Consider the following 91872-nt stretch of genomic DNA (forward strand, 5'->3'; position numbering starts at 1 on the left):
CCAACAACTTTCGACCAGGTGCACGACCCCGATCCCACGTGGTCGGATCGCTGCTACTTCTTCGCCGCGTCGCCGGACGGCACGATGCTGTTGGCCAGTGGCTACGGCAACAACCCGAATACCGGAACCGGATTGGGCTACGTCAAGGTCAGCCTCGCCGACGGCCGGCACTGGGATCTGTTGTCCGGCCGACCGGTGACGGGTGATGACCGTGGCGACCTGCGCGCCGGGCCGATGCGATGGACCTGCGTCCAGCCGCTGAAAAAGTGGCGACTTGACATCGAACCCAATGGATCCGGAATCGAGTGGGAGCTTTACTACGAACCCACCGCACCGATGTGGGAGCTACTGCCCATGAAGGTGCGAGACAAGGACGGCCAGATGTTGGCCGACATGTATCACATGAAGGAGCCCGGGCGGTGGAGCGGTTGGGTGCAGATCGAGGGTGCGCGCATCAGCGTCGACGGATTCCACGGCGGTCGAGACCGCACGTTCGGTGTGCGCGTCGCCGACAAGATCGACTTCTGGCTGTGGCTCGACGCCGGCTTCGAACACCGCGCCATCGAGGCTTGGATCATCGAATCCAACGACGGCACAGTCGAATACGTCGACGGTGGGATCACGCACACAGACGGGACCTTGTCGAAGCGATTCGTCAAGATCGAACACGACATCGAATTCGACGGCGATACCAAGCGACCCGCCCGCGCAACCCTGATCTTCACCGACGAAGACGGCAAGACCTACCACGTCACCGCCGACGCCCCGCACCAGGACGTCAACGCCTACTACGGGTTGCCGATGGCGCACTGCCAGTACGAGGACCTGGGTGGCGGGGCCTACTTCATCCACTTCCTTTGGGACAGTGCCAATCCCGAGCAACTCAAAGAGACCGAGGGCAAATCGATGGCACTCGATCAGCTGATGCGTTTCAAGCTCGACTCGGAATCGGGATTGGCAACCGGTTGGGGCATCTTCGAGTTGCTCATGGGCGGGCAGGGCTACCGCCGCTACCCGAACTGGGCGGCGATGGACATGTCGGCGTTCAAGCAGGACAAGACCCCGGTGGAGCGCCTGCCCTTGGAAAGCGACGCGGGCGAAGGAGCCGGCAATGACGCTGGACGCCAACATCACTGAGCGCCTGACCGGCTGGCTGCGCACCCAACTGCCTGACGCCGACGATGTCCGGGTCGAGGGTCTGGACCGGGTGAACTTCGGACATTCCGCCGAGATGATGATGCTGACCGTCGTGACACGCTGTGGTGGCAAAGACACCTGCGAAGAGACCCGCCAGGACGTGGTGGTGCGGTTGCGGCCCAAACCGCCCGCGCTGTTGGAACCCTACGACCTTGCCCGCCAGTTCACCATCCTGCGCGCATTGGAGGACACCGCGGTTCGTGTTCCGCGGGCGCTGTGGTTCGAGGACAGCGGCGAGGTTCTCGGACAACCGTTCTTCGTCATGCAGCGCGCCGTCGGTGACGTCTACGAAATGGAGGCGCCCGCCGGCCTTGCCGACCAGACCGTGGTGCGGATGTGCCAGAGCCTGGTCGAACAAATCGCAGCGATCCACGCCGTCGACCTCAAACAAACCGGGCTGGACGCACTCGGTGACGGCAGCGACCACCTCGACCGCGAGCTCGACCACTGGGCCGCAGAGATGAACCGTGTTAGGCGCGATTCCCTGCCCGCCCTTGAGCGGCTGCACCAGGCGCTGCGCGAGAGCAAACCCGAGCCTTGCCCGAGGCTGACCCTGGTGCACGGCGACGCCAAACCGGGGAACTTCGCCTTCGTCGACGGTGAGGTCAGCGCGGTCTTCGACTGGGAGATGACGACCGTCGGCGATCCGCTGACCGACATCGGTTGGCTCGAAATGCTCTGGATTCAGCCCGTCGGCATCAACAGCCATCCTGCGGCTCTCACCATCGATGCCCTGCTCGCGCATTACGAGGCCATCAGCGGGATCACAGTCCAGAACCGATCCTGGTACCGCGCGTTCAACGCCTACAAGATGGCCGTCATCTGCCTGATCGGCTCAATGCTGGTCGACGACGGCCACAGCGACGACCAAAAGCTCGTGCTGGCCGCCTACGGCACCTCGTTGATGACCAAGGTCGGGCTAATCGAATTGGGCATTGACGAACCGCTCGACGACGGACCGGTACTCCCGCGCGAAAGTCGCATCCAGCAAGTCCTGGCGCAGGCCACGTGACAGCCGGCTGAACCTGCTGACCACCGCAGCAAACTCTGCCCCGGAAGACGGGCAGTTGGTAGGTTCGGTGAATGCTCTTCGCGGCCCTGCGCGACATGCAATGGCGAAAGCGGCGCCTCATCATCGCTATCGTCAGCACCGCACTGATCTTCGGGATGACGCTCGTGATGACCGGGCTCGCGAACGGCTTTGGGGTCGAGGCCCGCAACACCGTCGATTCCATGGGCGTCGACACATTCGTGGTCAAAGACGGCGCGGCCGGACCCTTCCTGGGTTCGACACCTTTCCCCGACGTCGACCTGGCCAGGATTGCCGCTGCGCCCGGCGTCGTGGCCGCGGCCCCACTGGCCTGTGTCGGGACGATCATGAAGGAAGGCACGTCAACGCGAAACGTCACGGCCTTCGGCGCACCCGAGCGCGGACCCGGCATGCCGCAAGTCTCGGAGGGCAGGGCACCGTCGAGGCCGGACGAGGTCGCGGCGTCGAGCACGCTGGGCCGGCATATCGGCGACACCCTGCAGGTCGGTGCTCATGTATTGCGGATCGTCGGCATCGTGCCCAATTCGACTGCGCTGGCGAAGATTCCCAACATCTTTTTGACGACCCAGGGCCTGCAGCAAGTGGCATACAACGGGCAGCGGATAGTCACGTCGATCGGGGTCGTCGGCAAGCCCCGACAGCTCCCGGACGGCTACCAGACCTACGATCGCGCGGGCGCTGTCAAGGATTTAGTGCGGCCGTTGAAGGTCGCGGTGACGTCGATCTCGATCGTGGCCGTCTTGCTGTGGGTGGTGGCGGCGCTGATCGTCGGATCGGTGGTCTACCTCTCCGCGCTTGAGCGGGTGCGCGACTTTGCGGTGTTCAAGGCGATTGGCACGCGGTCGCGCTCGATCATGGCGGGGCTGGCGTTGCAGGCGCTGATCGTCGCGCTGCTCGCAGCGGTGGTGGGCGTCATCCTTGCGCAGCTGTTGGCACCGCTGTTTCCGATGATCGTCGCGGTGCCCACCGGTGCCTATTTGCTGTTACCGGTGGTTGCGATCGCGATCGGCCTGTTGGCCAGCCTCGCCGGACTCAGGCGGGTGGTGGCCGTGGATCCAGCGCTCGCGTTCGGAGGTCCCTAAGCGATGGGCGATCTCAGCATTCAGAACCTCGTTGTCGAGTACTACAGCGGCGGATACGCGTTGCGGCCGATCAACGGGTTGAACCTCGATGTGGCAGCGGGGTCGTTGGTGATCCTGCTCGGGCCCAGCGGCTGCGGGAAGACGACGCTGCTGTCCTGCCTCGGCGGCATCCTGCGGCCCAAGTCCGGGGCAATCAAGTTCGATGACGTCGACATCACGACTCTCGACGGCGCCGCGCTGGCGAATTATCGGCGCGATAAGGTGGGCATCGTCTTCCAGGCGTTCAACCTGGTGCCCAGCCTTACCGCGGTAGAGAACGTCATGGTTCCCATGCGCGAGGCGGGAATGTCGCGCCGAGCCGCGCGCAAACGTGCCGAGGAATTACTGACGCGGGTGAACCTTGAAGACCGAATGAAACACCGCCCGGGCGACCTGAGCGGCGGGCAGCAGCAACGCGTCGCTGTCGCTCGCGCGATCGCGCTGGATCCGCCGCTTATCCTCGCCGACGAGCCCACCGCGCACCTCGACTTCATCCAGGTGGAGGAGGTGTTGCGGCTGATCCGCGAACTGGCCGACGGGGATCGTGTGGTGGTGGTCGCCACCCACGACGCCCGGATGCTGCCGATGGCCGACCGTGTCGTCGAGCTGACACCCGATTTCACCGAGACGAACAAGCTGCCGGAAACAGTGGAGGTGAAGGCCGGCGAGGTGCTGTTCGAGCAGTCCACGATGGGCGAACTGATCTATGTGGTGTCCAAAGGCGAGTTCGAGCTGGTGCACGAATTGGCAGACGGCGGTGAGGAATTGATCAAGGTCGCCGGGCCCGGGGACTACTTCGGCGAAATCGGCGTGCTGTTTCACATGCCGCGCGCGGCGACCGCGCGCGCCCGCACGGACGCGACCGTCATCGGCTACACGGCGCCGGTATTCCGCGAACGTCTTGGCGCGGGGGGCGTGCGCGACCTGATCGAGCATCGCAAGCTTGCCACCGAGTGATCCGGCATGTGGGTGCGCTCTGTGCACCGCTGGGTGAACGAAATTCTGAGTCGCGTCGTAATCCGGGTTGGGCACGTTGGCCGCTGCAACGGAGCGCGCCCCGTGGCGCGGCTCGGCAAAGGACGGAAGGATGGTCGGCATGGAGCCTGGCGACCACGATGGTCACAGTGGTCATAGCGACGAGCAGGACCACGAATCCGATAAGCCCATAGAAACGAAGCCCACTGAAGCCTCCTGGCGCAGCGCGCTGACCCGGCGTGGCGCATTGCTGGGGATGGGCGCCGTGGCCGGTATCGCTGCGGTGGATGTCGGTGGGTTTGCTTACGCGGGCGGCTGGCTGAGGCCCGACACGCTGACACCGTCGCGGTTCGCCGATCGCTTCGAACACATCTACGGCCGCCATGACGGGTTTCGCCGAAATCATGCCAAAGGTCTCAGCGCCACAGGAACTTTCGTGAGCACCGGGGCGGCCGCGGCCATCTGCCGGGCGGCGGTCTTCCAGCCGGGAAGCGTTCCGCTGATCGGTCGGTTTTCACTCGGCGGCGGTCTGCCCGATCAGCCCGACAAACCCGACACCGTCCGAGGTCTGGGCCTGCTGCTGCAGGCGAACGGCCAGCAGTGGCGCACGGCGATGCTCAACATCCCCGTTTTCACCGACAGCACGCCACAAGGGTTTTACGAGCGTTTGCTCGCGTCCAAACCCCTGCCCGACACGGGCAAGCCCGAACCACAGAAGATGGCCGCATTCCTCGACCGCCACCCTGAGACCGCCGCGGCAATGAAAATCATCAAGCATTCACCGCCCAGCGCGGGGTTCGCGGACAGCGCGTTTCACGGGCTGAATGCTTTTTACTTCACCAACAGCGCGGGCGCGAGCGTTCCGGTGCGCTGGTCCGCCCTTCCGCGAGAAGCCCCGGCAGCCACACCGGCCCCGGGGGCTCCGTCTTCAGCGCCCGGCAAGGACTACCTGTTCGATGACCTCATCCGCGTGGTGGCACAGCGACCATTGAGTTGGCGGCTGGTCATCACGATCGGTGAGCCGGGTGATCCGACCGACGACGCCACCAAACCGTGGCCGCAGTCGAGACGTTCCATCGAAGCCGGCACCATCGCCATCTCCGCGGTGCAGACGGAGGAGGCCGGCAACGCGCGCGATATCAACTTCGACCCGCTAGTGCTGCCGGACGGCATCACCGCGTCCGATGACCCCCTGCCCGCGGCTAGATCCGCCGTTTACGCGCGCTCCTTCACCCGCCGCGCCACCGAACCCAAGACGCCCAGCGAGGTCAACGTGGGCCAGGTGCTGTCATGAAGGACGAAACCACCGTGGCCTCAGCACGTTTCGCCCTCCCGTCCCGAATTCTGCACTGGTTGATGGCACCGATGGTGATTGCGCAACTGTTGATCGGCGTCACCATGGTCGCTTCCCTGAGCTATTACCCGCTGCTGCTGGCCATCCACCGGCCGCTCGGGATTCTGATCCTGATCTTCGCAGTGGTGCGCCTGGTGAATCGGCTCACCCACAAGCTGCCGCCGTTTTTGGCCACCATGGGCCCGTTAGAACGCCGCATCGCGTCGTGGTCGGAATACTTGCTTTACACCTTGCTGCTTGCCCAGCCCCTGATCGGGTGGGCCATGCTGTCGGCCGCGAGGTTCCCGATCACCATGGTGGGGCCATTTCATCTGCCCGGCATCGCACCGCACAACATCGATGTCTATGCGGTGCTGCGAGAGTGTCACAATGTTTTCGCGTTCCTGCTTTTCCTGACGTTCACCGCCCATATGTGCGCGGTTCTCTTTCACACGCTCGTGCTCCGAGATCGGCTCATCGATCGCATGGCAGTGTGGCCGACCAAACCCGCATCCCCGAAACAGGACGACGCCCGGGTCTGATCAGCGTCGCTAGCGCCGACGCGTCGCGCTCGTTACCTCAACCGACACGAGCGGTGCAACGCCTACTCCGCGGAGCGGATGCTCAGCCTATTGATGTGGCGGGAGTGGGAACCGTTGCCCGAGGTCTGACTGGCGCGTGTGTCGACTAGACCCGCCCAACATCGACTGAGTCCATCGCGGAATTTGGGACCAATGCCTCTGCCATGGCACGGTAATGGTCGTTAAATTAATGTCTGCCTTGACAATTCGGTCAAGTGTCGTTACACGGACGTTAATGCTGTGTGGCCACGAAACAACGAAACGAGGAGTTGTCGTGCCCAGTGAGCGCATCGTCAGCCAGTTGAGCAGCATCCGGCAGAGCAGACGGGCACGAGTTGAGGCCGACAGCACCCGGCGACTCGTCCGTTTGCTCGAGAAGGTCGACGGCCTACTGACCAGATTGTCAGATGCGGAGTATTCCTGGGCGGGCTGGCTATCCGCGGCGAATGGCAGAGCATTACTACAAGAAGAACGCATTGTTGCGTCCGCTACGGTCGTGGTCGGCAGCATCGGCGCACTGATGGGTCTCGACCGGTCCGCGCGACGTAGATTTGAACCTGAGACAACGAACAGGAGCCCACGGTGCCGATATTCATGGTCGAGCGTGCCTTCGCCGAGGAACTGGAAACCAGCCTCGATACCGCCGACGGAATCAATCGGATCAACGCCCAGGAGGGCGTTCGCTGGCTCTACTCGTTTCTGTCGGCGGACAAACGAAAGACGTACTGCCTTTACGAGGCACCGTCGCCAGAGGCAATCAGAACCGCGGCCGCACGTGCCGGTCTTCCCGCCGATGTCGTCGTCGAGGTAAACCAACGCGTCATGCCCGACGGCACGTTGTCCGACATCTGACAGCCCTCACCCGAGCAGCTCGTGATCGGCGGCATACATCGCCGCCTGGGTGCGGTTCGTGGCGCCGGTCTTGATCAGGATGCTGCGCACATGATTGGCCGCCGTGTTGGTGCTGATGTAAAGGCGTTCGCCGATCGCGCGATTACTCAGCCCCTCGGCCAGCAGCCGCAGCACTTCGACCTCCCGGTCCGTCAGACCGTCCGGACCGGTTTCTAGCAACCAATCCACGAGTTCGATGACCCTCGTCTGGCCGATCGGCGCGGCGATGGCGCGGACCTCGTCGGCCAGTCGCCGGGCATCCTCGGAGCGACCGCGTGACGCCGCAAACAGCGCTTGCCGCGCCAGCGTCTCCGTGACATGAACGACCGAGCCCATCCGACGGTCCATCTCAAGCGCCGCGCTGAAATGACCCTCGGCCGCAGCGCTGTCACCGCCGAGTGCCGCCATCCGGGCCAGGTATCGGTCGGCACTGCCGAACAGCGCCACGAACTGGCCGGCCACCAGGTTTTTGCCGGCGTACCGCGTAACGAACGGGCGCAGCGTTTGGACCGCTTCGCGGTTGCCCAGCTCTAACGCCGCCTCGATCATGAAGACCAGCTCCATCGACCATTGCGCCTCGTCTGTGCGATCGCCGAGATTGCGATTGAGCAGCTGATTGAGCGCGCGGTTCATGCCACGTTCGCAACTTAGCTCGGTATACAGCGCAAGCAGGCCGGGCACCCACCGTCCGGCGAATGTCTCGCTGCCGTCGACGAACCCGGCGAATCTCTTTAGGTGTCCGGTTTCACGGTGGGTCATGAACATCTGGACCCCGTGCGAGCCCTCGATGTCGTCCGCGCCGAATGAATGACCCGTGCGCAATGCGATGCCGGCCCACCGTTCGGCGCCGGCGAAGTCGCCGCGCAGATAGGCCAGCGCTTGCTCGACGCACGCGCCGACAAAGCCGAACACGGGTTGTCCGCCGGCTTGGGCCGCTCGCCGCATGTCGGTGGCCGACGCGGCCAAGCCGTCGGGCCGGCCGGCCAGATAGCTGACCATGGCGCGGAAATGCGAGGCCGCCCCCAAAGCATCGTAGTCGCGGCGCGATACCGCGATTCGCGAGGCCTCGGCTGAACGCTCCAATTGGATTTCGCACATCTCCGGGGTGAGACCGTGCCACAGGCTTGTCTTCAGAGTGTGTAGCATCAGCGCCGGATCGTCGGCGACCCGCGCGCGGTCGATGGCACTGTGGCCGATTTCGCGAGCACGCCCTGCCTCGCCGGCGAAAGCCAACGCTCGCCCGAAACTGCCGAGAGCCTGCACATAGCGTGGGTCATCGGTATTCAACCCGCAGGATTCCAGCGCCGACGCCAGCAGGTCGGCCGCCTTCGAGTCGGCCTGCCCGCGACGCCAATTCGCATCCTCGTAGCCGACGGCCGCCTCCAGCCGGATGAGCGGGTCGTCCATCGCGCTGATGCGTTCGTAGATGGCCCGCGCCTGGGCGAAATCACCGGCCCGCACATGGTTCGTGGCCGAATCGAGCTCCAGCCTTGCCCGATCCGCGCGGTTCAGCGCGGGAAGCGACGCTGCCCGCTCAAACCATTTCGCCGCGTCCTCATAGGCCAGGCTCTGTTCGGCCATCCGAGCCGCCTGACGCGCGTATCGCAGCGCCTGCTCGTGATAGCCCAGCACGTGCGCCCGCAGGTAGTGGTTCGCCAGGCGGGGAACAACCGATGGGTCCGCGCGGCCCTCGAGCGCTTCGGCGGCCCGCGCGTGCATGATCCGCAGCCGGGACGCCGCCATCCCGCTGATGACGGCCTCGCGGGTGAGCGCGTGGACGAACGCGAACTCGCCATCGGAATCCTGAACCGCCCGGACCAGCCCGACGGCTTCGGCGGAATCGATGGCTGCCAGCGTCGCGGTGAGATCGGTCTCGCGGGTCGCGATAAGCGCGGGCAGATCAAACGTTTGACCCAGCACCGCTGCCTGCTCAATGACCCCTCGGACGCCGGCACCCAGTCCACCAAGGCGGCGGGCAATGGCATCTCCGATCGATGCCGGGACGGTCTGTTGCACACTCAACGTGGCTAGCCCGCCCCGCATTTCCAGGTCATTGACCAGTTCGGTCAAGAAGAACGGATTGCCGCCGGTCTTGTCACGCAGCAAGGCAGCGGCCGTGCGCGCCGACGCAGGAGCCAGCTGCTGGGTTCGACTGACGAACTCAGCGATCGCCTCGGTGTCCAGGCCCGCGAGATCCAGGCGCCGGACGCCGTCGAACCGGTGCAATTCGGCCAGCCGGGTGGAGAGCTCGTCGGAGCGGTCCGGCGGGGTGGTGCGGAACGTGGCCACCACCAGCATGCGGACATCGGCGCAGCCGATCAGCGCGTGTTCGAGCATCGCGAGGGTGGGCAGCTGAGCCCAATGCAGGTCGTCGAGAATCAACGCGATCGGGCGATCGATGGCCAGACGCCGCAGGAAGCCGGTCACCGCGTCGAAAAGCGCCTGCCGGGCTGTACCGACGTCCTGCGCGGGGACGGGAGCGGGCAGATGCCGATCCACCTGGGTCGTCAGCCGCCGCAGTTGCGGTGCACCGTTGGCTAGTGGGTCCGCCATCGAACCCGGTGGACCCGCCATCAGCAGACGATCCAGCGCCTCGGCGAACGGTGCGTACGGAACGTCCGCATCGGCCGTCGAGCTGCCGACGAGCACCGCGACGCCGTGGTCGGCCAGCGTTGCGGCGACCTCGGCGGCCAGGCGCGTCTTGCCCGCCCCGGGTTCGCCGCCAATGAACACCGCCTGGCGATTGCCGCCCTCGACCCGCTCCCAGGCCTGCTCAAACGCCGCGAGTTCCGCGGCGCGACCCACGAGCGGGCCGCGGCGACGAGCAGTCAGCTCAGCTGGTAGCGGTGGTGGCACCCACAGCGCCATGATGTCAACGTAACCGTGCAGCCGCTGGCCGGTCGATAGTCAGATTTGACTATCGTGCGGAGCCTCGAAAATGCCTCGTTGTGGTCATGACGTACCACCTCCTCGACTCGTAGCGTCACGGCATCATCACCTGCCAAAGCGAAAGAAGAGGTGCGACATGAGCCTCACAACCGCAACCGACAAACTGCGCACCCGATTGGGCGCGGAGGTAATCCTGCCCAACGACCCGCGATACGACGAGGCTCGGGCGGTCCATAACGCCATGATCGACAAGCGCCCAGCGGTGATCGCGCGCTGCGGATCCGCCACCGACATCGCGCGCGCTCTGGAATTCGCGCGGACATCGAATCTCGCGATCGCCGTCCGCGGGGGCGGTCACAACGGACCCGGTTTCGGCACCGTCGAGGGCGGCCTCGTCATCGACCTGTCGCCGATGAACCGCATCGACGTCGACCCCGACCGGCGCACCGCCCGAGTCCAAGGCGGCGCGACATGGGCACAGGTGGACGGCGCGACCCACGCGCGCGGTCTGGCGACCCCGGCCGGCATCATCTCCACCACCGGCGTCGGCGGCCTCACCCTCGGCGGTGGCCACGGCTACCTGACCCGCAAGTACGGCCTGACCATCGACAACCTATTGGAGGCCGAAGTCGTACTGACCGACGGTCGCGTGGTGACGGCGTCCGAATCCGAGCACCCCGACCTGTTCTGGGCGCTGCGCGGCGGCGGGGGAAACTTCGGCGTAGTCACCTCGTTCACGTTCCGGCTGCATCCGGTGCACACCGTGATCTGCGGTCCCACGGCGTGGCCTGCTTCGGCCACCGCCGACATCCTTAGCTGGTACCGGGACTTCCTCCCGGCTCAAGACGAGGATCTTTACGGGTTCTTCGCAAGCATGACCGTCCCGCCGATGGCGTCGTTCCCCGAGGCGTTCCACCTGCACAAGGCGTGCGCGGTGGTCTGGTGCTACACGGGTGATCCCGCACGGGCCGACGAGGCGTTCGCGCCGGTCCGGCAGATGGAGCCGGCCTTCGAAGGCCTTGTTGCGGCCCCCTATCCCGCGCTGCAATCCACGTTCGATGGCCTGTATCCGAAAGGGCTGCAGTGGTATTGGCGTGGGGACTTCGTCCGGACGGTGCCCGACGGTGCGGTTGAAGCGCATGCCCGCTTCACCGAGGAACTGCCGACGATGCATTCCACGATGCACCTCTACCCGATCGACGGCGCGGTCCATCGGGTCGGCCAAACTGACACAGCTTGGGCCTACCGGGACGTCAACTTCTCACAGGTCATCGCGGGTGTCGATCCCGACCCGGCGAACGCGGAATTGATTAAGCGCTGGGCGGTGGACTACTGGGATGCCACCCACCCGTACTCGGCAGGTGGCGCCTACGTCAACTTCATGATGGACGAGGGCCAAGACCGAGTCCGCGCCACCTACGGTCCCAACTACCAGCGGCTCAGCGAGGTCAAGGCGCAATACGATCCGAGCAACGTGTTCCGCATTAATCAGAACATCCTGCCGGCGGGATCGGACGGGGCCTGATCACCTCGGGTCCCCTGGGTGCCGCGTTTCGGCCAGCACCCGAGCGCCGACGAGTGCGGCCATCATGGTGGCGACGCAGATGAGTCCGTCGTCTTTGAGGCCCCACCTGATCGCGGCCAGGGTCGCCACCCCCGCCACACACAGCAGTGTCCCGACCGCCGCGCCCCGCCAGACCGAGTTGATCGCGGGCGCGCCGTCCCAGCCGGAAAGCGGGTTGTTCTCCAGCGGGCGCAGCGTGAGGAAGAGCACGGCCACCACGGCGACCACGATGAGCAGCTGCATGACGCTGATCAAGAGGAAATGCGGCTGACCGGGGTAGCGGGGATGGCCGAGGCCGTCGAAGAGCAGGTGCACGCCCAGCAGTACGGGCATGTGCCAGAGGTACAGGGTCATCGCTCCGGAGTTGCCGATCGCGGTCAACCACCAGACCCGCGGCCGCTGCGCCCATCGGGCGATCGCCAGGCTGCAGCGCTTCAGCAGCCAGCCGCCCCAGTTGGTGCCGGGCCGCCACGACGCCTCGCACGCGGCGACACCGGCGAAGAAGAACACGGGCATGATCTGGAAAAGCCAGAGCCTGAAACACCGGCGAGGTGATCAGCAGGTTGTCCCAGATCAGCACGTGGTTGCGGATCACGCTGATGGCCATCACCGTGTGGCCGACCACCACGCCGATCAAGGAGATGATCCGGATGACGTCGATGGCTCGGTCACGGTCGGCAGGGGTGCGATCGGCCAGTTCGGCGGTGCTGGGAAAGGCGATCTGCGGTTTCACCCACCGAGCGTCGCTGATCGGCGACCGCCGCCGCGTGCGTAGTTCTACCTGTCTTGGGTGCGTAGGCATACGCGCCGCCATCTTCGAGCCGCGGCCAAGAATTCCGGACTAATAGTCGATATTTGGTGGCGAGGAAGTATCGGCTCCACGTGAGGCGCGCGGCGCCAAAGGCCTGATAATTGTCGGTAACCTACCGCTAGTCGTTGCTTAAGTGCCGTTGACTGTGTGACAGAAACCATTATCTAATAGTCAGCACAAAACTTTCCCAGGAGCGCGGCATGCACAAGGACGATCTGATCCTGATCAGCGTAGACGATCACATCGCCGAGCCCGCGGACATGTTCGACGCGCACGTCCCCGCGAAGTACAAGGACCTCGCCCCTCGGGTGGTCCTGGAACCCGACGGCATCCAGCAGTGGTACTACGGCGAGGTCCGCGGACGGAACATGGGCCTGAACGCCGTCGCGGGCAAGCCCCGCGAGATGTACAACATCGATGCCTCACGCTACGACGAGATGCGCCCGGGTTGCTTCAACGTCGACGAGCGGGTCCGCGACATGAACGCCGGCGGGCAGCTGGCGGGTTTGAACTTTCCCAATTTCACCGGCTTCTCGGGCCAAGTCCTCAACCAGGGCCCCGACCGCGACGTCAACCTGGTGATGATCAAGGCCTATAACGACTGGCACGTCGACGAGTGGTGCGCGGCGTATCCGGGCCGGTTCATTCCGTGCGGGATCCTGCCCCTCTATGACGTGAACGAAGCCGCCAAGGAAGTCAAACGCCTGGCGGACAAGGGCTGTCACGCGGTGACGTTCTCCGAGAACCCGGAAGCGTTGCAAATGCCCAGCATTCACACCCAGTACTGGTATCCGCTGTTCGAGGCCGTGTGCGAAAACAAGACGGTGCTGTGCACGCATGTCGGCTCCGCGTCGCGATCTCCGCAGGTGTCGACGGATGCCCCACCCAGCGTGCAGATGACGGCGTCGTCGATGATGAGCATGTTCACCTTCACCGAGCTGATCTGGGCCGAGTTCTGGGCCGACTTCCCGCAACTGAAGTTCTCCCTCACCGAGGGTGATGTCGGCTGGATACCGTACTTCCTCTGGCGCGCCGAGCACGTCTACAACCGGCACTCGGGCTGGACGCTCGCGACGTTCCCACCGGGCTACAGCGGACCCGCTGACGTGTTCAAGCGACACTTCTACACCTGCTTCATCAGCGACAAGGTCGGCGTGCACAACATGGATTGGTTCAACGAGGACATGCTGTGCTGGGAGTCCGACTTCCCGCATTCCGACAGCAACTGGCCGTTCGCGCCGGAGGACATCATCGAGACCATGGGCCACCTCGACGACGCGGTCATCAACAAGATCACCCACGAAAACGCCATGGCCGCCTACTCTTTCGATCCGTTCCGATACATCCCGAAGGAGCACGCCCGCGCCGGCCACCTGCGCGCCCAGGCCACCGACGTCGACGTGGTCACCCACGTCGGCCGCCAAGCCAGCCAGCGTGACCGCGACGCGTGGATCCGGATGACGCAGTTCGCCCTGCAGGCGCAGGCGGCGGCGACACCGGCCACGGTTGAGGCCACCGGAATCGCCGACCGCGCCACCACGCTGGGCAACTGAGCGTGGCGCGCCACGCCCAGGCACCGTTCGCCGACTGGCGGGTGCTCGAGTTTTCGAACGGCATCGCGGTGTCCTACTGCGCCAAGATGTTCACCGATGCGGGCGCCGATGTGGTGAAAATCGAGTCACTCCAAGGTGATTCGGCAAGGAAATGGAGCGCGGGCGGACCGGCCGGGGCCCTGTTCGGCTATCTGGCGGCGGGCAAGAGGTCGGTGACCTATCACGAAAAGGCGGAGATCACAGCGCTACTGGCCGGGGCCGACGTCGTGCTCACCGACCTGACCGACGGTTGGACGCTGGCGGACATCACGGCGCACACTGGCCCGTCGGCGGTGGTCGTGGCGGTGACGTCGTTCGGGCTGACAGGCCCCTACGTCGAAGACCGCGTCGCCGCAAACGAATTCATCCTGCAGGCATTGTGCGGTTCGACCGCCGGCCGGGGCTGGCCGGACGACGAACCGGTCCAGGCGGGCGGCCGGCTCGGCGAATGGCTGGCCGGCACGTACGCCGCCGCGGTCGCCGCCGCCACCGCCAGGCACGCCGCCCGGGGCGGCCGCGGCGAGATCGTCGACGTCTCGATCTACGAGGCGATGGTGATCGCAATGGGCGGCCTGCCCGCCATGTCCGCCAGCGTGCTGGGCGCGGATTCCCTTATCCAGCAACGTAGTCTGGAGCTACCATCGATCGTCCCCACCGCCGACGGGCTCGTCGGCTTCTGCACCATCACCGCACAGCAGTTCCAGGATTTCCTGGTGATGATCGATCGCGCCGACCTGGTCGAGGATGCCGAGCTGGCGTCGTTCGCCGGCCGGATCGAGCGCCGCGACGAGTTCGTCGCCATGGTCACCGAATGGACGCTGGCCCGCACCACACAGGAGATCGTCGATCTCGCGGTGGCGTTCCGGATTCCGGTGGCCCCCATAGCCACCCCGGCGACGCTGCCGACCGTCGACCACTTCGTGCAGCGGGGCGTGTTCGTCGAATCGCAGCCGGGCGTGGTTGCGCCGCGGGTGCCCTATCGCAGCGACGCGATCGCGACGAGGACACCCGGAGCCGGGCCGCCGCAGCTGGGCGCCGACAACGGCCGCGTCCACTGGCCCCGTCGGCACCGGCGGCCAACCCTTGCCGAGGCGCTTCCGTTGGCCGACATACGGATAACGGACCTCACCGCCTTCTGGGCCGGGCCCGTCGCGACCCAACTGCTCGGATCCCTCGGCGCCGACGTGATCAAACTCGAGGGCGTGCGACGGCCCGACGGGATGAGGTTCTCCGCGGGCCGTCCACCCACCTGGGATCAGTGGTGGGAGTGGGGCCCGGTATTCCTGTGCAGCAACAACAACAAGCGCAGCGTCAGCGTCGAGCTCAGCACCGACACCGGACGCGCCATCGCTCTGGAGCTCATCGCCGCAACCGACCTCGTCATCGAGAACTTCTCGCCGCGGGTCATGGAGAACTTCGGCATGGACTGGGACGCCGTGACCGCCGCCAACCCGCGGGCCATCATGATCCGGATGCCGGCCTTCGGTCTCGACGGCCCGTGGCGCGACCGCGTCGGCTTCGCCCAGACGATGGAACAGGCGACGGGCATGGCGTGGATGACCGGACATGCCGACGGACCCCCGGTGATTCCGCGGGGCGTGTGCGACCCGATCGCGGGTCTGCACGCCGTGTTCGCCGCCATCGCGGCCCTGGTGATTCGCGACCGGGACGGGGCCGGCATGCACGTCGAATCGACGATGGTGGAGTCGGCGCTCAATGTCGCCGCCGAAATGCTGGTGGAGTACTCGCGCAACGGAATCGAGATGCGGCGGCAGGGAAACCGGGGACCCGGCGCAAGCCCCCAGGGCGTGTACCGCTGCCGTGACGATGACGAGTGGGTCGCGCTCGCCGCTTTGGACGACACCGCCCGCGCTGCGCTGGCGGGGCTGATCGGCCAACCCGACCTGGCACTCGATGAGGCCGCGTGGCGGGAGCGCGCCGACGACATCGACAAACAGCTGTCGGACTGGACCAGCAGGCGCACCGTGACCGAAGCCGTTGGGGCGCTGCGCGCCTGCGGCGCGGCCGCGGCACCGGTGACGGGAGCCGCGGAGCTGTTGAGCGACCCGCACCTACTCGCGCGGGGCTTCTGGGAGACGGTCGACCACCCGGTCGTCGGTTCATTCCTGTGCACCGGGATGCCGTTTGAGTTCGTCGGGACGCCGAGGCGCTGGCTGCGCCGCGTGCCGCCGCTGTACGGGCAGCACACCGGCGAGTTGCTGATGGGAGTGTTGGGGCGCAGCGAGCAGGACCTGGCGCGGCTGCGCGAAGCGGGGGTCACCAGTGCGCGTCCGGCGGGGCTCTGAAATGGCACGGGCCGTGGCCGTCACGCTGTGTGTGCCCCCGCGCCCCGGCGAACTCTGCGCGCCGGTCCGTTTTCTGGTGCGTCAGGACTCGCTGGTGATGGAACTGACTGCGCGACACCGGATCACCGGTGTCGAGTGGGATGAGCGCGAACATGCGGTGGCGATGGTCGTCGAGATCACCGACCCGCAAACCGCGCGGCCCGTGGACGTGCGAATCGACATCGTCGATCCTGGGGTCGATCCGGGGGCGCTCACCGAGCCGCGGACCAAAACGATCGGCCGCATCGTTCGCGATGGACGGCCATACGACGTCGTGGGCACCTACCTCGGGGTGGTCGCCGATGAAAACTAGAACGGAGTCAGGGTGACGAAACCCACTGCCGCTATCGTCGGGGTGCACAACACCCGGCAGGGCCGCCGACTTGACGGTGAAACCTCGCGTGGCTTGGCGCTCAAGGCAATTCATGGCGCGCTCGCCGATGCTGGTTTGAGTCTCGACGACGTGGACGGCATCAGCGCGGGCCCACTGTCCACGACGCTGATCTACGACCTGCGCATCGGCCCGGCCTGGCAAGGGCTGGGCTTCGGGCTTGGCATGATCACCGAGGCGGCCACCGCCATCGAGCACGGCATGGCCGATGTGGTGGTGCTCGTGGCCGCGCAAGCCGGTGAATACCGCGATCACGAGGCCACCGCGCCATGGACCCGTCCCGAGAACGAATTCGTCGCGCCCTGGGGAATGTTCACCACCGCCGAGTTCGCGCTCATCGCTCGGCGTCACATGCACGTCTACGGCACGACGCGCGGACAACTTTCCGTCGTCGCTGCCACCATCCGCAACAACGGGTCGCAAAACCCCGAAGCCGTTTACTACCAACGCGGACCGTTCACCCCGGAAGACATCACCGCGTCACGGCCCATCGCTGAGCCGTTTCATCTACTGGATTGCGCGACCACCTCGGAGGGCGGATGCGCGTTGGTGGTAGCGAACCTTGCCAAGATCGACGCCAAGGTCGAGAAGGCCAGCCAACCGATCTACGTATTGGGCAGCGGCGCGGACTTTCACGGCCCGTCGTATCAGCACCCACCGGCGTGGGACCTGGCCGGCCGGCGCGGCGATCACGTGAACGGTGTGGTCGGCGCCCGCGCCGCCGACCTCGCGTTCACTCATGCGCGACTTCGGCGTGACGAGGTGGACGTGCTGGAACTCTACGATCCGTTCTCGTTCGAGATCATTCGGCAGCTGGAGGCGTTTGGATTCTGCGGCGAGGGCGAAGGCGGACCATTCGTCGCCGACGGACACATCGCCATCGGCGGCAGCCATCCGGTCACCACAGACGGAGGAACCATGTCCTTCAGCCACGCGGGTACCAATGCGCAAATGATGCAACGCGCCATTCGAGCCGTTCAGCAATTGCGCGGTCAGGCAGGCGCCCTCCAGGTGTCGGACGCACATATTGCGTTGTGCAGCAACGGCGGAGCGGGAGCGCTATTCACCACATTGCTCATTCTGGGAGACGAACCGCGATGACCACGTTGCGACCTCAGACCGGCCCCGTGCCCCATGCCAGCAGTCAAGTCAGCGTTCCGTTCTGGCAGGGATGCCGATCGGGCGAGTTGCGCTATCAACGTTGTGCGACGTGCGGCCTATCGAATTTCCCGCCGACCGAGCACTGCCGCCAATGCCTGTCGGCCGAGTTGGATTGGCGCAAAAGCAGCGGCGTCGGCGAGATATACAGCTGGACGGTGGTCCATCGGCCGGTGACGGCGGAATTCGAACCTCCCTATGCGCCGGCGATCGTCACCCTGGACGAGGGTTATCAGATGCTGACCAACATCGTGGGCGTGGCGCCCGAGGATCTGGCAGTCGGCATGCCCGTGCAGGTCCAGTTCCATGCCGTCAGCACGGACGTCACCCTGCCGTACTTCACCGCACGGCTGTGAGCCCGCTTCGCGCCAGCAGCGGCCTGCCGGTAACTGCCTACCTCGTCCTGGGTGTGCTGGCAGCAAACGACGAGCAACTCACCGCCGGTGAGATCAAGACGCGCGCCGAACTGTCGGTCGGCCACTTCTACTGGTCTCCGTCGGTCAGTCACGTGCGCCGCGAACTGAACAGACTGTTGGCGAGGGGCATGGTCGGCGAGATCGGTGCCCAATCCGGCAAGCGCGCCATCACCCTGTACGAGACGACGGATGCCGGGCGCGACGCCCTGCGCCGGTGGGTGCAACACTTCCCCGGTCAGGACCAGGTCGTCATCAAGCACCCCGTCATCCTGCGGACCTGGCTGGCCCGCGGCGAGGATCCAGAACACGTCGTCGACACCTTGGACCGGCATCTTGAGGCCACCCGGGCTCGGCTGGACGAAGCACTGTGGTCACGGCAGCGGTCGCGTGAGCTCGGCATCATCGACGATCCTGACCAGCGTTTCTCCTTCGCCGTCCTGGACTATTCGATCCGCGGGCTGTACGCAGAGCTCTCGAACATTGCACAGCTGCGCGACGAGATCGCCCACGGCACCACCCGGGATCCGGCCAAGCGGGTGCGACGGTCGAAGGGACAGATGCGCCGCCGCATGCCCACGAATGGCGCCTCATCGAAATAGGGTTCGCGACTCTCAGCAACTTTTTGGATGTTTTAAGCACATTGCTCAGCTTTGCCGTGCATCCTCTACTCTGAGGAAGTAGGTCGCCGCCCGGTCGGCGCAGCGCACAACGAGGTGTAGCTGAGGGGGTTTAAGGCTTTTCTTTGAGAGGTATTCACGAGCATGGCTAGTGCACCTAACGCGTCAGTGATTTGCCTCCAATCGCATCCGGCTTGGGCCGCTGCCGAGCGGCGTGCACAAGAACGCATGGACGCCATGCGCCGCCATCCGTCGTTTCAATCCCGGCTGCACAGTGCTGTCCTGGGAGAACGCGGCGACGCCAAGGGCGCTAACGGCGCCAAGGGCGCGTTTGTGCGCGAACTCCGCGTGTGCCGCAGCGATACTGTGCTTGAATTCCCGTCGCGCGATCGTATTTGCTGACGCCGTTCTCACTCGCCGTAATTCCCGACAAACACAGCCCTGAATTCAATGGGACGCAGATCCCTGCGCCAAGCAGCCATACTAAAAAGTATGCTAAGGTCCCGGCATGCCTTCGTCCGGGGGTGAGTCGGCCCAAGCAGATGTCGCAGATGTTGATGCCGAGTTCGTCGCCGCGTTGGCTCAGCGGGCCGATGAAGCCGAGCGGTTGAGGAGACTGCCCGCGGCCACGATCAGTGACTTCAAGGCTTGCGGGCTGGCGACGTTGCTGCTTCCGGCAAGATTCGGCGGCCGCCAAGCCGAGTTCTCCCAGCTGCTGGACCCGGTTCGCCGGATGGCCCACGGATGCGCCTCCAGCGCCTGGACGCTCGGCTTTTACACCCTGCACAACTGGATGCTCTCCCTGTTCGACATCGAGGCCCAGGAAGAGGTGTTCGCTTCGGGGCCGGTCCTGGCCCCGGCGCCGCTGGCGCCCACCGGCCGAGGCATCGGGGTCGACGGCGGCATCCGGTTGACCGGCCGGTGGTCGTGGGCGACCGGAATCATGGACGCCGACTGGGTGATCGTCGGCGCCGTCATCGACGGCGGCGAGAGCATCTATCCGGCGCTGGTGGCGTTGCCGGCGGACGAGACTGAGGTCGCCGATGTGTGGCACACCGCAGGCATGCGCGGCACCGGGTCCCATGACGTCATCGTCACCGACGTTTTCGTCCCGCTGCGCCGCGTCGTCAGCGTCGTCGACATCTACAGTGGGACCGCCCCGGGATCAATCGCCCATGACGCCGCGACGTACCGCTGGCCGATGGTTCCGGCGCTGGCGCTGACGGCCGCGATGCCGGTCTTGGGTGCGGCCGAAAAGGTGGTCGAGCTGTACCAGGAACGGGTGCAGGAGCGGGTCCTGGCCTACAGCGGCGTGGCACAAAAGGACCAACCGGCAGCGCAGATCCGCCTCGGCGACGCACGGGTACGACTGCGCGCAGTGAGCGCGCTCGTCGCCGACACCGCGGCGGGCATCGAGCGGATCGTCGCCGCCGGCGACCGAGTGCCCCGCGCGGTGCGCGCGGACGCGCGGGCCGCGGCGGCCCACACCGTGCACGAGTCGCGGACGATCATTGCGGACCTTTTGGAAGCGTCCGGGGCCAGCGCGCAGTTTCTGAGCAACCCGCTGCAGCGGGCCAAACGCGACGTCGACATCGCCGCTGGCCACGTCGTCTTCGACTACGACCTGAGCCGCGAGCTGTCCGGCGCGCTGTCGATCGGCGCCGGGATTTCACCGCTCGCCATGATCTGAGTTCCTCACCTCGGTTCGGCGAGCATCAGATCAACGAACCGTTCCCGTTGCGCCGTCGACCCGGTCTGCGCGGCAGAGCCGGCCAGGTGAAGCAAGCCGATACCGGCGGCGAACGTCGCTTCGGCCCGAAACCGGGCCTCGCTCTGACTGCACCCGTGGTCCTCGAATGCCTTGGTCACGGCGCGCAACACACGCCGGTCCGCGGCGCGGACGTTGGCGGCCGCCGTCGGGTCCACCCGCGCCCATTCGCGCATCGCGCGCTCGAGCATCCAATGCTGGGGGCTGACCAGCTGGTCCATCATCTTCGACAGCCGCTCGCGCGGAGGCAGTTCGTCGAGTCTGGCCAGCGAATCCCGGTCCTGTTCGAGGAAGGAGTTCCACGATGCGACGAGGGCTTCGCGGTACCTGCCGATGTCCTCGAAATGCCAGTAGAAACTGCCGCGGGTCGCGCCGACTTGTTGGCACAGCCGCTCGATCTTCAGCGCACGCACGCCCTCCTCGGCGATCAGTGCGTAGCCGGCTTCCAACCAATCACTGACCGACAGCGGGGAGCCTTGTGATTTACGCAGCGGTCCCATACTCCGCAGACTACGGCCACGCCGCGCGGCGGCAGCCTCTTACGCCTGTTGAGTGAGGCTGACCAGGAGGTAGGCGATGCAGCAGAGGAAGTTCAACATCACGAGAACCAGCCCGAGAAAGATGAGGAATCGGGTGCCTCGGCGTTGTAGGCGCTCGAACTTCGCGGTGCGCTCGTCGCGCTTGATCTGGGTCGCGATCAAAGCGAAATGGACATCGGTCACTTCGTCATCCGGGACGGGCGCACCCGCGACCATCTCTTGAAGGCGCTGAGGCGCCGTATCGACGCCGACTTGCGCGAAGCGCCGGCTCAGCCGTCGCGCCTGCCTGCGGCCAAGACACTGGTCTCGCATCTGTGGCTGACGCGAGAGTTTTCCCCATTCGTCGCCCCAGGGGTTCGACGCGGTCGTCACAAGCGGGGAGTCTAATTCGCTTACGCCGTTATTCGAAGGACAATCGGTGTCCGTTTGTGGCCGGTTAGCGCAACTGCTCGGTCGGTACCGCATAGCGGTCCTGGTAAGCGCGCACCCGGTCGCGCACCTCGGCGGCGTCCAGTCCGGTATCCGACCAGGTGTAACGTCCGCCTCCGCCGTCGGAAGGATGGGCGGCCAGGAAATCGCGCATCTTCTGTGCGGTGTCGGGCTGTAGCTCGCGGCCCAGCTTCTGATAGATGTCCTTGATCGTGCTCCACGGATCCTTCATGAAATCCGCGAACTGAACGTCGATGATGCGGCCGACGGGAATCGTGCCGCTGTCGCGCAGCGCCATCCCGCGCTCGAGGCCGACGACGATCTCTTCATAGGACTGGGCCGCACACTCGGCGATGTTCGATTCATCGCTGGCCATCCGTCGCAGGTGGTGGGTCAGCGCGGCGATCGAGGAGATGACGTTGAGCGGGTCGCGGTGCGTCTGCACGATCAGGGCGTCGGGGTATTCGGCGAGCAGCGCGTCCAGCTGCCACAGGTGCGCCGGCGATTTCAGCAGCCACTGACCCGGAACGCCGGATTGCAGGTGCTGCAGGAAGATTCGGTGGAAGCGGTAGGCGCCGGCGTGGTCGGCCTCATACAGCAGCCAGCGATAGTAGCTCGGCAGGCGGTACTGCACCGAAAAGATCATGCTGGTGAATTCGCTGGCGGTGATGCGAACGCACTCCTGGCCGACGAGAGCGCCCATCGGGTGAAATGCCAGGAAACCGGGAACGATCTGCTCGGACATTTCGATGCTGGCCTGCACTTGCGCGATGCGTGGGTCGTTGTGATAGGTCTCGGGCTGCGGGACCGGGCAGGGTTCGTCGACTTCCCAGGTCAGCGGTGCTCGCAGATCAGGATCTTGGGCCAGCAAGTCGTAGAGGATCGTGGTTCCGGTGCGGGGTTGGCCGACGATGACGATCGGCTGGGTGATCGGCTTGGTGGCGATCTCGGGGTGCTGCTTGCGCCACGCCATCACGCCGAGCCGGTTCTTCAGGGCGCGCATGATGTCGAGGTAGGCGATTTCGACGCCGATGGCCGAGAGCCGCGCCTCGTTGATCAGCCCGTCGGTGAGGTGGTGTAGCCCGGCCTGCCAGCCGTCCTCGCCGAAGTCGTCGCTGCCCGCCTCGTCGCAGGCGGTGGCGATGAGCCGTTCCGGGGTGAAGCGCTCCTGCAGCGTCATGCTTGTGTCTCGCGCTGGCGCACGGACACCGTGACGTCGGGCGGATCCGGGTTGTCCAGCCAGCGCAGCACCACGAAGCCGCGATGCCGGCCACCGGTGTCGAGCCAATGGCCGAACCCGAAGTCCTCCGCGGAGATTGCGATGCGCACCCGCCCGTCGGCGTCCGGCCGCACCCCCCGGTTGGTGACCGAGCTGTGGCGACGGCGCGGCTCCAGGCATTCGTGCCAGATGTTTTCCAGCGTGACGTTCCAGTACCGCGTGTCGGGTGGCTCGATGTCGATTACGAGCGTCTGGCCGGGCTCGAGGCGGAAGGTGCCCATCATGTACAGGTTGTCCGGGGTGGTGTCGGCCGCACCCAGATCGGCAGCTTCGGCGGTCAACAGCGCGTTGGGGCGGTCGAGCAACTCGGGCTTGATGGTGCGGTGCAGCGTGGTCAGCTTCATCAGTGACCACGCCATCGCCGTGAACTGCTCGGCGAGTTGGTCGTCGGTCAGCGGCGCCACCGGGTCTGGGTCGAGCGCCTCGATCCGCATGGTGGCCAACTCTTCGGCGGCGCGATCACCGATGTATTCCCGGACGACAACCGACGACGCGTCATCCGGGATCTGCACCCACTGAGCACCGCGCAGGTCGGCAGGTTCGTCGGGTTCTTGTGCCGACAGCACCAGCGCGAATTGATCGCCGGCGAGCTCCAGGTCGACGTCGCTGACGTAATTGGACATCCGGCGCGGAGTCAGCCCGGTGCCGGCGAGGATCTGAAATCCGAGGTAGGCAGTCGTGCCGCGGGTGCCGGTGATGCGGTAGCGCCGATCACCGCGGATCATGGCCAGGAAGTAGTTGCCGTCCGGATTGGGGCCGCCGATCATCCGGTTCTCCGAGCACATATCGAAGAACACCGGCCGGCCGAGGTCGGATTCGACGGACATCTGCGAGCACAGTGACGACACCCGGGCAATGACGCGCAGCCCTTCGAGGAGCTCGCGTTCCGATTCGGCGTCTTCGGTCACGATCTTGGTGACGTCGGCGAGCATCTGCTGGAAGAACTGCCACGCGGCCGGCGCCTGCGAGGCCTCAGCTTGAGTCATAGTCTCATACTTAGACTATGTCTCACTCTTCCGATGGCGATTCACGAGAATCGCTCGCCGACCGAAAGCGAACGGCGACGCGAGGGCGCATCGCGGCGGCCGCCGCACAAGTGGTGAGCAGTCGCGGTTTGGCGGGGGCGACCGTGGACCGCATCGCGGATGCGGCCGACATCAGCCGAGCAACCTTCTTCCGCTACTTCAACTCCAAGGAAGATGCCGTCGCCGAGGGCATGAACGTTCATTGGCTGAACCGGATAACCGCCGCACTGGCTGCCCAGCCGGATGGCTTGACTGCCACCGAGGCCGTCGTCGGGGCCTTTCACGAGCTCGCTCGCGGATTCGTCGAGATCGAGGACCAGGTCCGTGAATTAGCCACGCTCACGCGGTCATCCGAGCCGCTTGACGCGTGGACGCTGCACATCTACGTGCGGTATGAGGAGGCGATCGCCGCGTTGATCGCGCCGCGCATACCCCGGTTGGGCCCGCAGGATCCCAGGCCTCGCCTGATCGGAGCGTTGGCCATGGCCACGGTGCGCATCGCCCTGGACGACTGGCTCGGCCACGGCGGGTCGCTGCCCGACCGGGTTCGTCAGGGTCTGGCGGTGATCACGATCGCGTGATCGCTTGACGCGAGAGCGCCTCGACGATGAGCCGCGTGGTCAGTTCGGCCCGCCGCCGCGAATATCGTTGTCCGTCCGACAGGATCGGATACACCACGCCGCCGACGATGGCATCCGCGGCCGACTCCGCGGTGGTGCCGTCGATCCCCTCGGCGAGCAGTCGCGTGCGAACGCTGTCGTGCAGCGGCTTGCTAAAACCGGCCCGAAGCTTCGCGCCCGTGTCTTCGTGCTCCATGCCGGCGACTGTCAGGATTCGCAGCATCGCTGAGCCACGCGCCGTGGTCAGAGTCTTGGCGAGTTTGCGCACCCACCCCACGAGGTCAGCGGACAGGTCATCGGTGTGGTCCACCGACGCGAGGATTTTGTCGGAATCGTCAAGGATGACGTCGGCGACGAGCGCGGGACGGCTGGGCCACCAGCGATAGATGGTCTGTTTGCCCACCCCGGCTCGAGCGGCGACCGCCTCGATCGTCAAACCATCGAACCCGCGCTCGAGAAGCAATTCGCGGGTAGCGGTGACGATCGCCATGCGCGACTTCTCACTGCGGCGCCTTGGCGGGCTGACCGGGGTGAGATCGGTTGGCATCTGGTTGACCCTCGCTGTCGGCAGTCGCGCGCGCTTTACATCTCGTGACCCGCCCCGTAGTCTGCCACAAGACGAGACGGTCCGTCTCGTAATGCGAAAGGATATCGCGCTGCCGTGACACTGGGATTGACCCCGGAGCAGCGAGAGCTCAGCGACGCCGTCACGCAGTTCGCCACGCGGCATGCCCCAATCGCTGCCACCCGCGACAGCTTCGACACGCTGGCCGCAGGACAGCTCCCGGCCTGGTGGGACGCCCTGGTCGGCAACGGCTTTCACGCGGTGCACCTGCCGGAGCATCTCGGCGGCCAGGGGGGTCGACTGATCGACGCCGCATGTGTTCTGGAATCGGCGGCCAAGGCGCTGCTACCGGGCCCACTGCTGCCGACCGTGACGGCGGGAGCCGTTGCGCTGCTGGCAGATACCGCGCCGGCCGCTGAATCACTGGTGCGCGCGCTGGCATCGGGTACTCCCGCAGCTGTAGTCCTGCCCGGTGACGGCGACTTCAAGGCGCGCGCCGACGGGCAGCGGTGGCTCATCACCGGCGCGTCGGAGATCGTCGCGGGCGCATGCTCGGCGGGCGTGATCCTGCTTGCTGCCCGCACCGGCGACGACGAGGTGGTGTGGGTGCCGGTAGACGCCAGCCAGCCCGCGGCGGCAGTCGAATCGGCGAACGGCACTGACCTTGTCAGCGATGTGGGGATCCTGCGACTCGATGACTATTGCATCGACGGGTCCGACGTGCTCACCGGCATCGACCCCGAACGCGCGGAAAGCGTCGTGGTGGGACTCGTGGCCAGCACCACAGCCGGCATCGCGCAGTGGTGTGTCGAGGCGGTGACCGCGCACCTGCGCACCCGAGAGCAATTCGGCAAAATCATCGGCACCTTCCAGGCGTTGCAACACAGCGCCGCCATGCTGCTGGTCAACAGCGAGTTGGCCACCGCGGCGGCCTGGGATGCGATGCGCGCCGCGGACGAAGCGCTCGACCAGCACCGGATCGCCGCGGCCGGGGCGGCGACGATCGCGATCTCGCCGATCCCGGATCTGGTGCTCGACGCCCTGACGATGCTCGGCGCCATTGGTTTCACCTGGGAACATGACGTGCACCTCTACTGGCGGCGGGCCATCAGCCTGGCGGGATCGATCGGTCCGGCGAATCGCTGGGCACGGCTGCTGGGACAACTGGCCTGCGCCACGCAGCGCGACATGTCGGTCAATCTGGGTGACGCCGAGTCGGACTTCCGGTCCTGGGTCGCCGAAACGCTGGATGCGGCCCTGCAGTTGTGCAACGACAAACCCGCACCACATGGCGATTATGAGCACCTCGCGACCGGGCCGCAGCGCACGTTGATCGCCGACGCCGGTCTCATGGCGCCGCACTGGCCGGCGCCGTGGGGGGTCGATGCGGACCCCCTCAAACAGCTCATCATCGACGAGGAGTTCGCCAAGCGACCCGGGCTGGTCCGGCCGTCGCTCAACATCGCCGAGTGGATCCTGCCCTCGGTGCTGGCCGCCGCACCAAAAGACTTGCAGGAGAGTCTGATTCCGGCGACCCAACGTGGCGACATCACCTGGTGCCAGCTGTTCAGTGAGCCGGGAGCGGGCTCGGACCTAGCGTCGCTGGCGACCCGGGCAACCAAGGTCGACGGCGGCTGGCGGATCAACGGCCACAAGATCTGGACGTCGTTGGCGCAGTACGCCGACCTGGGTGCCCTGTTGGCGCGCACCGACCCCGCAGCCAGCAAGCACCGCGGCATCGGCTATTTCATCCTCGATATGCGATCCCCGGGGGTAGAGATCCAGCCGATCAAGACGGCGACCGGGGAGGCGCATTTCAACGAGGTCTTCCTCAACGATGTCTTCATACCCGACGACATGTTGCTGGGCGGTCCCACCGACGGTTGGAGCCTCGCGATCGCCACGATGGCCGAAGAGCGTTCGGCCATCAGTGGATACGTCAAGTTCGACCGGGCTGTGGCACTACGCAGGCTCGCGGCCGAACCAGGTCCCGAACGTGCCGACGCCGAGCTTGCCTTGGGCGAACTCGACGCCTACGCCAACGCGATCCGAGCGCTCGGGGTCCGGGAAACCATCCGGCTGCTCGATGGGCAGCCGTCCGGCCCGGCGTCGAGCATCGCCAAGGTGGCGATGAACGTGTTGCTGCGTCGCACGTTCGAGGCTACCTTGCGCCTGACCGGAAAGACGGCGATGGTCACCGATTCCGAACCCGCGGTCGTCCAGCCCTACCTGCATCTGCCGGCCGAGTTGATCGGCGGTGGAACGCGAGAGATCCAGCTGAACATCATCGCGCAGATGATTCTCGGTCTACCCCGAAAATAAGGACACAGCATGGGATTACGCGGAGAAGCCGCCATCGTCGGATATGTCGAGCTGCCGCCTGAGCGAATGAACAAGGCGTCGCCCGCCCCGTTCGCCCTTGAGCAATGGGCCGAGCTGAGCGCCGCCGCGCTGCAGGACGCGGGACTGCCGGGCGAGGTCGTCAACGGCATCGTGGCTTCGCATTTGGCCGAGTCGGAGATATTCGTTCCCTCGACGATCGCCGAATACCTGGGCGTGGGGGCGAGATTCGCCGAGCATGTGGATCTTGGCGGCGCCAGCGCCGCGGCGATGGTGTGGCGGGCGGCCGCGGCCGTCGAACTCGGCATTTGCGACGCAGTCTTGTGCACTCTGCCCGCCCGATATATCACTCCCATGTCCAAGAAGAAGCCCAAAACATATGGCGACGCCTTGTACTTCGGATCATCGAGCAACCAATACGGTTCCCCGCAAGCAGAATTCGAGATTCCCTATGGAAACCTCGGTCAGAACGGCCCCTACGGCCAAGTCGCCCAGCGCTACGCCGCGGTCTACGGCTACGACGAACGCGCCATGGCCAAGATCGTCGTCGACCAGCGGGTCAACGCCAATCACACCGAGGGCGCGATCTGGAAGGACAAGCCGCTCACGGTCGACGACGTCCTGGCCAGCCCCGTGATCGCCGACCCGCTGCACATGCTGGAGATCGTCATGCCGTGTGTCGGCGGCGCCGCCGTCGTCGTGGCAAATGCCGACCTTGCCCGTCGGGGGCGCAACCGGCCGGTGTGGATCAAAGGCTTCGGTGAACACGTTCCCTTCAAGACTCCGACGTACGCCGCGGACCTGCTGCGCACGCCCATCGTCGAGGCCGCCGACACCGCGTTCGGCATGACCGATCTGACCCGCGAGCAGATGGACATGGTCTCGATCTACGACTGCTACACCATCACCGTGCTGTTGTCGCTCGAGGACGCCGGGTTCTGCGAAAAGGGCAAGGGCATGGAATTCGTCGCCAGCCACGACCTCACCTTCCGCGGCGACTTCCCGCTCAACACCGCCGGCGGCCAACTCGGCTTCGGGCAAGCGGGATTGGCGGGCGGAATGCACCACGTGTGCGACGCCACCCGCCAGATCATGGGCCGAGCCGGTGACGCCCAGGTCGCCGACTGCAACCGCGCGTTCGTCTCCGGGAACGGCGGGATCCTGTCCGAGCAGACGGCGCTCATCCTGCAGGGAGACTGACAAGACATGACGACATTCGAACGACCGATGCCTGTCAAAACGCCCACGACGGCGCCGTTCTGGGACGCGTTGGCGCAGCATCGCATCGTCATCCAGTACTCGCCGTCGTCGCAGGCTTACGTGTTCTATCCGCGGGTGCGCGCTCCGCGCACGCTGGCCAACGACCTGGAATGGCGCGAGATCTCCGGCATGGGAACGCTGTACTCCTACACCGTGGCGCGCCGACCGGTCAGCCCGCACTTCGCCGACGCGGTTCCGCAGCTGCTGGCCATCGTCGAATGGGACGAAGGCCCCCGGTTTTCCACCGAGATCGTCAACGTTGCCCCCGACGACCTGCGCGTCGGTATGCGGGTGCGGCCGGTGTTCGTCGACTATCCCGATCACGAGGTCACCCTGCTGCGCTACGAGCCGGCCGAAGCGTGACGTAATTTGTCGTAATGAGCCGGATCTTTGGGCAGATCGCGCAGATCGGCTACGTCGTGACCGACATCGAGGCGTCGATGCAGCAGTGGATTCGGCACGGGGTGGGGCCGTGGTTCTACATCGAACGGGTGCAGACGGATTACTTCCGACACCGCGGCGTCGACTCCCCGGTTCAGCTGAGCATCGCGTTGGCCAACTCGGGCGATGTCCAGCTCGAGCTCATCCAGCAGCGCAACGACGCGCCGTCGATGTACCGCGAGTTCCTCGATTCCGGCCGTTCGGGTGCGCAGCACATCGCCTACTGGACCACCGACTTCCCGGGCCTCTACCAGCGCGCGCTGGCCGCCGGCTACACCGTGGGTCACGAAGGCCAGATCGGTGGTGAGCAAGGCAAATTCGCCTATCTCGACACCGAGCACGATCAGGGGACGGTCGTCGAGATCTCCGATATCAGCGGCGCCAAGGGCCAGCTGTTCGCGTATATCCGCGAGCAAGCGGCCGCCTGGCACGGCACCGATCCGATCCGCCGCATCGGCTGACAATAGAAAGGCGTCGAGATGACTGACCCGGATCGGCGTGCGCGCCGGGAAGCCCGAGTGATCGAGCACATGCAGAGCGAGAACGTGCAGGAGTGGGACCGCACCATGGCGACGTTCAGCCACGCCCGCTACGAACTGCCCGACGGGACCATCATCGACGGCACCGACAACGTGATGAAGTACTGGATCGACGGCCGCACGCTGGTGCCCGATCAGCGCAACGAGTTGATCGAACTCACCCACCTCGACGACGGCCAGGTGCTGATCGAATTCTGGCTGCGGGGCACGCCCACCGGCAACGAGCCCTTCGAGGTCCGGCTATGGGCGGTCTTCGGCTTCGACGATGACGACCTGATAACCGGAGAGCGCGTGTACGCCAACAAGCCTTAGCCACAGCCCAATTGGCGTGCAGCTGCCACGCATGGCCGCAGCCGATCCATCGGGCCGACACCGGACTCGGCCAGGCTCCGCATCGGAATCTCCAGGCCGACCATCACATCGCCCGGCACCGCGGCGAGGATTTCGGCGAGCGGAAGCTCCCCGTCGCCCGGAGCCATCCGCTCGTACATCGCCTCCTCCAGGTAGGACTGCAGGCGTGGCTTCAGCGTGGTGTCGCTGAGCTGGACGTAGCCGACCTTCTCCGGACCGAGTTCGCGAAGCTCGGCGGCGCCGAAGCCCGCACGCACCCAGTGCATGGTGTCCAGCGCCAGCCGGAGATCGGGCCTGCCGACGTGTTTGATGGCAGCAAGCAACGTGTCCGGGTCACCGATCGTCATCCCGGGCGCCACTTCGATGGTGGTTCCCATGCCGCGCTCGGCGGCCATCTCCGTCAGCGCCGCCAGTTGGTCGAATGTGCGGTTGGTCCCGGTCGAAGCTCAGGGTGTTGATCTGCGCGGCCCCGAGTTCGGCCATGACGTCCAAATCGGCGGCCCAGCCGGCCACGTCGGTGTCCGGGGCGATGACCATGCCCTCGCCCAGGGAGATACCAACGCTGCGCTCGTCCATCGCGGCCAGCAGTTGCCGCCTGAGCGCAATGTCATCCTTGAGTGAGAATGCCGGATAGCCAAGGGATTTCAGTGGCCGCCCGACTAGTGCGGAGGAGATGTAGCGGCAGCCCAGGTCGGCGGCCAGGTGCACGAAGTCGACCGGGGGCAGCCCGAAGACGCTGATGAACTCGATGCCGAGACCACGCATGAACAGTTGTTAACCGCCCACCATGATCAAGCCGCCGTCCACCGCAAGCAGTTGCCCGGTAATGAAACCCGAGCCGGCTCCGGCCAGAAAAACCAGAATCGGCCCGACATCTCGAGCGGGATCTCCCAGCTTCCCGCCGAGCGGGATCATCATTTTCATCTGCTCGTCGATCAGGGCACCGGCCTCCGGACCGAGGAAATCCCGGAATCGGTCGGAGCCGGGTGTCTGCACTGCCGGAGCCAGGGCATTGACGGTGACGTTGTCGGCGGCCCAGGCCTTGGCGGCCGATCGGGTCCACGCCTGAACCGCGCCCTTGGTCGCGGCGTAGACGGCCGAGATCGGGCTGCCCATAACGGCTTCGGAGGATCCGAAGTTGATGATCCTGCCGCCTTTGGGGTCTTGGTCTTTCATCACTGCGTAGGCAGCCTGATTGGTAAGAATGGTCGCCTTCACGTTGGTGTCGAACAGGAAGGAGATGTCGTCGGCGCCGATGTAACCCGGTATGCCGGCCTGCCACAGGCCCGCCGCGTTCACCAAGACATCGAGTCCACCGAGGTGCTCGGCGGCCTGCTGCACCATCGTCGACACTGCGTCGGCGTCGCGGGCATCGCATTGCAGCCAGGTGGCCAACAGGTCATCCGGCGGCGGTGTCTGATGATAGGTGGCGACGATGTCGGCGCCCGCGTCCGTCAGAACCCGGACGGCAGCCGCACCGATACCGGTAGCGGCGCCGGTGACCAGGATCCGTCGACCTTGCAAAGGTGTCGTTTCTGACATGGCCGAAACGCTATCAAGCCGTCCACCGGTCATTGGGCTCCGAATCCAAGAGGACTTCGATCCGCAGCGGGCGAGAGGAGCGATATGCGTCGCCAGGCAGGGCAGGGCCATTGTGTGAAGTTTCACTTATGCGGGAAGGCGATCGCGTCGCGTGGCGCGGTCGTGTTTGCCTTAGCGGTTGGGTTCGGTGATGTCGCGGGCGTTGTGTCATCAAGCGGCGCCTCGACAGCCACCATCACCGCGTCGACCGCAGTATCCAGCGAGACGCCCGCGCCCCCACCTAATCCCAGCGGCCCTACTGGGGGTGGGGGAGCCTTGCCGGTAGTTCCCGCCGCTGGCGCGTGCATTATCGGCCTCAACTGCGGGTGCATTCGTAACATCACCTGTCCTGGTGCTGTCCACCACCGTCCCGCTCCCTCCAATGACCACCCACAGGTTCCCGCCGCCGGCCCCCTACCCGGCCCCGGCGGTGGTGGCTGACTCGGCGGCTGAGCTCCACCGCGCCTTCGACTTGACTGCCAGATCACCGGCGTCGTTTCGAGCGTGCCCCTGGTCGGGTATGCCTCCAATCGTGGGAGTGATGAATAAGCGCGTGGTAATCACCGGGGCCAGCGGCAATGTGGGTACAGCATTGTTGCGCAAGTTAGCTGTCGAAACCGACTACGAAGTACATGGAGTCGTGCGACGCATGCCGCCGCCCACCGACGCGTATGCGTGCGCGCGCTGGCACCAGCTCGACATTGCCGAACCTCAGGCGGTCACGCATCTGCAGAAATTGTTCCGGCGGGCCCATTGCGTCGTTCATTTGGCGTGGGCATTCGAACCCATCCGCGATCGACAGTACCGCAAGGCGGTGGGGATCGACGGCAGTTACAACGTGCTGATTGGCGCGCACGCCGCCGATGTCCGCCACCTGGTCTATGTGTCGTCGGCGGCCACCTACGCTCCGGCGCCGGGTCGACGAGTCGACGAGTCGTGGCTGACCACAGGAATTCCCACGTGCACCTATAGCCGCTTGAAATCGGCGGTCGAGAAGCTACTCGACGACTACTGTCGCGCGGGTGGCGGCATGGCGATCACGCGGCTGCGGCCCGGATTCATCATCCAGCGCCAGGCAGCGGCAAGCATCCGCCGCCACATGTTTCCCGGTTACCTGCCGCCACGGTGGCTGCGTCTGCTGCCGCTCCTGATGGTTCCCGCCAGCGGCTCGTTGCAGGTGCCGGTACTGCACGCTGATGACGTCGCCGACGCCTGTCTGCGAGCGATCCAGCGCCGCGCGGTGGGGGCATTCAACCTCAGCGCCGAACCACCACTACAGCCACAGCACGTCGTAAGAGCCTTAGGTCCGATGCCAATCCCGGTGCCTACCTGGCTGGCTCGATCGCTCATCGACGCCGCGTGGCGCGCACGGTTACAGCCAATCGAGCCGGGCTGGGTTGACCTGATCGCGTCGATGCCGCTGCTCAATACCGAGCGGGCACAAGCGATTCTGAGTTGGCATCCTCAGCACACGTCGCAGCATGCGCTAACCGAGCTCACCGAAGGGCTGCGGCGAAACGAAGGAACCGCAAGCCCGGCCCTTCACAGCCGATCACTGCTCGACGGTCTCCGCCGGGAGCTATCGAGGGGACTCATCACCAGCTGACGATCCTGATGCGGATTACGCATCCGCCTTTGTCAGCGGCTTAGGCGCGCACCGCAATCGTCGACAGCAGATCGGCGAGCCGGTCCGGTCGGTCCACCATCGAGAACGTCCTCGCTCCCTCGATGACCTCGAGGCGGGCATTGGGGATAGTCGCGGCCAGTCGTTCGCCGTCGCTGAGCTCGAAGAACGTGTCGTCGGCAGACCAGGCGATGAGCGCGGGCTTGTCGAACTCGGTCAGCCGGGCTGCGACGCCCGTGGTGACCTCGGTGCGCAACGACAGCGTGAACTGGCGCAGGTCCTCGGCGACGGCGGGATCGGATAACGCCGGACGCACCCAGATCTCGGTGAGATCGTCAATGTTGCGGTGCGCCAGGCCGTCGAACGCGCGCTTGCGTGCGACCGGTGCGCGCATCGCCTGGACGGCGGTCCGGAACAGCGTCTTAGACCTGGCCGCGAGGATCACCGGCTTGAGAATCGGCGGCGGAAAGTGTTCGAACGCATCGCAACTCGTGAGCACCAGGGCGCCGAGCCGCTCGGGATGGTGTACCGCGACGAGTTGGGTGACGACCCCGCCGGTGTCGTTGCCGACCAGCACCACGTCCTCGAGGTCGAGGGCGGCGAGGACATCGGCGACGATTCCGGCGACGCCGGTGATGGTTCGGTCGGCGCCGGGGCGCAGCGGCTGCGGGTGTGCGCCGAGTGGCCAGGTCGGGGCGATGCAGCGCAGGCCCAGGCCACCGAGTCCTGCGCCGACCTGCCGCCACAACTCGGCGCCCATCATGTACCCGTGCACGAAGACGACCGGCCTGCCGGTTTCGGGTCCGGTTGCTTCGTAATGGATGGTTCCGGCATTAATGTCGATCGTCGGCATTAGATAACTCCCCACTCAGAGATGCATTTACAAACAGGCTGTCTGTTCGTAAGTTACCAACAGGTTGTATGGAAATCAAGAGACGCACCCAGGAACAGCGCTCCGCGGCAACCCGCGACGCGCTGATCTCGGCCGCCCGCAAGCTGTGGGGCATGCGGGGTTATGCGGAGGTGGGGACACCGGAGATCGCCACGGAAGCGGGCGTAACGCGGGGGGCGATGTATCACCAATTCGCCGACAAGGCAGCGCTATTCAGCGAGGTCGTCGAGACGGTGGAACAGGATGTGATGGCCCGGATGGGCACAATGGTCGCCTCGTCGGGAGCCAAGACACCCGCGGACGCGATTCGGGCCGCCATCGACGCATGGCTGGAGGTCTCCGCAGACCCGGAGGTGCGGCAGCTGATCCTGCTGGATGGGCCCAGTGTGCTCGGCTGGCCGGCCTTCCGTGACGTCGCCCAGCGGTACAGCCTGGGCATGACCGAGCAATTGCTCACCGAGGCAATACGGGCGGGCCAGCTGGCGCGCCAGCCGACGCGACCGCTGGCTCATGTGCTGATCGGCGCGCTGGACGAGGCGGCGATGGTGATCGCCACCGCCGACGACCCCAAACAGATGCGCCGCGAGACCAGGCAGGTGCTGCACCGGCTCATCGACGGGATGCTGCATAACCCGGCGCGCTGATACGGACCCGAAAGGCAACTCAAGTGATAACTCGTGATGTCGAGGCGAGCGCCGTGGCCGACTTGGCGCTATCGCACCCGCGCGCCGCGCTGGCCGCCACCGTAGAAGACGAGATCCTCCTGCTTCCGGTATCGGTGACTCTTGAGGGGCCGGTCGATCCCGCGTCGTCGCCGCGCATCGTGCAGGTATCGGCAGGTAACCCCGATCTGACCGGTCGCAATGTCGTAGTGATCGTCGATGACGGCCCGCAGTGGTTTCGATTGCGCTCGTTGACTGTCAGGGGGGTCGCCGAAGCCGTGGGTGATTGCACGTATCGTGTTGTGCCCGAACGAATCGTGGCCTGGGACTACGGTTCACTCCGAGAGGCGCCGATATCACCGGAAACCTCAACTTCACGAATGGCGTCGTTTCCGGTTGCCACCGACACGGACGAGGTTCAGCCGTTCCACTCTCCGAATCTGGAAGCGGCGCTTCGCAGCTCGCGAGTCGTGATCCTTGCCAGCCGTTCGCGCAAGGGAACGCCATTCGCGGTACCCCTGTGGTTCGTTTGTCACCACGGCCGCATCTATACGACGACCTCTGCTTCGTCGTGGACGGTGCACAATGTGGCTGCTTCGCCGCAGGTGGCCCTACTGGTCGGCGGTGAGGGTCGGGATACCGCTGGCCGGCTCCTGGTGCGTGGATACGCCCGAGCGGTCCGTGGCATACCACCGCTCAGGGTGCTGGCTCGGATAGCGTGGCGTTACTACCTGCACCCACAGTTCGCCGCGGTGGAGCTGAGTCACATACGGCAATGGGCGCTGCGAGTGCGCTACTACAGCCAGTCACAGGCGGCATTCGTCGTGATCACTCCCCAGGAGGCCACGGAGTCTGGGATGCCATAGGTGCAGCGCTGACGAGACCGCCATCGCCGTACCCCTCCCCGGTCCGATCGGACGATTCCTATCTCAGGGTCGCGGCGCGGGCTGGGCGCAATCGTGGAAACAAGAGACCGGTTCGGGCTTTGTAGGCGGCAAAGCCCGGAAGGCGTGCCATCGACTTATCTTTCTTGATCATGTTCCGGATGAAGAATCCGACAATCCACGCTGCGTTCACCACAAACGGGATCGGGTTCCATGAGATGACCGCGAAACCAAGGTAGGTCAGGATCTCACCGAGATAGTTCGGATTCCGCGTACGAGCGAACAGCCCATTTTCGATCAGCCCCGGACGGATCGTCAGGGTGAAGTACTTCTGGGCGTCCGAAACATAGTGCAGGAAGATCCCGAATATGTAGACGCTGACCCCCATGCAGACAGCGAAGCCGGGGACATTGGGTTTGAGCCACGCCAACAGAATCGGCGCGGCGTAGTAGCCGGCTAGCGGCAGGAAAACGAACACGATCCCAATCCAGATGGCCACTTGCTCGGCGAACCGCCGATCGGGATATGTACGGCCCTTGATCAGCCACAAGATTGAATAGGTTCCGTGCATGGCCAGATACAGCCACATCACCGTGCCGTAGTTGGCAAATGTAATCATCGCCGCCACCGTCACCGGGATGACGAGGGCTTTATGCAGGTTGATAAACAAGCCGGTGGGTTTCATGACTCCTCAATTCGCGCAACCGATCACGTCTTCGCGGCCTCGATCGATCGGGTGGGTCATTACTGGATAGTAATACTATCCAGTGAGCCGGGACAAGTGCTGCAGCTGCAGGAGGAACGACATTGCGGGTATCTGAATTGGCCGAGCACACGCACGTGTCGGTGGCCACCGTCAAGTACTACATCCGCGAAGGCATGCTCGCGGCCGGCGATCAAACAGGTCCGCGCCGTGCGACATACAACGACTCGCATGTGCAGCGGATACGCTTGATCAAGGCATTGACCGGCCCGGCGGGGCTATCGCTATCCCAAGCCAAAACGATCTTGCGGATCATCGACGAGCCCAAATCCAGCCTCACCGATCGCCTGGCGGCCGCTACCAAGCTGCTGGCCGATGCGGCCGGCGCCGCTATGGAAGCCGACGACAAGTCCTGTCCACGTGCGGAGCGTGTCGTCGGTTGGCTTGGCGAGCCGTACCGGGCCGAACCGCCCGCGGCCGCTCTCCTCGAAAATGCGCTCAGTGCCGTCGAAGGAGCGGGCTTTCAGCTTCACCCAGACCAGTTCGCTGTCTACGGCGAACATATGCTCGCCATCGCCGCCAGCGAGATCTCCAACATCCCGACCGATCCTGCTGAAGCAGTCCAGTACGCGGTTCTCGGCACGGTACTTTTCGAACCAGTTCTTACCGCGATCCGTCGGCTAGCTCAGCAGAGCCTGGTGAAACGCGGCTTGGAGACCTGACCCCACGGATGCGGTCAGGTGCCTGCTGTCGCTGCGGGAAAGGACCAGTGGCCCTAGGCCCGGCGCTGAACTGGAAGCGAGAATTGCCCCATGTCAGCAGTTAGTGCGGAACTCATGCTGATCGAATCGGCGGTTCCGATGTTTGACGCAATGATCGCCGAACACATGGTGGTGGCGGCGGATCCGTGCACGACCTTTCAGACTGCCAGGGGGCTGGATTTTCTCACCGTGCGCACGCCGCTGCTGACGGCATCGATGTGGGTTCGGGATTTGCCGGCGCGATTGTTTCGTAAGGCCACCCAACCGCCTCCGCGCCTGGTGCTAGCCGACAAGATGGGGCTGCCGGGCTGGTTAATGCTAGGCGAGCAACCCAACCGCGAGATCGCCTTCGGCGCTGTGGGAAAGTTTTGGCGGCCGCTTATCGAATGGCGTGATGTGCCGCCCGCGGACTTCGCCGGCTTCGCCGCACCCGGGTGGGGCAAGATTGCAGCTAACTTCTCGATGGTGCCCTACGGCGAAAACCACACCCTGCTCAGCTACCAATGCCGAACTGCCACAACCGATCCGGATTCACGTCGGCGCTTTCTGCGGTACTGGTGGCTGGTGCGGCCGTTCGTTGCGCACATCATGCGGGCGACGCTGAACACGATCAAGGCCGATGCGGAAGCGGCTGCGACAGATAGGAGTCGATGATGCGTGTTTTGGTGTGCTTCGGTTCCAAGCGGGGAGGCACCGCCGGGCTGGCCGTGATGATCGGCGACGCGTTGACCGAGGCGGGGCATCACGCCGTCGTGCGCTCGGCCAAGGACGGAGGGGAGCTGGGCGGCATGGATGCGGTGATCGTCGCCGGCGCGTTGTATGCCAACAGGTGGCACCGCGACGCACGGCGGTTTGTGCGCCGCAATACTGCGGAATTGCGCGGGTTGTCGGTCTGGTTGGTCAGCAGCGGTCCACTTGACGGCTCGGCGGAAGAGCTTGACATCCCACCCACGGCACAGGTTGCGAAACTGGCTGGCCGTGTGGGCGCCCGTGGTCATGTCACCTTCGGTGGTCGGCTGGAACCGGATGCAAAGGGCTTTCCCGCCAGCGCGATGGCGAAGAAGAGGTCTGGTGATTGGCGCAATCCGGCGCATGTGCGGCGCTGGGTCGCCACCGTCGTCAGCGAGCTTGAGCGGCCGACGATAACCCACCAAATTTAGGATGGGCTAGGACGCTAATTGCGGACCGCATCCCCGAATTGAAAAGGCGCCGACGGGTGTCACAGCGGGTGAGCAGAACGACGCCGGTTATGCGCATACGGAGGAAATCGGCTTCCCAAATAGGCAGAATTAACTCACCGCTGCGTTCGCGGCGGACGGTTAACGAGACAGCCGGTCAGGTGCGATTGTGCATGGCGGGCAATCCTGAAACACGAGGCTAACGCCTACGCCATGCGGCAGCGTGACTCTTGTGATGTGATCGGCGGTTATGAGTATCAAGGTCGCGCTGGAGCACCGCACCAGCTACACCTTTGACCGGCTGGTGCAGGTGTATCCGCACGTCGTGCGGCTGCGCCCGGCACCGCACTCGCGCACCCCCATCGAGGCCTACTCGCTGCGGATCGACCCCGCCGACCACTTCATCAACTGGCAGCAGGACGCGCTGGGAAACTTCCTGGCCCGGCTCGTCTTTCCGAATCCGATGCGAAAGCTGAGCATCACCGTCGGGCTCATCGCCGACCTCAAGGTGATCAACCCGTTCGACTTCTTCATCGAGGATTGGGCCGAGATTTGGCCCGGATCGTCGCGGTTCAGCTACCCCAAGGAGCTGGCCGATGACCTCAAGCCCTACCTGCGACCCGTTGACGAGGAGGGCGAGGGTTCCGGCCCCGGCGAGCTGGCGCGGGCGTGGGTGGGCAACTTCTCGGTGCCCGATGGCACCCGCACCATCGATTTCCTGGTCGCGCTCAACCACGCGATCAACGCCGACGTCCGTTACACCCTGCGCATGGAACACGGCGTGCAGACGCCGGATTTCACGCTGCGCACCGGCATCGGTTCGTGCCGCGACTCGGCATGGCTGCTGGTCTCGATCCTGCGCCAGCTGGGACTGGCAGCCCGGTTCGTCTCTGGCTACCTGGTGCAACTCGCCTCCGACGTCGAGGCGCTCGACGGGCCATCGGGGCCTGCCGCGGACTTCACCGACTTGCACGCGTGGACCGAGGTGTACGTCCCGGGTGCGGGCTGGATCGGGCTCGACCCGACGTCGGGGCTGTTTGCCGGCGAAGGCCACATTCCGTTGGCGGCCACGCCGCACCCCGCGTCCGCCGCACCGATCAGCGGCACGACCGAGCCCTGCAACACCGTGTTGGACTTCTCCAACACCGTCACCCGCGTCCACGAGGACCCGCGCGTCACGCTGCCCTACAGCGAGACGGCGTGGCTGGCGATCTGTGCGGTCGGCGAGGACGTCGACCGGCGGCTGGCCGCCGGGGATGTCCGGCTCACCGTCGGCGGCGAGCCGACATTCGTGTCGGTGGACAACCAGGTCGACAAGGAGTGGACGACGGCCGCCGACGGCCCGGACAAGCGCCGGCTGGCAACCGACCTGGCCGCCCGGCTCAAGGCGTGCTGGGCACCGGAAGGACTGATCCATCGCGGGCAGGGTAGATGGTATCCCGGAGAGCCGCTGCCGCGCTGGCAGATTGCGTTGTACTGGCGCACCGACGGCCTGCCGCTGTGGACCGACGACGCGCTGCTGGCCGATCCTTGGAATGCAGCGCCGGTCGCCAACCCCCTTGACGCCGAAGCGGCCCACAAGGTGCTCGCCGAGATCGCCGACGGCCTCGGACTGCCAATGTCCCAGGTGCGGCCGGCCTATGAGGATGCGCTGAGCCGGCTGGCGGCCAAAGTGCGAATGCCCGCCGGGGACCCGGTGGACTCGAGCGACGACCTCGCCGACGACAGTGCCGCCGCCCGCGCCGCGATGCTGAGCCGCCTCGACGAGTCCGTCACCTCCCCGGTGGCGTTCGTGCTGCCGTTGCACCGCCGAGACGACGACCGGGGTTGGGCAAGTGCCAATTGGCGGTTGCGCCGCGGCCGCATTGTGCTGGTCGAGGGGGATTCGCCGGCGGGTCTGCGGCTGCCGCTGGATTCGATCAGCTGGCGGCCGCCGCGCATGTCGTTTGACCTCGACCCGATGACGGTCGGGCGGGCGCTGTCGGCGGAGCCGGGCGTGCTGCAAGCGGGGATCGAGGACCCCGAAACCGCACCCACGACCGCCTTGGTCGCCGAAGTTCGCGACGGGTTGCTCTACATTTTCTTGCCGCCCACCGAGGCGCTCGAACATTTCGTCGACCTGACGGCCCGAATCGAGGCCGCGGCCACCAAGGTCGACTGCCCGGTAGTCATCGAGGGCTACGGCCCCCCGCCGGATCCGCGGCTGACGTCGATGACGATCACCCCCGACCCCGGTGTGATCGAGGTCAATATCGCGCCGACCGCCAGCTTCGCGGCACAACGTCAGCAGCTGGAAACCCTCTACGAGCAGGCGAGGCTGGCCCGACTATCCACCGAGACGTTCGACAACGACGGCACGCACGGCGGCACCGGCGGCGGTAACCACATCACGCTGGGCGGGGTGACCCCGGCCGACTCCCCGCTGCTGCGGCGCCCGGATCTGCTGGTCTCGCTGTTGACCTACTGGCAGCGGCACCCCTCGCTGTCCTACGTGTTCGCGGGCCGGTTCGTCGGCACCACCTCGCAGGCGCCGCGGGTCGACGAGGGCCGCGACGAGGCGCTCTACGAACTTGAGATCGCATTCGCCGAGATCGCCCGTCTGTCGGCGGGTGATGCACCCAAACCATGGGTGACCGACCGGGCGCTGCGGCACCTGCTTGTCGACATCACCGGCAACACCCATCGCGCCGAGTTCTGTATCGACAAGCTCTACAGCCCCGACAGCGCGCGCGGCAGGCTCGGCCTGCTGGAGCTGCGCGGCTTCGAGATGCCGCCGCATCTGCACATGGCGATGGTGCAGTCGCTGCTGGTGCGCTCGTTGGTGGCGTGGTTTTGGGACGAACCGCTGCGCGCCCCACTGATCCGCCATGGTGCCAACTTGCACGGCCGATACTTGTTGCCGCACTTCTTGATTCATGACATCGCCGCCGTGGCGGCCGATCTGCGCGAGCACGGCATCGCCTTCGAGACCAGCTGGCTGGACCCCTTCACAGAATTCCGCTTCCCGCGCATCGGCACCGCCGTCTTCGACGGCGTGGAGATAGAGCTACGTGGCGCCATCGAACCGTGGAACACCCTGGGCGAGGAGGCGACCGCCACCGGCACCGCCCGCTACGTCGACTCGTCCGTCGAGCGCATCCAAGTCCGCATCATCGGCGCCGACCGCCATCGCTACATCGTGACCTGCAACGACTACCCGGTACCACTGCTGGCGACCGACAACTCCGACATCCAAGTGGGGGGTGTGCGGTTCAGGGCCTGGCAACCACCCAGCGCGCTGCATCCGAGCATCACGGTTGACGCTCCGCTTCGGTTCGAGCTCATCGATGTCGCCGCTGAAACGTCGCGTGGCGGCTGCACCTACCACGTCGCCCACCCCGGCGGGCGCGCCTACGACGACCCGCCCGTCAACGCCGTCGAGGCCGAGGCGCGGCGCAGCCGCCGCTTCGAGGCCGCCGGCTTCACCCCAGGCAAGGCCGACATGTCCGGCATACGGGAAAAACAGGCCAGGATATCCACCGACATCGGCGCGCCGGGCATCCTCGATCTCCGGCGCGTGCGTACCGTGCTGCGGTAATGGCATCCGCAGAAGCGGTGCTGGGCACCAGCGACTCGTCGGCGGGCTCTCGTGACCGCTCCGACGCCGACCACCTGCTGGCCGGGTACCGTACCGCTCGCGCCCAGCAAGCCTTGTTCGATCTGCGGGACGGCCCGCGAATCGGTTACGACGAATTCATCGACGAAGCCGGCAACGTGCGCCCCGCGTGGACCGAGCTGGCGGCCGCGGTCGGGCAGCGGGGAAGGGCGGGGCTGGACCGGCTCCGCTCGGTGGTGCACAGCCTGATCGACAACGACGGCATCACCTACACCGAGGTCGATACCGACCGCGGAGCGGCCGCCGGCGGCCAGGGCGCGGAACCGGGTCCCTGGCGCCTGGACCCGTTGCCGCTGCTGGTCTCGGTGGCCGATTGGGAGGTGCTGGAGGCCGGGCTTGTACAGCGTTCGCGCCTGCTTGATGCCGTCCTCGCGGACCTGTACGGGCCCCGCCGGGCGCTCACCTCCGGCGTGCTGTCGCCGGAGTTGCTTTTCGCCCACCCCGGTTATCTGCGTGTCGCCAACGGAATCGAGGTCCCCGGGCGCCACCAGCTTTTCATGCATGGCTGTGATGTCAGCCGACTGCCGGGCGGCGGCTTTCAGATCAATGCCGACTGGACGCAAGCGCCGTCGGGGGCCGGCTATGCGCTGGCCGACCGGCGCGTCGTCGCGCACGCGATTCCCGATCTTTACGAGAGGATCGGGCCGCGACCGACGACACCGTTCGCCCAGGCGCTGAGGCTGGCGCTGATCGACGCGGCACCCGATGGCGCACAGGACCCCGCGGTCGTGGTGCTCAGCCCGGGCATTTTCTCCGAAACCGCGTTCGATCAAGCCTATCTCGCGACCCTGCTGGGTTTCCCGCTGGTGGAGAGCGCGGATCTGGTGGTGCGCGACGGCACGGTGTGGATGCGTTCGCTGGGCACGCTGAAGCGCGTCGACGTCGTGCTTCGCCGCGTGGACGCGGACTACGCCGACCCACTGGATCTACGCGCCGATTCGAGGCTCGGTGTGGTCGGTTTGGTCGAGGCCCAACGCCGCGGAACGGTGACCGTCGTCAATACGCTCGGCAGCGGCATCCTGGAAAGCGCTGGGCTGCTGCGGTTTTTACCCGAGTTGGCCGAGCGTTTGCTCGGCGAGACCCCACTGCTACGCACCGCACCCGTGTACTGGGCCGGCATCGACAGCGAACGCTCACACCTGCTGGCCAACCTCGCGTCGCTGTTGATCAGGTCCACAGTCGGCGGGGAAACCCTTATTGGACCGACACTTTCGTCGGCACAACTGACGGAGCTCGCCGCGCGAATCACGGCCATGCCGTGGCAGTGGGTCGGCCAGGAGCTACCGCAGTTCTCGTCTGCGCCCACCGATCATGCCGGCGTGTTGTCCTCGGCCGGTACCGGCATGCGGTTGTTCACGGTTGCCCAACGCAGCGGGTATGCCCCGATGATCGGCGGACTAGGGTACGTCTTGGCATCCGGTGCAGCCGCAAACACGCTGAATACCGTTGCAGCAAAAGATGTCTGGGTGCTTCCGGCAGAGCGTGCGCGAACCGAGACGGTGAGTTTGCCGTCGGTTACGCCGCCGGTGAAGACCGGCGCGGGCACGCTGGGGGTCAGCTCGCCGCGTGTGCTGTCCGACCTGTTCTGGATGGGACGCTACGGCGAACGCGCCGAGTACATGGCCCGGTTGCTGATCGTCGCCCGCGAGCGCTACCACGAATTCAGGCACCGGCAGAACACGGAAGAAAGTGAGTGCGTGCCGGTGCTCATGGCGGCGCTCGGTCGGATCTCCGGCACCGACACCGGGGTCGGTGGCGATCACACGGAAATGATCGCCGTCGCGCCTTCGACGCTGTGGTCGCTGACCGTCGACCGCGGCTGGCCTGGATCCCTGGTGCAGTCGGTGGATGGGCTGGCTCTGGCCGCCAGGGCGGTGCGCGACCAATTGTCGCGTGACACCTGGATGGTGTTGGCCGGCGTCGAGCGCGCCATGGTGCACAACTCCGAACCGCCGGACTCGCTTGTCGAGGCCGACGCCCTGCTGGCCTCGGTTCAGGCGCAGACGTTGGCCGGAATGCTGACATTGTCGGGAGTGGCCGCGGAGTCGATGGTGCGCGACGTCGGCTGGACGATGATGGACATCGGCAAACGCATCGAACGCGGCCTGTGGCTGACCGCGTTGCTGCGGGACACCCTCACCACGGTCCGCAGCGCCGCCGCCGAGCGAACCATCATCGAGTCAACATTGGCGGCGTCCGAATCGTCGGTCATCTACCGCCGCCGCACGGTCGGCAACATCAGTGTTGCCGCCGTGGCCGAATTGATGCTGTTCGACGCGACTAACCCGCGGTCATTGGTGTATCAGCTGGAACGGCTTCGCGCCGACCTCGGCGAGCTGCCGGGCGCGTCGGGGTCGTCGCGGCCGGAGCGGGCGATTGCCGAGATCAGCACCCGGCTGCGCCGGTCACATCCCGACGAGCTGGAGGAGGTCGTAGACGGGCGGCGTGAGGAACTGGCCGATCTGCTGGCCGCGGTACATGCTGGGTTGCGCGACCTGGCCGAGGTCATCACCGCCACACAACTGTCGTTGCCCGGCGACATGCAGCCGCTGTGGGGGCCCGACGAGCGGCGGGTGATGCCGTGACGGGAACGGGCACTTGGCATTCACCGTACTAACGGTGGTTCTGAGCAAAGAATTGCCAAATGGTGTCGGTGGCGTTGAGCGCCGTCGACGGCGCGGGAATTCCCGCCAGCTGTTGCAGCACCGGTCTGGATACGCCGCCGGGCCATTGATGACCCGCTCCCGCCACCGAGATCAATTCCACCGTGCGACCGTTCGCACACCCGGCGATCTGGGTCGTCACGTCGCCCGCGGTGGTTGAGTTGGGTGACCCGCACCCGTCGATGGATCGCCAGGTGGCGTTGACCGACTCGACCGATGGACCGTCGACGCGCGGATTACCGTTGGCCGCGAACGCTTTTCCGGGGCCACCGTTGTAGGGGACCCTGTCGTCGGCGGTGCCGTGGATTTGTAACACCGATGTCGGCCGCGCGTTCGAGCAGTCCGTCAGCAGTGTGCCGGCTACCGGCGCGATCGCGGCGAAGCCGTCGGTTTGGCAGCCTAGCCGAAGCGCCATCATCGCACCATTGGACATGCCGGTGACATAGACCCGGGCCGGATCGATCGGGATCTGTTGCTCGATCTCGGAGACCATGGTGGTGATGAACCCGACGTCGTCGAGGTTGGTGCGCTGCGGTTCGCCACAGCATGACCCGGCGTTCCAGGCACGACCCATCCCGTCGGGGTAGGCGACCAGGAAATGTCCGCCGTCAGCCTCGGCGTCCCAGTTGTAGTCACGCTCAGCCTGATCGCCGGTGCCAAAGCCGCCGTGCAGCATCACCACCAGTGGAGCCGGTCCGGTCAGACCCTGCGGTCGGTAGAGGTGAAAGGTCCTGCTGACCCCGCCAGCATCGACGGTCTGGGTGGAATCTCCGACGGGGATGCCCCGGGCGTCGGGCGTTCCAAATGCATGACCGCCGCCAAAGCACCCGCCGACAAGGACCGCCAATACTCCGGCGAGAAACACTCCGCACACCCGAACCCAGCTAAACCGCATGACCCCATCGTGGCAGCCGGCTGGCTATTTGACAAGTAACTTGTCAAAAGTCCGGCGAGTGGCACACTCATGACCATGCGACGCGTTGCGGATGCCGAGTGGGAGCCCACCGTTCCGGCCCTGGTGCAATTGGTGGCGGCGTCGGGAGCGCCACACCTGAGAGCGGCGTTCGCGGCGGCCGGACTCGACGGGATCCGCCCGGCGCAATCGGCTGTGCTAGTGCCACTGGCGGCCGGCGGGCTGCACGCGTCGGATCTGGCCGATCGCTTCCGGGTGAGCCGACAGGCGGTCGCCCAGGCGATTGCGGCACTGGAACGCCACAGCTACGTGAATCGGGTTCCCGACCCGGTGGATGCGCGCGCCCGACTCATCGAGCTGACTCCCCGCGGCCACGAGGCGTTGCGCGTAATGCGTTCCCACGCACTCGATTTGGAAAAACGGTGGCAACAGACCCTCGGGCAGCGACGGTTGGCGGAACTGCGCAAGATATTGCAGATGTTGCTCGATGCGGAATCCGGCCGATTATCGTGATGACATGGAAGAAAGGTTTGCGCTCATCAACCGCCGCTTGGCCCTGCTCGAAGATCAAGTCCGCCGGTTGTCGGAAGCGGCCGCCGTCCCATGCCCGACGTTCGCCAGCGACGTGGGTACTACCGCACCAGGGCAACGCGAAGGCGGTGTGCCAGCCGAAGTTGTCTCCCTGGCCCGGGCGGGCAATGCCATCGCCGCGATCAAGCTGCTGCGCGAGCTGACTGGCGCCGACCTACGCGAGGCGAAAGCCATTGTCGACTCGCTGCGGTGAGATCTGGCTCAGACGCCAATCTTCCTCCATCACACTATGATCAGGGGAAAGCGCCGTTTATCCGTTGTTTGAACGCGTCATCGAATTGGCGGTAGGTGCTCCGCAATGTGTGTCCCGGCCAGTGCTTTGGGGTTAGCTCGTCGGGCAGCATCGGGTCGAGCTGAAGATGCCGGACCACGGCGATCGACAATGCGAATTCGTACCGGATGCTTTCGGTCGAGTCTTCGCGCCTGTTCGGCTTCAGTTCGACGTCCATCGCATTGGTAAGCACCACGGCATCGGCCATCCACTCGTCAAGGGAAAAAAGCGACCGCATCTTGTCGGCGGTAATGTTCGTGGCGGCGTTATGGAAGTGGGTGCACTGCTGATCCAGGATCGCCCGGAACGGCGGAAGCCGTTGTGGGTCAAGGTTATCCGGACGGATCCAGACGCCCTCGCGAAGCTCGCCCAGGTGAAGTGCCATCGCTGCTTTCCTGAGCTCGAGGCGATCGGCGGCCGGCCGACGCTCCAGCGAGACGATCGCCAGTTCCCACGTGCCGTCCCATTGGTGGGCGCCCGCGTCGTCAATCCGCGACGCCTCGTCGACTCGCTCGCGGCGTTCCAGTAGGTGCCCGGCCAGTGTGTAGCTGCCGTCGTCGGTGGTGAGTTCGCCATTGGAGACCATTCGCCACAGACAGGTGCGGGCCGCGCCGTCGCTGATCCCGAACAGGGAGGCCATCGCGACCAGCGTGCCCACCGGAAGACGGGCCCGGTCGGCTCCCAGCAAAGCCGACGCGAGCACCGAGCGCGCGCTGAGCGGCCGGTTGCCGATCAGTTCGCTTACGCGGGACGGGGATGCTGCGGGCACCCAGTTATCTTCGCTGATCGCCGATCGCCACGCATATCGATATCACTAAATCATTGACGCGTGATTATTAAGATGTGATACTGCTCGCATGGTTTCCCCGACGAAGACGTTGGTGGCCGATGATGCCGAGATCGTTCGGCGCATCCTTGCGCACATCGATGCCGGAACTACAGATGAGGGCGAGGCTTGGCGCGAGCCCGTCGAAAACTATCTGAGCCCAAGCAGGTTCGCCGAGGAACTCAGGTTGCTGCGCACGATGCCGAGTGTGTTCGTTCCCTCCGCGACGATCCCGAACCCGGGCGACCACATCGAACGGACCGCCTTCGGGGTGCCCTTATTCGCTGTGCGCGGACGCGACCGGCGGGCGCGGGTGTTTCGCAACGCGTGTCGTCATCGCGGTTTCGCCCTCGTCGAGGGGGCCGGGTGCTCTCATGCGTTCGTGTGCCGCTACCACGGCTGGACGTATCGTCTGGACGGCTCGCTCGCGCATGTGCCCCACGATGATGCCTTCCCTGATCTGGATCCCTCCATGCGCGGTCTGGTCGAGGTCGCGAGCCGCGAAGTGGACGGGCTCATCGTCATCGGTCCAGTCGACCCCGTCGACGCAGGCATGCAGGCCGGTGCTGACGAGGCGGAATCATATTGGGAATGGCTGGCCGACGGGACTCCGTGGCGCGACAAGCTACTCCCGGCGCAGCGGCTGGTATTTGTGGAATCCACTCTGCGAGCGATGAACTGGAAGGTGCTCGCCGAGCAGTTCCTGGAGGGCTACCACATACGCTCGACGCACAAAGATACCTTCTTCCCGGTGCAGTACGACGACCTCAATGTGGTCGAGACATTCGGCCCGAACAGTCGTATCACGTTCCCGTACCGCAATATTGAACGGCTTCGCGATCGTCCGGAGAGCACGTGGACAACCGATGCGCGGCTGACCTATCTGTATCAGCTCTTTCCCAACGTCATGTTGGCGACGTTCCCGGACGTGGTTTCCGTGGTTGTGATCGACCCGGTCGACGTCGATCACAGCACGGTTGTTGTCTATTCGATGGTCAGGCCGGAAGTCGCCGAACGAGACTCACTCAACCCACCAAACCCGGCGGGCGCGGGTAGCTTCATTGCGCGCGGTCTCGTGGAAGACAACGAGATGTCGGAGGGGGTACAGCGCGGATTACACTCCGGCGCAAACGAGTTCGTGGAGTTCGGGCGGCACGAGAGCGCGGCTGGCCATTTCCACGCCACCCTCGATGGGCGCCTGGCCCGATCGATCATCGCCTGATCTCAGGAGTCGAATGGGGCCATCCGCACGGCCAGGGGCAAGCCGCAGCGAACGAGCAGCTTGAAGCGTCCCGCGGGCACAGCCGCCGCCTCGGCCCGCATCATGTCAGCGAGTTCTCGTTTGAAATCGCCCCGCGGGTAACGGTGTAAGACCTCCTGCACGTTGCCGGGAGCGACGTCCCACACGCGCAGTCCGGCGCCATCGACCATCGCTCCCCATTGCAGGTAGCAGCCGATCGCGCCGTCGGTCTCGACCGTAACTCCCGGTGTTGTGTGCACGCAGATAGCGTCGGCGAGTAGCTCCGCACGTTTCTCAGCGATTTGGGCAGCGCTCGCGCAGGAAAGCATCCGATCGACGCTGCCGAGCGTGAAATCACGGTCGGCCGTTGGGCTGGCGATGCCATAGTCGTGCAGCAGGGCCCCGCAGTAGAAGAGCTCGTCGTCCATCGTGCTGCCGTCGACGGTCGCCAGCGCCCACCCGAACAACCAGGTGCGGTAGGAGTGACCCTCGAGGGCCGGCGGTAATTCCGCGCACGCCTCTTCGGCCTCGCGGGCGAACTTCGAATCGGGTACCTGGAACGTGTCGAGGTCGACGCGTGCCGCCGCGTCCGGAATCCGGCCCAGCGTGAGCTTGACCCTGCCCACGGCGTTTTCCCACTGGCCTATCGCAATTGCGGCCAACAGCCGGCGCCGCTCCGCGCGCGAGAGCCGACCGCCGGTACGCCTTGCCCAAGCCAGACCGCCCAGCCGCTGCGGATCGGGCGTGTTCACTGTTCACGACGTTATGGGGTTTTGAGGAACACGTCGTTGAGGGTGACGGTACGAAGGTTGCGGGACCGGATGATGTCGACGAGTTGCGGATAGACGTGGGTGACTGGCGCGTGATTGAGGTGACCGATAACGATGTCCTGCGGGGTGAAGTACTTGTCGGCCATCTTGACGATGTATTCCTCGGTGATCAACGTGGAATCCGACAGCGAACCCGACCACAAGGTCGGGACTTTGTAGCCAAGGTTGGCTGCCACCGCATCAACGGCGGCGTTGTGTTTTGCGTAGGGTGGCCGGAAGTACGGCTTGGCGCCTACTCCGTAGGTCTTCTTCAGGAATTCGTCATTGCGGGTGAGCTGCTGGGCGATCTCACTTTTCGGCAGCGTGGTCAAATCCGGGTGTGACCACGTGTGGTTGCCGAGTTGGATTTGTCCGGAGTCCACCAACGGCCGCAGTAGCGCCGCGTTCTCGGTCCATGAGTTGTATATGCCGTTGACGAAATATGTCAGCCGCATGCCGGTGTCTTTGGCGAGCTGTGTGTAGGCGCGCACCACCTCACTGCTGACGCCGTCGTCGAGGGTCAGCGCAAGCAGATCACCTTCGCCGGGGATCTTGGTGAGTGCGCCTCCGCCGGGCAGCGCGATGCGCGCACTCGGCGACGGTGGCGGCAACAAGGCTGCCGGTGCGGTTGGACCCGAGGTCGCCGCCGCACCGCCGGCCGTCTGGGCGAATGTCTGTGGCTGCGGATCGACAACCAGCCGGGCCGCGCCGACACCGGCCACCGTGGCAGCGGCGAGCGTCCCGAGGAAACGACGGCGGTTCAGCTCTGGCGCCGCAATGCCTTGAAAGAAACCGGCGGACCTAACCCGATTCTGCGTGGCTTGTTTGCGGTGAGCCCCTCCGGCACGCGGGCGTCCGCGAGGGATGCCCGTGCTGCCAAAGTCCGCGTCCACAGCAGCGAACCGTACCATTAGCAGCGGCGATATGTCGGATTGTCCTCGGGGGGTCAGCTAAGGGTTCGCTTCGAAAACTGTCCGGGCGAACTCACGGACCCCCGGGAGGGCTCGATGGCAGGTAGCTCGGCGGCCGTGGTGACTGCCTTACAACGGTGTGTGCCTACCGGGCGATGGCCACCGGCAACCACGATCGGCCACTGGGCGGGCTGGCTGGGATACTTGCATGACCACCGCATTCGTGTTGTCTTGCGACGCAAATCCGGTGCGGTCGAAGGGGAGGATGTTGCATGCCCTGGCTGCTGGCGGCACAACGCCGGACCTGATCGTGGGCGCCGCGTCGGCGCGCTAAACGGTACGGCGGTCCCGCCCGGCCCGGTCCTGACGGGGTTACCGATTTGTGACTGGTGCTGTTGGGGAAAAGAGACATTTCCCACTCATCCGCCGACGGGGGTCTAGTGCGGCGCTCCGCCCCGGCGTTGTGGCAACTGCACGGGCTCGGTACTCGGGGTTCCCAACGTGAAGGCCAGCCAGGGCAGCGATGCAGCGAACGCCTGCGCGGCGAACGGCCAGTCATGTCTGCCTGCCTGGCTAACCACCGCGCAGTCGATCCCGTTGGCGGCGGCGACGTTGCACAACGAGTAGGCGGCGGCGTCCTGGCCTTCCGGGTTGGCGACGGAGTCGGGAGTAGTAGCACCAGACGGGCCCGCCGCCTGGGCGAGGTTGTGCGGAGCACTGGGCGCGGGCACGTCGAACCATCCCGACACCCCGGAGTAGCGACCGTGGCGATTGATGACGGTGATCGGGTCGTAGGCAGCCCAGGCCGCCTGGTTGCCGCCGAACAACCGGGCGATGGTTTGCTCCTTGGCGCCGACGTTGGGACGTACGTCGCCGGCGACGTCGACAAACGCGCTGAAGATATCCGGGTGCATGACCGTCAGGTCAACGGCGCAGGTACCGCCCATCGACCATCCAGCGACGCCCCAATTGGCCCGGTCGGCACTCACCCCGAAGTTGCTCACCATGAACGGCACAACATCTTTCGTCAGGTGATCGGCAGCGTTACCGCGGCTGCCGTTGACACACTCGGTGTCGTTGTCGAACGCGCCGGTGGCATCGACGAACACCAGCGCCGGAGCGTAGCCCTGATGATGGGCCGCGAAGTCGTCCACGGTGTCGAAAGCGCCGCCGGCGCGCAGCCAGTCGGCGGGGGTGTTGAACGCCGAACTGATCATCATCACCGTCGGCAGTCGGGGCGGCGGGTTGGTGGCGAACCAGGCCGGAGGCAGATACACCAACTCGGGGCGGTGCGGAAAGTGCGACGCATCGGCGCCGACCGTCACCGGCACCACGACGCCCTTGCTCGGCTTGGTCCCCTCGACCTGCATCGCGGTGACCTTCAGCCGATCGATCTGGTCGGGCAACGGCCCAGAAGTGAGCTGGTTCCATGCGGCGCTCACCGTCGGGAAGTAGCCGACCCACACGTTCAGCGCCAGCACCGCACACAGCGCGCACAGGGGCACCGACAGCACCGACACCCCGCGCCGCCACCAGCGGGCCCTGGGCCAGCCCAGCAACAGCACGCCGACGGCAAGCCCACTCATCGCTATCCACAGCCACAGCCACGCCGGCGCCGGGTCACCGGCCACCCCGAGCGACGCGATGTACCAGTACGCCAGCGCCGTCACCGCGGCCGCCACGATCAGCGCCACCGGAAATCCCCACCTGCGCCAGCGCCGCCTCCGCCAATCGATCGCGCTGACCGTCACCAGCAGGGTTAACACCTGCACTGTCGCCGGCAACCAGCCATGCAGCAACGACAGTTGTTCAAAGTGACCCAACAGGTATGACTTTCGTAGAGCGCCAGATGCGATGAGGTGAAATCAACTATCCCACATCAGTACCGCCGGCCACGTCGTCGATCGCCGGACGGCCGCGCTCGCTCCAGGTCTGAAAGGTGGCGGATCGTCGTCGACGTAAGGTGGGGCCGGCTCGGCGTAGCTCGAGAACTCGGCGCGTCAGGCTTGGCGGGCTTGGTGGTTGTGTCAGCGTTCGGTGGCGATGCGATAGGCGCGGGTGCGGCGCCGTTTGGGCATCATCGCGGTGCGCTCAGCGCAGTAGTCGGCCGGCGGGGGTTCGACTTCGGGTGCGGGCATGGCGCCCACGGCGCGGCACAGACTGGGGAACATCAGCGCGCTGCCCGGGGTGGTGACATAGGCGTGCCCCGCTGGGGAGGTCAGGATCAGGGCCAAGCTGACCAGATACGCGCCGCACCTTCTAGGGCCAATAGTCCCTACCCCGGGCGGGTATGCGGTGGCATCGTTCGGAACATGACGCAAACTCCTGAATCCAGGGCCGAACCGACGACCGTGACAACTGGGCAATCCGGGAACGACGATCGAAACGGCGCGTCTAGTCGTCTAGGCCAAGCGACGGCGTGGGTGGTCATCGTCGCCGGTGTCGTGTTCGTCGTGGCGGTGATCTTTTTCGCGGGGCTCTTCTTGGGCTGGTCCTCCGGTGCCCACTATGGCTGGCACCGGGGTTACTACGGCGGCCGTGACGGTAGCTGCCCAATGATGGGGCCGGGGACGATGGGGCCGTGGATGATGGGACCCGGAGGAATGAGTCCGGGTGGACCGATAGGTCCTCAGCAATCGCCTACGACGTCGATCCCGGCGACGCCGCACCCCTAAGTTCGTAGCGCCGGGCTCAGGCGGCGCGCACATCGCGACAAATTGATTCGGTTGCGGCGACGCGGCTGGCGACGCGGCCGCCGGGCCGCACCGGTCAGCAGTAGGACACGCCCATGTCGACCGAAACCTGAGTTCCGGTGACGAATCTGGATTGGTCAGAGGCCAGCCAGGCGACGGCGTCGGCGATGTCCTCGGGCTGGGCGTGGCCTTCGGGTAGCAGCGGCCTGTTCAGGCCCCGCAGGTAGGGGTAGGTGTCACCGGCCGATTGGATCGCCTCGCGCATCTGGCCGCCGCCCATGGGGCTGTCGACCGCCCCCGGGTGCAGGCTGTTGACGCGGATGCTGTGCCGGCCCAGCTCGGCGGCGAACCCACGGGCCATCCCGGTGACGGCGTGTTTGCTCACCACGTAGTGGATCATGAACGGCTCCATCTTGATGCCGGCCGCGGAACCGATGAGGATGATCGACCCGCCACGGCCACCGTCGATGATGTGACGGGCAGTCGCCACCACGGTGTTCCACGTGCCCGTCACGTTCGTGTCGATGGTGTCGCGAAAGGCTTCGGCGGTTATCCGATCCCACGGCGCCGGGCTGCAGATCCCGGCGTTGGCGACGACGATGTCGAGACGACCAAGTTCCCCGACCGCCTCTTCGACGGCCGCGTGGAGTGCGTCGAGGTCACGGATGTCGACCACCGCGGTGACGACCCGTCTGCCGTTGGCGCTGACCAGCTGCGCCGTTTCGGCAAGGTCGGCGGGCGTCGGCGAATCGTACGGAACACTGGACGGCAACGGCCCGGCAAGATCAAGCGCGATGATGTCGGCGCCTTCGGCGCTGAGTCGCACCGCGTGCGCCCGGCCCTGTCCCCGCGCGGCGCCGGTGATCAGCGCCACCCTTCCCGAGAGTGACTGGCCCATCGGTCTTTTGCGTTCCTTTCGTGCCGATCCCTGATCGCAGGCAGTGAACCCTTCCTGCGGGAGCGTCGTTTTCCAAGACAGTGCTCAGTGGAGCACTCGGCGAAGCGTAGCCTCAACCTGGCAGCGCGGATACGGGCCGGAAAAACGGAAGGAGACATCATGACTGTCACCGTTGTCGACGCGGGACCTCAGCGGGTTTGCCGGTCGGTCGAAGTGGCAGCACCGGCGGCTGAGCTGTTCGCGATGGCAGCCGATCCCCGGCGCCACCACGAACTGGACGGATCGGGAACTGTGCGCGACAACGTCAAGGTGCCCGCCGAAATGGCTGTGGGGTCGAAGTTTTCGACGAGCATGAAGATGTATGGGCTGCCCTACCGGATCACCAGCACGGTGACCGCCTTCAGGCCCAACGAATTGGTCGAATGGCGCCATCCGGTTGGCCACCGCTGGCGGTGGGAGTTCGAGGCACTCTCACCGACGCTGACCCGGGTCACCGAGACGTTCGACTTTCACGACGCCGGTGCGCTCAAGAACAAGCTCAGGTACTACGACCGGATCGGCGCCCGGAAAGCGAACACCGCGGGCATCGAGGCGACCCTGGCCAAGCTGCGAGACCGCTACGCCGCGCAGTAGGTGATCAGTCCGGGTCGGAGGCATCCCACGGGACCACGCCGGAAACCCAGTGGCTCAGCTGTTCGACCTGATCGTTGCGATGCAGGTGGCGCGGCGGAGTTGCATAGCTGGAGTAGGGCCGGCAGCGGATGACGACGCGGTTCTCCCGGTCGCACATCTCTTCGACGGACGGGCGTGCCTCGTCGGGCAGTGGCTGGCCCGACATTCGGCCGGCTACCGCCATCATGACGTCGACGGCCAGCTCACGGTCTCGGTCGATGGTGGCGTCGGCGTAGACCTGTAGATAGCTGAACGGCCAGCGCTCGTCGAGAACGCACAGGCTGACCTTGCCGTCGCGTTCGACGATGCGGGCCTTGCCGCGCCCGGCCATCGTGGACACCAGCAGTTCGTCGGTGTCGGTGGGGATGTAGTAGACGATCGACATGGCCGGACCGTCGTTGCGGCGGCGGTAGCCGAACACACAGGTCCGGTGGGTGCGCACGAATTCGCGGCGCTCGGAGGGAAGCATGTCGCGGTCGGTCGGAGCCGGGTAGGGCTCTGATGCCAGCGGGATCAAAGACAGATGCATAGCGAAATGTCCTTGCTGTCAAGGTCGTTGACCCATTGATTATTTATGGCTACAGTGTGCCCATAAATAGTGGGGATGTCAACTGACCGCCGACACGCCGTCATCAAGCCGCTCCCGCGGGCGCCCGGCCCTGCCCCTGGACCGGATCCTCGGCGTGGCTCTCGAACTCGTCGACGAGAGGGGGGCTGACGCGCTGTCCATGCGGTCGCTGGCGCAGTGCCTGGGATCGGGCACCGCCACGCTGTACCGTCATTTCGGCAGCCGATCGGAACTGGTTGCGTTGGTGGTCGACCGGATGATCGGCGAAATCGATATGCGGGCAATTGCCTCGCTGCCCTGGCAACAAGCCTGTATGTCGTTCGCGCAGAGCATGTTTGACGCGCTCGGCCAGCACGGTAACGTGGCGTCCCTGTTGATCGGGCACGTTCCGGTGGGACCCAACGCGCTAGCCCAGCGGGAGCTTGTTCTTTCGGTCCTGCTCGACAACGGCTTCGCGCCGGCGGCCGCCGCCCACGCCTATGCCACGGTGTCGCGTTATGTGCTCGGCTTCGCGATCCAAATCTCCGGGTCGACGGCGGCCGGTGGCCAACAAGACGCCGAAGTATCGGCCGCATTCCACCGCCTCGATCCCTCCCGCTATCCCGCTACGGTCGCGGTCGCCGACGAGCTTCCCGTTCCGTTGGAGGAGGAGTTCACGTTCGGATTGCAGCTCATCGTGGCCGGGCTGGAGCGATTGCACGGTTCTGCTACACCCAGGGCAGGACCTCATCGGTAAGCAACTGCAAACTGGCCCAGCCTTGGTCGATCGGCAGTCCGCCCACGAGGGGGTTCATGACAACTTCTCTTCTGCCACAACGGATCTGGTCGGTCAACTGGTCAGGGGTGAGGATCTCGACAGTGTTCAGGCGCCGTAGGTCCGCGATCGAAGCGGCGGCGATCTCGTTGGGCCGTGGTACGCCTGCACGCTTCCAGGCGCTGTATTCGGTGGCCTCGTTCATGATGAAAGCGCCGTAGCGGGTCCAGGCTTCGTCGGGGTCGGTGTGCAGCAACGTGACTGTACTGCCGTTTTCGGGGTGGTAGACGAAGCCCGTCTTGCCGAGCTTGCGCAACTCTTGGTGGTACACCGCTTCCACCTCGGGCAAGGCCATCGGCGGCGAGAACGGTAGTCCGAAGCGCGCCGCTCGCCGGGCCGCCGCAGGGATCATACCGCCGATGAAAAAGACCGGATGCGGGCGAGTATGTGGTTTCGGCGTGACGTTGATGAACTTGCCGTCATGTTCGAAGGGTTCATCGCCCCACGCCTCGAGCATCACCGAGAGGCAACGATCCATCAGGTCGCCGCGGCCCGCCTAGTCTTTCCCGACCGCCCGGTATTCCTCTGGCCGGTAACCCATTCCGGCCACGAAGCTGAAGCGGCCCTGGGCCAGGTTGTCCAGCACGGCGATGTCCTCGGCGAGCCGGATCGGGTCGTAGAGGGGCACGATGAGCGCGTTGATACTGATTCGCACGCGCCGCGTTCGTCCGGCGACCGCGGCGGCCAGAATCAGCGGCGACGGGAGCCAACCCGTGGCCGCCAGATGATGTTCTTCGCCGCTGACGGCGGTGAATGCGTGCTTGTCGGCAAACTCGGCCATTTCGAGCGCGGCCTGATAACGCTCCGCGTGGTGCACTGCGGGGTTGGCGATATTCGTCATGTTCAACCGCAGCGCGACGAGCAAACTCATGGGCGGCTCGGGCGGCGCGACGGCGCGAACAGCGATCCCCTGATCAGTTTCTTGGCCGAACTCAACGTGGCGTCGTAGGCCTCCGGCGAGAGATTGGCCGCCTGTTCGGACAGACCGCGCGTCAGCGCACAGATGGCTTCCACCGCGGAGCCCGCATCGGTCTCGGGGGACAGCCGTCCTTGTAGCCGGGCGTCCTCGACGACCTCGCTGACCACGTCGCGCAGCGCTTTGGACCCGGCCTGTGCAGTGCTCTGGGCGCGCATCGCCCTCAAGAACGCGGTCAGATAGGGATAGTCGAGGATCAACCGTTTGGACTCGTCCAGCACCGCGTCGAGGCGGTCAACGGCATCGTCGGTCTGCGCAATGGCAGCGCGCAGCCGCGGCAAGACGATCTGCTCGATTTCCTCGCCCGTCGCGCTGAACAGGTCGGATTTGTTCGCAAAGTAGTGGTAGAGGCTGCCGCTGGTCGTGTCGGCTGCGCGGGCGATCTCGCGGATCGTCGCCTGCGAATAGCCGACCTCGGCCACACAGCGCATTGCCGCGGTGATGATTCGCCGGCGCGTCTGCTCACCGTCTGCGCCCACGGGTCGGCCGAGCTGAGAGGGCGTGACGGTCACTGCCACCCCACACCTCCGCGGACCCGGAACTAATCGATCGGTCGAATATATTCGAGTGAGTGGGGACGCGATCACAATGACCCGGACGCAGCTGGGCCGCCCCGTCGGTGCCAGCGGCGAGGAAACTCGCCAGCGGATCATCGTCGCGACCATGCGCTGTGTGGCCGAGGTCGGGTATTCGCAGGCGACGATCCGCGAGATCGCCCGGACGGCGGGCGTGACCAGTGCCAGCCTGTACAACTACTTTCCGAACAAGTCGGAACTGATCAAGGCGACGATCGCGGCCAGAGCCGACGCCGCGATGCCGCGCCTGCGCCAGGCTGCAGCACGACCCGGCAGCATCAGCGACCGAATCGAAGCGGTGCTCGACGAGTGCGGTCACCTGATGCGCGAGTACCCGGACTTGGCCGCGTTCGAGTGGGCGATCCGGGCCGAGAATGTCGAGAATGTCACTGCACCGGACGGAGCGGAGCTAGGAGCCGGGTTCGAGACATTCCGCGAGATCATCGAGGGCGTCGTTGCGGATGCGCACCGGTGTGGCGAACTCGGTGATCACCCGGATTCACGCGGTGTGGTCGAGGCGATCTATGCGCTCGTCTATGGCCTGACCGAACTGGCTGCCACGTTGCCTCCGGAGGATTACCACGCCGCGCTGAGCTCGGCCAAAGTCTTGGTGAGGGGCACACTGTTCGGCGCCTAATAGACGCTATCCCCTTGATACGATCAAGCGATTAATTATAGAGTCGGGCTCACGGAGAGTGGGGTCGAGACCTTGACCGAGACCGTTGGGTGCGCGTTCGATGTCGACGCGCTGCGACAGAAGTACGCCGAAGAGCGGGCACGGCGACTGCGCCCCGACGGCATCGCGCAGTACGTGGAGATCGCCGGTGAGTTCGCCCGGTTCGCGGAGGACCCTTGGGTGGATGGGCAGTTCGCGCGCGAACCGCTGACCGACGACGTCGACGTGGCCATCGTCGGGGCGGGCTTCGGCGGGCTGTTGACGGGAGCGCGGCTACGCCAGCTCGGCGTCGAAAGTGTGCGATTGATCGACCGAGCGGCCGACGTAGGCGGCACGTGGTACTGGAATCGGTATCCGGGGATCGCTTGCGACGTCGAGTCCTATGTGTACATCCCGCTGCTGGAAGAGGTCGGCTACATCCCCGCGGATAAATACGCCAAGGGAGCCGAGATCTTCGCGCACTGCCAGCGCATCGCCGATCACTACGACCTGTATCGCGATGCGTGCCTGCAGACCGATGTCCATGAGATCCATTGGGAAGCTGCGAGTTCCCGCTGGATTATCCGGACCAACCGCGGCGACGAGATGCGGGCCAGGTTCGTCTCCATGGCCAACGGGTATCAGGCGAAACCGAAACTGCCCGGCATTCCCGGGATCAGTTCCTTTCGCGGGAAGACGTTTCATACCAGCCGGTGGGACTACGGCTACACCGGCGAGAAGCTGGAGAACCTGGCCGTCAGCCGCGTCGGCATCATCGGCACCGGGGCGACCGCCGTCCAATGTGTGCCGCACCTCGCGGCGGCGGCACAGCACCTCTACGTCTTCCAGCGCACACCGTCATCGGTGGACGTGCGCGCCAACCAGCCCACGGATCTACAATGGGTCAACACATTACAGCCGGGGTGGCAACAAGAGCGGATACAGAACTTTCAGATCCTCACGGCCGGTGGGCAGGCGGAGGAAGATCTGGTCGCCGATGCCTGGACGAGCATCACCCGGAAGCTTCCGGTGATGCGCCACGACACCGACGCGTCGGTGAGCCCCGAGCAACGCACCCGCGACATCGAGCTCGCCGACTTCGCCAAGATGGAGGAAATCCGGGCTCGGGTCGCTGAGATTGTGGCCGATCCCGCCACCGCGGAGGCGCTTAAACCCTGGTACGGCTACTTCTGCAAGCGGCCCTGCTTCCACGATGAGTATCTGCAAACATTCAACCGCGACAACGTCACACTGGTCGACACTCGCGGCCGCGGGGTGGAGCGCATCACCGAGACGGGTGTCGTGGTCGGCGGAGTGCACTACGAGCTCGACTGTCTGATCTTCGCAACGGGTTTCGAGGTAGGTACCGATTACTGCCGTCGCACCGGGTTCGAGTTGATCGGTCGCGACGGCGTGACGCTGACCGAGAAGTGGCGCGACGGTGTGCGTACGTTTCAGGGCTTGTATACCAACGGTTTCCCGAACTGCTTCATCGAAAGCATCGCCCAGGCTGGGCTCACGGTGAACTTTCCCTATCTGCTTGACGTACAGGCCAGCCACGCCGCGTGGATCATCGCCTGGGCCATCGAACACGGCGCCACCGAAGTCGAAGCCTCGCCCGACGCGGAGGGCGCCTGGGTCGACACTGTTGTGCAGCGTTCGGCACTGACCGCCGAGCGGGCCAAGACATGCACTCCCGGCTACTACAACCGGGAGGGCAAGGCGGACGCCAAGACTCGGCAGGGCAGCTTCTTCTTCGGCACACCCACCGAGTACGCGGACATCCTGGCGGCGTGGCGGGCCAAGGGCGACCTAGAGGGGCTCGAGATTCGCGGGACCGCTCCATGAGGTACGTCCTCGGCCGGATACGGGCGGCGGTGCGGCGCCGGCCCGCACCGAGGGTGGCGATCATCGGGGCCGGGTTCGGCGGCCTCGGTACGGCCGTGGCTCTGCGCCGGGCCGGCATCGACGATCTGACGATCATCGAGGCCGACGACGGCGTCGGGGGCACCTGGCGGCGCAACACCTACCCCGGCGCCGCCTGCGACATCCAGAGTCACCTGTATTCGTTTTCGTTCGCGCTCAACAAATCCTGGAGCCGAACCTACGCTCGTCAGCCCGAGATTTTGGCCTACCTGGAGTCGGTGGTCGACGACTTCGATCTGCGTCGCCACCTCATGCTCGACACCAGGGTCGACACCATCCGCTGGAATGCCGACACGTGGCAGTGGGACTGCCAGGTGGAGCGCGCCGGGCGCACCGCCACGCTGACCGCCGACGTCGTCGTCTGCGCGGTGGGTTTGTTTGGGTCGCACAAAATCCCAGATATCGCCGGCCTGAACGACTTCGGTGGCACCCTGATGCACACCGCGCAGTGGGATCACACCATCGACTTGGTGGGCAAGAAGGTGGCGGTGATCGGCACGGGAGCCAGCGGGGTGCAGGTGGTTCCCGAGCTGGCCAAAATCGCCGAGCGCCTCACGGTGTTCCAGCGCACACCACCGTGGATGGTCCCCAAGGATGACCGCCCTTACAGCGCAACAGAATTGGCGCAATTCCGGCGCAACCCGCTGGCTACCCGCCGCACACGCTGGCAGATCTGGAAATTCCAGCACGACAACACCGCGACCTTCGCGGACGACCCGGTCGTCACCGCCCGCACCCAGATCGCAACCTCGTTCCTCGAGCGCACCGTGGCCGACGAGCGGCTTCGGCAAGCGCTGACACCGGACTATCCGTTTCGCTGCAAACGCGTGCTGCTGGGCGACGACTACTACCGGGCCCTACAGCAAGACCGTGTCGATCTTGTCACCGACCCCATCGACCGCATCACCGAGAAGTCGGTGGTGACGGGGACCGGCCAGGCCTTTCCCGTCGATGCCATCGTGCTAGCCACGGGCTTCGAAACGTCGCACTACCTGTCGGGCATCGACGTCATCGGAACCGGAGGACAGCGCCTGCACGAGCGATGGGGACTTGACCCCAGCGCCTACTTGGGCGTCGCCGTCAGCGGATTCCCGAACTTCTTTATGCTCTACGGCCCCAACACCAACCAGGGCGGCAACTCAATCGTCTACATTCTCGAGGCCGGCGCGCGACTGGTGGCCAGCGCGGTGGGCCGGTTGGCGCGTCGGGGCGGATACCTCGACGTACGCCCCGAGGCCGAAAAGCAGTACAATGAACGGCTTTCCGCAGATCTTGAGCGGACGATCTGGACCCAGTGCGACAGTTACTTCCGTTCACCCACCGGCCGCATCGTTACCCAATGGCCCTACACCGAACTGGACTACGCCCGCCGCACCTGGAGGCTGCGGCCGCGAGATTGGTTGCACCGCAACGGTGCGGCTCCGGCAAGCGGGCGCGGAACCGTCAGGGCTACATCGAATCGTTCGCCGTCGCCGGTGTAGTTCTTGACGCCATCAGCAGTCGGTCACGCCGAAATCGATGATGCCGCGGATCAGTTCGCCGGCAGCCTTGTCCGCGCACGCCTCGTTTATTTCGTCCAGCCGGTAGCGCTTGGAGATCATTTCATCGAGTAGCAACTGACCCGACTCGTACAGCGAAGCCAGCAGCGGGATATCGCTTTTGGGGTTGCATGATCCAAACACGGTGCCGCACAACGTTTTGTTCATCAATATGAAGTCTTGCAGTGTGACGGCGATCGAACTCAACTGCGGTGACGGCAATCCGGTGAGCACACAGGTGCCTCCCTTGCGAGTGAGCAGCAGCGCTGTCTCGACGTCGGCCTCGCCGATCATCGCGGGGGAGACGACGACCGCGTCGGCCATCACGCCGCGGGTCAGCTCACGCACCAGCTCGATCGCGTCGGATCCCGCTGCCGCGGTGTGGGTGGCACCGAACTTCAGCGCGGACTCGCGCTTGAACTCGACCGGGTCGATCGCGACGATGCGCGCGGCGCCGCTGATGCGCGCGCCCTGAATGGCAGCGCTACCGATGCCGCCCGCGCCGATCACCACCGCCGTGTCGCCGCCGCGCACCTGGGCACGCCGCGCCGCCGAGCCGTATCCGGTCGGAACCGCGCACGCCAGCAGTGCGGCGGGCACCAGCGGGAAACCCTGGTCGATTTTCACCAGCGAGTCAGCCGAGACGACGGTGTGTTCGGCGAACGCACCAATCTTGGAGATGTGCCACAGGTTTCGTCCGTCGACGGTGTGATGGCGGAAAGTGCCGTCGGTCGGCATCCCCGGGGCCAGCGTCCCAGAACCCTTGTCGCACAGATATTCCATCCCCGAGGCGCACCACCGGCATTGTCCGCACACCGCAACGAAGGACGTCACCACATGGTCGCCGGGCGCGAAGCGGGTCACGCCTTCGCCCACCTCGAGCACCACGCCGGACCCCTCGTGCCCGCCGATCGTCGGCGACATGGCCCGCAACCCGAGCGAGCGCAGGGTTTCCGCGGGCGGGGCCAGCTTTCCCTGCCGGATGTGTTCGTCGGAGTGGCAAAGGCCGGTGGCGGCCAGCCGCAGCAGCACCTCCCCGGCCCGCGGCAAATCCAACTCGAACTCTTCGACGGTCCACGGACGGCTGTATTCGTAGAGGATGGCCGCGCGGCTTCTCATCGACTTCGCATCGGCGTCTATCGGGCAGGGTCCGCGGCAACCTCGGTGTCGCCGCCCTTAGCCGCCGCACGAAGCTGGTGAAAGTCGTCGAGCGACTTGTCGGCATAGCTGTACGACCATTCGGCGACCGCGTCGCATACGGTGTCGCTGGTGCCAACGTATCCGCGCAATATCGATGCGTTCGCGCTCTGCGAGTGCGCCCGCGCCAGCAGGACCGCACACGCAGTGACGTATTCGCTAAACGTCGAAGCCGACATGCCTTCGGTTTCGACGGTGCCCTTCATGTCGTGGAATTGACGGACGTAATAGTCGCGCCCATCCTTGCGTGTCGTGCCGAGGAACACATCTGACATTGCCTGCAGGATCAGCTGGCCGTCGACAACACGCAGACCGTGGCCCTTCGCCTCGACGGCAGCCTTCAGAGTGTGCGGCTGGCGCCCCCCGCCGTACTCCTCGAGGACGGATCGAGTGGCTTCCTTGATCTGCAGGACGAGCGGCGTGTCTTTCGGGCCGACCAGGATGACCAAGTAACAGCGGGTGCCGACGCTGCCGACACCGACCACCCGCAGCGCGACATCCGTGATACGAAAGTGCGATAGCAGCACCGCGACGTCAGTAGGAACTGCGGCCAGATACTCCTCGATCGACTCGAGCAACATGTCTTCGGTTTCGCCCGCAACGTGTTGCAGAACCGGCGGCGCTTCCCGCAGGCGCGGGGTGCCGTCCGCCCCGACCTCCACGATCTGTTTGACGACACGCGCCGACGTTCGGGTGCGGGCCCGGGATGTCGTCTTCTGAATTACTCCCAGCAGGTCCTTGGATACTTGTCCGGTGTACTTCTCGGGTTCGACCCGCAGGTAGTACCGGTCCAGGACGCTCATCTCGAGCATGGCGTGCAGACTTGTTCGGTAGCCCTCCAAAGCCTGTCGCACACAACTGCGGATGGCCTTGGCGGGATATCCGGCGTGGCGGCCCCCGACGATAGCGCTGGTGATCAGGCGTTTGATGTCCCACTCCCCGGGCGCCACGGCGGCCTCGTCAAAATCGTTGAGGTCGAAGACAATTGAGCGGTCCGGAGCGGCGTATATGCCGAAATTCGAGACGTGAGCGTCACCGCAGCACATTACTTCGATCCCGCTCGTTGGGCTTGCGGCGAGGTCGGCCGCCATGACCGCCGCAGAGCCCCGGTAGAACGAGAAGGGGTCGGTGAGCATCCGGGCGAAACGCAGCGGAACGAGTTCGCGCACCCGGTCGGCGTTTTGCTCGACGAGGATTTCCGTGGCCGTTCGGCCAGACGGAGTCAGTTGTGCGAGTGAACGCCGTGGAACGGAATTTCGGAGCGCCCGACCGCGAGCCACGTCCTCGCTCGGGACTTCAAGATCGATCAGGCGTTCACGCAAAACCCGTTGCGGCATTTGATCAGCATATGCAGCACCGCGCCCGCTGTACTTAGCTTCAGGCTGATTCTCAACGCTGCCAGAAGGTGGCCTGATCGTTAACATCACCAAAAAGTCGGGTGCCAGACGAATTAGTCTGGAAGATCCCGGAAGATCGTCGTGAGAGGACGCCTGCCGATGGTGGAAACGCCTCCGCTAGATAAGCGCGCCCGTACCCGGCGGCGCTTTTCCTGGCTCAACATCCTGGGTGTTGTTGCCGTCGTCCTTGCCGCAACCGCGATCGTGGTCAAGAACGTTCCCGATGCCGGGGCCAACCGAATCCTCAACGTCTCCTATGACCCGACACGTGAGTTGTTCGCGGCGATCGACAAGGCGTTCATCCCGCAATATCGCGCGCACAGCGGGGTCACGCTGGACATCGAAGAATCGCACGGTGGTTCAGGACGGCAGCTAAGGAGTGTCCTCGAGGGCAGCCAGAGAGCCAGCGTGGTGTCACTGGCGCTGATCGGCGACATCCAGACGTTGAGCAAGCGGGGGCTGATCGCACCCGACTGGCAACAGCGTCTGCCGAACAATTCAGTGCCGTACACGTCGACCGTCGTCTTTGTGGTTCGAAAGGGCAATCCCAAAGCCATCCACGACTGGCCCGACCTGGTCAAGGGTGACGTTTCGGTGGTGACACCCAATCCGCGCAGTTCGGGCAACGGACAATTGAGCGTTCTGGCCGCGTGGGGCTCGGTCACCACACGCGGCGGTAACCAGGCCCAAGCGGCCGCGTACGTGCGGGCGCTCCTGCGGCATGTGGCGGTCTCCGACGCCGGCGCCCGCAGTGCGGGCGACAGCTTCGCCCTGGCGAAGATCGGCGATGTGCAGCTGGCCTGGGAGAACGAGGCGCTGCGCGAGGTGGCCGCCAACAAAGACGAACTCGAGCTGGTCTACCCGCCGGTCAGCATCCTCGCCGAGCCCGCCGTGGCCTGGGTCGACGCCAACGTCACCGATCCCAAGACCGCCACCTACGCCAAGGCCTACCTCAATTACTTGTTCACCGACGCCGCACAAGAGCAGGTAGCCCAATGCGGCTATCGGCCCTTCAAGCCCGCAATTCTGGCCAAGCACGCCGACCGGCTGCCCCCTGTGACGCTTTTTCCGATCGGCGCCATCGCCAAGGACTGGAGTGATGCGCACGAGCAGTTCTTCGGCGTCAACGGAATACTCGACACGCTCTCAGCGCCGCCCGGTGCGACGTTGGGAACCTAGCGGAAAGCGTGTCCAAAGTGGGTCTTGCCCTGAACTACGACTTGGTGAAAGGCCGGCATGATCTCATTGCCGGACTCACCGTCGCCGCCATCTCATTCCCTCAGGCGATGGCGTATGCGCTCATTGCCGGAGTGGATCCCCGGTTCGGCGTGTACTCGGCAATCGTCGTCACGATCGTCGCCTCGATCTTCGGCTCCTCCTCGCACCTGATCAACGGGCCAACGAGCGCGATATCGCTACTGGTGTTCACTGCCCTCGCCTTCATCGATTCGGAGAACGCAGGCGAACTCTTCGAGGGGCTGTTCCTCCTGGCCGTCCTGGTTGGTGCTTTCCAAATCGTGATCAGCCTGTTCAAGCTGGGCAACCTGACGCGCTACATTTCCGAGTCGGTCATCATCGGTTTCATGGCCGCGGCAGCGTTTCTGCTTGCCGTCGGACAGTTGGGCAACGCGCTGGGGGTGCGCGACAAAGGCAACGGGCACATGCAGGTGCTGCGTCGGGTATGGCTCACCTTGTTCCACGGCGATCACATCAACTACCGCGCCCTGACGCTCAGTGCTGCCGCGGTGCTGCTGGCGGTCGCCCTGCGCAAACTGGTCCAGCGCTTCGGGTGGCCGCAGATCGACATGCTTGCCGTGTTGATCATCACCGGCCTGATCGCCTATTTCGCGGGCTGGTCGGTTCCGGGTACCGGCGGACATACGGCGGTGTCGGTGGCCGCGAAGATTCCGCGGAGCCTGCCCACCCCGCATATCCCGGAGGTCCACACCGACTGGTTGCCCGAGCTGTCCTCGGGCGCTTTGGCCATCGCGTTCGTCGGCATCATCGAGGCGTTGTCGATCGCCAAAGCCATTGCCTACGAAACCCAACAGAAGATCGACTACAACCGGCAGATCATGGCCGAAGGCCTGGCCAACCTCAGTGGAGGCTTCTTTCAGTGCCTGCCGGGCTCGGGCTCGCTGTCGCGATCGGCGATCAATTACCAGTCGGGTGCCAAAACACGATTCTCCGGGATCGTCTCGGCCGCAACGGTCGCCGCGGCGCTGCTACTGTTCGCGCCTTTACTGCGGTACGTTCCGCAGCCCGCGCTGGCCGGGCTGCTGCTCGTCACCGCCGCGCGGCTGGTCGATTTCAAGCGGTTGTTCTACACGCTGAAGGCATCGCGCTATGACGCCGGCCTGGTGATCGTGACGGCGTTCACCGGCGTGGCAATCGATCTCGACAAATCGGTCCTGCTCGGCGTGATCCTGTCGATCCTGTTGTTCGTGTCGCGCGCGGCGAAGCTGAAAGCCAAAGAACTCATCGTCGCCCCCGAACGCGTGGTCCGCGAACGCATGCCCGGCGATCCCGCCGACCCGTCGATCATCATCTACGACCTGGAAGGCGAGCTATTCTTCGGTGCCGCACCGGAATTGGACCGTTACCTCGTTGCGCTGCACCGACGGATCGCGGATGACGACGTGAAGTTCGTGGTGCTGCGGCTCAAACGCGTGCGCCACCCGGACGTCGTGTGCATCGAACGCATCGAGCATTTCCTACGCGAAGAGACCACGCGTGGCGTGACGATCCTGTTGGCCGGGGTTCGCCCCGACACGCTTGGGATCTTGCACAATGTCGGGATCAAAAGCTGGTTCCCGGCAGAGCACATCTTCCCCGAAGAAGATGAGGAATACTCGGCGACGCTCAAGGCCGTGCGCCATGCCCGTGGCCACTTGGCCCCTGTTGAAATCGGTCGGCCGGTTACGAAAGCAATCGACTTAGCCGACCCCCCCGACCTGTACTACCTAGTCTGATCCCGACTAGGCCGGGTTGCCCGCTTTGACGGCCGCAATCACACCCCCGTCGACCAGCAGGTCGGTGCCGGTGATGAACGAGGCGGTGGGGCTTAGCAAGAAGGCCGCTGCCCCCGCGATGTCGTCCGGAGTCCCGATGCGGCCCGTCGCGGACATGGCGATCATCGCTCGCATGCCATCGCCGACTGGCGAGGCGAGTTCCTGCTGACCCATCGGCGTGGAGATGATGCCAGGGCTGATCGAGTTGATGCGCGCACCCCGCCGACCCCAGTGCGCGCTGGCGGCACGGACGCGAATATGGTTGGCCTGCTTGGCGATTGGATAGGCAAAGTTCGGGTCTGTGATGCTGCTGATGAAGTCTAGTTGAAGCAATTCCCCAGGCGGGTTGTGAGCCAACGCTTTTTCATGCTCGGCGGCCAGCGGAGGGAACATATGCCCAGCCATGCTGGCGATCACCACACCCGCGCCGCCCGGCGCGATGACTTCGCCGAATTCCTGCAGCACGAAAGCGGTTCCGAGCAGATCTACGGCGAGGATCGCTTCGGCCGGGGCCTGTGCCGGGGAGAGTCCGGCGGTGTGTGCGACTTGCGTGACGTCGCCCACCGAGGCCGCGTACTCGGCGAGCCCGCGCACCGATTCCGGTGACGAGACGTCGACGATGCGGCTTTCGACGCAATGGCCGTCTGCGGCTAGTGATCCGGCAACCGATGCAAGCACGGCTTCGTTGTTGTCGGCGAGCAACACTGTCTTACCGGAACCGAGGCGCCGAGCAATCGCCTGGCCCATGCCGCCGACTCCGATCACGACCAGAACTTCCGTCACTCCATTACTCCATTTCCGACGCCCACGCGATGTGCCCTTCGAAACCAAGCGAATTCGCCATCTCACGATAGCGGTCGCGATAGTGTTGATAGCTGGCGTTGTCGCCGCGTGCCTGTCCCTCCCACGCGCGCATCCGCAGTAGCCAGATGTCGTGCAGGACGAAACCGGGTTCGTTCGGCACCGCGGCGAGCCGCTCGATCGCGGCCTGGGCTTCCTGCAGGTCGGTCTGTCCACCTCTGCGCAGCAGTGCCTGGACCAGCGTGGCGGTGGCAAATGCCAGAAGAATCATGTCGCCGCAGGCGTATTCGTATTCGACGGCCGGGCGCGCCAGTTCGATCGCTCCGTCCAGATCACCCGTGCGGGCTTTCTCGATAGCAAAAAACCAAGTCGACCCAAGTGGCCGCCAAGAGCGTGAAGCGCTCTTGCAACGCGGCTTCACGGGCCGCGGCCAGCAGCGGGATCGCATCGTCTCGTTGGGCACCGTCATCGGCCACGAGCACGATGCCGCGCGTGCACCGGGCGCAGGCCAGCGTGAGGTTGTCGCCGGATCGCTCCGCAAGCTCGAGCACCTCGGCTGTGTCCTGCAAGCCTGCCGATTCCGGCACGCATATGCCGTTGGGAATCAGCATGACTTTGAAGAACAGCACCAACGCACGCAAGGTCGGGTTGAACGCGCGGACCATCGTTGTGGCTTGCTCGACATCCGTCGTCCAGTCCCGGTCCCCGAGGGTAGATCGTGCGACGCCTCGCAGCATGGTTGCGCCAACCAATGGAGCGGGGAGGATGAAGTTGCCCATCGTGACGTCACCGTCGGCCAGGTCGATCACCCGTTGCGCCAGCCGCACGGCTTCGGTCATCTCGCCGCGTTGCAGCTTGGCGGCGATCGCGCTATAGAGCAGCCCAACGGTTAGCTCCGGGTCGCCGATCGATTCGAGCAGATCGGCGAGTTCGGAAGCCAGATCCGATGCTTCACGGAATCGGGCGTGAACGACCAGCGCCGGCACCCACCCCGCCGTCCCCATCGCCAGCGACACCTTGTCGCCGGCCGCGCTCGCGAGTTCGCGTAGTTCGTCGAATCCGGTGTCGGCCATGGTCCCGCCGGCCAGCCAGGCGCTGGCGCACAGCAGCGTCCGAGGCGCGATGCGCATCGCGGTGCGGTCAGTGTCGGTATCGGGCAATCTGTCCGCGACGTCGCGAGCGTGCCGCCAACTGGCCCTCGCCGCGGCGAGATCGCGGAGCGTAAGCCACCCGCCCGCGCGCATATACCAGTCGAACGCTGTGTGCAGGTCTCCCGCGGCCTTGAGGTGTTCGGCGACCAGCGCGGCATTTTCGTCGACCGAGTCCGGCTCGCGCTGTTCGATCGCGGCGGCCAGTCGCCCGTGCAACTCTGCGCGGTCCGACCTCAGCTGCGATTCATAGGCCACGGCACGAATCAGCGGATGCCGGAACACATATTCGATCTTCGGGATGAACCCGACCTGGTCGATCAACTCACCAGCGACCAGCTCGTCGAGGACCGGGTCGATCCCCAACGCGGTCAGCAGCTCGGGGCTGAACCGCGATCCGACGACTGCCGCGGCGTTCAGTGTGCGCTTGGCCGCCGCGCTGAGCCGATCGACGCGGGCCGCGATGACGGCCTGCAACGTTGCCGGCACCGCTGTGTCGGCGGCATCTCCGTGTAGCAGGTAGGAGCCGCGCGCGCCGTGGACCGCGCCGCGCTCGGCCAGGTCGCGCACGATCTCCTCGGCGAAAAACGGGTTGCCGTCGGCACGTTCGGCGATGACCGCGGCCAGCCCGCGCATCGAGGCATCGGTGCCGAGGAGCTCACCGATCAACGCCGTGGTCTGGGTGGTGCTCAGCGGTCGCAGGGCGATCGTCTGCGCGCCGGGGATCGTCGCCAGCGTGCCGCGGTACTCGGGGCGATAGGTGATCAGCACCATCGAAGGGGTTTGCCTGATCACGGCCAGAAAGTCGGCCAGCATCGACTCGCTGACCTCGTCAATCCAATGCGCGTCCTCGATCACGTAGAGCGCCGGATCGGTTCGCGCCAGCGATGCGGCGTTGACCAGGGCGGTGAGCCGGCGCCGTCGGGCGTCGCCCTCGATGTCGGGAACTTCGGCGTCGGGATCGGCGATGCCGAGCAGGTCGTCGAGCCGGCGCAGGTCTTCTGGATCGGCATCGGCAAAGCGGATGCGGAACCGGGCGCGTGCGGCTTCGGCTTCGAGGCCTTCGACCCCCAGGCCGGCGCGCAACAGGCCCGTCACCGCATGGAAGGGAATGTCGCTGGTATGGGATTCGCAGTAGGTGGTGAAAACCTGGACACCGCGGTCGTCGGCGAGCGCCGCGGCTTCGCGCACGATGCGGCTCTTGCCGATGCCGGGCGGGCCCAGGACACCGATGACGCAGCCGGCCCCACCGATGGCCTCGTCGAGAATCGCGGCGATGGTGTTGAGTTCCCAGGTGCGCCCGACCAGCGTTGGGTCGCTGCGGGTGTGCTGATCGCCGCTGGTGGCGATCAAGCGGTGCGCGGGCACCGATTCGCGTGCCCCCTTGATGTGCACCATTTCCGGTTCGGCCAGCATGACGGCACCTTCGACCAGGCGCGCGGTGGACTCGCTGAGCATCACCCCATCCGGCGGCGCCACCGACTCCATCCGCTGAGCCATCCCGACCTGTTCCCCGATCGCGGTGTAACCCAAAGCGCCAGAGCCGATTTCACCGGCGATCACCTGACCCGAATTCAGGCCTACCCGCAGCCGCAGGTCCACCCCGTCGCGTTCTGCGACGCCACCCGCCATCCGCTTCGCCTCGGCCTGAATTCCCAGCGCCGCCAGGCACGCGCGAAAAGCGTGATCCTCCAAGGCAACCGGTGCGCCGAACACCGCCATGATCCCGTCGCCGGTGAACTTGTCCACTGTGCCGCCGAATCGCTGCACCACCGCGGCCGCGCGCTCGACGAGCTCACCCATGAGCTCGCGCAACCGCTCCGGACCCACCGCGGCGGCGATGTCCATCGAATGCACGGCATCGGCGAACAGCACCGTCACTTGCTTGTACTCGGCCGACGCCGGTGCAGCCTTCGTCGGCGACCCGCACTCGTCGCAGAACTTCGCGGTGGCGCGCAATTCCGTGCCGCAGGTCGGGCACGCCAGTCCCGCAGTCGTCACGTGAGCACCACCGATCCTCGGGTCGCATAACCCAGTGGCTAAGAATAGGGGGCTAACTCGCCGTGTATGCGGTTAATCCACGAGCTCTGACGGCTCGTGGGGGTGACCGCCATGGCGGACGGCCGTGCCCATGAACGGCGCCCGAACGGTGGCAGCCAGGTGTCGGCGATTGATGATGAGCCCGGCGATAGCTACCACGGTATAGATGCCACAGAGCAGCAGGCGCCCGTGGGTCGAGTTGATCGGGAACTGGGCGACGAACAGCACCAGTAGCGCCCAGGCGGTAGCTCGGTGGAAACGCAGCCCTAGGATCAGCGCAACACCCATCAGCGTTTGGGTGGCCGTCAGCAACACTTCCTCCACCTGCCGAGGATCGAGCGCCAGGGAGAACCCGCCACCGCCTAGCAGGTGGGACACCGGCAGTGACCCGATCAGCAGCGTCCACTGGTTGACCTTGGATGAGATCAGCGTGGCGATGGCCGCCGTGCCCTTGCCGCGGCTGGCGAAAATGGTCGCGACGATGAACTCGGGGGCCTCCGAGGCCAGCGGCGCCAACCATTGCACCAGCAGGAACCGATCGATGCCCAGCTCGGTACCGGCGGAAACCAGATTGTCGGCGAATGGCTTGGCGCAGAGCAAGATCACCGCGCACGACGTCGCGAACAGACCGAAGACAGCTATGCGCCGGCCACGGTCGGGCAGCCGCCCGAGGGCGGCGGCGGTGCCGACCAGGTCGGGTTCTTCCACATCGCCGTGGCTGACCTTGTAGAGGTAGAAGCCGAACCAGGCCAGGAGCGCCAGCCCCAGCACCAGGTGGATGTGGCCGGTCGCGGGTATGAGGAAAGCGACCATACCGGCGATCAGCAAGAACCCGAGTTCCAACCGGTTGGCCGGTTCCAACGCCAAACCAGCGGGTTTACTAGGCTTGTTGGCGCCGAGTTTGCGCGCCACGACAATGCCGACCAGTACCACGACCGGCCACCCCAGGCCCATCAACAGCCGGTTGGACCCGGTCATGTTGGCCGCGGCGTACTGCGTGTATTCCGGTACGTGGCCAGACACATACGCGTAGTAGAGGTCGACGGCGTATTCGGGCAGCACCGCGATCACTGCGAGCACCGCGATCGCGAGGCCTCCGGAGACGTCGATCTGTGCGGCTTCGGCGGCCCACGCCAACAGGAAGCTGGCGGCGACCACCGCGGCTCCGTAGATCAGCAGGGCGGCGACCGGGTTGGGATGCAGGCCGGAAATGCGGACCACCAGTGCCGGGGTGATAAACGCGGCGGTGATCACCGCCGAACGGGTCAGGATGCGCCACGGCGCGCGAGCCGTGGTCGGGGCGGAAGCAGCGGGGCGGTCCACGGCAAGCATTTCTTCAGAATCCATCGACTTCATCGACATAGGTAATCGGTGGTGGTTACTTCTGCGTCCGTTGGTGACCTCCTGCACACCGTACCTGCCCGACCCTCACCCAGCAACGTAGGGGATAGGCAAAGTGTCGACATCCGCCGAGTCATCTTTGCTGGCCAGGTGCCACGAACCGAAAAATTAGGCGGGCCTAACTCCAAACTTTGGCAAAACGTTTCATCGACATGTGTGGAACTTGACATCCAGTACGACGCGATGCCGGCACCCAAAGTTCCGTCGACCCACCTATGTTGCGGCCCCGTGTTCCGGCGAGCAACCGTTAGCCGGGTTGACCCATCGCCGCGGCGGCCATTTGCGCGAAGAGTTCGACCGTCTGCTTGCGGGTCAGCGAACTTGTCAGCTGCTCGGCGGCACGCATCGCCTCACCCACGAATAAGGTCGGGCCGTTGGTGAGGTTCTTGAAGGCCTCGGCAATCACGTCGTCCACGGCGGCCGCGCCCGGTGGCGCCTCGTCGGGTGAGCTGATCTGGCCGCGGCTGTGTTCGAGCTCGCGCAGTGCGGGCGTATTTGTCTTGCCCAGGATCAGGCCAAGCACGTCGACGCCCTTGTCGTGCAGCTCGGACCACAGCGCTTCGGCGAAGACCATGTCGAATGCCTTGGAGGCACCGTAGGCGACCATGTTGGGTCCGCCGGCCAATCCGGCGCCGGATCCGAAGATGACGATTCCGCCGCTGCCGCGCTGGACCATGGCCGCAGCGAAGTGGTGGCACAGCTGCATCGGCACCATGCAGTTGCGGTGCACCATCGCTTCGGCCGCCGCGATCGAATTGGATAGGAAAGGCTGGTAATTCGGGTCGGCGCCGGCGCAGTACACCAGAAACCCGATCTCCAAGTCGGCGGTGGCCTCGGCGATTGCCGTTGTCGCGCCCGACTGTGCGAGGTCTAGAGCGAGAGTACGGGTTTTGGCCTGCGTCCCGGATTCGATCTCGGCCGCAACCTGGTTGAGCACTTCCTGTCGGCGTGCCAGCAGCACGACGTTGACGCCGCGCTCGGCGAGTCCCGTGGCGAATGCGGCACCCAATCCGTCGGAAGCACCGGCGACGAGCGCCCACGGTCCATACTTGCTGGCAAATGTCACTGGCAGTCCTTACGTTTCGCCGACGGTAGTCAGACGCACCTGGGTGTAGCGCCGGCGTGCAATGCGCCAGCCGTCGGATGTCCGGACGATTTCGTCGTCGTAGAAACCGACCGGGTTGACGCCAGATTTGTTGTCGGCAGCCATGATCAGTCCGTCGATGTAGGTCTGGGCGGCGGCCGTATCGCCGTGGACCGCGATGGCCTGATTGCTCAGCCGGTGCATCGTGTGTCCCGCCATGGCGTGGACCTGTTCCATGAAATCCGCGACGGCGTCGACGCCTTTCCACACGCCGATCTCGCCGTAGTCGAGCTCGCAGTCGTCGGTGAACACGGTGCGGAACAGCGGCCAGTCACGTCGGTCGATGCCGGTCGCGTAGCGCACCAGCAGATCGGAAATGTCTTGGCGGTCTTCGCGTTCAGTCATGCGGCTTCTCCGTTTGGGGTCCGTTCGGATGGACGACGATCCGCGGCGGACCGTCGGACCGCCGCGCGAGGTCGAGCGCGTCGGGCACTTCGTCGAGGGTGATGATCTTGCCCACGCTGGGCAGCGGATCCAGCCGCCCCGCGGCGATGGCGTCCAGAGTCCCGTACCAGTCCTGCGGATGTGGGCCGCCACCGAATTGGATTGTGACGCCTTGACGGGTGGCGGTGGTGATGTCTAGCGTGTCGCCGGTGTACCAGCCACCCGCGCAGTAGATGCGGGTGGCCATCTCGGCGGATTCCACGATGCTCTGGATGAGTCCGGCCGCGCCTACGCACTCGAAAATGACTGCCGGGCCGGGCAATCCGTGTTCGGCGCGAGCTTCCCGGAACGCGTCGAAAACCGACTTCTCGGCCGGATCGACCACGATGTGCGCGCCGAAGCGGTCACGGGCCAGCTCGCGGCGATCGGACTTGAAGTCCGCCACGATAATCGGCTCGACACCGCGGCTGACCAGGGCCGCGACGGCCGAGAGCCCGATCGCGCCGGCGCCGATGACAATGGCGATCTCGCCCGGCTGCATCTGCGCCGAGCGGACATAGAACTCGCCGACGGCGAACGCATCGGTCAGCGCGGCGGCATCGCTGGAGACATCGCCCGAGACGGGCTTGGCCGCCGCTTCCGAAACCACCAGCAGCTCGGCGAAACTCCCCTGCGCTTCGGGGTGCTGACCGATGATCCGCATGCCGCCGGCCCCGCCGTCCACGAGGCGTACCGGCATCGCCGTTACCCTTGTGCCGAGGGCGAACTGGTCGGTGCAACCGGGTCCATGGCCGATGACCTCGCCGACGAACTCGTGGCCGAGCACGATGTCACGGTCGGCGTCGTAGAGCGAGCGGCCGGTCGGGTCGTCAATGGCGAGCTCGGGGTGGTCCATGAAGTGCACGTCGGATGCACAAATCGCGGTGCTCAGCGTCCGCAGCAACAGCTCACCTGTTCCGGGTTCTGGGTCGGATGTCTCGCTGACCTCTAGTCGGCCATTCCTCAACACCACAGCACGCAATGCGCCAGCCTCGTTTTTCTCGAATAATCGATATAAGATCTCGAATGTTCGCTATAACTGTAGAAATCTCGTCGTAAAGGAGTCAAGCGATTCGCGGATCGCCGTCGGCGCCGACCGCCCGGGTACTTGATGTCGTGGAGCTCCTGGCGCGGTCCGGAAACATGCCGCTGCGATTCTCCGATGTCGTGCGCGAGCTCGATCTGACGCAGGCGACGGCACACGCGATCCTGAAGACGCTGTGTGATCGTGGCTGGGCCAGCCGCGACCCGGTCGCGAAGACCTTTACTCTTGGGCCCGCACTCGCCGTCGTGGCTGCGCGGACGGATACCGCTCGCCCACTCGCGCACGCCGCTCGTGACGCCGCGCTGCGACTCTCCCGCGAAGTCGGTTACGCCGGCTCTGTGGTCGAGCGGTTCGGTGATTCGTTGGTGGTCACCGCATTCGAGGGTGACGCCGCCACCCAGCCATCGGGAATACCGGGTGATCGCATCCCGTATGCTCCGCCGTTCGGGGTGGCGCTGGCCGCCTGGGACACCGACGAGGAACAGCGGGCATGGATCCGCCGTGGTGCGGGCAGCAACATTGATCGCACGAAGCGCCTCGAACGCGTATTGGAACACACACGCGAGCGTGGATACGACGTCGACTGGACAACGCCTGCGCTGGCGCAGGCCGTGCAGGTGGTCGGCACGTTGGACAGCAACGAGATGCCGACGCCGGTGCGCCACATCATGGACCAGCTGCTCGTCGAGTTCACCACCATCGGCTTCCTCTCCGACGACAACCCCGGTCGCCGAAAACAGCCCGTAGTCACCATTGCCGCACCGGTTTTCGACCAGCGCCAGCAAGTCGCCCTGATGGTGGCCGTGCATCCGCTGTGCCCCCTCAGCTCGCGGCAGATCCGGGTCATCGGCAACAAGCTCACCGACGAAACGAATGCAATCAGCGCATCGCATCGACATCCGGATCCGGTGGCTGCCCTCGCTGCAAGTAGCGCGTTATGAGACGAGAAGCCATGCCGCATAACTATGTTGTGGACAATCTCGGGGGCTTCGTCGCCGGTGCGGGTCAGGCGGATCTGACCGGGCGGTCCCGGGCGATGTTGAAACGCAATGTGCTGGACAGCATTGCGTGCGCCGTCGGATCACTGGCTGGCGAGCTGATCGCGACGCTGCGCGAGCACACCGAGCAATTCGGCGGCCGTCGCAGCGCGACACTTGTTGGTGGCGGACGCGCATCGGTGGACCAGGCCGCGTTCTTCAACGCGGTGCTGGTGCGGTACCCCGATTTGCTCGACACCTATCTGACGGTGGGAGGACTGTGCCATCCCGCCGACAACTTCGGCGCGGTCCTGGCTGTAGCCGAGCACGTCGACGCCACCGGAGCGGATTTTCTGCTGGCCCTCGCGGTGGCCTACGAGATCCAATGCCGGTTCAGCGCAGAGGTTCCCGTGATGGCGCGCGGGCTCAATCACGCACTGCAGCTGGCGATGTCGGTGGCTGCGGGGTCGGCAAAGCTGCTCGGACTGGACGCCGAACAGACCGCCAACGCGATCGCCGCGTCCGCAGCCGACAACGTGTCGCTTGCCGGCGTGCACGCCGAACCGGTGTCGAATTGGAAGGGCATCTCGCCCGCCATCACCGGCATGCGCGCTGTCTATACAACGATGTTGGCCGGCCGCGGCGTCACAGGGCCCAAGTCGCTGTTCGAAGGCCCGCAGGGTTTGGTGCAGCTCTTCGATCAGCCCATCGATTTCCACACCGCTGACCGCGGACTCACCGCCGTCGAACAGACCTACCTCAAGCAGTACTGCTCACTCATTCACGGGCAGGTCATCATTGATGCGGTGCTGGCGATCCGCACCGAGAACAATCTGCGCGGCGACGATGTCGCCCGGGTGAACCTCGAGGTCTTTCAGGGCGCTTACGACTTTGCCGGTGGGGGAGCATATGGCGAAAAGGACCACCCGTGGACCAAGGAGCAGGCCGACTACAACCTCAAGTACCTCAGTGCGGTCGCACTCCTCGACGGCGGCGTGGGACCCGAACAGCTTGAAACCGAACGCGTCCAGCGCGCCGACGTCCAGGGCCTGCTGGCACGGGTCGAAGTCAAGCCCGCGGCCGACCTGACCGCGGACTACCCGCAACGCACCGCGGCCCGGGTGCACGTGATCACCCGCGCCGGGCGGGAATTCAGCCGCGAAGAGTCCGATTACGAGGGATCGCCCACCCGGCCGATGTCCTGGGAACGTGTCGTGGAGAAGTTCCACTGGCTTGCCGAGCCGTTCTGCGACGAGGCGTTGCGCACCGACATCGTCGCCGCGGTCGACCACATCGACGAGATTCCCGTCGCCGAGCTGACCGGCCTGCTGGGCGCGGCGAGCCGCGTCGCCCTACGCCCCCGCAGCAGGGTACGACTCTGAGTTGCGCAGCGCGTCCCCTTGCGTCGTTTGCTGCCCGCACTGGATGATCGGCTCGTGGCAAGTGCGAAAAATGGCGGCATCAACCGGTGGGAATTGGTCACCTGCGCCCTCGGCGGGCACGTCACCTATGCGCCCGACGAGGAGGCACTCGCCGACCGGCTGAGCGGCAAAACGGGACTGGGCGAAGTCTGGCGCTGCCTGCGTTGCGGAGAGTTCACCCTCGGCGAACCCCACGCACACGGCCACGCCGACGACGCGCCGATGATCATGCGCGGCAAGGCTTTGCGCCAGGCCGTCATCATTCGCACGCTGGCGGTCGAACGCTTGTTTCGGGCGGTGGTGATCGCGCTCGCGGCCTACGCGGTCTGGAAGTTTCGCGGTGCGCGCGGTGCCATCCAGGCCACGCTGGATCGCGACCTGCCGATCTTTCGCGCCGCCGGATTCAAGGTCGACCAGATGACGATCGTGCACGAGCTGGAAAAGGCGCTGGCCGCCAGGCCATCCACACTGGCCCTGCTGACCCTGATGCTGGCGGCCTACGCGCTACTGGAGGTCGTCGAAGGCGTCGGCCTGTGGTTGCTGAAACGCTGGGGTGAGTACTTCGCGGTGATAGCCACCTCGGTCTTTTTGCCGCTGGAAATCCATGACTTGGCCAAGGGCATCACGATGACTCGCCTGGTGACCTTCACCATCAATGTGGCCGCGGTGATCTATCTGCTGGTGTCGAAGCGGTTGTTCGGTCTGCGGGGTGGCCGAAAAGCCTACGACGAGGAACGACGTGGCGAGCAACTGCTGGATGTCGAGCGCGCCGCCGTGACGAACTGACGCCCCGCTCGTCAAGCAGGGGGCTGACTCGCCGAGATTGCAGACAGGGCGACGTTTCTCGGCGTGTCTTCGCTGCCATTTAAGTGTCGCGCGGCGGCGGGTCGACCTTGGGATGGATGAAGATGCCCTCCGCTTCGACCGTCGGGCCGTCGTCGTCGGCGATGAGGCCGGTGGCGAATGTTTTCGGGCCATCCACGCGCTCGACATGAGCCTCTGCGCGCAACGCCCGCCCGAGCTCTGTCTTGCGCAGATAGCGCAGGATCAGGGTGCCGGTGTAGGCGGGTCGATGCGGCTGGTGCGCCGTCGCGCCCAGCACGTGGTCGAGGATCAGCGCGCACACGCCGCCGTGGACATGGCCGGGCGGGCCTTCGTAGGGTACGCCGAGAACGAATTCGGACCACACCCGTCCGTCGGGCTCGTGGTGTATCACCAGGGGCGGCGCGACCGGATTGCGCAGGCCGATCACGGCGTTGCCCCAGGCAATGGTGCGACGACGACGTCCAGACGCCCCAGTTGCGCGAAGCCGGCATCGACCGCGGCCGTAACGGCATCGAGGTCGCTGACGTCGGCCAGGCCCGTCGCACAGCTCCGGCCACGCTTTTCGATTTCGGTTGCCAGATCGCGCAATTCGCCGGCAGCGTCCGCAAAGTCGAGCGCGATCACGTCGGCCCCTTCGTCGGCGAACCGCGTGCAGTGCGTGCGTCCGGTGCCGCGGGCGGCCCCAGTGACCAAGACGACCTTGTCGAGCAATCCGGTCATCACGACGTCTTGATCAGATCGAAGCCCTTGTAACCGGCGTCGGCGATCTCCGCGCAAATGTCGTTGTACGTCGCGAAGCCACCGATGAACAGCATGAAAACCCGCGGCTTTCCAGGAACATTGGCGCCCAGGTACCACGAATTGGCTTTGATGAACAGCGACGCATCGGCGCGTCGGGCCAATTCGGCGACCCAGCCGTCCACGGCGTCGCGCGTCGGTTCCATTGCGGCGTAACCGTGGTTGTCGAGATGGGCGATGGCATCGGCGATCCAGTTCACGTGCGCCTCGGCGTGCAGCACCATGTTCGCCAGCACCGCTGGTGCTCCCGGACCCGAAATCACGAACAGATTGGGAAACCCGTCGACACCCAGTCCCAGATACGTACGGGGGCCGTGCTCCCAGTAGTCGCGCAGCACGGTGCCGTCGCGGCCGACGATGTCGATCTTGGCCAGTGCGCCGGTCAGCGCATCGAAACCAGTTGCCAGCACAATCACGTCGAGGTCGTAATGTGCGTCGGTGGTGTTGATTCCCGCGGCGTCGACGGATTCGATCGGGGTGTCCCGCACGCTGATCAGCGACACGTTGGGCCTGTTGAAAGTCTGAAAGTAGTTGCTGTCTGTGCAGATTCGCTTGGTGCCGATGGGATGGTCATTGGGAATCAACAGGTCGGCGGTCGCCGGGTCATCGATGATGGCCCGGATCTTCTCCTCGTAGAACTTGCGCGCCTCGTCGTTGGCCGTCATGTCGGCCGTCTGATCCGGGAATGTCTTGGAATACAGCACACCGCCTAGCTGCCAACGCTTTTCGTACGCAGCGCGGCGCTCCTCGGGGGTGAACTCCATGGTCGGTTTGGATGCGGTGATGTGCGGTGATCCGCCGCCGCTGCGCCATGACAGCCGACGCCGCTCGGCGTAGCCCGCTTTGATGTCGTCCATCTCCTCGGCGGACAACGGCCTGTTCCCCGCCGGGATGCTGTAGTTGGGGGTCCGCTGGAAGACGTAGAGGTGCGCGGCCTGCTCGGCGATGATCGGAATCGATTGAATGCCAGAGGATCCGGTGCCGATGACCGCCACCCGCTTACCGGTGAAGTCGACGTTGTGGTGGGGCCAGTGCGCGGTGTGGTAGATCTCACCGGCGAAGGTGTCCAGGCCGCTGAAGCTCGGGGTCAGTGCGGCGGAGAGTGGCCCGGTCGCCATCAGGCAGAACCGCGCCGTGAGGACCTCGCCGTCGTCGGTGGTGACCGTCCAGCGCAGTGTCGCCTCGTCCAGCACCGTCGAGACGACCCGGGTGTTGAAGGCGGTGTCCCGGCGCAGGTCGAGTTTGTCGGCGACCCAGTTCAGGTAGCGCAGTATCTCGGTCTGGGTGGCGTATTTCTCGGTCCAGTTCCACTCCTGCTGCAATTCGTCGGAGAACGAGTAGCAGTAGTCGACGCTTTCGACGTCGCAGCGCGCACCCGGGTACCGGTTGTAGTACCACGTGCCGCCCAACTCGGGCGCGGCCTCGAGCACCCGCACCGAGAGCCCTTGGCTGCGCAGCTTGTGTAGCGCGTAGAGGCCGGCGAATCCGGCGCCCACCACCACTGCGTCGAGAAGCTGATCGCCGGCGTTGTCCACAAGAGTCACCGTAGGTGTTCTGTCATCCGCGGCCCAGCCCCGTCCCGGTCACCGGGACCGTCGGCTCATGCATCCTCGAGTTTTGGCTCGAGTTTTGACCCGCTCACCGGGATGACGGTGAGTCGCGGCGCGGACTGCGGTAGACCATATCTACGCCCACAGAGTAAGGACGGCAGTATGAGCGAACGTGTTATCGACCGGGTTATGGCCTTGGCCGACCAGTTGCGGGAACAGGCGGCGGAAGCCGAGAAGATCGGCCGGCTCACCGACGACACCGTCAAGCTCATGAAAGGGGCCGGACTGATCCGGCTGCTGCAGACCAAGCAGTACCGCGGGTTTGAGGCCCACCCCCGCGAGTTCGCCGAGACGGTGATGGCCACCGCGGCACTGGACCCGGCCGCCGGCTGGATCGTCGGCGTGGTGGGTGTGCACCCCTACCAGTTGGCTTACGCGGACCCGAAAGTGCCCGCCGAGATATGGGCCGACGACGTCGACACCTGGATGGCCTCCCCGTACGCGCCGCAGGGCGTGGCCAAGCCCATTGACGGGGGGGCCGGTGGCTATATCTTCAACGGCCGCTGGCAGTTCAGCTCGGGCACCGACCATTGCGACTGGATCATCCTGGGCGCGATGCTCGGCGACGACAAGGGCATCCCGCTGATGCCGCCCCAGATGTTGCACATGATCCTGCCCCGCAAAGACTACGAGATCGTCGAAGACTCGTGGAATGTCATGGGGCTGCGGGGAACCGGCTCCAAGGATGTCATCGTCAAGGACGCGTTCGTCCCGGCCTACCGGACCATGGATGCGACGAAGGTGATGGACGGCACCGCCCAGCGTGAGGCCGGCATGACCGAGCCGTTATATCTGATGCCGTGGTCGACGATGTTCCCGCTGGGCATCTCCGCGGCGACCATCGGCATCGCCGAGGGAGCGCTCGCCGCGCACCTGGACTATCAGCGGGAGCGCGTCGGCGCCACGGGAACCGCGATCAAGGACGACCCCTACGTCATGTACGCCGTCGGCGAGGCGGCAGCCGACATCAATGCCGCCCGCCAGGAGCTGCTGGCCAATGCCGACCGCATCTACGACCTGGTCGCTGCCGGCAAGGAGGTGTCGTTCGCGGACCGCGCGGCCGGTCGCCGCACTCAGGTCCGCGCGGTGTGGCGCGCGGTGTCGGCGGTCGACGAGATCTTCGCCCGGTCGGGCGGCAACGCGGCGCGGATGGACAAACCGTTGCAGCGGTATTGGCGCGATGTGCATGTCGGGCACATGCATGCCATCCATGTCCCCGGTACCACGTACCACGCGTCGGCGCTGAGTTCGCTCGGCGTCGAGCCGCCGGAAGGTCCCCTAAGGGCCCTGATCTAGGAGAACGCTTTCATGAGCGACCTGAAAAGCCTTGGCTACATCACTATTTCGACCAATGACATCGACCGCTGGCGGCAGTTCGCCTTCGGTGTCCTGGGCTTCGCCGAGGGCAAGGGACCCGACCCGTCGGCGTTGTATTTGCGGATGGACGAGCGCCCGGCGCGGCTCATCGTGGTGCCGGGCGAGACCGACCGGGTGCTTACGGTCGGGTGGGAAGTGCGCGATCACCCGGGTCAGCAGCGGGTCAAAGCTGCCCTCGATGGTGCCGGGGTGCCGTTCAAACAGCTGTCCACGGAAGAGACCGAGACCCGCCGCGTGGAAGAGGCGATCGCCTTCGAGGACCCGGCCGGCACCACACTCGAGGTGTTTCACGGTGCGGTGCTCGACCACAGCCCGGTGATCACCCCGTTCGGCGCGAAATTCGTTACGGGCGACCAGGGCATGGGCCACGTCGTCGTGCCGGCCACCGATCCCAACGGGCTTTTCGACTTCTACACCGAGGTTCTCGGATTCCGCTCCCGCGGCGCGTTCCGGGTGCCGCTGCCGAAAGAGTTCGGCCCGGTGCGGGTCCGCTTCCTCGGCATCAACGAACGCCACCACAGCCTGGCGATCGTCCCGGCCGCGAACCAGCGAGACCCACGCCTGGTGCACATCATGGTGGAGGTCGACACCCTCGACGCCGTGGGTCAGGCCCTGGATCGCATCAACGCCGAGGGCTTCCAATTATCATCCACGCTGGGCCGGCACACCAACGACAAGATGGTCTCGTTCTACGTCCGCGCGCCCGGTGATTGGGACATCGAGTTCGGCACCGATGGCATGCGGGTAGACGAAAACTATTACACCGCAGAGGAAATTACCGCCGACAGCTACTGGGGCCACCAGTGGGTCGGTGAGATGCCCGCGGCAATGCGGCTGTGACCGGCGACCGGGACGTCAAACCCGTTCCGGCCGCGTCAATCACGGCCTGGGACGACGAAGCCGACGTCGTCATCGCCGGCTACGGGGTCGCGGGTGCCGCCGCGGCGGTCGAAGCCGCTCGCGCCGGCGCCGATGTCCTGGTGGCCGAACGCACCGGGTCCTGGGGCGGTGCGGCGGCGATGGCGGGCGGGTTCATCTACCTCGGTGGTGGCACCGCGCTGCAAAAGGCTTGTGGTTTCGACGATTCCGTCGACAACATGGCGGCGTTCCTCAACGTTGCGATGGGTCCCGGCGCCGACACCGACCGGATCGCCGACTATTGCGCCGGCAGCGTCGCGCACTTCGACTGGCTGGTCGGCTGCGGTGTGCCGTTCAAGGAGGAGTTCTTCTCCGAGCCGGGCTGGGAACCCATGGGCGATCAGGGCCTGATGTACAGCGGCGGCGAAAATTCGTTCCCCTTCAACACAATTGCCATGCCTGCCCCGCGCGGGCATGTGCCGCAGATGCAGAACAAGAAGCAGGGCGAAGCCAGCGCCGGCTACATGCTGATGAAGCCGCTCGTCGAGACGGCCACCGCGGCCGGCGCCCGGGCGCTCTACGACGTGCGCGTGCAGTCGCTGGTCGTGGACTCCGACGGCCGGGTGGTTGGGCTGCGCGCCCGTCGCTACGGCACCGAGCTGGTGATTCGCGCACGCACCGGCGTTGTGCTCGCGGCGGGCAGCTTCGCTTACAACGACGCGATGGTCGCGCAGTATGCGCCGCGGATCGCCGGACGCCCGGCCGCGTCGATCGAGCAGCACGACGGGCAGGCGATCCGGATGGCGCAGGCGCTGGGAGCCGACCTGGCCCACATGGACGCCACCGAGGTCGCCATCTTCATCGACCCTCAACAACTGGTGCGCGGCATCCTGGTCAACGGCCGTGGTCAGCGCTACGTCGCCGAGGACACCTACCCGGGCCGTATCGGTCAGCTCACGCTCTACCAGCAGGACAATACGGCGTACCTGATCATCGACAGCGACGCCCAGGACGAAGCGATGAACTCGTGGTCGCCCAAGTTCATGCTGCGGCCGGCGACCTGGGTGGCCGACACCGTCGCCGACCTGGAACGCGACATGGGCCTGGCACCCGGTTCGCTGCAGGCGACCGTGGTCGCCTACAACGAGGGCGCCGCGCGCGGTGAGGACCCACTGCTGCACAAGAAGTCCGAGTGGCTCAAGCCGATCGGCTCCCCGGTCGGCGCGATCGACCTGCGCGAGAACACCGGCGGGTTCACCCTGGGCGGCCTGCGGACCTCGTTGGATGCCGAGGTGCTGCATGTGAGCGGCGAGCCGATTCCCGGGCTCTTCGCCGCGGGCCGGTCCACGGCCGGATTGGCAGCCTGGGGTTACGCCAGCGGCATCTCACTCGGAGACGGCAGCTTCTACGGTCGCCGCGCTGGCCGCTCCGCGGCCCGAAACTAGCCGCGAACAGTAGCTCCTATGTCAAGCGGCGGTGCGTTGGGCGGTCTGGTGGTCGGCCTTGAGGGCTTGGAAGACGGTGTGCGATAGACGGCGTTTGAGGCAGCGCAGGGCGTCTTTCTTGGTTTTTCCTTCGCTGATCAGCTTGCGGTAGTAGTTCTGTCCGCGGCCGGGATGAGCGATCTGGGTGATGGCGATCCGGTATAGCGCGGCATTGAGTTGGCGGTTGCCCGAGCGAGATAGTCGGACCCGGCCGGCGGACTCACCCGACCAGACCGGGATGGGTGCTACCCCGGCGTGGTAGGCAAAGGCGGCCTCGCTTTTGAAACGAGTCACTCCGGCGGCTTCTCCGACGATCTTGGCCGCGGTCAGCCCCGCGCAGCCAAACACCTCTAGCAGCGTTGGTGCGACCTGGCGGGCGCGGTCGCTGATGCGCTTGGCCAAGATGTTGCTCTCGGCGGTGAGCCGGATGATGTCGGCCAGCTCGGCGCGGGCCATCTCGCCCACCATCGCGGCCACGGTGTCCAGCCACACCTGCAACGCCTGCTGATGTTTGGCCGTATCCAGCGAGCCTGGCTGCCGCTCAGGGTCGAGTTCATGGACATACCAGCGCAACCTATTGATCGCCGCAGTGCGTTGGGCCACAAGGGTTTCGCGGCGATCAGTGAGCAACTTCAACTCGCGCGAGATTTCATCATGGCAGGCCACCGGCAGGTCGGGTTCACGCAGCACCGCTCGCGCCACCGACAGCGCATCAATGGGATCAGACTTGCCCCGGGTACGCGCACACTTGCGGGTCTGGTGGGACAGCTTGGTAGGCACCCGCACCACCTTCTGCCCCGCGCTGAGCAGATCACGCTCCAGACGCGCCGACATGTTGCGGCAGTCCTCGATGCCCCATATCAGCTCGCTGCCGAACTGTTCATGGGCCCACATGATCGCCTTGAGATGCCCGGCGCTGGTCGCCTTGACCGTCTTCTCGCCCAGCTCGCGCCCCACCTCACTGACGGCAACGAAAGTGTGCGTGCGCTTGTGCACATCGGCTCCAACAACAACCATGGAGGTTGCCTCCTTCACTTTTTACAGGGGTGTTGAGGTTGGGCCGGCCGGCGGACACATCTCAGTCGGGGCGAATGCCACGCTCCTATCAAGTCACGCCGGTCGGTCCGTCTCACCTGGTGCCGGCACTACCGCTCCAAGCCAACCCGAAGGCGACAGACACAAAATGAGCCAAACACCAGGTGATCCAGACCCAACCACCGCAACGCGGCAATGTCACCCTGACACTGAGACATAAAAGCCCCCATTTCGGCATGAAATTAGGGGCTTTTGTGTCTCAGTGCAGCTAAATCCAGACGCCCTTGCCCACCGCGACCACGCCCCCGGCGCTGATCGCGAACCGCTCGCGGTCCTTCTCCAGGTCCACGCCAACCATCTCGCCGGGCCCGACGACGACGTTCTTGTCCAGGATCGCGTGCCGCACCACCGCGCCGCGGCCGACCCGAACGCCGGGCATGATCACGCTGCCCTCCACGATCGCGCCGTCGTCGACCACGACATTCGACGACAGCACCGAGTTGCGCACCGAGGCCGCCGAGATGATGCTGCCGGCACCGACCACCGACTCCTGAGCCGAACCGCCGTTGACGAACTTCGCCGGCGCCAGGTTCTCCGATGCGCCCAGGATCGGCCAGCGCTTGTTGTACAGGTTGAACACCGGATGCACCGACACCAGGTCCATGTGCGCGTCGTAGAACGCGTCCAGCGTCCCGACGTCACGCCAGTAAGCCCGGTCGCGGTCGGTGGCACCGGGCACGTCGTTGTCGCTGAAGTCGTAAACCGTGGCCATCCCGTCGTCGACCAGGCGCGGGACGATGTCGCCACCCATGTCGTGATCGGAATGGTCCTCGTCGGCGTCGGCGCGAATCGCGTCGATGAGCACCTTGGTGGTGAAGATGTAGTTGCCCATCGAGACGAACGTGGCGCCGGGGTCGTCCGGGGTCCCCGGCGGTTCCAGTGGTTTTTCGACGAAACCGCGGATGCGGCCGGAGTCGTCGGCGTCGATGCACCCGAACGCGTGCGCCTCCGAGCGCGGCACCCGAATGCCGGCCACCGTCGCTCCGGCTCCGCTCTCGATATGGAACCGGACCATCTGCTCGGGATCCATCCGGTACACGTGATCGGCGCCGAAAACGACTATGTAGTCAGGGTCTTCGTCGTAAATCAGGTTCAGCGACTGATAGATCGCGTCGGCCGAGCCGGTGTACCAGCGCGGGCCCAGGCGCTGCTGCGCCGGCACCGGAGTGATGTACTCGCCCGCCAGACCGGACAACCGCCAATTCTGCGAAATGTGACGGTCCAGTGAATGCGACTTGTATTGCGTGAGAACGCAGATCCTCAGGTAGCGGGCGTTGACGAGATTGGACAGCACGAAATCGATCAGGCGATAGGCGCCACCGAAGGGAACCGCGGGTTTGGCCCGGTCCGCGGTGAGCGGATACAACCGCTTGCCCTCACCGCCGGCCAGGACAATGCCCAGCACGTGTGGCGGCGCTTCCCTCATGGGTCAAACCTATCGGCAGCCGGGTGCCACTGCCAGGGGGAAACGCCCAAACGCCCTGTCCCGATGGGCTAAAACGGCCGCCCAGTCGAGCCAAATTTGGCGGCTCCTGCCCGTCTCGGCTGGCGAGTCGCGTCGTCGTCCCGTTACGGTGCGGAGTATGCGGGTGGCGATGATGACTCGGGAGTACCCTCCGGAAGTCTACGGCGGGGCCGGCGTACACGTCACCGAACTGGTTGCGCAGCTGCGCCGCCTGTGCGCGGTCGACGTGCACTGCATGGGCGAGCCCCGCCCCGGCGCCTTCGCCCATCAGCCCGACCCGCGGCTGCAAGGCGCCAACGCCGCGCTGTCCACCTTGTCATCGGACCTGGTGATGGCCAATGCGGTGTCGGCGGCCACCGTGGTGCACTCCCACACCTGGTACACCGGCATGGCCGGGCATCTGGCCGCAATGATCTATGACATTCCCCATGTGCTGACCGCGCATTCCCTTGAGCCGCTGCGGCCGTGGAAGGCCGAGCAACTCGGAGGCGGCTATCGGGTTTCGACATGGGTGGAGCACACCGCCATGCTGGGCGCCGACGCCATCATCGCGGTGAGTAACGGCATGCGCGAGGACATGCTGCGGGTCTACCCGACCCTGGACCCGAGCCTGGTGCACGTCATCCGCAACGGGATCGACACCGACGTGTGGTACCCGGCCGGGCCCGTGGGCACCGGCTCCGTGCTGGCCGAGCTCGGGGTGGACAAAAGCCGGCCGATCGTGGCGTTCGTCGGGCGGATCACCCGGCAGAAAGGCGTCGCCCACCTGGTAGCGGCCGCGCACCAGTTCAGCCCCGAGGCGCAGTTGGTGCTGTGCGCCGGCGCGCCCGACACCCCGGAGATAGCCGAGGAAGTGCGGACCGCGGTGGCCGGCCTGGCCCGCAGCCGCACCGGCGTGTACTGGATCCGGGACATGCTGCCCATCGGCAAGCTACGTGAAATACTTTCGGCGGCAACGGTTTTCGTGTGCCCGTCGGTGTATGAGCCGTTGGGAATCGTGAACCTCGAGGCGATGGCCTGCGCCACCGCGGTGGTGGCCTCCGACGTCGGCGGGATACCCGAAGCGGTCGCCGATGGGGTCACCGGGTCGCTGGTGCACTACGACGGCGACGACCCGGTGGGTTACCGGGCCAGGTTGGCCGAGGCGGTCAATGAGCTGGTCGCCGACCCCGAAAGAGCGGGGCGCTACGGGCGCGCGGGACGTCAGCGCTGCATCGAGGAATTCTCCTGGGCGCAGGTCGCCGAGCAAACGCTGAACATCTACCGGAAGGTGTGCGCGTAACCCCGTGTCGGGGGGTTAGCTGGTGACGCCCCTGAGTTCGTCGCCGAGCGCGGCCGCTTCGTCAGGCGTGAGCTCGACGACGAGTCGACCGCCGCCTTCCAGTGGTACCCGCATCACGATGCCGCGCCCCTCCTTTGTTGCTTCCAGAGGACCGTCGCCGGTCCGGGGCTTCATCGCCGCCATCGAGTGCTCCCTCCAGATTTGAGCTGACCCGCGGTCGCGGACCTGGTCGGCGCCGAGCATGCCCCGCCAGTGGATTCCCAGCCATACCCGACATTGAACTGCCAAATCACCCCCCCATTGTTCCCTATCGAGGCCGATAGGTGCACAAAGACCCGTTAAGTCGCGCTTCACCGTGCCTCACCGCGTCACTGGGGCCACCCAGCAGTCGCGGATGTGGTCGTCGACCATCCCAGTCGCCTGCATCAGCGCATAGGCGGTGGTGGGGCCGACGAAGCGGAACCCGAGGCGTTTCAATTCGCGCGCCATCGCTTTCGATTCGGTACTGGCCGAGGGGATTTCGGAACCGTCGGCGGGGCGGGGCCGCGGTGGCGGCGCGAACGACCACAGCAGCCCGGACAGGTCGTCGGGGGATCCCAGGTCGGCGGCCGCACGCGCGTTGGCGATGGTCGCCTCGATCTTGGCCCGGTTGCGGACGATTCCGTCATCGGCCAGCAGCCGCTGCACATCGGCATCGCTAAAGCGGGCCACCTTCTCGACGTCGAACCCGGAGAACGCGCGCCGGAAATTATCCCGCTTACGCAGGATGATCAGCCACGACAGGCCGCTCTGAAAGGCCTCCAGGCTCATCCGCTCGAACAACGCCACCCCATCGTGCAGCGGGCGGCCCCACTCCTGGTCGTGATAGTCGCGGTACAGCTCGGCGTGGGGCCCGGAACGAAGTCCCGCCCAGCCGCAGCGGATCAGGCCGTCGTCGTCCATCAGGCTTGCGGCGTGGAAACCCCCTTTGGCCAGGGGAGAAAACGCCGCTTCCCTCCTTACAGCGCGTTGTCGGTGGTGCTGCCTAGGTTTTCGATGTGGGCAGGTTTCGGTTGCTTCCCAGTGTCGAGCAGGCGGCGGTATTGGTCGAGCACTGTCGTCATGCTCGGTTTGTGTGGAATCTTGCCGTGGAGCAGCAGCAGCACTGGCAGCCGGGCCGCCAGCCGCCCCGCTACCACGAGCAATGTGCCCAGTTGACAGCGGCACGCACGGAATACGATTGGCTGGCGGCCGGGTCGCAGACCGTGCAGCTTCAAGCGTTGCGCGACTTCGCCCAAGCGATGCGCAACTTTTTTCACGGCACCCACCGTCGCCCCACGTGGCGCAAAGCGGGCAAGCATGAAGGATTCCGGCAGGTCGGAGTCTAACCGCGCCACATCACACGGCTCAACCGCCGCTACGGACAGGTCTGGATACCCAAGGTCGGATGGGTGCGCTTCCGCTGGACCCGCGCCATCGCCGACACCGTGAAGTCCTACCGAGTCACCTTGGATCGCTCGGGGCGCTGGCACATCGCTTTTGCCGCCATCCCCGACCCCATCGCGGGCCCCGGTGATGGCAGCGTGGTGGGCATCGATCGCGGCGTGGCGGTCTCGGTTGCCCTGTCCAGCGGGCAGCTGCTGCGGGTTTCTGGCCTTCGCGCCAGCGAAACCCAGCGGCTGCGCCGATTGCAGCAGCGGCTGGCCCGGGCGCAGCGCGGATCTCAGCGGCGCGCACGAACAAGGCTGGCCATTGCGCGGTTGCGTGCCCGTGAAACAGATCGCCGCCGTGACTGGGTGGAAAAGACCACCAGCGAGGTGGCGCGCCGCTTCGACACCATCCGCGTCGAGGACTTGAACGTGCGCGCCATGACCCGCTCGGCGCGCGGGACACGTGAACACCCGGGCACCCGCGTCGCGCAGAAACGGGGCCTCAACCGCCAGATCAGCCGCCAAGGGTGGGGACTGCTGGTGGCCCGGCTGCAGCACAAGGCCTCGGGACGGCTGGAATTCGTCCCGGCGGCGTACACGTCGCAACGATGCTCTTACTGCGGGCACATCGCGCCCGAAAACCGCAAGAGCCAAGCGGTTTTCCAGTGCGTCGCCTGCAGTGCCGGCCGTGCAACGCGGACGTCAACGCCGCACGCAACATCGCCGCCGGACGGGCGGTGACAGCACGGGGAGACCTCGGCGCTAGCCGGTCTGCGAACCGTGAACCTCAACCTTGCTCTCCTGCCGCCTAGGTGAGACGGAGAAGGGTTGGAATCCACCGGCTTAAACCGGTGGAGGACGTCAATACTTGTCCTTCTCGGCGTCCTCAGGTTCCACCGCGTCGTGCTCGGTTTCGGGGGCCGGCGCGGCCTGCAGCGCCGCCAGCTGCCCACGCAGCGCCTCGAGCTCCCGACCGAGCCGGTCCAGCACCCAGTCCACTTCGCTGGTCTTGTAGCCGCGCAGCACCTGAGTGAACTTGACGGCGTCGACGTCGGCGCCGGTGACCCCGAACGCCGGCAGCACCGTCGCCGTCGTCCCCTTCGGCAGCGGCGGTAGCTGCTCACCGCGGCCGAACAGCAGGCTGCCGGCGCCGAACAGCACAATCGCCACCAGGACGAGAACCACCAGGTAGAGCAACACCAACGCCACGGGAACGATATTGCCCTAACGCGGCCGCAACCCGTTCATCGGCGGCCGGTCCACCAGCGACACCGGCGACGTGCGCTGGGTATAGCTTCCCGAGCCCCCTGGGCCGTCGGGGCCGTCGGGGCCGTCGAGGCCGTCGAGGCCGTCGGCGAAGAATTGGGTCAGCCCGACGCCCGAGTCGGGGATGCCGCACCGCGACAGCAGGGTCGCGATGACCTGGCGGCTCATCACGCCCAGCTCCGCCAGCGGCCGGTTGCGGTGCGCCCGCACACCGAGGTTGACCTGCGCGATCGCGTCCAGGCCCAACCGGTCGAACGTGTCGACCAGCAGGCCGATCTCCACGCCGTAGCCCGGGGCGAACGGCAGCGACATCAGCAGTTCCCGAGTGGCCGCGTACTCGCCACCGAGCGGCTGCAGCACGCAGCCCAGCTCCGGCCGCAGCGCCGCCAGCAGAGGCCGCGCCACCAGCTCGGTGACCCGCCCGCCCCCGGTGGCACCCGCGCCGCCACTCGCGTCGCTGACATTCAGCGGCCGCCGATAGAAGCTTTTGACCAGGTGGATGCCGTCGCCGGTGAGCAGCGGGCCGACCAGCCACGGCACGAACATCGGGTGCGGGTTGATCAGGTCGGAGTCGACGAACACCACGATGTCGCCGCTGGTGGCCGCCAGTGAGCGCCACAGCGCCTCGCCCTTGCCGGGCCGCGACGGGACCTCCGGCAACGCCTGCTCGCGGCTGACGACGCGGGCGCCTGCGGCGATGGCCCGAATCTCGGTCTCGTCTGTGGAACCCGAGTCGAGCACGATCAGCTCGTCGACCAGGCCCCCACGGTCCCGGACCAGGGGCGAGATGCTGTCGATCACCGACTCGATGGTTTCTTCCTCGTCGAGAGC

General features: G+C 65.6%; 83 protein-coding genes and 7 pseudogenes. 51 read left to right on the forward strand and 39 right to left on the reverse strand.

Annotated elements, in window-relative coordinates:
• From ACLP9N_RS04750 to ACLP9N_RS04780, 7 genes are all read left to right on the forward strand, one after another.
• The coding region (locus ACLP9N_RS04750; protein ID WP_442406308.1) for a hypothetical protein at positions 1–1137 on the forward strand (1137 nt) is incomplete at its 5' end.
• Positions 1112–2209, forward strand: a complete 1098-nt coding sequence (locus tag ACLP9N_RS04755) for a phosphotransferase family protein (RefSeq protein ID WP_442406309.1) — start codon at positions 1112–1114, stop codon at positions 2207–2209. The genes ACLP9N_RS04750 and ACLP9N_RS04755, both read left to right, overlap by 26 nt.
• Before the next feature lie 71 nt (positions 2210–2280).
• Positions 2281–3330 (forward strand): ABC transporter permease, encoded by a 1050-nt coding sequence (locus ACLP9N_RS04760; RefSeq protein WP_442406310.1) that lies wholly within the window; start codon positions 2281–2283, stop codon positions 3328–3330.
• Between the two features lie 3 nt (positions 3331–3333).
• Complete coding sequence (locus tag ACLP9N_RS04765) at positions 3334–4326, forward strand: ABC transporter ATP-binding protein (protein WP_442406311.1); 993 nt, start codon at positions 3334–3336, stop codon at positions 4324–4326.
• 139 nt (positions 4327–4465) lie between these two features.
• A complete protein-coding gene (locus ACLP9N_RS04770) occupies positions 4466–5638 on the forward strand; it encodes a catalase family peroxidase (RefSeq protein ID WP_442406312.1) in 1173 nt (390 codons plus the stop codon).
• Complete coding sequence (locus ACLP9N_RS04775) at positions 5635–6219, forward strand: cytochrome b (protein WP_442406313.1); 585 nt, start codon at positions 5635–5637, stop codon at positions 6217–6219. The genes ACLP9N_RS04770 and ACLP9N_RS04775 overlap by 4 nt, the downstream gene beginning before the upstream one ends.
• A 621-nt stretch (positions 6220–6840) precedes the next feature.
• Positions 6841–7110 (forward strand): DUF4242 domain-containing protein, encoded by a 270-nt coding sequence (locus tag ACLP9N_RS04780; protein WP_442406314.1) that lies wholly within the window; start codon positions 6841–6843, stop codon positions 7108–7110.
• A 6-nt stretch (positions 7111–7116) separates the two neighbouring features.
• Here the strand turns inward: ACLP9N_RS04780 and ACLP9N_RS04785 are convergent, their stop codons facing one another.
• Positions 7117–10017 carry a helix-turn-helix transcriptional regulator gene (locus ACLP9N_RS04785; protein WP_442406315.1) on the reverse strand — a complete coding sequence of 967 codons (2901 nt, stop codon included), beginning with the start codon at positions 10015–10017 and terminating at the stop codon, positions 7117–7119.
• Between the two features lie 157 nt (positions 10018–10174).
• Between ACLP9N_RS04785 and ACLP9N_RS04790 the strand changes: the two genes are divergently transcribed.
• On the forward strand, positions 10175–11563 hold the full coding sequence (locus ACLP9N_RS04790) for an FAD-binding oxidoreductase (RefSeq protein WP_442406316.1): 1389 nt from the start codon (positions 10175–10177) through the stop codon (positions 11561–11563).
• On the opposite strand, the pseudogene ACLP9N_RS04795 reads toward ACLP9N_RS04790, so the two are convergent.
• Positions 11564–12263 (reverse strand): annotated as a pseudogene (locus ACLP9N_RS04795) (hypothetical protein).
• Here ACLP9N_RS04795 and ACLP9N_RS04800 point away from each other — a divergent pair.
• The 9 genes from ACLP9N_RS04800 to ACLP9N_RS04840 all read left to right on the forward strand — a co-directional run bounded on the left by ACLP9N_RS04800 (position 12166) and on the right by ACLP9N_RS04840 (position 20622).
• Positions 12166–12447: a hypothetical protein gene (locus ACLP9N_RS04800; protein ID WP_442406388.1), complete on the forward strand. Its 282-nt coding sequence runs from the start codon at positions 12166–12168 to the stop codon at positions 12445–12447. The pseudogene ACLP9N_RS04795 and the gene ACLP9N_RS04800 overlap by 98 nt on opposite strands.
• A 166-nt stretch (positions 12448–12613) precedes the next feature.
• The gene (locus ACLP9N_RS04805) at positions 12614–13966 is read left to right on the forward strand and encodes an amidohydrolase family protein (protein WP_442406317.1); all 1353 of its coding nucleotides are present in this window, start codon (positions 12614–12616) and stop codon (positions 13964–13966) included.
• A 2-nt stretch (positions 13967–13968) separates the two neighbouring features.
• On the forward strand, positions 13969–16311 hold the full coding sequence (locus tag ACLP9N_RS04810; RefSeq protein WP_442406318.1) for a CoA transferase: 2343 nt from the start codon (positions 13969–13971) through the stop codon (positions 16309–16311).
• 13 nt (positions 16312–16324) lie between these two features.
• Entirely contained in the window at positions 16325–16663 is a 339-nt protein-coding gene (locus ACLP9N_RS04815; RefSeq protein ID WP_442406380.1) for a hypothetical protein, read from the forward strand.
• A 12-nt stretch (positions 16664–16675) separates the two neighbouring features.
• A complete protein-coding gene (locus ACLP9N_RS04820; RefSeq protein ID WP_442406319.1) occupies positions 16676–17842 on the forward strand; it encodes a thiolase family protein in 1167 nt (388 codons plus the stop codon).
• Entirely contained in the window at positions 17839–18255 is a 417-nt protein-coding gene (locus ACLP9N_RS04825) for a Zn-ribbon domain-containing OB-fold protein (protein WP_442406320.1), read from the forward strand. Before ACLP9N_RS04820 ends, ACLP9N_RS04825 begins: the two co-directional genes overlap by 4 nt.
• The gene (locus ACLP9N_RS04830) at positions 18252–18914 is read left to right on the forward strand and encodes a PadR family transcriptional regulator (protein ID WP_442406321.1); all 663 of its coding nucleotides are present in this window, start codon (positions 18252–18254) and stop codon (positions 18912–18914) included. Before ACLP9N_RS04825 ends, ACLP9N_RS04830 begins: the two co-directional genes overlap by 4 nt.
• 255 nt (positions 18915–19169) lie before the next feature.
• Positions 19170–19334, forward strand: coding sequence for a hypothetical protein (locus ACLP9N_RS04835; RefSeq protein ID WP_442406322.1), 165 nt, complete (start codon positions 19170–19172; stop codon positions 19332–19334).
• Positions 19335–19440: 106 nt separating this feature from the next.
• Positions 19441–20622, forward strand: a complete 1182-nt coding sequence (locus ACLP9N_RS04840) for an acyl-CoA dehydrogenase (RefSeq protein ID WP_442406323.1) — start codon at positions 19441–19443, stop codon at positions 20620–20622.
• 5 nt (positions 20623–20627) lie between these two features.
• Here the strand turns inward: ACLP9N_RS04840 and ACLP9N_RS04845 are convergent, their stop codons facing one another.
• From ACLP9N_RS04845 to ACLP9N_RS04860, 4 genes are all read right to left on the reverse strand, one after another.
• Entirely contained in the window at positions 20628–21200 is a 573-nt protein-coding gene (locus ACLP9N_RS04845; protein ID WP_442406324.1) for a TetR/AcrR family transcriptional regulator, read from the reverse strand.
• Between the two features lie 39 nt (positions 21201–21239).
• The gene (locus ACLP9N_RS04850) at positions 21240–21611 is read right to left on the reverse strand and encodes a hypothetical protein (RefSeq protein WP_442406325.1); all 372 of its coding nucleotides are present in this window, start codon (positions 21609–21611) and stop codon (positions 21240–21242) included.
• Positions 21612–21675: 64 nt separating this feature from the next.
• Positions 21676–22848, reverse strand: a complete 1173-nt coding sequence (locus ACLP9N_RS04855) for a sulfotransferase family protein (protein ID WP_442406326.1) — start codon at positions 22846–22848, stop codon at positions 21676–21678.
• The gene (locus tag ACLP9N_RS04860; RefSeq protein ID WP_442406327.1) at positions 22845–23933 is read right to left on the reverse strand and encodes a DUF1214 domain-containing protein; all 1089 of its coding nucleotides are present in this window, start codon (positions 23931–23933) and stop codon (positions 22845–22847) included. The genes ACLP9N_RS04855 and ACLP9N_RS04860 overlap by 4 nt, the downstream gene beginning before the upstream one ends.
• A gap of 17 nt (positions 23934–23950) precedes the next feature.
• Here ACLP9N_RS04860 and ACLP9N_RS04865 point away from each other — a divergent pair, with 17 nt between their 5' ends.
• The gene (locus ACLP9N_RS04865; protein WP_442406328.1) at positions 23951–24553 is read left to right on the forward strand and encodes a TetR family transcriptional regulator; all 603 of its coding nucleotides are present in this window, start codon (positions 23951–23953) and stop codon (positions 24551–24553) included.
• Here ACLP9N_RS04865 and ACLP9N_RS04870 read toward each other — a convergent pair.
• Entirely contained in the window at positions 24540–25139 is a 600-nt protein-coding gene (locus ACLP9N_RS04870; protein ID WP_442406329.1) for a TetR/AcrR family transcriptional regulator, read from the reverse strand. The two genes, ACLP9N_RS04865 and ACLP9N_RS04870, sit on opposite strands and share 14 nt — an antisense overlap.
• Before the next feature lie 114 nt (positions 25140–25253).
• Between ACLP9N_RS04870 and ACLP9N_RS04875 the strand changes: the two genes are divergently transcribed.
• The 5 genes from ACLP9N_RS04875 to ACLP9N_RS04895 are packed head-to-tail and all read left to right on the forward strand — an operon-like array spanning position 25254 to position 30049.
• A complete protein-coding gene (locus tag ACLP9N_RS04875; protein ID WP_442406330.1) occupies positions 25254–27479 on the forward strand; it encodes an acyl-CoA dehydrogenase in 2226 nt (741 codons plus the stop codon).
• 9 nt (positions 27480–27488) lie between these two features.
• Positions 27489–28697 carry a thiolase family protein gene (locus tag ACLP9N_RS04880; RefSeq protein ID WP_442406331.1) on the forward strand — a complete coding sequence of 403 codons (1209 nt, stop codon included), beginning with the start codon at positions 27489–27491 and terminating at the stop codon, positions 28695–28697.
• Positions 28698–28703: 6 nt separating this feature from the next.
• Positions 28704–29120: a Zn-ribbon domain-containing OB-fold protein gene (locus tag ACLP9N_RS04885; RefSeq protein ID WP_442406332.1), complete on the forward strand. Its 417-nt coding sequence runs from the start codon at positions 28704–28706 to the stop codon at positions 29118–29120.
• Between the two features lie 14 nt (positions 29121–29134).
• Positions 29135–29659, forward strand: a complete 525-nt coding sequence (locus ACLP9N_RS04890; RefSeq protein ID WP_442406333.1) for a VOC family protein — start codon at positions 29135–29137, stop codon at positions 29657–29659.
• Positions 29660–29677: 18 nt separating this feature from the next.
• Complete coding sequence (locus ACLP9N_RS04895) at positions 29678–30049, forward strand: nuclear transport factor 2 family protein (RefSeq protein WP_442406334.1); 372 nt, start codon at positions 29678–29680, stop codon at positions 30047–30049.
• On the opposite strand, the pseudogene ACLP9N_RS04900 reads toward ACLP9N_RS04895, so the two are convergent.
• Both ACLP9N_RS04900 and ACLP9N_RS04905 read right to left on the reverse strand, forming a co-directional pair.
• Positions 30046–30853, reverse strand: a pseudogene (locus tag ACLP9N_RS04900) (sugar phosphate isomerase/epimerase family protein). The gene ACLP9N_RS04895 and the pseudogene ACLP9N_RS04900 sit on opposite strands and share 4 nt — an antisense overlap.
• A 9-nt stretch (positions 30854–30862) precedes the next feature.
• Positions 30863–31630: an SDR family NAD(P)-dependent oxidoreductase gene (locus tag ACLP9N_RS04905; RefSeq protein WP_442406335.1), complete on the reverse strand. Its 768-nt coding sequence runs from the start codon at positions 31628–31630 to the stop codon at positions 30863–30865.
• A gap of 580 nt (positions 31631–32210) precedes the next feature.
• Here ACLP9N_RS04905 and ACLP9N_RS04910 point away from each other — a divergent pair.
• Complete coding sequence (locus tag ACLP9N_RS04910) at positions 32211–33275, forward strand: NAD-dependent epimerase/dehydratase family protein (protein WP_442406336.1); 1065 nt, start codon at positions 32211–32213, stop codon at positions 33273–33275.
• Positions 33276–33315: 40 nt separating this feature from the next.
• Here the strand turns inward: ACLP9N_RS04910 and ACLP9N_RS04915 are convergent, their stop codons facing one another.
• Positions 33316–34146 (reverse strand): alpha/beta fold hydrolase, encoded by an 831-nt coding sequence (locus ACLP9N_RS04915; RefSeq protein ID WP_442406337.1) that lies wholly within the window; start codon positions 34144–34146, stop codon positions 33316–33318.
• A 68-nt stretch (positions 34147–34214) separates the two neighbouring features.
• Here ACLP9N_RS04915 and ACLP9N_RS04920 point away from each other — a divergent pair, with 68 nt between their 5' ends.
• Positions 34215–34829, forward strand: a complete 615-nt coding sequence (locus tag ACLP9N_RS04920) for a TetR/AcrR family transcriptional regulator (protein ID WP_442406338.1) — start codon at positions 34215–34217, stop codon at positions 34827–34829.
• Between the two features lie 23 nt (positions 34830–34852).
• Positions 34853–35713 carry a pyridoxamine 5'-phosphate oxidase family protein gene (locus ACLP9N_RS04925; RefSeq protein WP_442406339.1) on the forward strand — a complete coding sequence of 287 codons (861 nt, stop codon included), beginning with the start codon at positions 34853–34855 and terminating at the stop codon, positions 35711–35713.
• A gap of 58 nt (positions 35714–35771) precedes the next feature.
• Here the strand turns inward: ACLP9N_RS04925 and ACLP9N_RS04930 are convergent, their stop codons facing one another.
• Entirely contained in the window at positions 35772–36416 is a 645-nt protein-coding gene (locus ACLP9N_RS04930) for a methyltransferase family protein (RefSeq protein ID WP_442406340.1), read from the reverse strand.
• Between the two features lie 122 nt (positions 36417–36538).
• Between ACLP9N_RS04930 and ACLP9N_RS04935 the strand changes: the two genes are divergently transcribed.
• From ACLP9N_RS04935 to ACLP9N_RS04955, 5 genes are all read left to right on the forward strand, one after another.
• On the forward strand, positions 36539–37156 hold the full coding sequence (locus tag ACLP9N_RS04935; RefSeq protein WP_442406341.1) for a MerR family transcriptional regulator: 618 nt from the start codon (positions 36539–36541) through the stop codon (positions 37154–37156).
• Positions 37157–37246: 90 nt separating this feature from the next.
• Positions 37247–37849, forward strand: a complete 603-nt coding sequence (locus ACLP9N_RS04940; RefSeq protein WP_442406342.1) for a hypothetical protein — start codon at positions 37247–37249, stop codon at positions 37847–37849.
• Complete coding sequence (locus ACLP9N_RS04945) at positions 37849–38355, forward strand: flavodoxin domain-containing protein (protein WP_442406343.1); 507 nt, start codon at positions 37849–37851, stop codon at positions 38353–38355. Before ACLP9N_RS04940 ends, ACLP9N_RS04945 begins: the two co-directional genes overlap by 1 nt.
• 268 nt (positions 38356–38623) lie before the next feature.
• Positions 38624–41950 (forward strand): transglutaminase family protein, encoded by a 3327-nt coding sequence (locus ACLP9N_RS04950; protein WP_442406344.1) that lies wholly within the window; start codon positions 38624–38626, stop codon positions 41948–41950.
• Positions 41950–44613 carry a circularly permuted type 2 ATP-grasp protein gene (locus ACLP9N_RS04955; protein ID WP_442406345.1) on the forward strand — a complete coding sequence of 888 codons (2664 nt, stop codon included), beginning with the start codon at positions 41950–41952 and terminating at the stop codon, positions 44611–44613. The genes ACLP9N_RS04950 and ACLP9N_RS04955 overlap by 1 nt, the downstream gene beginning before the upstream one ends.
• Before the next feature lie 28 nt (positions 44614–44641).
• Here the strand turns inward: ACLP9N_RS04955 and ACLP9N_RS04960 are convergent, their stop codons facing one another.
• Entirely contained in the window at positions 44642–45586 is a 945-nt protein-coding gene (locus ACLP9N_RS04960) for an alpha/beta hydrolase family esterase (protein ID WP_442406346.1), read from the reverse strand.
• A 75-nt stretch (positions 45587–45661) separates the two neighbouring features.
• On the opposite strand from ACLP9N_RS04960, the gene ACLP9N_RS04965 reads away from it, so the two are divergent.
• The gene (locus tag ACLP9N_RS04965; RefSeq protein WP_442406347.1) at positions 45662–46117 is read left to right on the forward strand and encodes a MarR family winged helix-turn-helix transcriptional regulator; all 456 of its coding nucleotides are present in this window, start codon (positions 45662–45664) and stop codon (positions 46115–46117) included.
• Between the two features lie 4 nt (positions 46118–46121).
• Positions 46122–46388 (forward strand): hypothetical protein, encoded by a 267-nt coding sequence (locus ACLP9N_RS04970; RefSeq protein WP_442406348.1) that lies wholly within the window; start codon positions 46122–46124, stop codon positions 46386–46388.
• Between the two features lie 40 nt (positions 46389–46428).
• On the opposite strand, the gene ACLP9N_RS04975 is transcribed toward ACLP9N_RS04970, so the two are convergent.
• Entirely contained in the window at positions 46429–47235 is an 807-nt protein-coding gene (locus ACLP9N_RS04975) for a PaaX family transcriptional regulator C-terminal domain-containing protein (RefSeq protein WP_442406349.1), read from the reverse strand.
• Positions 47236–47323: 88 nt separating this feature from the next.
• On the opposite strand from ACLP9N_RS04975, the gene ACLP9N_RS04980 reads away from it, so the two are divergent.
• Entirely contained in the window at positions 47324–48514 is a 1191-nt protein-coding gene (locus ACLP9N_RS04980; protein WP_442406350.1) for an aromatic ring-hydroxylating oxygenase subunit alpha, read from the forward strand.
• A gap of 2 nt (positions 48515–48516) precedes the next feature.
• Here the strand turns inward: ACLP9N_RS04980 and ACLP9N_RS04985 are convergent, their stop codons facing one another.
• Positions 48517–49284, reverse strand: a complete 768-nt coding sequence (locus ACLP9N_RS04985; protein ID WP_442406351.1) for a hypothetical protein — start codon at positions 49282–49284, stop codon at positions 48517–48519.
• An 11-nt stretch (positions 49285–49295) separates the two neighbouring features.
• The gene (locus ACLP9N_RS04990; RefSeq protein WP_442406381.1) at positions 49296–50105 is read right to left on the reverse strand and encodes a polysaccharide deacetylase family protein; all 810 of its coding nucleotides are present in this window, start codon (positions 50103–50105) and stop codon (positions 49296–49298) included.
• 355 nt (positions 50106–50460) lie between these two features.
• On the opposite strand from ACLP9N_RS04990, the gene ACLP9N_RS04995 reads away from it, so the two are divergent.
• A complete protein-coding gene (locus ACLP9N_RS04995) occupies positions 50461–50586 on the forward strand; it encodes a hypothetical protein (protein ID WP_442406352.1) in 126 nt (41 codons plus the stop codon).
• A 103-nt stretch (positions 50587–50689) separates the two neighbouring features.
• On the opposite strand, the gene ACLP9N_RS05000 is transcribed toward ACLP9N_RS04995, so the two are convergent.
• The 3 genes and pseudogenes from ACLP9N_RS05000 to ACLP9N_RS05010 all read right to left on the reverse strand — a co-directional run bounded on the left by ACLP9N_RS05000 (position 50690) and on the right by ACLP9N_RS05010 (position 53843).
• Positions 50690–52075: an alpha/beta hydrolase gene (locus ACLP9N_RS05000; protein ID WP_442406353.1), complete on the reverse strand. Its 1386-nt coding sequence runs from the start codon at positions 52073–52075 to the stop codon at positions 50690–50692.
• A gap of 111 nt (positions 52076–52186) precedes the next feature.
• A pseudogene (locus ACLP9N_RS05005) lies at positions 52187–52480 on the reverse strand (hypothetical protein); the annotation flags it as partial.
• Positions 52481–53021: 541 nt separating this feature from the next.
• A complete protein-coding gene (locus ACLP9N_RS05010; RefSeq protein ID WP_442406354.1) occupies positions 53022–53843 on the reverse strand; it encodes a mycofactocin-coupled SDR family oxidoreductase in 822 nt (273 codons plus the stop codon).
• 159 nt (positions 53844–54002) lie between these two features.
• On the opposite strand from ACLP9N_RS05010, the gene ACLP9N_RS05015 reads away from it, so the two are divergent.
• Positions 54003–54476: an SRPBCC family protein gene (locus tag ACLP9N_RS05015; RefSeq protein WP_442406355.1), complete on the forward strand. Its 474-nt coding sequence runs from the start codon at positions 54003–54005 to the stop codon at positions 54474–54476.
• 4 nt (positions 54477–54480) lie between these two features.
• Here ACLP9N_RS05015 and ACLP9N_RS05020 read toward each other — a convergent pair whose 3' ends face one another.
• Positions 54481–55044: a pyridoxamine 5'-phosphate oxidase family protein gene (locus ACLP9N_RS05020; protein WP_442406356.1), complete on the reverse strand. Its 564-nt coding sequence runs from the start codon at positions 55042–55044 to the stop codon at positions 54481–54483.
• A gap of 136 nt (positions 55045–55180) precedes the next feature.
• Here ACLP9N_RS05020 and ACLP9N_RS05025 point away from each other — a divergent pair, with 136 nt between their 5' ends.
• On the forward strand, positions 55181–55819 hold the full coding sequence (locus ACLP9N_RS05025) for a TetR/AcrR family transcriptional regulator (protein ID WP_442406382.1): 639 nt from the start codon (positions 55181–55183) through the stop codon (positions 55817–55819).
• Here the strand turns inward: ACLP9N_RS05025 and ACLP9N_RS05030 are convergent.
• Positions 55791–56768: pseudogene (locus ACLP9N_RS05030) on the reverse strand (LLM class flavin-dependent oxidoreductase). The gene ACLP9N_RS05025 and the pseudogene ACLP9N_RS05030 sit on opposite strands and share 29 nt — an antisense overlap.
• A complete protein-coding gene (locus ACLP9N_RS05035) occupies positions 56765–57385 on the reverse strand; it encodes a TetR/AcrR family transcriptional regulator (protein WP_442406357.1) in 621 nt (206 codons plus the stop codon). Before ACLP9N_RS05035 ends, ACLP9N_RS05030 begins: the two are co-directional and overlap by 4 nt.
• Positions 57386–57461: 76 nt before the next feature.
• Here ACLP9N_RS05035 and ACLP9N_RS05040 point away from each other — a divergent pair, with 76 nt between their 5' ends.
• The 3 genes from ACLP9N_RS05040 to ACLP9N_RS05050 all read left to right on the forward strand — a co-directional run bounded on the left by ACLP9N_RS05040 (position 57462) and on the right by ACLP9N_RS05050 (position 61510).
• Positions 57462–58085 carry a TetR/AcrR family transcriptional regulator gene (locus tag ACLP9N_RS05040; protein WP_442406358.1) on the forward strand — a complete coding sequence of 208 codons (624 nt, stop codon included), beginning with the start codon at positions 57462–57464 and terminating at the stop codon, positions 58083–58085.
• Between the two features lie 72 nt (positions 58086–58157).
• Complete coding sequence (locus tag ACLP9N_RS05045) at positions 58158–59951, forward strand: flavin-containing monooxygenase (RefSeq protein WP_442406359.1); 1794 nt, start codon at positions 58158–58160, stop codon at positions 59949–59951.
• Positions 59948–61510, forward strand: coding sequence for a flavin-containing monooxygenase (locus ACLP9N_RS05050; RefSeq protein WP_442406360.1), 1563 nt, complete (start codon positions 59948–59950; stop codon positions 61508–61510). The genes ACLP9N_RS05045 and ACLP9N_RS05050 overlap by 4 nt, the downstream gene beginning before the upstream one ends.
• Positions 61511–61522: 12 nt before the next feature.
• On the opposite strand, the gene ACLP9N_RS05055 is transcribed toward ACLP9N_RS05050, so the two are convergent.
• Positions 61523–62686 carry a Zn-dependent alcohol dehydrogenase gene (locus ACLP9N_RS05055; RefSeq protein WP_442406361.1) on the reverse strand — a complete coding sequence of 388 codons (1164 nt, stop codon included), beginning with the start codon at positions 62684–62686 and terminating at the stop codon, positions 61523–61525.
• 17 nt (positions 62687–62703) lie between these two features.
• On the reverse strand, positions 62704–64101 hold the full coding sequence (locus tag ACLP9N_RS05060; RefSeq protein ID WP_442406362.1) for a DUF2252 domain-containing protein: 1398 nt from the start codon (positions 64099–64101) through the stop codon (positions 62704–62706).
• A gap of 159 nt (positions 64102–64260) precedes the next feature.
• Here ACLP9N_RS05060 and ACLP9N_RS05065 point away from each other — a divergent pair, with 159 nt between their 5' ends.
• On the forward strand, positions 64261–65340 hold the full coding sequence (locus ACLP9N_RS05065) for a sulfate ABC transporter substrate-binding protein (protein WP_442406363.1): 1080 nt from the start codon (positions 64261–64263) through the stop codon (positions 65338–65340).
• Positions 65341–65348: 8 nt separating this feature from the next.
• Entirely contained in the window at positions 65349–67133 is a 1785-nt protein-coding gene (locus ACLP9N_RS05070; protein WP_442406364.1) for a SulP family inorganic anion transporter, read from the forward strand.
• A 6-nt stretch (positions 67134–67139) separates the two neighbouring features.
• Here ACLP9N_RS05070 and ACLP9N_RS05075 read toward each other — a convergent pair whose 3' ends face one another.
• The 7 genes from ACLP9N_RS05075 to ACLP9N_RS05105 form a co-directional block, all read right to left on the reverse strand.
• Positions 67140–67955 carry an SDR family oxidoreductase gene (locus tag ACLP9N_RS05075; protein WP_442406365.1) on the reverse strand — a complete coding sequence of 272 codons (816 nt, stop codon included), beginning with the start codon at positions 67953–67955 and terminating at the stop codon, positions 67140–67142.
• Between the two features lie 4 nt (positions 67956–67959).
• The gene (locus ACLP9N_RS05080) at positions 67960–68394 is read right to left on the reverse strand and encodes a hypothetical protein (protein ID WP_442406389.1); all 435 of its coding nucleotides are present in this window, start codon (positions 68392–68394) and stop codon (positions 67960–67962) included.
• Positions 68306–71122, reverse strand: coding sequence for an AAA family ATPase (locus ACLP9N_RS05085; RefSeq protein WP_442406366.1), 2817 nt, complete (start codon positions 71120–71122; stop codon positions 68306–68308). The genes ACLP9N_RS05080 and ACLP9N_RS05085 overlap by 89 nt, the downstream gene beginning before the upstream one ends.
• Before the next feature lie 72 nt (positions 71123–71194).
• Positions 71195–72493, reverse strand: coding sequence for a sodium:proton exchanger (locus tag ACLP9N_RS05090; protein WP_442406383.1), 1299 nt, complete (start codon positions 72491–72493; stop codon positions 71195–71197).
• Positions 72494–72809: 316 nt separating this feature from the next.
• Positions 72810–73628: an SDR family NAD(P)-dependent oxidoreductase gene (locus ACLP9N_RS05095; protein WP_442406367.1), complete on the reverse strand. Its 819-nt coding sequence runs from the start codon at positions 73626–73628 to the stop codon at positions 72810–72812.
• A 9-nt stretch (positions 73629–73637) separates the two neighbouring features.
• Positions 73638–74051, reverse strand: a complete 414-nt coding sequence (locus ACLP9N_RS05100; RefSeq protein WP_442406368.1) for a nuclear transport factor 2 family protein — start codon at positions 74049–74051, stop codon at positions 73638–73640.
• A complete protein-coding gene (locus ACLP9N_RS05105; RefSeq protein ID WP_442406384.1) occupies positions 74044–75102 on the reverse strand; it encodes a zinc-binding dehydrogenase in 1059 nt (352 codons plus the stop codon). The genes ACLP9N_RS05100 and ACLP9N_RS05105 overlap by 8 nt, the downstream gene beginning before the upstream one ends.
• 98 nt (positions 75103–75200) lie before the next feature.
• On the opposite strand from ACLP9N_RS05105, the gene ACLP9N_RS05110 reads away from it, so the two are divergent.
• From ACLP9N_RS05110 to ACLP9N_RS05120, 3 genes are read left to right on the forward strand one after another with little or no spacing between them, the layout of a single operon-like run.
• Positions 75201–76115 carry an IclR family transcriptional regulator gene (locus tag ACLP9N_RS05110; RefSeq protein ID WP_442406385.1) on the forward strand — a complete coding sequence of 305 codons (915 nt, stop codon included), beginning with the start codon at positions 75201–75203 and terminating at the stop codon, positions 76113–76115.
• A gap of 29 nt (positions 76116–76144) precedes the next feature.
• Entirely contained in the window at positions 76145–77533 is a 1389-nt protein-coding gene (locus tag ACLP9N_RS05115) for an MmgE/PrpD family protein (RefSeq protein ID WP_442406386.1), read from the forward strand.
• A gap of 54 nt (positions 77534–77587) precedes the next feature.
• Complete coding sequence (locus ACLP9N_RS05120; RefSeq protein WP_442406369.1) at positions 77588–78358, forward strand: DUF2127 domain-containing protein; 771 nt, start codon at positions 77588–77590, stop codon at positions 78356–78358.
• A 79-nt stretch (positions 78359–78437) separates the two neighbouring features.
• On the opposite strand, the pseudogene ACLP9N_RS05125 reads toward ACLP9N_RS05120, so the two are convergent.
• From ACLP9N_RS05125 to ACLP9N_RS05135, 3 genes and pseudogenes are all read right to left on the reverse strand, one after another.
• Positions 78438–78848 (reverse strand): annotated as a pseudogene (locus ACLP9N_RS05125) (PaaI family thioesterase); the annotation flags it as partial.
• A pseudogene (locus ACLP9N_RS05130) lies at positions 78830–79117 on the reverse strand (SDR family NAD(P)-dependent oxidoreductase); the annotation flags it as partial. The pseudogenes ACLP9N_RS05130 and ACLP9N_RS05125, both read right to left, overlap by 19 nt.
• Positions 79117–80730 carry a flavin-containing monooxygenase gene (locus ACLP9N_RS05135; protein WP_442406387.1) on the reverse strand — a complete coding sequence of 538 codons (1614 nt, stop codon included), beginning with the start codon at positions 80728–80730 and terminating at the stop codon, positions 79117–79119. The pseudogene ACLP9N_RS05130 and the gene ACLP9N_RS05135, both read right to left, overlap by 1 nt.
• Positions 80731–80907: 177 nt before the next feature.
• Between ACLP9N_RS05135 and ACLP9N_RS05140 the strand changes: the two genes are divergently transcribed.
• From ACLP9N_RS05140 to ACLP9N_RS05150, 3 genes are read left to right on the forward strand one after another with little or no spacing between them, the layout of a single operon-like run.
• The gene (locus tag ACLP9N_RS05140) at positions 80908–82101 is read left to right on the forward strand and encodes an acyl-CoA dehydrogenase family protein (RefSeq protein ID WP_442406370.1); all 1194 of its coding nucleotides are present in this window, start codon (positions 80908–80910) and stop codon (positions 82099–82101) included.
• Between the two features lie 12 nt (positions 82102–82113).
• Positions 82114–83022: a biphenyl-2,3-diol 1,2-dioxygenase gene (gene bphC / locus ACLP9N_RS05145; protein WP_442406371.1), complete on the forward strand. Its 909-nt coding sequence runs from the start codon at positions 82114–82116 to the stop codon at positions 83020–83022.
• Positions 83019–84485, forward strand: a complete 1467-nt coding sequence (locus ACLP9N_RS05150) for an FAD-dependent oxidoreductase (protein ID WP_442406372.1) — start codon at positions 83019–83021, stop codon at positions 84483–84485. Before bphC ends, ACLP9N_RS05150 begins: the two co-directional genes overlap by 4 nt.
• A 24-nt stretch (positions 84486–84509) precedes the next feature.
• Here ACLP9N_RS05150 and ACLP9N_RS05155 read toward each other — a convergent pair.
• Positions 84510–85541, reverse strand: a pseudogene (locus tag ACLP9N_RS05155) (IS110 family transposase); the annotation flags it as partial.
• Between the two features lie 286 nt (positions 85542–85827).
• Positions 85828–87045, reverse strand: coding sequence for a glucose-1-phosphate adenylyltransferase (gene glgC, locus ACLP9N_RS05160; RefSeq protein ID WP_442406373.1), 1218 nt, complete (start codon positions 87043–87045; stop codon positions 85828–85830).
• 157 nt (positions 87046–87202) lie between these two features.
• Here glgC and glgA point away from each other — a divergent pair, with 157 nt between their 5' ends.
• On the forward strand, positions 87203–88366 hold the full coding sequence (glgA, locus tag ACLP9N_RS05165) for a glycogen synthase (RefSeq protein WP_442406374.1): 1164 nt from the start codon (positions 87203–87205) through the stop codon (positions 88364–88366).
• Between the two features lie 15 nt (positions 88367–88381).
• Here glgA and ACLP9N_RS05170 read toward each other — a convergent pair whose 3' ends face one another.
• Positions 88382–88549 carry a DUF3117 domain-containing protein gene (locus ACLP9N_RS05170; protein ID WP_324860929.1) on the reverse strand — a complete coding sequence of 56 codons (168 nt, stop codon included), beginning with the start codon at positions 88547–88549 and terminating at the stop codon, positions 88382–88384.
• 177 nt (positions 88550–88726) lie between these two features.
• Entirely contained in the window at positions 88727–89308 is a 582-nt protein-coding gene (locus ACLP9N_RS05175) for a DNA-3-methyladenine glycosylase I (RefSeq protein WP_442406375.1), read from the reverse strand.
• A gap of 95 nt (positions 89309–89403) precedes the next feature.
• On the opposite strand from ACLP9N_RS05175, the gene ACLP9N_RS05180 reads away from it, so the two are divergent.
• Together ACLP9N_RS05180 and ACLP9N_RS05185 are read left to right on the forward strand one after the other, a co-directional pair.
• On the forward strand, positions 89404–89733 hold the full coding sequence (locus ACLP9N_RS05180; protein WP_442406376.1) for a helix-turn-helix domain-containing protein: 330 nt from the start codon (positions 89404–89406) through the stop codon (positions 89731–89733).
• 63 nt (positions 89734–89796) lie between these two features.
• The gene (locus ACLP9N_RS05185) at positions 89797–90516 is read left to right on the forward strand and encodes an RNA-guided endonuclease InsQ/TnpB family protein (protein WP_442406377.1); all 720 of its coding nucleotides are present in this window, start codon (positions 89797–89799) and stop codon (positions 90514–90516) included.
• A gap of 120 nt (positions 90517–90636) precedes the next feature.
• Here the strand turns inward: ACLP9N_RS05185 and ACLP9N_RS05190 are convergent, their stop codons facing one another.
• Both ACLP9N_RS05190 and ACLP9N_RS05195 read right to left on the reverse strand, forming a co-directional pair.
• Complete coding sequence (locus tag ACLP9N_RS05190) at positions 90637–90984, reverse strand: DivIVA domain-containing protein (protein WP_442406378.1); 348 nt, start codon at positions 90982–90984, stop codon at positions 90637–90639.
• Positions 90985–90999: 15 nt separating this feature from the next.
• Positions 91000–91872 (reverse strand): glucosyl-3-phosphoglycerate synthase (locus ACLP9N_RS05195; RefSeq protein ID WP_442406379.1); only part of this gene is annotated, 873 nt, incomplete at its 5' end.

The organism is Mycobacterium sp. (assembly GCF_052144515.1).
GTDB lineage: Bacteria > Actinomycetota > Actinomycetes > Mycobacteriales > Mycobacteriaceae > Mycobacterium.

Bases quoted from the DNA above. Each gene is read 5' to 3' on its own strand.
- ACLP9N_RS04870 (WP_442406329.1), bottom strand. From the start codon at position 25,139: ATGCCAACCGATCTCACCCCGGTCAGCCCGCCAAGGCGCCGCAGTGAG.
- ACLP9N_RS05140 (WP_442406370.1), top strand. From the start codon at position 80,908: ATGAGCGAACGTGTTATCGACCGGGTTATGGCCTTGGCCGACCAGTTG.
- ACLP9N_RS04965 (WP_442406347.1), top strand. From the start codon at position 45,662: ATGCGACGCGTTGCGGATGCCGAGTGGGAGCCCACCGTTCCGGCCCTG.
- glgC (WP_442406373.1), bottom strand. From the start codon at position 87,045: ATGAGGGAAGCGCCGCCACACGTGCTGGGCATTGTCCTGGCCGGCGGT.
- ACLP9N_RS04960 (WP_442406346.1), bottom strand. From the start codon at position 45,586: ATGCGGTTTAGCTGGGTTCGGGTGTGCGGAGTGTTTCTCGCCGGAGTA.
- ACLP9N_RS05050 (WP_442406360.1), top strand. From the start codon at position 59,948: ATGAGGTACGTCCTCGGCCGGATACGGGCGGCGGTGCGGCGCCGGCCC.
- ACLP9N_RS04920 (WP_442406338.1), top strand. From the start codon at position 34,215: ATGGAAATCAAGAGACGCACCCAGGAACAGCGCTCCGCGGCAACCCGC.
- ACLP9N_RS04755 (WP_442406309.1), top strand. From the start codon at position 1,112: ATGACGCTGGACGCCAACATCACTGAGCGCCTGACCGGCTGGCTGCGC.
- ACLP9N_RS04760 (WP_442406310.1), top strand. From the start codon at position 2,281: ATGCTCTTCGCGGCCCTGCGCGACATGCAATGGCGAAAGCGGCGCCTC.
- ACLP9N_RS05040 (WP_442406358.1), top strand. From the start codon at position 57,462: ATGACCCGGACGCAGCTGGGCCGCCCCGTCGGTGCCAGCGGCGAGGAA.
- ACLP9N_RS04765 (WP_442406311.1), top strand. From the start codon at position 3,334: ATGGGCGATCTCAGCATTCAGAACCTCGTTGTCGAGTACTACAGCGGC.
- ACLP9N_RS04840 (WP_442406323.1), top strand. From the start codon at position 19,441: ATGCCTTCGTCCGGGGGTGAGTCGGCCCAAGCAGATGTCGCAGATGTT.
- ACLP9N_RS05170 (WP_324860929.1), bottom strand. From the start codon at position 88,549: ATGGCGGCGATGAAGCCCCGGACCGGCGACGGTCCTCTGGAAGCAACA.
- ACLP9N_RS04945 (WP_442406343.1), top strand. From the start codon at position 37,849: ATGCGTGTTTTGGTGTGCTTCGGTTCCAAGCGGGGAGGCACCGCCGGG.
- ACLP9N_RS05175 (WP_442406375.1), bottom strand. From the start codon at position 89,308: ATGGACGACGACGGCCTGATCCGCTGCGGCTGGGCGGGACTTCGTTCC.
- ACLP9N_RS04995 (WP_442406352.1), top strand. From the start codon at position 50,461: ATGACCACCGCATTCGTGTTGTCTTGCGACGCAAATCCGGTGCGGTCG.
- ACLP9N_RS04955 (WP_442406345.1), top strand. From the start codon at position 41,950: ATGGCATCCGCAGAAGCGGTGCTGGGCACCAGCGACTCGTCGGCGGGC.
- ACLP9N_RS04835 (WP_442406322.1), top strand. From the start codon at position 19,170: ATGCGCCGCCATCCGTCGTTTCAATCCCGGCTGCACAGTGCTGTCCTG.
- ACLP9N_RS05020 (WP_442406356.1), bottom strand. From the start codon at position 55,044: ATGCATCTGTCTTTGATCCCGCTGGCATCAGAGCCCTACCCGGCTCCG.
- ACLP9N_RS04895 (WP_442406334.1), top strand. From the start codon at position 29,678: ATGACTGACCCGGATCGGCGTGCGCGCCGGGAAGCCCGAGTGATCGAG.
- ACLP9N_RS04910 (WP_442406336.1), top strand. From the start codon at position 32,211: ATGAATAAGCGCGTGGTAATCACCGGGGCCAGCGGCAATGTGGGTACA.
- ACLP9N_RS04915 (WP_442406337.1), bottom strand. From the start codon at position 34,146: ATGCCGACGATCGACATTAATGCCGGAACCATCCATTACGAAGCAACC.
- ACLP9N_RS04940 (WP_442406342.1), top strand. From the start codon at position 37,247: ATGTCAGCAGTTAGTGCGGAACTCATGCTGATCGAATCGGCGGTTCCG.
- ACLP9N_RS04905 (WP_442406335.1), bottom strand. From the start codon at position 31,630: ATGTCAGAAACGACACCTTTGCAAGGTCGACGGATCCTGGTCACCGGC.
- ACLP9N_RS04885 (WP_442406332.1), top strand. From the start codon at position 28,704: ATGACGACATTCGAACGACCGATGCCTGTCAAAACGCCCACGACGGCG.
- glgA (WP_442406374.1), top strand. From the start codon at position 87,203: ATGCGGGTGGCGATGATGACTCGGGAGTACCCTCCGGAAGTCTACGGC.
- ACLP9N_RS04825 (WP_442406320.1), top strand. From the start codon at position 17,839: ATGACCACGTTGCGACCTCAGACCGGCCCCGTGCCCCATGCCAGCAGT.
- ACLP9N_RS04865 (WP_442406328.1), top strand. From the start codon at position 23,951: ATGTCTCACTCTTCCGATGGCGATTCACGAGAATCGCTCGCCGACCGA.
- ACLP9N_RS04880 (WP_442406331.1), top strand. From the start codon at position 27,489: ATGGGATTACGCGGAGAAGCCGCCATCGTCGGATATGTCGAGCTGCCG.
- ACLP9N_RS05100 (WP_442406368.1), bottom strand. From the start codon at position 74,051: ATGACTGAACGCGAAGACCGCCAAGACATTTCCGATCTGCTGGTGCGC.
- ACLP9N_RS04785 (WP_442406315.1), bottom strand. From the start codon at position 10,017: ATGGCGCTGTGGGTGCCACCACCGCTACCAGCTGAGCTGACTGCTCGT.
- ACLP9N_RS04970 (WP_442406348.1), top strand. From the start codon at position 46,122: ATGGAAGAAAGGTTTGCGCTCATCAACCGCCGCTTGGCCCTGCTCGAA.
- ACLP9N_RS04770 (WP_442406312.1), top strand. From the start codon at position 4,466: ATGGAGCCTGGCGACCACGATGGTCACAGTGGTCATAGCGACGAGCAG.
- ACLP9N_RS04805 (WP_442406317.1), top strand. From the start codon at position 12,614: ATGCACAAGGACGATCTGATCCTGATCAGCGTAGACGATCACATCGCC.
- bphC (WP_442406371.1), top strand. From the start codon at position 82,114: ATGAGCGACCTGAAAAGCCTTGGCTACATCACTATTTCGACCAATGAC.
- ACLP9N_RS04860 (WP_442406327.1), bottom strand. From the start codon at position 23,933: ATGACTCAAGCTGAGGCCTCGCAGGCGCCGGCCGCGTGGCAGTTCTTC.
- ACLP9N_RS05060 (WP_442406362.1), bottom strand. From the start codon at position 64,101: ATGCCGCAACGGGTTTTGCGTGAACGCCTGATCGATCTTGAAGTCCCG.
- ACLP9N_RS04855 (WP_442406326.1), bottom strand. From the start codon at position 22,848: ATGACGCTGCAGGAGCGCTTCACCCCGGAACGGCTCATCGCCACCGCC.
- ACLP9N_RS04775 (WP_442406313.1), top strand. From the start codon at position 5,635: ATGAAGGACGAAACCACCGTGGCCTCAGCACGTTTCGCCCTCCCGTCC.
- ACLP9N_RS04790 (WP_442406316.1), top strand. From the start codon at position 10,175: ATGAGCCTCACAACCGCAACCGACAAACTGCGCACCCGATTGGGCGCG.
- ACLP9N_RS04980 (WP_442406350.1), top strand. From the start codon at position 47,324: ATGGTTTCCCCGACGAAGACGTTGGTGGCCGATGATGCCGAGATCGTT.
- ACLP9N_RS05055 (WP_442406361.1), bottom strand. From the start codon at position 62,686: ATGAGAAGCCGCGCGGCCATCCTCTACGAATACAGCCGTCCGTGGACC.
- ACLP9N_RS04845 (WP_442406324.1), bottom strand. From the start codon at position 21,200: ATGGGACCGCTGCGTAAATCACAAGGCTCCCCGCTGTCGGTCAGTGAT.
- ACLP9N_RS04950 (WP_442406344.1), top strand. From the start codon at position 38,624: ATGAGTATCAAGGTCGCGCTGGAGCACCGCACCAGCTACACCTTTGAC.
- ACLP9N_RS05015 (WP_442406355.1), top strand. From the start codon at position 54,003: ATGACTGTCACCGTTGTCGACGCGGGACCTCAGCGGGTTTGCCGGTCG.
- ACLP9N_RS05065 (WP_442406363.1), top strand. From the start codon at position 64,261: ATGGTGGAAACGCCTCCGCTAGATAAGCGCGCCCGTACCCGGCGGCGC.
- ACLP9N_RS05090 (WP_442406383.1), bottom strand. From the start codon at position 72,493: ATGCTTGCCGTGGACCGCCCCGCTGCTTCCGCCCCGACCACGGCTCGC.
- ACLP9N_RS04930 (WP_442406340.1), bottom strand. From the start codon at position 36,416: ATGAAACCCACCGGCTTGTTTATCAACCTGCATAAAGCCCTCGTCATC.
- ACLP9N_RS04890 (WP_442406333.1), top strand. From the start codon at position 29,135: ATGAGCCGGATCTTTGGGCAGATCGCGCAGATCGGCTACGTCGTGACC.
- ACLP9N_RS05010 (WP_442406354.1), bottom strand. From the start codon at position 53,843: ATGGGCCAGTCACTCTCGGGAAGGGTGGCGCTGATCACCGGCGCCGCG.